This is a genomic window from Cupriavidus sp. USMAA2-4 (genome assembly GCF_001854305.1).
Taxonomy (GTDB): Bacteria; Pseudomonadota; Gammaproteobacteria; order Burkholderiales; family Burkholderiaceae; genus Cupriavidus; species Cupriavidus malaysiensis.
This window is the reverse complement of sequence record NZ_CP017748.1, coordinates 1864817-1978391: the sequence shown is the minus strand read 5'-3', so window position 1 is coordinate 1978391 and position 113575 is coordinate 1864817. Positions and strand designations below refer to the sequence as shown.

The following is a 113575-nucleotide window of genomic DNA, read 5'->3' as shown; positions in this document are numbered from 1 at the left end:
TACTACCAGCGCTTCATGGCCAGCCTGCCGACCGTCGAGGCGCTGGCGGCCGCGCCGGCCGACGAGGTCATGGCGCTGTGGGCCGGCCTGGGCTACTACTCGCGCGCGCGCAACCTGCACGCTTGTGCCCGGCAGGTCGTGGCCGAGCACCAGGGGCGTTTCCCGACCGATCCCGCCGTGCTGGTCACGCTGCCGGGCATCGGCCGTTCCACCGCGGCGGCGATCGCTGCCTTCAGCGCGGGCGTGCGCACCCCCATTCTCGATGGCAACGTCAAGCGTGTGTTCGCGCGCTTCTTCGGGTTGCACGGGCACCCGGGAGAGCGCGCCGTGGAGGCGTGCATGTGGCGGCTGGCCGATGCCGCCTTGCCACCGGCCGGGGCGGAGCAGGCGCGCGACATGGTGTCCTACACGCAGGGCCTGATGGATCTCGGCGCCACCATCTGCTCGCGCGGCCGGCCGGCCTGCCTGGCCGACGTCTCCGCCTGTCCGCTGGCTGACGGTTGCGTGGCGCGGCGCGACGGCCTGACGGGGGTGCTGCCGAGTCCCAAGCCGCGCGCCGCGCAGCCCGAGCGCAGCACGGTGATGGTGATGCTGCGGCGCGGCCGCGAGATCCTGCTGACGCTGCGCCCCGGCAGCGGCATCTGGGGCGGCCTGTGGAGCCTGCCCGAACTGCCGGTGGAACAGGTCCCCTTTGATGCCGAACAGGCCGAGGATGCCGCGCTCGCCTATGCACACGGCCATGGCACGCCGTCTCGCGCGGTATTCTCCGGTGAATTGACCCACGTTTTCACGCATTTCCGCCTGCTGATCCGGGCGGTCCGCGTCGACATGGCGGCGCCCGCCGTGCGCGATGGCGATGGCCCGGCCGAGGCCGCGGCACCGGCATGGCGCTGGGTCGCGCTGGACCAGCTGGATGGGGTTGGCGTGCCGGCGCCGGTGCGCAAACTGCTGCTGGCACAGGCGGCACCCGGCCTGTTCTGAGCCACGCGGCCGCGCACAGGCCCGGCGTGGCCGGACGGGGCGGGGCGGGGCGGACTAGACGATGTGGTGCTGCCGCATGTAGCGGTGCACGATCTCGATGCGCATGCCGGCATCGGGCAGGGCCATCAGCATCTGCTTGGCCTTGAGCGGAACCGGCAGCAGTTCGCACAGCCGGTTCGCGATCCAGCCCGGATCGTGCCAGCGTTGCGGTTCCGTGAACAGCTTCCTGCCTGACGCCTCGGCGTGGACGGCCGCGACGATGCGGCGCAAGGCGGCGGTGCATTCTCCGAGCAACTCTTCCTTGCAGTCGAGCACGTCGGGCGGCAGCGTTTCGGCGCGCGCCACCAGCAGCCCATCCTCGCGCGTGCCGTGCTCGAGCGTACGGAAGCGCTGGGTGCCGTGCGTCTCGATCAGCAGCACGCCCAGCTGCTCCATATTGCAGTCGACGATCTCGGCCAGGCAGCCGATCGCTTCGGGTACGGTGACGCTGCCGGGTGCGGCCACCTCCTCGCCACTCTGGATCAGGCAGACACCGAAAGGCGTGCCGTCACGCAGGCAGCGGCGCACCATGTCGACATAGCGCGGCTCGAACACGCGCAAGGGCAGGTGGCCATCGGGAAACAGGACGGTGTGCAGCGGAAACAGCGGCAGGGATTCCAGCGTCTGCGTCTCCGTGCCGGAAGCGGCACCGGCGGCGCCGGCGGGACTGCCTGGTTGGGTGGGAGCCATGCGCAAGCCAGCAAGGGCCTGGGGCGGTTGCCGCCTCGGGCCGGGAGCAGGGACGCCGGGCGGCCTTCAGCCGGCCGGCACGAGTTCGCGGTGCCTCACCAGCACATTACCATGGGCGCGGAAATAGCTGGCGAGCCTTTCCACAATATAGACGGAGCGGTGCTGCCCGCCAGTGCATCCGATCGCCACGGTCAGGTAGCTGCGGTTGTCGGCGATGAAACTCGGCAGCCACTTTTCCACATAGCTGCGGATATCTTCCGCCATCTCCAGCACCATCGGCTGGCTTTCCAGGAATTCCATCACCGGCACGTCGCGCCCGGTCAGCGGCCGCAGCGCGAGATCGTAGAAGGGGTTAGGCAGCGAGCGCACGTCGAAGACGAGGTCAGCGTCGCTCGGCACGCCATGCTTGAAGCCGAACGACTCGAACAGCAGGGTCAGCTGCAGCGGCTCGTCGCGGATGATTTCCTTGATCCAGGCGCGCAGGGTATTGGTGCGCACGCTGCTGGTGTCGATGCGGTGGGCAGACTCGGCCAGCGGATTGAGCAGTTCGCGCTCCATCTCGATGGCCTCGATCAGCGAGGTGTCGCTGAGCGCCGGCTCAGGCGCGGGCGACTGCCCGGTATCGTCGGCACGGATCGAGAGCGGGTGGCGCCGCCGCGTTTCCGAGTAGCGCTGCACCAGCGCCTCGGTATTGGCGGTGAGGAAGATGACCTGCACCCGGTGCTCGGCACGCAGGTTGCGCAGCACGTCGGGCAGCTGGTCGAGCGACTCTCGGCTGCGTACGTCGATCGCGACGCCCAGGTGGGTGTGGCCCTGCGATGCCAGATAGCGGGCAAGTTCCGGCAGGAATTGCGCGGGCAGGTTGTCCACGCAGTAATAACCTGCGTCCTCGAGCACATTCAGTGCGACGGACTTGCCGGAGCCGGAGATCCCGGTGATAAGAATGATGCGCATAGCACGGCAAGCATAGCATCAGCGCATGTCGCCGTCATGACCGCCGCCCGGCGCTGCCGCGGGCGTGCCAGGCGGGGCCGGCGGGGGGCTCCGCCAGCGCCCTGAGGTCTTTACTTGGACAGGCAGTCCTTCATGAAGGACTTGTAGTCATCCCCCTTCTTGCCCTTGCCTTGCTTGCTGCAGGCCGACATCTTCTCCTGCTGGGTCATCGGCGCCGCCGCCGCGGCCGGCTTGTTGGACAGGCAATCCTTCATGAAGGTCTTGCGCTCGTCGCCCTTCTTGCCGGAGGCCTGCGTATTGCAGGCTTTCATCTTGTCCTGCTGGGAGTTGGCCGCCGCGGGCGCCGAGCCTTGGGCGAATGCTCCCGTGGCGAACAGCGGGGTCAGCAGTGCACAGATCGCGATCATCTTCTTCATGCTCTTCTCCTGGCTGTGGAAGACTTCATGGCCGCGTGCCATGCCGGCGCCGCGGTGTCTGACTGGGCTCGATGCCCATTACCGCACACAACGGCGCGCCGCCGGCCTGCGTTGACGGCCGCGCCCGTGTTCCTGTAAGCAATTGCAAGCAGCGGCCGGCGGCATGCCGGCCGGCGTCAGAGCAGTCTTCCCTGGCCCCGCGAGACCGCGTCGGCCTGCATCGCGGCCCGCTGGCGGTCCATGAAGTCGCGCAGCGTGTCGATGCCGCGCAGGCGCAGGATGGTGTTGCGCACCGCAGCCTCGACCAGCACCGCCAGGTTGCGGCCGGCCGCAACCTGGATCTTCACCATGTGGATCGGCAGGCCCAGTACGTCCAGGTACTGCGAATCGAGCGGCAGCCGCTCGAACTCGCCGTCGTTGCGGCGCACCAGTTGCACCACCAGCTTGAGCTTCATCTTCCGGCGCACCGCCGTCTCGCCGAAGATGGTCTTGATGTCGAGCAGGCCCAGGCCGCGCACCTCGAGCAGGTTCTGCAGCAATGGCGGGCAGCGTCCTTCGACGAAGTCCGGACCCAGGCGCACGAAGTCGACCGCGTCATCGGCCACCAGGCCGTGGCCGCGCGAGATCAGTTCCAGGCCCAGTTCGCTCTTGCCCAGGCCGGATTCGCCCATGATCAGCACGCCCATGCCGAGAATGTCGAGGAATACCCCGTGCATGGTCACGCGCGGCGCCGAGATGCGCGACAGGTAGAGGCGCAGGTGGTCGATCACGGCCGCCGAGGATACCGGCGTGGTGAACAGCGGTGTGGAAGAGCGCGTGCAGCGCAGTTCCAGGTCGGGCGGTGGCTCCATGCCGTCGGCGACCACCAGGAAGGGCGGCTCGAGCAGGATCAGCTCGCCCATCTGCCGCTTGCGCATCTCGTCGTCCAGCCGCTGGTAGTAGGTGATCTCGGGTTTGCCGAGGACCTGGATGCGGTTGGGGTGGATCAGGTTCAGGTGGCCCACGAGGTCGGCGGCCGAGGTGGCTTCGCGGGCGAAATCCACGTCGAAGGCGCGATCCGCCCCCTCGAGACCCGCCACCCATGAGAGTTTGAGGTCGGCTGCGTTGTCGTCGAAGATGGACTGGGAAGAAACGCCGGTGAGTTCCATGCGGGGGAGTCTGGTGGGGCTGGAAAGCGCTAGGACCCGCCGCCGGTGCCTTGGCCCGCGCCTGCGGGCGGAGCGCCGGTCAGGGATGCCATTCGGTCAGGAGCTGGTGCACGGCTTCGGGCGTCGGCAGGGTGGCCAGGCCTTCGCGCATGTCGCGGTCGGACAGCAACTGGGCGATCTCCGACAGGATCTCGAGATGTTGCTGGGTGGCCTGCTCGGGTACCAGCAGGAAGATCAGCAGCGACACCGGCTTGCCGTCGGGCGATTCGAATGGGATCGGCTCGGCCAGACGCATGAAGGCGGCCAGCGGTTGCTTCAGGCCCTTGATGCGGCCATGCGGGATGGCCACGCCCGCGCCCAGCCCGGTCGAGCCCAGCGACTCGCGCGCGAACAGGTTGTCGGTGACCGTGGCCCGCGCCACGCCATGGTTGTTCTCGAAGAGGAGTCCGGCCTGTTCGAAGACGCGCTTCTTGCTGGTGACGCTGACGTCGAGTGTGATGTTGCCTGGCGGCAGCAATTTGGCCAAACGGTTCATGGCAGGTGCGCAGGGATTCCAGATAAGCGGCCCGGTGCGCTGCGCGCCCGGCCGGGTCAAAGAGGCGGAATATCCGCTCGCTCCGCCGGTCGGGCGCCGGCATGCGGAGTATCGGACCATTATAGAGCAGCCCGCCCGCCTTCTTGTGCGGCGCGCAAGCCGCGGTCCCGGCGGTAGCGGCGACTCATGTATTGGAGAGCATACACTGCGTCGCGCCACTTGCGAACTCCCCCGGACGAGGGCGTGTACGGGGCGTGCACGCGAGCCGGTCCGCCAAAAGCAAAAAACCGCGCTTTATGCGCGGTTCGTGGTCTGGCCCTTGTGCTGGTGGCCGACGGGCGGCCTCAAGGCAGATCAGGCAGATTGTTCTTATTGTTTTCTCTGGCTATTGCTGCATCTGTGCGGCAGCCATCTGGTACTTCACGGATTCCCGGTCGTGGCTCTGCACGCGGTCCTTGTACCGGATGACCTGACGGTCCAGCTTGTCGACCAGTGCGTCGATCGCCGCATACAGGTCTTCGTGGTGCGCCTCGACGAAGATGTCCTTGCCCTTCAGATGCAGATTGATTTCCGCGTACTGACGCCTGTCCTTTTCCTTGTGGTTGTCGACAGAGAGCAGCACGCTAACGCCGATGACTTGATCGAAATGCCTGACGATACGCTCCAGCTTCGTTTCCACGTACTCACGCAGGGGTGGCGTGATGTCCAGGTGGTGTCCACTGATCTTGAAGTTCATAGCGCTTCTCCTTCTGAAAGAGCCACACCAGGCAGGCGATGCGGCTCGGCTACAAAGACTTGCGGAGATTGACTGCCGGGATCTTCAGCGCTTCTCGGTACTTGGCGACCGTCCGGCGCGCCACGACGAAGCCCTGATCGCCCAGCAATTCGGCAATTCGGCTGTCGGACAGGGGATTCTTCGGGTCTTCGGCTCCTATCAGTTGCTTGATCAAGGCTCGGATAGCCGTTGATGAAGCAGCGCCGCCCGTTTCCGTGGACACATGGCTGCCGAAGAAGTACTTCAGCTCGAAAGTGCCCATGGGGGTGGCCATGTATTTGTTAGTCGTCACCCGAGAGATGGTTGACTCGTGTAATCCCAGTGTATCGGCAATCTCCCGCAAAACCAAGGGGCGCATCGCAATTTCACCGTGGCTGAAGAAGTTCTTTTGACGCTCGACAATGGCCTGTGCGACACGCAGGATGGTGTCGAAGCGCTGCTGGATGTTCTTGATCAGCCAGCGGGCTTCCTGCAGTTTCTGCTGCAGGCCGGCGGCACCGGATTCGCCCTTGGCGCCGCGCAGGATCTGCGCGTACATGTCGTTGATGCGCAGGCGCGGCATCACGTCGGGATTGAGTTGGGCGATCCAGCCACTGCCGCTCTTGCGCACGAACACGTCGGGCACGACGAAGTCGGCCTGCGGACGGTTGTAGGCGTGGCCCGGATACGGTGCCAGCGAGCGGATCAGGTCATGTGCTGCCTTCAGCGCCGTCTCGTCCACCTGCAGCGCCTTCTTCAAGCGCGTGTAATCGCGCGCGGCCAGCAGTTCCAGGTGGTGGTTGACGATGCCCAGCGCCAGCTCGCGCTGCGGATGCGACAGCCGCCGCAGCTGCAGCGCCAGGCATTCGGCCGCATTGCGCGCTCCCACGCCGGGTGGATCGAAGCTCTGCAGCAGGGCCAGCATGGCCTGCACTTCCTCGATCTCGAACTCCAGCTCTTCGGGCAGCTCTTCGCAGATCTCCTCGAGCGTGGCGCTGAGGTAGCCGTCGTCGTCGAGCGACTCGATCAGGAAGATGGCCAGGCCCTTGTCGCGCGCCGAGATCTTCAGCGGCGCGAGCTGTTCCATCAGGTGCTCGCGCAGGGTCGGCTCGGCGTCGCGCAGTTGCAGCGGCGCCTTCTCGTCTTCGTCGCCCTGGGGGCGACGCGCGAAGTCGTCCAGGCTCCAGTCGCTGCCGTAGTCGTCGGCGCCGTCGCCGAAGCGCTCTTCATCGCCGCCGCCCTCGTCGCTGCGTGCCTCGCCATTGCCCTGCGCTTCGGCCGGGGCCGGCGCGGGTGCGCTCTGCACGTTGATGCTGCCATCGGCGGCCACCCGCAGCGGGCTCTCGATCCAATCGTTTTCGCGCTCGAGGAGAGGGTTTTCGATCAGGGCCTGCTCGACTTCCTGCTGCAGTTCGAGCGTGGAAAGCTGCAACAGCCGGATCGACTGCTGAAGCTGTGGCGTCAGTGCGAGATGCTGGGAAAGGCGGAGCTGAAGCGAAGGTTTCATGCGGCCTATTCTATGCCCATCCGCAGCGCGATGGAACGAAAATTGCTAACGTTCCTGCCGCTTTGTCGCGGTCCCGCGCCGGCGAGGCGCGGCCACCGCATCACATGCGGAAGTTCTCGCCTAGGTAGACCCGGCGCACCGATTCGTTGGCGATGATTTCCTGCGGGCGGCCCTCGGCCAGCACCGCGCCCTCGCTGATGATGTAGGCGTGGTCGCAGATGCCCAGCGTCTCGCGCACATTGTGGTCGGTGATCAGCACGCCGATGTTGCGCGCCTTGAGGAAGCTGACGATACGCTGGATCTCGCCCACCGCGATCGGGTCGACACCGGCGAACGGTTCGTCGAGCAGGATGAAGCGCGGGGCCGAAGCCAGCGCGCGCGCGATTTCCACGCGCCGGCGCTCGCCGCCCGACAGCGACAGCGCGGGATTCTGGCGCAGGTGGGCGATCTGCAGGTCGTCGAGCAGCGCGTCCAGGCGGCGCTCGATCTCCTGCGCCGACAGCGGCTTGCCGTCGACGATCTGCAGCTCCAGCACCGCGCGGATGTTCTCCTCGACGTTGAGCTTGCGGAACACCGAGGCCTCCTGCGGCAGGTAGGACAGGCCCATGCGCGCGCGCTCGTGGATGGCCAGGCCGCTCAGGTGCAGGCCGTCGAGCACGATGTCGCCTTCGTCCAGCGCCACCAGGCCGACGATCATGTAGAAGGAGGTGGTCTTGCCGGCGCCGTTGGGCCCCAGCAGGCCGACCACCTCGCCGCTCTTGACGTCGAGCGAGACGTCCTTGACCACCGTGCGCGAGCCATAGCGCTTCTTCAGGTGGCGTACCGTCAGCGTGCTGCCGCCGGCGGACTGGCCGTTGCTGGCGGTGGCGGCGGGGGCGGTCTGGGTATCGGTCATGAGGGCAGTGCGTTGGGAGCGCCTGGCGCGCTGGATGCGTTGCGTTCGGCTGGGTTCAGGACTTGGACGGCGCGGGTGCGGGCTTCAGCTCCAGCGGCGGCGCTGCCGGCGCGCTGGCCGGCTGGCGCGGCGAGAGCACGGCGCGCACGCGTCCCGAGGAGGTCACCGCGCCTTTGTCGCCGCTGCTGCTGGCCGTGTAGTACTCGTTGTTGCTGTCGTAGGTGATCACGGCGCCGCGGATCTCGTCGATCTGCTTGCCGCCCGCCAGGCGCGCCATGCGGGCCTGGCCGATCAGCTTGGAGATGCCTTGCTTGCCGTCGTACTCGATGCGGTCGCCCCAGCCGTCGATGTACTCGTCGACGTTGTCGCGCTTCTGGCGGATATAGGCGAGCTTGCCCGGCTTGGCCGTGGCGATGGCGTACTGGTAGCCCTCGGGGTCGGTGCGCAGCTCGGCGGCGTCCGACTTCAGCACCATGGTGCCCTTGGTCAGGACCACGTTGCCGGTCAGCGTGTAGACCTGCTTGACGTCATCGTAGCTGGCGTTGTCGGCCTCGAGCACCAGCGGCTTGTCGCGGTCGGCGCGCTCGGCGTGGGCGGCCGGCGCCAGGCAGAGCGCGGCGGCCGCGGCCAGCAGGGCAGGCGAAATCCGGGCGCGGAACCACGTCTTCAAGGCAGGCATCATGATGGTGAGCGGATGGAGAAAGCGGCGGCTGCGGGTTGCCGCGCGCGGTTGCATGACTTAGGACCTCGGCGCGGGCGCGCCGCGCGGGGTGGTGACGATAGTGCCGCGCACGTTGCCGAACAATTGTACTTCGCGCGTGACGTTGTTGAAGAGCAGGCCGTTGGCGTTCATCACGGAGACGCCGCGGGTGAGCTGCACCGGCTTGTCGGTCTTCACGAGATCGTCGTTGACGAGGATCCGGAAGTACTCGGAGGCCGCGCTCATCTGCGGGTCCTGCGCCGGGTCGGGACCCTGCGCCCGCACGATGAGGCCGTTGTCGTAGAGGTCGATGATCGAGCCGTCCGCGTTCATCTTGCCGCGGTCGGCGCGGCCGCTCACCGGCGGGCGGCCCGGATCGTAGGAGCGCATCGCGGGGCGGGCGAACTCGTAGGTCTGGTCGTCCTCGAAGTGCACCATCTTGTCGCCGTTGAAGCGCAACTTGGTGTCGCCGTTCACGTCGAGCTCGGTGGCCGCGAAGCGGTCCATGTAGTAGTCGGGCTCGTGGCGTGCTGTCTTCGGGCCGGTCGCGGCTTCGCGCGGCGAGTTGATCTGCACGAGCCAGAACGTGCTGCCGGCGACCACCGCCATCAGCAGCATGGGCAGCGCGCGCATGGCGAGCCGGCTGAGGGAAGACAGGATGGATTGCATGGGCGCCCGACGTGCCTCAGATGACCTTGGCGCGGGTCAGGTCGTGGATGTGCAGCGCGCCGACCAGGCGCCCGCCCTCGTCCACCACCAGCAGCTGGTTGATGCGGTTGGCTTCCATCAGCTGTACCGCCTCGACCGCCAGCCGGTCCGGGCCGATGCTGCGCGGATTACGGTGCATGACGTCGCCGATCGGCACCGTCTTCCAGTCGCGCGGGGTCTCCAGCAGGCGGCGCAGGTCGCCGTCGGTGAAGACGCCGATGGCGCGGCCGTCGGCGTCGACCACCGCGGTCATGGCCATGCCTTTGCGCGTGATTTCCATCAGCGCCTGTGCCAGCGGCGTGCTTTCGCGTACCTCGGGCACGGCATTGCCGCTGCGCATCACGTCGCGCACATGGGTCAGCAGCTTGCGCCCGAGCGCCCCGCCCGGGTGCGAGCGGGCGAAGTCCTCTTCGCCGAAACCGCGCGCGTCCAGCACCGCCACCGCGAGCGCGTCGCCCAGCGCCAGTGCCGCGGTGGTGCTGGCGGTCGGGGCCAGGTTCAGCGGGCAGGCTTCCTTCTCGACACCGGCATCCAGGTGCACGTCCGCCAGCTTGGCGAGCGTGGAGGCAGGGTTGCCCGTCACCGAGATCAGGCGGGCACCGATGCGCTTGACGATCGGCACGATGGCGAGCAGCTCGCCGGTCTCGCCGGAATTGGAGAAGGCGACCAGTACGTCGTCGCGCGTCACCATGCCGAGGTCGCCGTGGCTCGCCTCGGCGGGGTGGACGAAGAAGGCGGGCGTGCCGGTGGAGGCCAGGGTGGCGGCCACCTTGCGGCCGATATGGCCCGACTTGCCGATGCCCGAAACGACCACGCGGCCGCTGCAGTGGAGGACGAGCTCCACCGCGCGCGCAAATTCGTGAGTCAGGCGGGCGGACAGTGCCGCCACGGCATCGGCCTCGGTCTGCAGGGTATTGCGAGCGAGCTGAAGTGCTCGATCGGCATCGAAATTGGCTATCATGGCGACGAAGTATACCAACGAATGCGATGGCGTCTGGCCCGTCCCACCAGGGGGGGCGTTCCCGGGCGGCAACCGCGCTTGCCGGGTCCCGCCGGCGGGCGGCCCGCGCCGGGCGGCCCGTGCGCCGGGCCGGCCCACCCAGAGCCTTTCGATGCATTCTCCGCTGGAACTCACTCTTGTGCTGCTGGCAGCCGCCGTATTCGGCGTGGTCGCCTTCCGCATGCTGCAACTGCCTCCCATGCTGGGCTACCTCGCGGTCGGCATCCTGATCGGGCCGCACGCGCTGGCGCTGGCCGGCGATTCGGGGCAGATCCAGTACCTGGCCGAGTTCGGCGTGGTCTTCCTGATGTTCTCGATCGGGCTGGAGTTCAGCCTCGGCAAGCTGCGCGCCATGCGGCGGCTGGTGTTCGGCCTGGGCGGGTCGCAGGTGGTGCTGACCATGCTGGCGGTGCTGCCGGCCAGCCTGCTGTTCAACTGGCTGTTCCACCTGAGCTGGCAGGCGGCCATCGCCATCGGCGGCGCGCTTGCCATGTCCTCCACTGCGATCGTCTCCAAGATGCTGTCCGAGCGCATGGAACTGGAGACCGAGCACGGCCGCAACATCATCAGCGTGCTGCTGTTCCAGGACCTGGCGGTGGTGCCGCTGCTGATCGTGATCCCGGCGCTGTCGCGCGACCCCGGCGATATGGCGGCCGCGCTGACGCTGGCGGCGGTGAAGATCGTGGTGGCGCTGAGCCTGATCTTCTACGTCGGCAAGAACCTGATGAGCCGCTGGTTCCACGTGGTGGCGGCGCGCCGCTCGCAGGAACTGTTCATGCTCAACCTGCTGCTGGTCACGCTCGGCATGGCCGCGCTCACCGAGCGGCTGGGCCTGTCGATGGCACTGGGCGCCTTCATCGCCGGCATGCTGATCTCGGAAACGCCCTACCGCCACCAGGTGGAAGAGGACATCAAGCCCTTCCGCGACGTGCTGCTCGGCCTGTTCTTCGTCACCATCGGCATGCTGCTCAATGTGCGCGTGGTGCTCGATCACCTGTGGCTGGTCCTGTTGCTGCTGCTCTTGCCCATCCTCTTCAAGTTCGTGCTGATCGCGCTGCTGGCGCGCGCCTTCGGCTCGCGCCAGGGCGTGGCCATGCGCACCGGCCTGGGCCTGGCGCAGGCCGGCGAGTTCGGCTTCGTGCTGCTGAACCAGATCGACGGACTGAACCTGCTCGACCCGGTGCTGACCCAGGTGATCCTGGCCTCCATGCTGCTGTCGATGCTGGCGGCGCCGTTCCTGATCCAGTACAGCGACGCCATCGTGCTGCGCTTCGCCGCCAACGAGTGGCTGCTGCAGTCCCTCAACATGACGCGTATCGCGGCGCAGAGCCTGCAGACCGAGAAGCACGCCATCATCTGCGGCTACGGCCGCAGCGGCCAGAACCTGGCGCGCATGCTGGAGCGCGAGGGCATCGGCTACGTCGCGCTGGACCTCGACCCCGACCGCGTGCGCGAGGCCGCCGCCGCGGGCGAGACCGTGGTGTACGGCGATGCCGGCCGGCGCGAGGCCCTGATCGCCGCCGGCATCCACCGCGCCGCGGCGCTGGTCGTCACCTACGCCAACACGCCCTCGGCGCTGCGGGTCCTGCACCATGTGCAGGAGCTGGAGCCGGGCTTGCCGGTGATCGTGCGCACGGTCGACGATTCGGAACTGGATGCCCTGCAGAAGGCCGGCGCCACCGAGGTGGTGCCCGAGATCATCGAAGGCAGCCTGATGCTGGCCTCGCACGCCCTGGTGCTGCTGGGCGTGCCGATGCGGCGCGTGGTGCGCGGTGTGCAGCAGGCGCGCGACGCGCGCTACAGCCTGTTGCGCGGCTACTTCCATGGCCGCGACGACGAGGAAGACATGCTCGAGCGCGATTCGGTGCGGCTGCGCTCGATCTCGCTCGGGGCGCAGGCCAGTTCGGTCGGCCGCCGCCTGGGTGCGCTGGGCCTGGCGCAGATGGGGGTGGAGGTGACCGCGGTGCGCCGCCGCGGTATCCGTGCCTTCGATCCGCAGGACGATACCGTGCTCGAGCCGGGCGACATCCTGGTGCTGCGCGGCCCGTCCGAGGCGCTGGACACCGCCGAACAGAGGCTGCTGGCCGGCTAGGCCGCTCAGGCGCGCTAGACCCGCTAGACCCGCTAGGCAGGCAACTGCCCGGCCTTGGCGCGCGCAACGGGTACGCGGCGGGCGGACCGTCCAGTCGCCGCTGCCGCGGCCGCGGCGGACGAGGGCGGCGTATCGACCCAGCCGGGTGGCAGGTCGCGCAGCACGGCGGCCGCATCGAGCGAACGGATCGGCACGCGCGGGTCGGCGGGGATGCGGCCCTCGCCCTGCAGCATCAGGTACCGCAGGCAGCACACACGCAGGAAGGACGAGAAATTCGCCACCTCGCCCCGGTGGGCGGCGAGTTCGTCATACAGCCGCGCGATCAGTTGGCTGACGCTCATGCCGTCGCGCTGCGCCAGCTCCGCCAGCACTTCCCAGAACAGTTTTTCCAGCCGGATGCTGGTGGCCACGCCATGCAGGCGCAGCGAGCGCGACTGGCATACGTAGGACTCCGGGTTGGCCCGGATGAAGATCTCGCACATCGGCAACTCCCGCGCGGGTGTGGCGCGCCAGGCCGGCGCGCCGCGTTCGGAAGCCCTAATGTACGATCCGCGTGCCCAGTACCGCAAGGAACTGCGCCAGCCAGGCCGGGTGCGCCGGCCAGGCGGGCGCGGTGACCAGCTTGCCGTCGGTATGGGCCTGGTCCACCGCGATCTCGGCATAGGTGCCGCCGGCCAGCCGTACCTCCGGTGCACAGGCAGGATAGGCCGAGCAGCTGCGGCCTTCGAGCACGCCGGCCGCGGCCAGCAGCTGGGCGCCGTGGCAGACCGCCGCGATCGGTTTGTCGGCGCCGGCGAAATGGCGCACGATCTCCAGCACGCGCGCGTTCAGGCGCAGGTACTCGGGGGCCCGGCCGCCGGGGATGAGCAGCGCGTCGTAGGCCGCCGGGTCCACTTCGGCGAAGGTGGCGTTCAGCGTGAAGTTGTGGCCGCGCTTCTCGCTGTAGGTCTGGTCGCCTTCGAAGTCGTGGATCGCGGTGGCGCACTGGTCACCCGCCTTCTTGTCCGGGCAGACGGCGTGCACGGTGTGCCCCACCATCTGCAGCGCCTGGAAGGGAACCATGGTCTCGTAGTCTTCGGCATAGTCGCCGACCAGCATCAAAATCTTCTTGGCCATTGCTGTCTCCTGCTATGGTTACGGGTTGCACGGCCGGTGCCGGACCGATTCCGGCGCCGCGGCTCCGTATCTGACGGTGCAGTCCATTGTGTTGCCGTCCGCCCCGGTGCGGGTGGTAGCCCGATACCGCAGGCGCGGCCACGCCATGGCGGCCAGGCCCGAGGCACCGCGGCCGGACGCCCGCAGACGTTTTCCTAAGGCAATTCACGTACCGCTCCAGGTCCCCCGACACCATGACCGACATCAAGATCGACTCGCCCGAACTGGGCGACGTCTCCAGCTACCTGCGCGACCGCATCCGCACCGTGCCCGACTGGCCGCTGCCCGGCGTGCAGTTCCGCGACATCACGCCGCTGCTGCAGGATCCCAAGACCCTGCGCGTGCTGGTGGACGTCTTCGTGCACCGCTACATGGATGCCCGGCTCGACCTGGTCGCCGGCATCGATGCGCGCGGCTTCATACTGGGCGCGATCGTCGCCTACGAACTGAACCTGGGCTTCGTGCCGATCCGCAAGAAGGGCAAGCTGCCCTACCAGACCGTGGCGGAGGAATACGAGCTGGAATACGGCAGCGCCACCGTCGAGATCCACGCCGACGCCTGCAAGCGCGGCGACCGCGTGCTGCTGATCGACGACCTGATCGCCACCGGCGGCACCATGATGGCCGGCCGCAAGCTGCTGGAGCGCCTGGGCGGCGTGGTGGTGGAGGGGGCGGCCATCGTCGACCTGCCCGAGCTGGGCGGCTCGCGCCTGCTGCGCGACGCCGGCCTGCCGTTGTTCACGGTGTGCGGCTTCGACGGCCACTGATGCCTCAGCCGGCGCGCGGACGGTGTCCCGCGCGCCGGATCGCCACCGCACCAGACCGATCCGCCGATCGCCCTTGCCGGAGCCATTCCCCATGCCTGACCTGCTGCTCTTCTTGATCACCTCGGTGGCCATCACGGTGGCGCCCGGGCCGGACAATCTCCAGGTGCTGGCGCGCGGCATGGCGCAGGGCCGGCGCGCCGGCGTGGCGGCCGGGCTGGGCTTCGCCTCCGGGTGTCTGGTCCACACGGTGGTGGCAGCCGTCGGGCTGGCCGCCGTGCTGCGTTCGTCTCCGCTGGTGTTCGAGGCCATCAAGCTGGCCGGCGCGGCCTACCTGGTCTGGCTCGGCGTCCAGGCCCTGCGCTCGCGCGGTGCGCTGGCCGGCGGCATGGACAGCGCCGCCGTGCCGCTCGGCAAGGTGTTCCGCCAGAGCGTGCTGGCCAACCTGATGAATCCCAAGGTCACGCTCTTCTTCCTGGTGTTCCTGCCGCAGTTCGTCAAGGCCGATGCCGCCGACGCCGGCTGGCAGATGCTGCTGCTGGGCGTGGTGTTCATGCTGCAGACGGCGGTGGTGTTCACCGCCTTCGCGCTGTGCGCCGGCACGCTCGGCGGCTGGCTGCGGCGCCGTCCCGGCGCCGGCCGCTGGCTGGACCGCGTGGCCGGCGCGATCTTCCTCGCGCTCGGCATCAGGGTCGCATTGCCCTGAGGCGGGGCGGCCGCTCCGGCGTGGCGCCGCTGCAACGGTGGTGTGGCGCCGGCCCGGTGCCGGGGCGGGCAAGGGGCACGGGGATTTTCCGACCGGTCCTATGATGTTGCCCCCACCCGGGGGGACGCGCATAATGCCCCCTTGATAACGACACGATGACCGGGCCCGCCTGCGCCCGCAGCCGCCTGGCACCGGTCGCAGAAGGGCTCCCATGGGCGTTCTACTTCATCTCCTCTCGGGCGTCGCCCTGCTGGTCTGGGGAACCAACATCGTCAAGGTCGGCATCCTGCGCGTGTACGGCGCCAACCTGCGCCACGTGCTGTCGGCCAGCATCTCCAACCGCTTCACCGCCTTTCTCGCCGGCCTGGGCGTTACCGGCCTGGTCCAGAGCAGCAATGCGACCGCGGTCATCGTCAGTTCTTTCGTCGGCCAGGGCCTGATCGCCGTGGCGCCGGCGCTGGCCATCATGCTGGGCGCCAACGTCGGCACGGCGCTGATGGTGCAGGTGTTCTCGCTCGACCTGTCGTGGCTGTCACCGCTGCTGATCTTCGTCGGCGTGATCCTTCACTTGTCGTGGAAGGGCAGCAAGCCGGGCCACGTCGGGCGGGTGCTGATCGGGCTGGGGCTGATCACGCTGGCGCTGGAACTGATCTCGATCGCCACCCGTCCCGTGGTGCAGGCGGCCGGCGTCAAGGTGCTGTTCAGCACCCTGACCGGCGACCCTTCGCTGGACATGCTGATCGGCGCGCTGATCACCATCCTGTGCTACTCGAGCCTGGCGGTGGTGCTGTTCTGCGGTGCGCTGGCCTCGGCCGGGGTGGTGTCGATCCACGTGGCCCTGGCGCTGGTGCTGGGCGCCAACCTCGGCTCCGGCATTTCCGCCATGCTGACCACCTCGGGCAACAACCAGCCGGGCAAGCGCGTGGCGCTCGGCAACCTGCTCTCGCGCCTGCTCGGCTGCCTGGTCGCGCTGCCGCTGCTGACGCAGGCACAGGACCTGCTCGCCCTGCTGGGCGCCGATGCGCAGCGGCAGGTGGTCAGCTTCCACCTGCTGTTCAATATCGGGCTGGCCGCGCTGCTGCTGGGCGCCACCGGGCCGCTGGCGCGCCTGTGCGAAGCGGTGCTGCCGGGGCGCAATACGGGAGAAAGCCAGGTCACGCCGCGCTACCTCGACCAGGCCGCGCTGCCGACGCCGACGCTGGCGCTGGCCAATGCCGCGCGCGAGGTGCTGCGCATCGGCGACCGCATCGAGCAGATGCTCGACAATATGCTGCGCGTGCTGCGCAACAACGATGCCAAGCTGGCGGCAGCCACCTGCCGCATCGACAACGAGGTCGACGACCTCTACACCGCGATCAAGCTCTACCTGACCCGCATCAGCCTGGAGGCCCTCGACGAGCGCGACGGCCAGCGCTGGACCGAGATCATCTCGCTGACCATCAACCTGGAGCATGCCGGCGACATCATCGAGCGCCTGCTGCTGGATGCGCGCGACAAGAAGATCGCGCACAACCTGGCCTTCTCCGCGGCCGGCATGCAGGAGATCGCCGAGATGCACGCGCGCCTGGTGGCCAACTTGCGGCTGGGCCTGTCGGTCTTCCTCAACGGCGACCTGAAGAGCGCGCAGCAACTGATGGCGGAGAAGGCCAACTTCCGCGAGCTGGAATTCAAGTTCGCGCGTTCCCACCTGCACCGCGTGGCCGAGCAGACCGCCGAGAGCATCGAGACCAGTTCGCTGCATCTCGACGTGATCAGCGACCTGAAGCGCCTGAATTCGCTGTTCTGCGCGACCGCCTACCCGGTGCTGGAGCAGGCCGGGGTGCTGAATCGCAGCCGCCTGAAGGAAGGCGACGCGCCGCCCGCGGCACCGGTACCGCAGGCGCACTGAACGCAGCACGCCGCCGCCGGCGCAAGCCTACAGCTTGTAGCCGAGCGCGCGCAGCAGGCCCCGCCGTTCGGCAATGTCCGCCTCGGTCTCGAGGCCGAGCGGACCGGCGCCGTCCACCACGCCGAGCACCGCGCGTCCCTGCGCCGTCTGCGCCACGATGACCTGCACCGGGTTGGCCGTGGCGCAGTAGATGCGGCATAGCTCGGGCACCGCCCGCACGGCCGCCAGCACATTGACGGGAAACAGCCCGTCGCCCAGGAAGAGGAAGAAGCTGTGGCCGGCGCCGACCGCCAGGGCGTTCTCGCAGGCCAGGTCGACCAGCGCTTCCTCGGTGCCGGACCAGCGCACCAGGCGCTTGCCGGAGGCCTCGCAGAAGGCCAGCCCGAAGCGTGCGCCGGGCACGGTGCCCGCCACGGCCTCGTGGATGTCTTCCACGGTCTTGATGAAGTGGGATTGGCCGAAGATGAAGTTGGCCGCCTCGGGTTTGGCGACCTGGACCAGGCTCAGGCTGACGGCGGCATCCATGACGGGACTCCTGCTCGGGCGGCGCCGTGGGGCGCCGCTGCAGTCCATGGTAGGTGCCGCCGGCGCGAATGCAAGCGCCATGGCAAGCGCGGCGGCGAACGCCTAGCCGCGCGTCAGCAGCGGTGCCAGGTAGCGGCCGGTGAAGCTCGCCTTGCTGGCCGCGACATCCTCCGGCGTGCCGCGCGCGACGATCTGCCCGCCGCCGGCGCCGCCCTCGGGACCCAGGTCGAGCAGCCAGTCCGCGGTCTTGATCACGTCCAGGTTGTGCTCGATGATGACCACCGTATTGCCCTGGTCGCGCAACTTGTGGATGACCTTGAGCAGCAGCTCGATGTCATGGAAGTGCAGGCCGGTGGTGGGCTCGTCGAGGATGTACAGGGTGCGGCCGGTGTCGCGCTTGGAGAGTTCCAGCGACAGCTTGACGCGCTGCGCCTCGCCGCCGGACAGCGTGGTGGCCGACTGCCCCAGCCGGATGTAGCCCAGGCCGACGTCGAGCAGGGTCTGCAGCTTGCGCCGGATCACCGGCACCGCGCCGAAGAACTCGTGCGCCTGCTCCACCGTCAGTTCGAGCACCTCGGAGATGTTGCGGCCCTTGTACAGCACCTCCAGTGTCTCGCGGTTGTAGCGCTTGCCGTGGCAGACATCGCAGGGCACGTAGACGTCGGGCAGGAAGTGCATCTCCACCTTGATCACGCCGTCGCCCTGGCAGGACTCGCAGCGTCCGCCCTTGACGTTGAAGGAGAAGCGGCCCGGGTCGTAGCCGCGTTCCTTGGCCGACGGCACCCCGGCGAACAACTCGCGGATCGGCGTGAAGAGGCCGGTGTAGGTGGCGGGGTTCGAGCGCGGCGTGCGCCCGATCGGGCTCTGGTCGACGTTGATGACCTTGTCGAAGTGCTCCAGCCCGTCGATGCGCTCGTAGGGGGCCGGCTCCGGCGTGGAGCCGTACAGGTGGCGTGCCACGGCGTTGTACAGCGTATCGTTGATCAGCGTCGACTTGCCCGAGCCGGACACGCCGGTGACGCAGGTCAGCAGCCCGATCGGGATCTCGGCGTTGACGTGCTTCAGGTTGTTGCCGCTGGCGTTGACGATGCGCAGCAGGCGCTCCGCGTCGGGTGCGGCGCGCTCGGCCGGCACCGCGATGCGGCGCGCGCCGGACAGGTACTGGCCGGTCAGCGAGGCGGGCGCCGCCTCGACCTCGCCCGGCGTGCCCTCGGCCACCACCATGCCGCCGTGCACGCCGGCGCCCGGGCCCATGTCGACCACGTAGTCGCTGGCGCGGATCATGTCTTCGTCATGCTCGACCACCAGCACCGAGTTGCCGATGTCGCGCAGGTGCTTGAGGGTGCCGATCAGGCGGTCGTTGTCGCGCTGGTGCAGGCCGATCGACGGCTCGTCCAGCACGTACATCACGCCGGTCAGGCCCGAGCCGATCTGCGAGGCGAGGCGGATGCGCTGGGCCTCGCCGCCCGACAGCGTGTCGGCGCTGCGCTCCAGCGACAGGTAGTCCAGCCCGACGTTGTTGAGGAAGTTCAGCCGCGCAGTGATTTCCTTGACGATCTTGTCGGCGATCTCGCGCTTGGCGCCGTGCAGGTCCAGCGTCAGGAACCAGGTCAGCGCGTCGCGCAGCGGCCAGCCATTGATCTCGAAGATGGCGCGTGCCTGCCCGCCGTCGCCGACCTTGACGTGGCGCGCCTCGGTGCGCAGGCGCGTGCCCTGGCAGGCCGGGCAGGGCTGGTTGTTCTGGTACTTGGCCAGTTCCTCGCGCACCGCCACCGAGTCGGTCTCGCGGTAGCGCCGCTCCAGGTTGGGGATGATGCCCTCGAAGGCATGCTCGCGCACCGTGGTGCGCCCGCGCTCGTTGATGTAGGAGAACGGGATCTGTTGCTCGCCCGAGCCGTGCAGCACCACCTTCTGCACCGTTTCCGGCAGGTCCTCGAAGGGGGTGTCGGTGTCGAAGTCGTAGAAGGCCGCCAGGCTCTGCAGCATCTGGAAGTAGAACTGGTTGCGGCGGTCCCAGCCCTTGATCGCACCCGAGGCCAGCGACAGATTGGGAAAGGCCACCACCCGCTTCGGATCGAAGAAGGTGATCTGGCCCAGGCCATCGCAACTCGGGCAGGCGCCCATCGGGTTGTTGAAGGAGAACAGCCGCGGCTCCAGCTCCTGCAGCGAATAGGAGCAGATCGGGCAGGCGAACTTGGAGCTGAACAGGTGCTCATGCCCGCTGTCGAGCTCCAGCGCGACGGCACGGCCGTCAGCCAGGCGCAGCGCGGTCTCGAAGGACTCGGCCAGGCGCTGCTTGATGTCGGCGCGCACCTTGACGCGGTCCACCACCACTTCGATGGTGTGCTTCTCGGTCTTCTTCAGCTTGGGCAGGGCGTCGGCCTCGTAGACCGCGGCCGGCGCCTCGTGCGCGGCGCCGCCGCCCGAGCGGATGCGGAAGCGCACGAAGCCCTGCGCCTGCATGGCGTCGAACAGGTCGCCGTGCTCGCCCTTGCGATCGGTGACCACCGGCGCCAGGATCATCAGCTTGGTGTCCTCGGGCAGCGCCAGCACGGCATCCACCATCTGCGACACGCTCTGCGCCTCCAGGGCCAGCCCGTGGTCGGGGCAGTACGGGGTGCCGGCGCGCGCAAACAGCAGGCGCAGGTAGTCGTGGATCTCGGTCACCGTGCCCACGGTGGAGCGCGGGTTGTGGCTGGTGGCCTTCTGCTCGATGGAGATGGCAGGGGACAGGCCCTCGATCAGGTCGACGTCGGGCTTTTCCATCATCTGCAGGAACTGGCGCGCGTAGGCCGACAGCGACTCGACGTAGCGCCGCTGGCCTTCGGCATAGAGCGTGTCGAAGGCCAGCGACGACTTGCCCGAGCCCGACAGGCCGGTGATCACGACCAGCTGGTTGCGCGGCAGGTCGAGATTGATGTTCTTCAGGTTATGGGTACGTGCCCCACGGATCTTGATTTCGTCCATACGCCGAGTTCTCACGCATTCAGGCCCGTCCCCGCCAGGCCGCTTCCTTAATGTGCATCATGCGCCATTTCCAGTGCCGCCGGGCAGGCCGGGAGGCGGGGCGGGCCAGCAAGAGGCGAAGCGGGAAAAGTGTGCCCAGGCACGCCTGTTTTCAAGGCAGGGCCGGGGATGTGGCCCGCGAAGCGCGAAGGGGCAAACCTGTTAATATACCGAACTTCGGTTTCCCGGGTTGTCAGCCTGTCCAGGCGCGCCGGATGCCGCCACGAGCGGCAGGCTGCTGCGGCGATCGGTCGCAGGCCGTGCCCGCCGCGAAGCCGGCAACTTCCCGCCGCCGGCGCGATCGAATCTGCCGGCGCCGGTTGGCCGCCGGGCCGGAGTGCGCAGCTGCCGACCTGTCCGAACCTTTCCCCCAACGACCGCGATGCCGTCGATCCCGTCTTCTTCCCAAGGTGCCGCCACGGACGCCCAGGCCGGCGCCGCGCGCGAGCGCATGACCCGCGCCGAACTGCGTGCCAGCCTGTCGCTGGCCAGCATCTTCGCCCTGCGCATGCTGGGCCTGTTCCTGATCCTGCCGGTGTTCGCCGAATACGCGCGCGGCCTGCCCGACGGCCACGACGCCCAGCGCGTCGGCCTGGCGATGGGCATCTATGGCCTGATGCAGGCCTTCCTGCACATTCCGCTCGGCTGGCTGTCCGATCGCATCGGCCGCAAGCCGGTGATGGTCGGCGGCCTGCTGCTGTTCATCGCCGGCGGCGCGGTGGCCGCCTTCTCGGATACGCTGACCGGCATCATCATCGGCCGCGCGCTGCAAGGCATGGGCGCGATCTCGGCGGCCATCACCGCCTGCATTGCCGACCTCACGCGCGAGCGGCACCGCACCAAGGCCATGGCCATGGTCGGCGGCAGCATCGGCTTGACCTTTGCCCTGTCGCTGGTGATCGCCTCGCCGCTGCTGCACTCGATCGGCATGCACGGCATCTTCGCGCTGATGTCGGTGCTGGGCGTGGTGGCGATCGGCGTCACCCTGTTCGTGGTGCCGAGCCCGCCGCCGCCGCATCCGGTGCGCCTGCCGTTCCGCAGCGTGCTGCTCAATGCCGACCTGGCGCGCCTCAACGTCGGCGTGCTGGCCCTGCACGCGAGCCAGGTGGCGATGTTCATGGTGGTGCCGGCCATGCTGACCGAGGCGGGCATGCCGCTGGACCAGCACTGGAAGGTCTACCTGCCGGTGGTGCTGGTGTCCTTCCTGTTGATGCTGGCTCCGATGATGGCGGCCGAACGCTATGGCAAGGTACGTCCCGTGCTGCTCAGCTCGGTGGCGCTGATGACGGTGGTGCAGCTGCTGTTCGCGGGCGTGCACGGTTTCTGGAGCATCGTCGGCGTCCTGCTGCTGTTCTTCGTCGCCTTCAACGTGCTGGAAGCCATGCAGCCCTCGCTGGTGTCGCGCTACGCGGCGGCCTCGCGCGGCGCGGCGCTGGGCGTGTACAACACGACGCAGGCGCTGGGCCTGTTCCTGGGCGGCGCCGTGGGCGGCTGGATCCTCAAGCACGAGGGACATGGCGCCGTGTTCTATGCCTGCGCGGCCGTGCTGGTGCTCTGGCTTATAATCGCCTGGAGCATGAAGCCGCCGCCGGCCCGGGGCCAGGGCGGCACGCCGGCACCGGCGCACTAGCCGGAGCACTGAGCGGCCCGGCCGGCCGCGCCGGCGCATCGATCACATCGAATCGCGTCGTTTTGCAACGTTTCCGGCCAGCCGCAGGCTTTAGCATGACCGCGCGCCCGACTTCCTGGCCGGGTGCGCGTTGTTCGTTTACGTGGCCGCCGATGCGCGTCCGGATGCCGTTGCGCCAGCTGGCGCGCAGCGGCGGCCGCGATGCCGCCACGGCGCCTCGCAGCAATCGTCAGGGTATTGCCACGCCACTTGTCTGGACTCGCAGGGCGTGGTTTTCGGAGATCATCATATGGCATCGGTCAACAAAGTCATTCTCGTCGGCAACCTGGGCGCGGACCCGGAAACCCGCTACATGCCCAGCGGCGACGCCGTGACCAACATCCGCCTGGCTACCACCGACCGCTATCGCGACAAGGCCAGCGGCGACATGAAGGAGCTGACCGAATGGCACCGCGTGGCCTTCTTCGGCAAGCTCGCCGAGATCGCCGGCCAGTACCTGCGCAAGGGCTCCCAGGTCTACATCGAAGGGCGCATCCGCACCCGCAAGTGGCAGGACCAGTCCGGCCAGGACAAGTACAGCACCGAGATCGTCGCCGACCAGATGCAGATGCTGGGGGCGCGCCAGGGTATGGGTGGCGGCGGTGACGACATGGGCGGCGGTGGCGGTGGTGGTGGCTACGGCGGCGGCCGCGAGGCCTCGGGCGGTGGCTACGGCGGTGGCCGCGGCCAGGGCGGCGGTCAGGGCGGCGGTCAGGGCGGCGGTCAGGGCGGTGGCCAGCAGGGCGGCGCACGGCGCCAGCAGCAGGCACCGTCGAACGGCTTCGAGGACATGGACGACGATATCCCGTTCTGAGATTCCGTCACGGAAAGCTGTCAACATCTACCCCGCCTCGTGCGGGGTTTTTGTTTCATCTCAGGCGACCACGAGGCCGTCAACAGATGTTCGCCACACGAAGGAAGGCACCAGATACGCCGGAAGCGATCGCGGCGCGTCTGTCGCAGGTTCCCGATATCCGAGCGGCACCTCAGGCGTCTGGCGATAACACGCCCAGGATCGCAACTGCGACGAGCACCGCGATCGACGTCGCCATCTCCCACTGCAGGCTTCTGCGCAGGGCCCGGCTGGCTCCCACTGCGTTGCCGATCCGGATCTCGGCAGCCAGCCTGGGAGTCAGCCGATACCTGTTCAACGCCGCCATGACGAGCATGGTCCCGAACAGTGCGAGCTTGATCAGCAGCAACATGCCGTAAGACGTGCGCATTGCGGATGCCGAGGGCAACCCGGCGATGAGCCAATAGTTTGCGGTACCGGTTACGACCAGCGTTGCCACGATGACACTCCCTGGCAGCGCGAAACCATGCGCAGTCCGCGCCAGAAGACTCAGCAGGGTCGCATCACGTTGCGTCGCCTTGCCAAGCAGAACGAAGGCGGCGAGCGCGCCGACCCATGCCCCGGCCGCGAGCAGATGCGCGATATCGGCGAGCAGGTGGATGACGCGGCGATCCCCGTCGTCCATGGCGCCGTGCCCCGCCCAGGCCAGCGAGGACAGCGCCACCGCCCCCGTCAGTGCCAGCAGGCGGATCTGAGCGGAGGGTCGCCTTGCCAAGGCGAGCGTGATGAGGAGGCTGGCGAGCAGCCCGATCTGTCGACCGGACCATGCGGTACCGAAGCCGGTTCCGGTCACCATCATCTCGAAGACGTGGACGCTCAGATCCGAGTATGCCGAGGCTCCGGTCATGGCTTTTGCCATCACAAGCATCTCGATTCCAGACAGCATGATGCCCGCCGCGCTGGCCGCGGCGGTCCACTTGATGTACTGGCGCGCGAGCGGGGAGATCCGTTCGGCGCCTTGCAACGCATAGCAGGCAAACAGGGGCAGGCCGAACACGAGCATCAGATCCAGATACAGTGCGAATCGCACCAGTACATTCATCCAGTCGACCTGCATGCGCTCAGTTCACCTTGAAGTTGATGGCGCCCGTGATCGAGTGTGTATCCGAGGACACGGCACGCCACTCCACACGGTAGGTGCCCGGCACCAATGGGCTCTTCGGCGTAATGAGCATGGTCTTCGGATCGTCGCCCCCGGAGACCGAGCTGGCCACCTTCATGGTGGCGTGATCGCTCATTCCCGGCATGCCGGTCATGACCAGATTGGCGCCGGAGAATTGCTTGACCAGGTTCTCGGAGAAGTGCAGTTCGATCCTTTGGGGGGCGGCGCCTTCCGCCCCCTCGGCGGGCGATGAACTGACCAGCCTGGGATGTGCCAGCGCAGCGGTGCTGGCAAGGATGGCGGCGGTCGCCAGCAGCGGCCTAGCCGCGGAGATCATGGATGTCATGGACTTTCCTTCGATGGTGATGATGCGGGAATCAGAACCAGAGCCGTACACCGGCAATAAACCGCGTCTCTCCACTGCGACCGCCGGATGCCCGGACCAAATCCGCCGTATTGCCGAACGCCTGGTAGCGTTCGACGCCGATGTACGGGGCGAACTGCCGGCTGATTTCATAACGCAATCGAATCCCGATGGTGCCGTTTGAAAGGCCGCTTCCGACGCCCACGGCAGGATCGCGCTTGCCGTACAGATTGGCCTCGAGGCGCGGCTGCAGGATCAACCGCTGGGTGATCAGCAGTTCGTATTCGGCGGACAGCCGCAGTGCAGTGCGGCCTTCGGTGCCGACGTATCCCGTTGCGTCCACCTCGAACCAGTAGGGAGCCAGTCCCTGCACACCGAATGCGAGCCAGTTGCGGCCTGGGCGTCCATAGCCGGCATCGTTGCGGAAACCCAGTTGCGTGTCCCAGTACGTTGCCACCGCGTGGCCCCACAGGAGTTCCGTGCGTGCGTCATGGACCTTTCCGCGCTCAGCCTCGCCTTCCGCCTTGATCACGAACTTGTTGTAGGTGCTTCCGAACCAGGCTTGCGCCTCGTACGATGCAGCATTGCTGTCGGCTCCGCGCGTCCATTCGAGTCGATCGACAAGCACCGACGCGAACAGGTGTTCGTCTGCCATATGAAGCTGGCGATGGTCACCGAGCGCGTATTTTCCGACACCGAGTTGGTATCCACCTGAATAGGCATGTGGATCACGAGCATCGGCGGGGGCGCTGCCACCCTGCATCTGCATGTCGCCATGGTCCATGGTCGTCGTCGGCGGTGACGCACCGTCCATGGTCTGGATCGGCTCTCCGTCCATGCCCTGCATCTCGCCGCCATCCATCGTTGGCATGGTGTCGCCATCCATGCCTTGCAGCGGCGCTGCGGACGCACCCTCGGCCCCGGGCGCTGAGGGGGCGGCACCCGCAGCCTGTGGCGCGGCATGGTCGCCATGGGAATGTTGCGCCCATGCCGGCATCGTGGTTGTGCCGGCGACCAGCACGGCAAGCAGTGTCGCTTTCGGATGGCGCATGCGATAAGCCTTCGGGAACTGAAGCATCAGGCCACCACCACTTCGCGGAACATGCCTGCGTCCATATGCAGCATCAGGTGGCAGTGCCATGCCCATCGCCCCAGCGCATCGGCCGTGACCAGAAAGCTGATGCGTTGCGCCGGCTGCACGGGAATGGTGTGGCGCCGCGCCTGAAAAGATCCGTCCGGCGTTTCCAGCTCGCTCCACATGCCGTGCAGGTGCATCGGGTGCGTCATCATCGTGTCGTTGTGCAGGATGACCCGTAGTCGCTCGCCGTGCTTGAAGAAGACAGGCGTCGACTGGCCGAATTCCACGCCGTCGAGCGACCAGGCATAGCGTTCCATGTTTCCCGTCAAGTGCAGCTCCACCTCGCGCCCCGGGCCGCGCGCATCCATCGCGCCGCCAATCGTGTGCTGGTCCGACAGAGTCAGGACGCGTCGCCCGTTGTTGCGCAGTCCGATGCCGGGATCGTCGAGATTGGTCCGTGCCATGTCGACACGCATGTCCGTGCTGGCGCCGTACTCCGTGCGCGCGTGCCGCGCCTTCGTGCTGGGCACCTTGAGCGGATCTGCCACCTCCATGCCTTGCCTGCCGGAGATGGTGTGCTGGCTATGGTCCATCGCCATGCCACCATGCTGGCTGTGCTCCATGGGCAAGGCTCCATGGTTCATCGCGCCATGATCCATGCCGGCCATCATGCCGTGATCCATGCCGCCATGGCCCATGCTCCCCATCATGTCGGCCATGGCGAGCCATTCCACCTTGTCCGGCGCGGGCACCGGCGCCTGAAGCCCCTCACGAGCGGCCAGCGTGCCGCGGGCAAAGCCTGTCCGGTCCATGCTTTGCGCAAAGATGGTGTGAGCTTCGTCGGTCGGTTCGACCAGCACGTCGCATGTCTCGCCAGGCCCGAAGCGGAATTCGTCGATGGTGACCGGTTCGATGTTCTGGCCATCGACCTGGACCACCTTAAGCTTGAGTCCCGGAATGCGCACATCGTAGAAGGTATTGCCCGCACCATTGATGAAGCGGAGCCGCACCTTTTCGCCCGGACGGAAAAGCCCCGTCCAGTTGCCGGCAGGCGTGACCCCGTTCATGAGGTAGGTGAGCGTTGCCCCGGACAGGTCGGCAAGATCCGTCGGGTTCATTCGCATCTGGTTCCACATCTTCCGCTTGTCCAAGGCGGCCTTGAGGCCGTCATGGGAGATGTCACGGAAGAAATCCAGGACCGTGGGCTGGTTGTAGTTGTAATAGTCGCTCCGGACCTTGAGCTTGGAGAGCACCCGCATCGGGTCCTCGTCTGTCCAGTCCGACAACAGCACGGAGTAGTCCCGGTCGGCGCGGACGGGGTCGCCGTCGCCTTCGATGATCAGGCCACCGTAGACGCCCGTCATCTCCTGGAAGCCCGAGTGCGAGTGATACCAGTAGCTGCCCGTTTGCTCGACCTTGAACCGGTATGTGAACGTTTCGCCGGGCGCGATCCCGGCAAAGCTGATGCCGGGCACCCCGTCCATCTGGAACGGCAGGATGATGCCGTGCCAATGGATCGAGGTTGGCTCGTTCAGGCGGTTCGTGACACGAATGGTGACGGTATCGCCCTTGCGCCAGCACAGCGTGGGGCCAGGCAGCATTCCGTTGATGGTCTGCGCAACGCCCGGCCTGCCGGTGAAGTTCACCGCGGCATCCTCGATGACCAGATCGAACTCGCTACCGCGCAGCACGGGCGCAGTACCGCTGCCGGCGTGTGGCCGGGCGGATGTCGCTTGAGGCCAGGCTCCCGTCGGCAATCCGCCTAGTGCTCCCAGTACGCCACCGGCAGCCAGTCCGTGGACGAAGCGACGCCTGGAAAGGCCATGAGGCCCGGGCAGAACGAAGCCCGCGGAGGTTTTCGAACGCATGAAGTGGTTCCTCTTCCCTATTTCTCTGGCACCTCGCAATGGTGCCACGAGCGAAGATTAGAGATCCCGGGCTAACTTTGAAATGACTCGAATATTACATTCCAGTAAGGTGGGCGTAATGTTCCCTCCAGCCCGTACACTGGCGTCGTTTCGGGATCAAGGGAATCCAGGATGCGTGCGGACGGGGAGAGGCGATGAAGCTGCTGGTGGTCGAGGATGAAGCGAAGACGGGCGAATACCTGCGCCAGGGCCTCTCGGAAGCAGGTTTTGTGGTGGATCTCGTGCGCAATGGTCAGGACGGCCTGCATATGGCCTCGACGGAGAGCTATGACCTGTTGATTCTCGATGTCATGCTCCCGGACCTGGATGGCTGGAAAGTCTTGCAGCGCTTGCGTGCCTCGGAGAATCCCGTGCCCGCTCTGTTCCTGACAGCGCGAGACAGCGTCGCCGATCGCGTGAAGGGTCTGGAACTGGGTGCCGATGACTATCTGGTGAAGCCGTTCGCCTTTGCCGAACTGCTTGCCAGGGTCAGGACACTGCTGCGGCGCGGCGCCGGTAGCCAGCCCATCGATCGCGTTCAGGTCGGCGACCTGATACTGGATCTCGCGCGCCGCCGGGCTATCCGGGCCGGTCGCAAGATCGTCTTGACCAACAAGGAGTTCGCACTGCTCGAGCTGCTGGCGAGACGTCGGGGCGAAGTGCTGCCTCGGTCCTTGATCGCCTCCCAGATCTGGGACATGAATTTTGACAGCGACAGCAATGTCATCGACGTTGCCATCCGTCGCCTACGCGCGAAGATCGACGACGAATACGAAACGAAGCTGATCCAGACGATACGCGGCATGGGTTACGTGCTGGAGGCACCCGGGGACGACGCCTGATGCGCAGGTATTCGCTCACCACGCGCCTGACGGCATTGTTCTCCCTGTCGTCGACCTGCGTGCTGCTAGGACTTGGCCTGCTGATCTACACGGCCATGAACCGGCATTTTGCCGACGAAGACTACGTCATGCTGCGCGACAATATGCGCCTGGTGGAAAGCACCATTGCCATGGGTTCGACCGCGACATTGCCAGCACGTCTCACCGAGACCTACCAGCATCACGCAGGGCTGCTGGTATTGGTGCGCGATGCTCCGGGTCGCACACACTTTGCCTCGCCCGGATTCGACACCACGCTCGCCCTCGAGGCGCTGGAGCAGCACGGTGACAAGGGTGACGTCATCCAGTGGACCGACGCCGGCAAGGCGTATCGCGCGCTGCGGGCATCGATGGTGGCGCAGGATGGCCAATCCGTGGAAGTCGTTCTTGCCATGGACACCGAGATCCACGCGCATTTCATGCGGGCATTCCGCAAGTCATTGGTCTTCTATGTCGCGCTGGCGGCGCTTGCCAGCGGCGTCCTCGGCTGGTGGGCGGCGCGGCGCGGCCTGCTGCCGCTGCGGACCATGGCATCGCGCGCGCAGACCGTCACGGGCGAGAAGCTCTCCGAGAGAATGCCGGTCGATGCCGTGCCGGTGGAAATGGCGGACCTGGCATCCGATCTGAATGCCATGCTCGACCGCTTGCAGGACGACTTCCGGCGGCTGTCGGACTTCTCGTCAGACCTGGCACATGACCTGCGCACACCGCTGACAAACCTGATGACCCAGACGCAGGTCGCGCTTTCGCAGCCCCGGGACGCCGCCAGGTATCGCGAGATACTCGCCTCCAATGCCGAGGAGTTGCAACGGCTTTCGCGGATGGTCTCCGACATGCTCTACCTGGCCAAGATGGAGCACGGCCTTGACCTGCCACACAAGGAGGTCATCTCCGTCGAGTCCGAAGTGTCCGCGCTGTTCGAGTTCTACGAGGCATTGGCCGAAGACAAGGGCATTGAATTCGAATGGCGGGGGCAAGCCACGATCGAGGGAGATCGCCTGATGCTGCGACGGGCGCTGAGCAACTTGCTGTCCAACGCATTGCGCCATACGCCGGCTGATGGGAAAGTCCTGATCGAGGCGAGCTCCGATACGCACGAAGTCAGCATCGCCGTGGAGAACACCGGCCCGGAGATTGCCGTCGAGCTGCTGGCATCGTTGTTTGACCGGTTTTTTCGCGGCGACAAGTCGCGGGTGCGCCCGGAATCCGACAGCAGCGGCCTTGGCCTGCCGATCACGCGCGCCATCATGGCCGCGCATGGAGGGGATATATCCGTCGCCTCCGCAAACGGAAAGACGCGCTTCACACTTGTTTTTCCCCGCGCTCTTCCCCGCGCTGCGATCCACCCATGACGCTCCTGTGGGCAAACCATCTGCGCAAGGATCCCGAGCCCGCGCCCACTGTCGCGCGGGCCTTTTCGTGCCCGCACCTGCGACTTCAGCAGGGCAGCTTGGTCGAGCGGCGGGTGCACAGGGTCAGCAGCCCCTTGAGCGTGTAGATCACGATCAGCGTGCCGCTGAGGTCGCCCACGAACATCACCAGCAGGCCCTGCAGCAGGTGTTCCCGCGCGCCGCTGAGGAACAGCCATGCGTGGTACAGCAGCGGGCTGGCGACCGAATAGGCAAGGACGCAGGCGAGCAGGCGCCGCGGTGTCAGGTTGACCAGCGAGGCCTTCAGGCCGAAGCGCAGCTGCGCCAGCCGGTAGACAAGGTAGGGTGCGACGGCGGCGATGATGCCACCCATGAAGGCGCGGCTGAAGTCGTGCGGGAAGAAGTAACCGAAGCAGACCAGCCAGGACGCGAACAGCAGGCCGACCGCGCCGGCTTCGCCGAACAGCAGGGTGCACAGCAGGCGCACGCCTGCCGGCAGGTAGATCCAGTTGATGCCGCGCACGTATTCCGAGCGGGCGAACACGCACTCGTTCAAGGCCAGGGCCGCGACGAACAGCAGCAGCGTCGCCAGCACCATGCCGGCCTGCAGGCGGAGCTTGGTCATTGACATAGAATGGCGGCTGCGCGCGTGAACGGGCGGCCGGAAACGGAGTGCCGATCATAGCGCAAACCAGTCTGACGCCAGCCTCGGAACGACCCCATGACCCGACCCGCTGACATTTATTTGCGTTTCCTGCAACTTGCCGAAGCGGTGCGCGGCCTGCCTTCGCTGCCCGCGCTGGATCCTCTGGAGCAGCGCATCCTGGAGTGTGTCGGCCGTGCCGGCCTGGCCAAGGCACAGCTTTCCGTGCGCGACCTGATCCACCACGCCGAGCTGGGCTCTCCCTCGACCCTGCATGCGCGCTTGAAGTCCATGCGCGAGAAGGGCTGGATCCAGTTGTCCGACACGGAAGACACTCGGCGCAAGCAGGTCGAACTGACCCAGGCCGCCTTGCGGCACTTCGCCAGGCTGTCCGACTGTGTGGTCAGGGCGGCCCGGCGCGACGGCTAGGGCTGCTTCCGGGCCGGGGGGCGGGCGTGCAGCCGGCCGCCTGTCCACACGCTGCGCACAGCGTTTCCACAACTTGCGCACAGCTTGCGCACAGCTTTCCCGGCACTTATCCGGTAGTTTTCCCGCACTTGTCCCACACTTGTCCCGCCACTTATCCAGGGACTTATCCCAAGACTTATCCACAGGATTTTGCGCGGCATGACCGCTTGTGCGCTTGTGCCGCGGCGTCGATCGGGGGGGGCAGCCGGGGCGGGGTGCCGCATCGGCGTGCGCTACCGCCAGGAGATGGTCGGCCTGCCACCGCAAGCGCAGGCACCAAGCGGCAGGCGTCGGTCCGGGCTAGGCGGCTTCGGGCGGCCGCCGCAGATAGCGTTCCGCCACGCCGCGCAGTACCGGCAGGCGCCCGCTGAAGAAATGGTCCGCGCCGGGGATCACCACCACCGGCAGCTGCTGCGGCCGGGCCCACTCGAACACGTGGCCCAGCGGCACGGTTTCGTCGCGTTCGCCGTGCACCACCAGGGCATGGGCCGGCACCGCCGGCGTGTCGTAGTCGCGGCGGCCGGCGATGGCGCCGGCAGGAATGCCGGCCAGGATCAGGTGGTGGATCGCCACGCCTGCCTGCACCAGGCGCCCGGCCACGTGCGACTGCACGAAAGCGCCGAAGGAGAAGCCGGCCAGCGCCAGTTCCCCGTCCGGATGCGCTGCGCGCAGGCTGGCGACCACCGCGAGCAGGTCCTCGGTCTCGCCGATGCCCTGGTCATGCGTGCCCTCGCTGCGGCCCACGCCGCGGAAGTTCGGCCGCAGTGTCAGGAAGCCGAACGATTGCAGCGCCCGCGCCAGTTGCTGCGGCACCTTGTGCAGGGCGGTGCCGCCCAGTTCGGGGTGCGGGTGGGCGACCACCGCCACGCCGCGCATCGGTCCCACGGGCGCATCGCGCAGGACATCGATATGGCCGGCGGGGCCCGCAAGGGCGATGCGTTCGGTCGGCGGGGGCGTGGTGCTGGACATGACGGCGGGGAAACGGCTGCAGGCGCGGGCGGACGGGTCCGCATTGTCGCACGCCTGCCGCCGTCGGCGCGGTGCCCAGGCAGGGTGCATGGGCGGCAGCGTGCACCAGCGCCGGCATCGAGTGAACGATTATTGTGATCCATGTGTTGCTTTCCGCGGATTTCATAACATATGTTTCATGGTTATCCATGATGGAACAGTTGTTGCTCATTGCTTAGCATCCGGATCGCGATGGCTCATCGCGTGGATGCCAACCCAAGGAGCATTGAATGAAAGTCGTGAAGCGCACCAGCCTGGTTGCCGCATGCCTGGCCTCCCTGCTGGCCCAGGGCGTGGCCGGCGCCGCCGACGTGCCGGCCAGCCCGACGCTGGGCAAGATCAAGCAGGCCGGCATGATTTCGATCGGGCACCGCACCTCGTCCATCCCGTTCTCGTACTACGACAGCAACCAGAAGGTGGTGGGCTTCTCGCAGGACATCTGCGACCGCGTCATCGCCCAGGTGAAGAAGGCGACCGGCCTGCCGGCGCTGCAGGTGCGCATGGTGCCGGTCACCTCGCAGAACCGCATCTCGCTGGTGCAGAACGGCACCGTCGACCTCGAGTGCGGCGTGACCACCAACCTGAAGGCGCGCCAGCAGCAGGTCGCCTTTTCCACCACCTTCTTCGTCGCCGGCACGCGCCTGCTGGTGAAGAAGGACGGCCCCGTGCACGATTTCGCCGATCTGTCGGGCCGCACCGTGGTCACCAACGCCGGCACCACGTCCGAGCGTATCCTGCGCCGGCTCAACGACGAGAAGAAGGCCAATATCACCATCCAGAGCGCGAAGGACTACGGCGAGTCCTTCCTGATCCTGCAGTCCGGCCGCGTCGCGGCCTTCATGATGGACGACGTGCTGCTCTCCGGCGCCCGCACGCTGGCGCAGAATCCTGCCGACTGGACCGTGGTGGGCACGCCGCAATCCTTCGAGGCCTACGGTTTCATGATGCCCAAGGACGATCCGGGCTTCAAACAGCTGGTCGACGGCGTGATGACGGGCCTGATGAAGAGCGGCGAGATCGAGGCGCTCTATGACAAGTGGTTCAACAAGCCGGTGCCGCCCAAGGGGATCAACTTCGAATTCCCGATGAGCGACATGGTCAGGAAGGCCTACGCCAACCCGAACGACCAGGCCTTCGAATGAGGCCCGCGGCAGGGGAGGAGGGCGCCGGCGCGCCCGGTGTCCTGCATCGCTGGTGCGCCGGCCCGGTCCGCCGGCAGGCCTGGCACGGTTTCTTGCCGGGCCGCGTGCTTCCGCTGGCTGAGGATCCTGGACGCTAGCGGCCGCCGGCCGGCGCATAGGCGCCGGTCTGGTGGAGCTGGCCTTCGGCCAGTTCCAGGGCGCGGATCGCCCCCTTGCCCTGCTTGGCGAGCAGTTGCTCGACCAGGGCTTCGACGGTCGCCACGCCGGCGCTGACGGAGGGAAAGAAGGACGGGCTCTCCACCGAGAACAGCAGGGTGCAATCGGCCTCCAGTGCGATCGGCGACACCGTGCTGTCGGTCAGGGCGATGACCGTGCAGCCGCTGGCGCGCGCCAGCGTGGCGACGCGGATGCTCTCCTGCGAGTACGGCGCGAAGCTCGCCACGAAGACCGCATCCTCGGGCGCCAGCGCACGCAGTTCCATCTCCAGCGTGCCCGCCTCGCCGCGCACGAGATGCACCGAACTGCGGAACAGCCGGTACACATAGTGGAAGGTGAAGGCGATCGGGAAGCAGGCGCGGAAGCCGGCGATGTGCAGGCTGGGCGCCGCCGCGATCAGCTCGGCCGCGCGCGGCAGCGATTGCGCGTTGGCATTGGCGATGCGGTCCAGGTTCTGGTGCTGCGCTTCCAGCATCTCGGCCAGCATCCTGCCCGACTCGGTCTCACGCACCACCTTGCGGGCACGCTTGGCGTACGGCTGCGGGCCGGCGCGCAGCACGTCGACGAACAACTCGCGCAGGCTCTGCCAGCCGTCGAAACCGAGGAACTGCGACAGGCGTACCAAGGTGGCGGGCTGCACGCCGGCATTGCCGGCCAGCTTGCGCATCGACAGCACCGGAATGTCTTGCGGATGGTCGAGCAGGTAGCGTGCGCCACCCTGGAACTGCGCGCTGAGTTCGGGAAACAGGCTGCGCAGCCGGGCGAGCAGTTCGTCGGGACTGCGTGGCGGTTGAAGGGGGTCGGATGGCATCGGGAATTCCGGGCGATGAGTGCAACGATTGTTGCACAACTTCCATGACAGCCGTGCTGGCCCCCTGCTGCCATCCGGGTTTGAAATGCATGTATCTTGCGTTTTATTGAGGAAACATATGTTGCATTGGCCGGGGCGCTTTCCTATACTGGCGACTTCCAGGCCGCACCGGCGCAAGGCCGGTGCGGCCACGTCCTCTCCGTCTTCTCCATGACCCACGTATTCCACCGCAATCCCCGCCAGGCCCTCCCCATGGCCGTGGGCGGCCAGGGTATCGAACTGATCGACAGCAACGGCAAGCGCTATCTGGATGCCTCCGGTGGCGCGGCCGTTTCCTGCCTGGGGCACGGCCATCCGCGCGTGATCGAGGCGATCCAGCGCCAGGTGCAGACGCTGGCCTATGCGCATACCTCCTTCTTCACCACGGAACCGGCGGAGGCGCTCGCGGCCACGCTGGCGGAGGCGGCACCCGGTGATCTCAACCACGTCTACTTCGTCTCGGGCGGGTCGGAGGCGGTGGAGGCTGCGCTCAAGCTCGCGCGCCAGTATTTCGTCGAGACCGGGCAGGGCACGCGCCGCCATTTCATCGCGCGGCGCCAGAGCTACCACGGCAATACGCTGGGCGCGCTGGCCATCGGCGGCAACGCCTGGCGGCGCGAGCCCTTCCTGCCGCTGCTGGTGCCCGCGCACCATGTCTCGCCGTGCTATGCCTACCGCGACCAGGCCGCGGGCGAGACCGGCACGCAGTATGCGCAGCGGCTGGCCGACGAACTGGAGGCCAAGATCCTCGAACTCGGACCGGACAGCGTGGCTGCCTTCGTGGCCGAGACGGTGGTGGGCGCTACCGCCGGCGCGGTGCCGCCGGTGGCCGACTACCTGAAGCGCATCCGCGCGGTGTGCGACAAGTACGGCGTGCTGCTGATCCTGGACGAGGTGATGTCCGGCATGGGCCGCACCGGCCACCTGTTCGCCTGCGCGGAGGATGGCGTGGTCCCGGACATCGTCACCATCGCCAAGGGGCTGGGCGCCGGCTACCAGCCGATCGGCGCCACCCTGTGCACCGACCGTATCTACGACGCCATCGTGGGCGGCAGCGGCTTCTTCCAGCACGGTCATACCTATATCGGCCATGCCACCGCCTGCGCCGCGGCGCTGGCGGTTCAGCGCACCATCGCCGAGGAGGGGCTGCTGGCCAATGTGCTGGCGCGCGGCGAGCAGCTGCGTGCGCGCCTGCGCGAGGCACTGGGCGCGCATCCCAACCTGGGCGACGTGCGCGGACGCGGCCTGTTCGTCGGCGTGGAGTTCGTCGCCGACCGCGCCAGCAAGGCGACCCTCGATCCGGCGCTGAAGACGCACGCCAGGCTCAAGACGGCGGCCATGCAGCAGGGCCTGCTGGTCTATCCGATGGGCGGCACCGTCGATGGCGTGCATGGCGACCATGTCCTGCTGGCGCCGCCCTTCATCTGCACCGAGGCGGACATCGAGCGCATCGTCGCGCGCTTCGTCGCGGCAGTCGGCGAGGTACTGCCGGCGCAGCGGGCGGCCTGAGGGAGAGCGCGATGACGAATCCCGCAGGCAACACGGCGCAGCCGTTCTCGCTGGCCGTCGCGCCCAACGGCGCGCGCAAGACCCACACCGATCACCCGCGGCTGCCGATGACGCCGGCGGAACTGGCGCAATGCGCCAAGGATTGCCTGGACGCCGGCGCGGCCATGATCCACCTGCATGTGCGCCGCGCCGACGGCACCCACAGCCTGGAAACCGCCGACTATGCGCCGGCCATCGACGCGGTGCGCCGCGCCGTGGGCGAGGCGCTGGTGATCCAGCTTACGACCGAGGCGGTCGGCATCTACCGGCCCGACCAGCAGATCGCCGCGATCCGCGCCTTGCGTCCGGAAGCCGCTTCGGTGGCGGTGCGCGAGCTGCTGCCGCAGGAGGGCGACCCGGCGCAGGCGCGCGACTTCTTCCATTGGATGCACCGCGAGCGCGTGGTGGCGCAGTACATCCTCTACGATGCGGCAGACGTGCGGCGCTACGCCGCGCTGCGGGCCAGCGGCGCGATTCCGCCGGGACGGCACTGGGTGCTGTTCGTGCTCGGCCGCTACGCGGCCGGGCAGACCTCGACCCCGGCCGACCTGCTGCCTTTCCTGCAGGCCTGGCGCGAGCATGGCATGGAGCTGGCGGGCACGCCGTGGGCGGTCTGCGCCTTCGGGCCGCAGGAGGCCGCCTGTGCCACGGCAGCGGTACTGCTGGGCGGGCACGCCCGCATCGGCTTCGAGAACAACATGCAATTGCCGGACGGCAGCGTCGCGCCCGACAACGCGGCCTTGCTGGCCGGCGTGCGCGGTGCGCTGGGTGCGCTGGCGCTGCCGCCGATGGATGCGCACGCGCTGCGCGCGCTGCTGGCGTAGCCGGCCGCGAGCCACCGCGAGCCACCGCGGGCCACCGCGGGCCACCGCGGGCCACCGCCGGAACGGCGCCGCGGTGGCAGCGGACCTGTCACAATGGGGGTCCCGCAATCCGTCCGGAACACAACCGGCAATCCCGCCGTGAGGCCTATCCTTTACATCACCTTGCTGGCATCGCTGGCGGTCCCGCTGGCGTCCGCCGCGGGCGCGCAGCCGGCCGCGGCAAGCGGCCCGGCGGCGAAGGCGCGAAGCCAGCGCGCAGGCGGGTCGGCCTCGCGGCCGCCGGCCAGGGCGGCGCGCACGGACGGCCGCGACGCCGCCAGCAGCTCGAGCCAATACGCGCTGCGGCCGGACTCCGACGGCGGCAGCAGCTTCGGCCTGAAGCCGAAGTTCGGCTTCACGCCACGCGACAGCGGCCGCTAGGGCCCCGCTCCGCACCGGCGGCATGCCCGCGGCGCGGCTTTTGGAGTACGCTTGCTGCGCACCCCAAGCCCAGGAGACCTGCCGATGTCCCAGCCAGCGGTTCCCCCTTCCGCCGAGTTTCCCGCGCAGGCACGTGCGGCCGTGCGCCAGCTGCGCGCCTCGCGCATCCGCGAGGTCGCCAATGCCGGCATCGGCCGGCCCGACGTGCTGCCCTTCTGGTTCGGCGAGTCGGACCAGGTCACGCCAGCCTTCATCCGCGAGGCCGGCAGCCGGGCGCTGGAGGCCGGCGCCACCTTCTACACGCACAATCTCGGCATCACCGCGCTGCGCGGCGCGCTGGCCGAGTATGTCAGCGCGCTGCACGGACCCACCAGCGTGGCGCAGGTCGCCGTGACCAGTTCCGGCGACAGCGGCCTGATGCTGGCGGCCCAGCTGGTGGCCGGCGCTGGCGACCGCATCGTCGCCGTCACGCCGCTTTGGCCCAACCTGGTGGAGATCCCCAAGATCCTCGGCGCCGCGGTGCATACCGTATCGCTCGACTATGGCGCCGACGGCTGGACCCTGGACCTGGAGCGCCTGCTGGCCGCGCTGACGCCGGACACGCGCGCGCTGCTGATCAACTCTCCCAACAACCCGACCGGCTGGACCATGCCACGCGCGGTACAGCAGGCGGTGCTGGCGCACTGCCGCCGCCACGGCATCTGGATCATCGCCGACGAGGTCTACGAGCGGCTGTATTACGGCGACGAACCCGGCGTGGGCGGCGCCGCGCCATCCTTCCTCGACATCGCCAGGCGCGACGAGCGCGTGATCTGCATCAATTCCTTCTCCAAGGCCTGGCTGATGACCGGCTGGCGGCTGGGCTGGATGGTCCTGCCCGAGGCGATGGAGGGCGACCTGGGCAAACTGATCGAGTACAACACCTCGTGCGCCCCCGCCTTCGTGCAGGAAGCCGGCGTGGTGGCGGTGCGCGAGGGCGAGGTCTTCACGCGCGACCTGGTCGGCCGGCTGCGCGCGGCGCGCGATCATCTGGTCGGCGCGCTGTCGGCCTTGCCGGGCGTGGACGCCCATGCCCCCGATGGCGCCATGTACGTGTTCTTCCGCCTGGCCGGCACGCGTGACAGCCTGGACCTGTGCAAGCGCCTGGTGCGCGAGGCCGGCCTCGGCCTGGCGCCCGGCAGCGCCTTTGGCGACGAAGGCGAGGGATTCGTGCGCTGGTGCTATGCCTGCGGCACGGAGCGCCTGGACGAGGGCGTGCGGCGCCTGCGGGACTACCTGGCGCGCTGAGCCATGCTGGCGCCGTCCGCGCCCGCGCGCGGATGTGCGGCGCGAGCGGCGGGTGCCGGTTCCGTTCGCGCTTCCGCTTCCGTTTCCGTTTCCCTCTCCGTCTCCTGCCACCAGCCTCCGCCCAGCGCCTGCAGCAGCGCCGCCGAGTCCGCCAGGCGGGCGGCCTGGGCCTGCACCAGGTCCTGCGCGGCCTGGCGGTACTGGCGTTCGGCATCGAGCAGCGCGAGCTGGCTGACGCCGCCGGCCCGGTACTGCGCCGCGACGATGTCCAGCGTCTCACGCGCCCGCTGCGCGGCATCGGCGCGCGCGCGCAGTGCCAGCGCATCGGCCTCCAGCGCGCGCAGCGCGTCGGCCACCTCCAGCAGGCCCTGCAGCACCACCTGGCGGTAGGCCGCCAGCGATTGCGCGTAGGCGGCCTGCGCACTGCGCCGGCGCTCGAGCAGCTCGCCGCCGTGGAAGACCGGTTGGGCCAGGCCGGCCGCCAGGCTCCACACGTTCAGGCTGCGGAAGAGGTCGCCGGCCGACAGGCCCTGCGTGCCGGCGCTGCCGCTCAGGGTCAGCTGCGGGTAGAGGTTGGCGGTGGCCACGCCGATATTGGCCGAGGCCTGCTGCAGCAGGGCCTGGGCGGCGGCGATGTCGGGACGCCGCTGCGCCAGTGTCGACGGCAGGCTGAGCGGCAGCGCCGCGGGCAGGTGCAGGGTGTCGAGGTCGAAGGCGGGCAGCGCATCCTCGCCGCTACCGCGGTCTGGCGCGCCCTCGTCGTCGCTGGCGCCGGCGGGCGCCAGGCCCAGGTACACCGCCAGCTGGTGGCGGCTGGCGGCAAGCTGGCGCGCCAGGCCGGGCAATTGCGCCTCGGTCTGGTCGAGCACGCCCTGCTGGCGCCGCACGTCGACCTCGGCCACGCCGCCGGCCGCGAGCCGCGCGCGCGTGATGTCCAGGCTGCGCCGTTGCGCGGCCGTCTGTGCGCGCAGTTCGGCAATCTGCGCGCGCAGGCCGGCCTCGCGGATGGCCGCCGTGACCACGTTGGCGGCGAGCGCCAGGCGCGCCGCCTGCCATTCGAAGCGCTGGTAGTCGACCGCCGCGCGCAGGCCCTCCAGCTCGCGCCGCTGCGCGCCGAACAGGTCCAGCACATAGGACACCTGCACCGAGGCCCCGTACAGCGTGAACGGTCCGGGGCTGGGAAAAGCGGTGATGCCCAGGCTCTTGATATCGACCTGCTGGCGCGTGCTGCTGAGCCTGGCGTCGATGGCCGGCCATTGCGTCGCCCCGCTGCGTGCGGCGAGATCGTGGCCGGCCTGCTCCAGGCGCGCGCGGGCCTGGGCGACGCCCGGATTGGCCGCCAGCGCGGCCTCGACGGTGCGGTCCAGCGCGGGACTGCCGAACAAGGTCCACCAGCGCTCGGGCACGTCGGCGCCGTCGTCGAGGACCTGCGCGCCGCCGTGGCGGCCTTCGGCCTGCGCCGTCCGGGGCGGCGCAGGCGGCATCGTGTAGCCGCTGTCCAGTGGGGGCTGCGGCGGCCGGAAGTCCGGTCCGACCGTGCAGCCCGCCGCCAGTGCCAGGCAGGCGGCGAGCACCGCCCGCCGGCGCAGGTGGCGCAGGCGGAGGACGGGGGCGGGACTGGCGTTGACTCCGGCAGGTCGACCCATGCTTGCCTCCTAGTCGAGCGTGCGCCGGTAGAAGCGCAAGGCGATGCCCATCACCACCACGGTGAACAGCGCCAGCGGCCACACATTGGGCCAGAGCTCCGGCCAGCCGTTGCCCTTCAGCAGGATGCCGCGTATCAGGCGGTGGAAGTAGGTCATCGGCAGGACGTTGCCGATGGCCTGGGCCCAGCCCGGCATGCCCTGGAAGGGGAACATGAAGCCGGACAGCAGGATGTTGGGCAGGAAGTAGAAGAAGGTCAGTTGAACCGCCTGCAACTGGTTCTGCGCCAGCGAGGACAGGGTGATGCCCACCGTCAGGTTGGCCGCGATGAACAGCAGCGCGGCCAGGTAGACCGCCAGCACGGAGCCGACGAAGGGCACGTGGAACACCCAGCGCGCCGCCAGCAGGATGATGGTGGCCTGGATCAGGCCGATGAAGATGTAGGGCACGATCTTGCCGGTCATCACTTCCAGCGGCCGCACCGGGGTGGCCAGCAGGTTCTCCATGGTGCCGCGCTCGCGCTCGCGCGTCATCGCCAGCCCGGTCATCATCACCATGGTCATGGTCAGGATCACGCCCATCAGGCCGGGGACGATGTTGTACTGGGTGATGCCTTCCGGGTTGTAGAGGCGCTGCACCTGCACGTCGAAAGGCGGATGGCCGCCGGCCAGCGGCGCCAGCGCGCCTTGCAGGTCCTTGCCGGCCACGTTGTAGGGCAGCTGGGTGAGCGCGGCGATGGCTGCGCTGGTGGCCGACGGGTCGGTGGCGTCCGCTTCCACCAGCAGGGCGGGGCGCTCGCCGCGCAGCAGGCGCCGCGTGAAGTCGGCCGGAATGCTGACCACGAACTGGACCTCCCCCTTCATCAACGCTTCGCGCCCCGCCTGCTCGCCGGGCAGCGTGCCCGCCACGCGGAAGTAGCTGGAATTCTGCAGCCCGGCGATGAAGGAGCGGGTGAACTCGCTCTGGTCGGCGGCGATCACCGCCGTGGTCAGGTGGCGCGGGTCGTTGTTGATGGCGAAACCGAACAGAAGCAACTGCATGATGGGGATGCCGACGATCATGGCGAAGGTGACGCGGTCGCGCCGCAGTTGCAGGAACTCCTTCAGCACGATGCTCCACCAGCGCTGCAGCGAGAAGCCGGGACGGGGCGCGGTGCCGTTCATGGCCGCGCTCCGCCATGCGCCGGAGCCGGCGCGCCGGCCGGCGCCCGCATATTGTCCTCGGAGCGGCTCATCATATGGATGAAGACATCCTCCAGGCTGGTCTCGGTGGCTTCGACGCGGTGCCGGGGCCCGGCCACGCGCGCGAGCGTGGCCGCCAGCGTGTCGGCATCGCGGCCGGTGACGTGCAGCGCGTTGCCGAACACCACGGTCTGCTCCACGCCGGGGGCGCCCTGCAACTGCTGCGACAGCGCGGCGAGGTCGTCGCCCAGCACCGACCAGGTGCTGAGCCGCTGGCCGGCCACCACCTCGGCCGCGGTGCCCTGTGCCAGCAGCTTGCCGTAGGCGATGTAGGCCAGCTTGTGGCAGCGCTCGGCCTCGTCCATGTAATGGGTGCTGACCAGCACCGAGATGCCGCGCGCGGCGAGCTGGTGGAGCTGTTCCCAGAAGTCGCGCCGCGCCTTGGGGTCGACCCCGGCGGTGGGCTCGTCGAGCAGCAGCAGGCGCGGTTCGTGCAGCAGGCAGGCGGCCAGCGCCAGGCGCTGCTTCCAGCCGCCGGACAGTGCGCCCGCGAGCTGGCCGGCGCGCGCCGCCAGGCCGAGATCCTCGAGCGCACGCTCGACCGCCTCGCGCCGGCGCGGCATGCCGTAGACGCGGGCGACGAAGTCCAGGTTCTCGCGGATCGACAGGTCGTCCCAGTAAGAGAACCGCTGCGTCATGTAGCCGACACGGCGCTTGATCTCCGCGCTCTCGCGCAGGATGTCGAAACCCAGGCAGCTGCCCGCGCCGCCGTCAGGAGTCAGCAGGCCGCACATCATGCGGATCGAGGTCGTCTTGCCGCTGCCGTTGGGGCCGAGGAAGCCGAAGATCTCGCCGTGTCCGACCTGCATGGTCAGGCCGTCCACCACCAGGCGGTTGCCGTAGCGCTTGCTCAGGCCGCGCACGTCGATGGCGGGCGCGGCGTGGTCCGGTGCGTCGGTCGGGCTCATGGACGGAAGACCTCCACCGGCTGCCCCGGGTGCAGGGCCGCCGCGTCGGCGAGCGCGGGATGGGCTTCGACGAGGAAGACCAGCTTGCGCCGTGTCTCGTTGCTGTAGATCACCGGCGGGGTGTACTCGGCCTCGTTGGCGATGTAGCTGATGCGCACCTGCAGCGGTCGGGCGCAGCCGTCGCAATGCATCGTGACCGCTTCGCCATTGCGCAGCGCGCCCACCTCGGCCTCGGGCACGAAGAAGCGCACCTTGACGTTGCCCGGCGGCAGCATGCGCACCACCGGGCTGCCGGCCGGGACCCACTCGCCGAGGCGGAACACGGTGTCGTAGACCAGTCCACCCTGCGCGGCGGCGACGCGCTTGCGCGACAGCTTCCATTCCGCCTGGGCCAGCGCCGCGCGCAGCGCTTCCACCTGGCGTGCCTGCGCCTCGCGCTGGGCTTCGCGTCCCGGCAGGCGGGCCACCGCGACGCTGCGCTCCAGCTCGCGCACGCGGGCCGCATCGGCCGCGGCGCCGGCGCGGCTGTCATCGAGCTGGGCCCGGGCGATGCCGCCGGCGGCGAACTGGACCTGGTCGCGCGCGTACTGGGTGGCGCTGCGCTGCGCCTGGGCACGCGCCTGGGCGAGCTGGGCGCGGTTGACGTCGACCTCCGGCCGGCGCTTGCCGGTCGCCAGGTCCGCCAGCTGGGCCTGGGCCGCCTGCAGGGCGGCGGCGGCCTGGTCGCGCGCGGCGCGCTCGTCGTCGTTCTCCAGCGCGAACAGCGGCGCTCCCGCCACGACCTGCTGGCCGCGCGCCACCGACAGCTGGTCGAGCCGGCCGGCGAACGGCGAGGCCACATTGACGAACTCGCCTTCGACATAGCCCTGCCAGGCAGTCGGTGCCGGCTTGCCGCAGCCGCCCAGGGCCGAGGCCGCGGCCGCCAGGACCAGCCAGGTGCGGGCAGGAGAGGCACGCGGCAGGCGCGGGCGGCAGGGCAGGGTGCGCAGGCGGTTCGGCATGGCGGCTCCGGATGGCGGGCTCAGGCGTTGGCGGGTGGCCAGGGCCGTGCTGGCGCGAGGGCATGCGCCAGCAGCGTGCTGACGTGGCGTACCAGGGCCTCGCTGTCGAGCGCGGCGGCGCCGGGCAACTGTCGCCAGATGTGCGCGGTAGCGAGCGGCAGCAGCGTCAGCCCGATCAGCGAAACGATCAGCAGGGGCGGTTCCAGCCCGGGGGCGAGCGCGCCGCGCGACTGGGCTGAGCGCAGCAGCACGATCAGCCGCCCTGCGCGCGGCAGCGCGAAACGCTGCAGCATCCGTTCACGCAGTTGGCCGTCGACGCCGGCGATCTCGCGGATCCACAATCCGGGAAACCATGGCGTCGCGGCCGCGGCGCGGATCAGGCGCTCGGCGATGCCGCACAGCAGGGCCGCGAGGTCGGCGGCGCTATCGCCGGCCTTGGCCGTGCTGCCGTCGGCCAGCACGGCGTCGATCGGGGAAAAGACCTGGTCGACCAGGGGATGCAGGCGTTCGTCGACCACGGCATCGAGCAATTGGCCGCGCTCTCGGAAATAGTAGTGAACCAGGGCCGGCGTGACGCCGGCAGCGGTCGCGATGGCCCGGATCGGCGTGGCGGCGACGCCGCGCTCGGCGAACAGCGAGGTGGCCGTATCGAGGAGGTGGGAGCGCTGGTCCGGGCCGGCGTCGCCGGAAGGGCCGGGCCGGCTCGGCCGCCCCGGCCGGCGGCGACCGGCGCAAAGGGGTGCGGTGAGAGGTGGTGCGGCCATGGCGCCCTCCTGTCGATCGTTTCATATTAATTGTTGGGTTAATTAATTCAAGAACGATCGCCAGGTGCTGCGGACCTGGGCCAGGATGACTGGAAAAGCCCGCTCGGGGTGGCGTTTGTTGCAATGCAGCAATACAAGGTGGACATGTCATGCAGGCTTGGCTATGCTTCGTGCGCCCAATAACCGAGCGGACCCGTGCAAGCCCGCTCCCTGCCCCTCCTGCCGCCATTCCATGCTGTTCCGCCGACTCGCCAACGGGGCGCTGCGTCCCCTGCCTTGCCTGCTGTTGAGCGCCGCCTGCTCGCTGGCCGCCGCGCCGGCATGGGCGCAGAGCACGGCACAGGACGCGCCGCCCGCGGCCGCCGCCCCGGATGCCGCCGTCGCGCCGCCGGCGCAGCGTACGCCGCTGGAGATCCTGGAAGACCGCTTCGCCTTCCACGGCCAGGCCACCTATATCTGGCAGCGCCAGCCGGCCTTCGATGCGGCCTATTCGGGACCGAACAGCCTGATGTCGCAGCGGGCCAAGAGCTATTCGTTCAGCACCACGCTGGATTTCGGCGCCAGGTTGTGGAACGGGGCCGAGTTCCACTTCAACCCCGAGGTCACGCAGGGCGTGCCTTTCTCCGACCTGCACGGCGTAGGCGGCCCCACCAACGGCGAACTGGCCAAGGTATCGAGCACCAACCCGACCATCTACCGTGCGCGCGCCTTCCTGCGCCAGACCTGGGGGCTGGGTGGCGGCAGCGAGGAGCAGGAGGCCGACTTCAACCAGTTTGCCGGTTCGGTCGACAAGCGCCGCCTGGTGCTGACCGCCGGTAACTTCGGCGTGCTCGATGTGTTCGACCAGAACGACTACGGTTCCGACCCGCGCACCCAGTTCATGAACTGGTCCTTCATGGCGCACGGCTCCTTCGACTATCCCGCCGACGCGCGCGGCTACGACTGGGGGTTCGCGCTGGAGTATGTCGGCGACGATTGGTCGGTGCGCTTCGGCCATTTCCTGCAGCCGCGCGAATCGAACGGGCTGCCGCTGGATACGCGCCTGTTCAAGCACTACGGCGATATCCTGGAATTCGAGCGCCGCTACCGCCTGGCCGGGCAGCCCGGCGTGGCGCGCCTGCTGCTGTGGCGCAACCAGGCGCGCATGGGCTCCTTCAGCGATGCCCTCGGCTACGGACAGGCCACCGGCACCACGCCCGACGTCGCCAACGTGCGCGAGGAGCACGCCAAGCTCGGCATCGGCGTATCGCTGATGCAGAAGGTCAATGACTCGCTCGGCGTGTTCCTGCGCGCCAATATGTCGGACGACAAGACCGAGACCTACGCCTTCACGGAGATCGGCCGCCAGGTGGCGGTGGGCGGCATGCTGGCCGGCACGGCCTGGGGCCGGCCGCGCGACAACCTCGGCATGGCGGTGGCGATCAATATGCTGGGGCCGAACCATCGCGCCTACCTGGCCGCGGGCGGGCAGGGCGCCTTCCTGGGCGACGGCGCGCTCGACTATGCGCCGGAACAGGTGTTCGAAGTGTTCTACAGCTTCCAGGCCTTCAAGTACCTGAGCATCAGCCCGGACTTCCAGTACATCCGCAATCCCGGCTACAACGCCGCGCGCGGTCCCGCCAGGTTCTACGGCGTACGCTTCCACAGCGAATTCTGAGCGCCGCGCCGGCGCGCGCGATCAGCCCGGGGCCGGGCCGCGCGTCTCGTCCAGCGTGCTGAGCAGGGTCCGCAACTGGCGCGCCTTGGCCGCGCCGAGGCGGTGCACCAGGCTGTCTTCGTGCGCCTGTACGAGGGCATCCAGCCGCGCCGACAACTCCAGTCCCTGGTCGGTGGCGTAGAGCAGCACGCGGCGGTTGTCTGCGCTGTCGGGACTGCGCATCGCCAGTCCCTGGGCGATCATCTTGTCGACCAGCTTGGTCAGCGTGGGCGGGTGCATCAGCAGCGACTGCGCGACTTCCCCCATCGCATGGCCGTGCGCATCCGCCAGCACGCGCAGCACTTTCCAGTGTTCGACCTGCACGCCTTCCGCGGCCAGCGCGGCTTCGAGCCGCGCCTGCACGGCGGCGTGGGCACGGGCGAGATGCTGGGTGAGGTAGCCGTCGAAGGCGGCCGGGGGCGGAGTGGTGCGGGACATTGCGCTAGTATAGGGGAAAACTTTCCCAGGAAAATATTCCGCCCCAGGCCCACGGCGTGTTCCCGGGCGCGCAAGGAGACGACGCGATGCAATGGAAGCCGCTGCCCGCGAAGCCGGCCGACACCGGCGACGAGCCCGTGGACGATCCCTGTGCCACCTGCCTGGTCGGGCCGCCGCCGCCGCCCCGCACGCGCCATGCGGGCCGGCTGGAAGTGGCCTTGCTGGTGCCGGTGCGTGGAGCCACCGGTATCTGGGGACCGTCGGCGCGCGCCTGTGCCCAGCTCGCCGCCGAGGAACTGAACCGCGCCGGCGGCGTCGGCGGCCGCGAGCTGCGCCTGCACGTGTTCAACGCCGCCGACGAATGCCGCGATATTCCGCAGCAGCTGGGCGCGCTGATCGACGAGGGCGCCCTCGACGCGGTGGTGGGCATGCACACCAGCGCGGTGCGCGGCCGGGTCAGCGCCGCCACGCGCGGACGCGTCCCCTTCGTCTACACGCCGCTTTACGAGGGCGGGGAACGCGCGCCCGGCGTGTATGCCATCGGCGAGACGCCGGATCTGCAGTTGCTGCCCGCGCTGCGCACCCTGTGCCTGCGCTACGGCGCGCGCCGCTGGGTCTTCGTCGGGCACGACTGCGTGTGGCCGCGTGCCTCGCACCGCTTCGCCGGGGCCGCCCTGCAGGCGCTGGGCGCGCAACTGCTGGCCGACCGCTACACCCGTCCGGCCTGTGGAAGCTACCGCGCGGTGCTCGACGAGATCGAACGACTGCGTCCCGATGCCGTGCTGCTGTCGCTGGTCGGCCAGGATGCCATCGACTTCAACCGCGAGTTCGCCGCGCGCGGCCTGGCGCGCCGCATACGGCGCCTGTCCTGCGCGATCGAGGAGAATGCCCTGCTCGCCATCGGCGCCGACAGTACCGCGGGGCTGTTCGCCTGCGCCGGCTACTTCGCCACGCTGGGCCACGATGCCAACATGGCCTTCAAGGAGCGCTATCACGGCCGCTACGGCGAGCGCGCGCCGGTGCTGAACGCGCTGGCCCAGTCGGCCTACGACGGCGTGCATTTCCTGGCCGCGCTGCTGGCAGCGCCGGGCCGCGCGGCGGGACGGCGGGCGCCGCTCGCCTTCCGCAGCGTGCGCGGACTGTCCTGGCAGGGCAACGCGCGCGTGCAGCAGCCGGTCTTCCTGGCCGAGGCCGATGGCCATTTCTTCCAGGTGACTGAGCGCCTCTGACGATACCGGCCAGCATGGCCGTGGCCGGCCGTCAGCGGCCGGCGACAAGGGGGCCGGCGCCCCGGGGCGTGCTTGTCGGGTGTTCCTGGCGTGCTCGTGGTTTCCCCTAGGATCCAATTATTTTCCTTGGAAAATATTTCCAGGGAAAATAATATGCTCGCTGTCGCGGCGGTGCAGGGCGATCGCATGGCGCAGCCCAGGCCCCCGCCGGCCGTCCCTTTCCGGCCGCCCCTTTTCCTGCCGTTCTGTCCCCCCTTCCAAGGAGCCCCCATGCCCGTGAAGCGACCGACCCTCGCCCAGATGCGCGAACTCACCGCCAGCCTGCACATGACGATGAGCGAGGCCGAATGCGCCGACTACCTGGCGCTGATGGAAGGCAGCATGCAGGCGTACGACCGCCTCGAAGCGCTGCCGGACTTCGTTCCCGCGCCGCGCTATCCGCGCGACGCGGGATACGCGCCGCCGCCGCAGGAGAACCCGCTCAATGCCTGGTACGTGAAGACCGAGGTGAAGGGCGCGCCGGCCGGGCCGCTGGCGGGGCGCGCGGTGGTCCTGAAGGACAACATCAGCCTGGCCGGGGTGCCGATGATGAATGGCGCCTCGACGCTGGAGGGCCATGTGCCGTCCATGGACGCCACCGTGGTGACGCGCATCCTCGATGCCGGCGGCACCATCGCCGGCAAGGCGCACTGCGAGTACTTCTGCCTGTCGGGCGGCAGCCACACCAATGCCACCGGCCCGGTGCACAACCCGCACCGCCATGGCTACATCGCCGGCGGCTCGTCCTCGGGCTGCGGCGCGCTGGTGGGCTCGGGCGAGGTCGACATGGCGATCGGCGGCGACCAGGGCGGTTCCATCCGCATCCCGGCTGCCTTCTCCGGCTGCTACGGCATGAAGCCCACGCACGGGCTGGTGCCCTATACGGGCATCATGCCGATCGAATCCACCATCGACCACACCGGGCCGATGACGCGCACGGTGGCCGACAACGCGCTGCTGCTGGAGGTGATCGCCGGCCCGGACGGGCTCGACCCGCGCCAGTACGCGCCGCGCGTGGCGCGCTATACCGAGGCGCTGGGCAAGGGCGTGGCGGGACTGCGCATCGGCGTGGTGCGCGAGGGCTTCGGCCACGCCAACAGCGAACCCGGGGTCGATGCCAAGGTGCGGGCGGCGGCGCGGCGCCTGGCGCAGCTCGGCGCCGAGGTGGAGGAGGTCAGCATTCCGATGCACGCCGACGGCGTCGCCATCTGGACGCCGATCGCCCTCGAAGGCCTGCAGGCGCAGATGATGCACGGCGACGGCATGGGTTTCAACTGGAAGGGCTTGTACGACACCGCGCTGATGGCGCGCCATGCGCGCTGGCGCGAGCAGGCCGACCGGCTCTCGCCCACGCTGAAGCTGTCGATGTTCGTCGGCGAGTTCTACCTGCGCCAGTATGGCGGGCGTTTCTATGCCAAGGCGCAGAACCTGGCGCGCCAGCTGCGGCTGGCCTACGACGCGGAGCTGGAGCGCTTCGACCTGCTGCTGATGCCGACCCTGCCGATCACCGCCAAGCCGATCCCGGCGCCGGACGCGCCGCTGGCCGAGGTGATCCAGCGCGGCTTCGAGATGGTGGCCAACACGGCGCCCTTCGACGCCACCGGCCATCCGGCCATGAGCCTGCCCTGCGGTCTCGACGATGGCCTGCCGGTGGGCCTGATGCTGGTGGGCCGGCACTGGGGCGAAGCCACGATCTACCAGGCCGCGCATGCCTTCGAGCAGGCCGGCGACTGGCGCGGGCTGTAAGGCGTTCGGGCGTTCGGGCGGACCGGCCGCGGCAGCGGCCGTGCCGTCCCGTGGACTACTGGCGCGCGTTGCGCCGGTTGTCCGGCCAGGGCGTGTTGTAGTTGGTGCGGAAGGGGTTGATGTCGAGCCCGCCGCGCCGCGTGTAGCGGGCGTAGACGGCGAGCTTGACCGGCTTGCACTGCCGCAGCACGTCCATGAAGATGCGTTCCACGCACTGCTCGTGGAATTCGTTGTGGTTGCGGAACGAGATCAGGTACTTGAGCAGGCCTTCCTGGTCGATCGGCGCGCCCACGTAGCGGATCTGCACGCTGCCCCAGTCGGGCTGGCCGGTCACCAGGCAGTTCGACTTGAGCAGGTGCGAGACCAGCGTCTCTTCCACCGGCGGCGCTTCCTGGTCCGCGCGCAGCAGATGCGGCGCGGGCTCGTAGACGTCGGTCTCGATGTCGAGGCGGTCCAGCAGCAGGCCGTCCAGCTCGCCCATCTGCTGGCGCGCGAAGTCCCCTTCGGCGGCGAGCCGGACCTGCACGGTGGCGCCGGCGGCTTCCGACAGGTCGTGGTGCAGCAGCTGCTGCAGGGCCTCGGGCGAAGCGATCTTGCTCTGGTTGAACGAGTTCAGGTAGAGCTTGAACGACTTCGACTCGACGATATTCGGCGACTCGGCCGGGATGATGAAGCTGGCCAGGGCGACCTGCGGCTTGCCCTTCATATTGAGCCAGGACAGCTCGTAGGCGTTCCAGATGTCGACGCCGAAGAAGGGCGGCCGCTTGCCTTCGGGCAGGCCGATCTCGGTGCGCTTGGGCTGGCGCGGGATGGGGAAGAGCAGGGTGGGGTCGTACTCGGTCTTGTAGGCCGAGGGCTTGCCCAGCGGGGAATGTTCGGGAAGGCTCATGGTTTGCCTCGCTGGCCGTTCCCGCGCGGGCGGGAACGGCCTGGGGTTGTGCCGGGATCCGGGCAGAACGCGGGCGGAACGCGGGCGAAATGCTCAGGCCAGGAACAGCTTGTAGACGGGATTGTCGGTCTCGTCGGTGTGCGTGTAGCCCAGCGTGGACAGGAAGGCGCGGAAGGCGCGCTTGTCGCTCTTCGGCACCTGGATGCCCACCAGGATATTCGAGGTGTCGCCGCCCTGGTTGCGGTAGTGGAACAGGCTGATGTTCCAGTTCGGGCTCATGCTGGTCAGGAACTTCATCAGCGCGCCGGGACGCTCGGGGAACTCGAAGCGGTACAGCAGCTCGTCCTGCGCCAGCGGCGAATGGCCGCCCACCATGTAGCGGATGTGCTGCTTGGCCAGCTCGTCGTTGGACAGGTCCAGGGTGGCAAAGCCGTGGCGGCGGAAGTTGGCGGCGATCTTGTCGCTCTCCGCGCGGCTGCTGATCTGCACGCCGACGAAGATGTGCGCCACGTCGTTGTCCGCGATGCGATAGTTGAACTCGGTCACGCTGCGCGTGCCCACCAGCTCGCAGAAGCGCTTGAAGCTGCCGCGCTCTTCCGGGATGGTGACCGCGAACACCGCCTCGCGCGCCTCGCCGACCTCGGCGCGCTCGGCGACGAAGCGCAGGCGGTCGAAGTTCATGTTGGCGCCGCAGGCGATGGCCACCAGTGTCTCGCCCTTGAGCTTCTCGCGCTCGGCGTAGGCCTTCAGGCCGGCGACCGCCAGCGCGCCGGCCGGCTCGAGGATGCTGCGGGTGTCCTGGAACACGTCCTTCAGGCCCGCGCAGATGGCGTCGGTGTCCACCAGGATGATGTCGTCGACCAGTTCGCGCGTGATGCGGAAGGTCTCCTTGCCGACCAGCTTGACCGCGGTGCCGTCCGAGAACAGGCCGACGTCCTTGAGCTCGACGCGCTTGCCGGCGTCGACCGAGCGCTTCATGGCGTCCGAGTCCACCGTCTGCACGCCGATGACCTTGATGTCGGGGCGTACCGCCTTGACGTAGGCGGCGATGCCGGAGATCAGGCCGCCGCCGCCGATGGCGACGAAGATGGCGTGGATCGGCGCCGGGTGCTGGCGCAGGATCTCCATGGCGATGGTGCCCTGGCCGGCGATCACCTCGGGATCGTCGAAGGGATGGATGAAGGTCAGCTTGTGCTTCTTCTCCAGCTCGGCGGCGTGCAGGTAGGCGTCGCTGTAGGACTCGCCGTGCAGCACGATTTCCACCCACTTGCCGCCGCGCTCGCGCACCGCATCGATCTTGACCTGGGGCGTGGTGACCGGCATGGCGATGATGGCGCGGCACTGCAGGCGCGCTGCCGACAGTGCCACGCCCTGCGCGTGGTTGCCCGCCGACGCAGCGATCACGCCGCGCTTGAGTTCCTCGGTCGTCAGCGAGGCCATCTTGTTGTACGCGCCGCGCAGCTTGAAGGAGAACACCGGCTGGGTGTCCTCGCGCTTGAACCACACGGCATTGCCGGTGCGGGCCGAGAGCTGGTGGGCGTAGGTCAGGTCGGTCTCCTGCGCCACGTCGTACACCTTGGCGGTCAGGATCTTCTTCAGGTAGTCGGGTTTGCGGGTCATCGTCGGCGCCGGCGGGCGGGTCAGTAGCGGCGGCCGGCGCAAGCGCGGCCGTGTGGCTGGAAAATGCGGAAAGCGCTAATGATAATGGATGGCAGGGTGGGGCGAAGCGGCGGCCGATGCGGCGCCGACGCCATGTCGCCGGCGCCGGCCGTGTAGGACAGCGCCGGGTGGACGATCGCCGGAACCGCATGCTAGGGTGTGCAACGATGCCTTCGCTTCCTCTGATCGAACCGGATACCGCGCTGTTCCTCGACTTCGACGGCACGCTGGCCGACCTGGCGCCGCGCCCCGACCTGGTGCGCGTCGAGCCGGAACTGCTCGGCACGCTGCGGCGCTTGCACGAGGCGCTGGATGGCGCCCTGGCCATTGTCTCGGGACGCCCGATCGCCGAGCTGGACGCTTTCCTGCACCCGCTGCGCCTGCCCGCCGCCGGCGTGCACGGTGCCGAGTACCGCCACGATGGCGAGGCCGCAGCAGTGGCCGCGCCGCCGGCGCTGGCGCTGCTGTGGGAGCGCCTGGCGCCGCTGGCGCGGGCCTATCCCGAGCTGTTGCTGGAGCCGAAATCGGCCGCGCTGGCCGTGCACTACCGCGCCGCGCCGCAGCTCGAGGCCCTGGTGCGCGCGGCCTTGGCCGAGGCGGTGCGCGGGCTGCACGGCCTGGAGATCCTGCCGGGCAAGATGGTGATGGAAGTCAAGCCGGCGGGCATCGACAAGGGCAGCGCCATTGCCGCCTTCATGCGTGCCGAACCGTTCGCTTCGCGCCGGCCGCTGTTCGCCGGCGACGACGTGACCGACGAAGCGGGCTTCGTCGCCGTGCATGCGCTGGGTGGCCTTGGCGTGCTGGTGGGCGAGCGCCCCAGCGCCGCCGGCGTCAGCGTGCCGGGCCCGGCGGCGCTGCGCTGCTGGCTGCACCGATCCGCCGCGGCGCTGGCCGCGCCGCGCGGGGGACCGTTCCGGACCGCGTTCACCTGAAGGAGGCATCCCTGTGACCCAAGCGCCCACCGCAGCTGCCGCGGCTGCCGATCCCTCTGCCCAGCCGGATGCCGGGCCGCATGCGCCGTCCTCGCTCGCGCTCGGCATGATCGGCAACTGTTCGTTCTCGGCGCTGGTCGATGCGCGCGCCCGCATCGTCTGGTGCTGCCTGCCGCGCTTCGACGGCGACCCGGTCTTCAATGCCCTGCTCGATCCCAGCGAGAACGGCGGTCATTTCTCCGTCGAGTTGGAGAATTTCCACCGCTCGCGCCAGTGGTACGAGCCGAACACCGCCGTGCTGCACACGCGCCTGACGGATACCCACGGCAATTGCGTGGAAGTGACCGATTTCGCACCGCGCTTCTTCCGCATGGGGCGCTACTTCCGCCCCATCACCCTGGTGCGGCGCATCCGTCCCGTGCGGGGTGCGCCGCGCGTGCGCGTGGTGGTGGCGCCGCGCTTCGAATGGGGCCGCACGGTGCCGCAGGTCACGCGCGGCAGCAGCCATGTGCGCTTCATCGGCGAGAACATGACGCTGCGCATGACCACCGATGCGCCGCTGACCTATGTGATGTCAGGAACGCCTTTCCTGCTGACCCGGAGCTGCGACTTCATCCTCGGGCCGGACGAGACCCTGGCCGGCGGCGTGGAGCAGACCGCACGCGACTTCGAGCAGGAAACCGTTGCCTACTGGAAGATATGGTCGCGCCGGCTGGCGGTGCCGCGCGAATGGCAGGACGCGGTGATCCGCGCGGCCATCACGCTCAAGCTGTCGCTGTTCGAGGAAACCGGCGCGATCGTGGCCGCCATGACCACCAGCATTCCCGAGGCACCGCACAGCGGCCGCACCTGGGACTACCGCTTCTGCTGGCTGCGCGACGCCTTCTTCGTGATCCGCGCGCTCAACAGCCTGTCCGAGGTCGGCACCATGGAAGACTATCTGCGCTGGCTGTCCAATGTGGTGATGCAGTCGCGTGACGGCCATATCCAGCCGCTCTACGGCATCGGCCTGGAGCGTGAATTGCCCGAGGCCGTGCTGGACTACCTGCCGGGCTATCGCGGCATGGGGCCGGTGCGGGTCGGCAACCAGGCGCAGGAGCATTTCCAGCACGATGTCTACGGCAATGTGGTGCTCGGCGCGGCGCAGGCCTTCCATGACCACCGCCTGCTGCACCGTGGCGGCCCCACCGAGTACCACATCCTCGAGCAGGTGGGCGAACAGGCGGTGCGCGTGTTCGGCACGCCCGATGCCGGCATGTGGGAGCTGCGCACGCGCGCCCGCGTGCATACCTCGTCGGCATTGATGAGCTGGGCGGCCTGCGACCGTCTCGCCAAGATCGGTGACAAGCTGCAGCTGCCCACGCGCGCGGCCTACTGGCGCGAGCACGCCGAGCGCATGCGCGCGCGCATCCTGGCCGAAGCGTGGAGCGAATCGCGCCAGGCCTTCGCCGAGAGCTTCGGCGGGCGCGATCTCGATGCCAGCGCGCTGCTGATGATCGAGGTGGGCTTCATCGACCCGCTCGACCCGCGCTTCGTCGCCACCGTGGACGCGCTCGAGAGGTCGCTGTGCGACGGACCCTTCATGCGTCGCTACGAGGCTCCCGACGACTTCGGCAAGCCCGAGACCGCCTTCAACATCTGCACATTCTGGCGTATCGACGCGCTGGCGCGCATCGGCCGGCGCGAGCAGGCGCGCGAGATTTTCGAAGCCATGCTGGCGGCGCGCAATCCACTCGGACTGCTGTCGGAAGACACGCATCCGGTCAGCGGCGAGATGTGGGGGAACTTTCCGCAGACCTATTCGATGGTCGGCCTGATCAACGGCGCCGTGCGCCTGTCGGCGCCGTGGGACTCGGTGATCTGAGCCCGCGCGAGGCTGCCATGGCGGCCTCGCGCGGGCACGCTCGGCGACTGGAGTGAACGACGACAAGGAAGACGATGGGTAGACTGGTGGCGGTATCGAACCGCGTCGCCGATCCGCGCAACGCGTCGGCCGGCGGCCTGGCCGTCGCGCTGGGCGAGGCGCTGAAGGTGACGGGCGGGCTCTGGTTCGGCTGGAGCGGCAAGGTGGTGGAGACCGCGCAGGGCGGCACGCCCGGCGAGGGCGAACTGCACCAGCAGCAGGCCGGCAATGTCACGCTGGCCACGGTGGACCTGTGCCGGGAGGATCATGATGGCTACTATCTGGGCTACAGCAACGGCGTGTTGTGGCCGGTGTTCCACTATCGGCTGGACCTCGCGGACTTCGACGCCGGCCAGAACCTGAACATCTACCGGCGCGTGAACCAGCTGTTCGCGCGCAAGCTGGCGCCGCTGCTGGAGCCCGACGACGAGATCTGGATCCACGACTACCACCTGATCCCGCTGGCGGCCGAGCTGCGCGCGATCGGCTGCAGCCAGCGCATCGGCTTCTTCCTGCACATACCGCTGCCGCCGCCCTTGATCCTGGCTGCCATTCCGCAGCACGAGTGGCTGATGCGGGCGCTGTTCGCCTACGACCTGGTCGGCTTCCAGAGCCATGCCGACCTCGAGCACTTCGGACGCTACGTCCAGTCCGAGGCCCGCGCCGAGCCGATGGGCGAGCATCGCTACCGGGCCTTCCACCGTACCGTGCGTGCGCAGGCCTTCCCCATCGGCATCGATGTCGACGAGTTCGCCGAGCTCGGCCGCGGCCCGGAAGCGCGCGAAACCTACGAGATGATGATGGCGCAGTATGCGCGCCGGCGGCTGCTGCTGGGGATCGACCGGCTCGACTACTCGAAAGGCCTGCCGCAGCGGCTCAAGGCCTTCCAGATCCTGCTGGCGGAGTATCCGGAGAATCGCATGAGCGCTACGCTGGTGCAGATCGCCGCGCCCTCGCGCGAGAGCGTGGACGCCTATGCGGACCTGCGTCGCGAAATGGAGGGCATTACCGGTGCCATCAACGGCCGCTATGGAGAACTGGACTGGATGCCGGTGCGCTACATCCATCGCACCACTTCGCGCCGGCGCCTGCCGGGCCTGTGCCGCGCCAGCCGCGTGGCCCTGGTCACGCCGCTGCGCGACGGCATGAACCTGGTGGCCAAGGAGTACGTGGCCGCGCAGGACCCGGCCGATCCCGGCGTGCTGGTGCTGTCGCGCTTCGCCGGTGCCGCCGAACAGATGAAAGAAGCGCTGCTGGTCAATCCCTACGACACGCGCGCCACCGCGCAGGCGGTCCAGCAGGCGCTGCACATGCCGCTGGCCGAGCGCCAGGCGCGCCACGGCAAGCTGCTCGAGCGCATCCGCGCGCAGGACGTGCACTGGTGGAGCGGGGAGTTCCTGCGCACGTTGGCCGAGTCCGACTGCGGCTGACCGGGTGGGCGCGGACCGCCGCCAGGGCGCGTGGCTGCGTGCGCTCAGCGCAGGTCGGCGGGCGTATCCACGTCGCGGAAGGCGCCGTCGTCCCCGGTCAGGATGCGCGTCACCGGCTGGGTCTTGAGCAGCGCGCGCGCGCCTTCGTCGCCGTCGAGTTGCAGCAGGGCCTCGCGCCAATGGGGGCCGAAGCCGACCGGGTGTCCGCGCCGGCCGTCGCGCCACGGCGCGGCGATGGTGTCCGGCGTGGTGATGGACAGCGCGACCGCGCGCACCAGTTCGAGGCTGAGCCAGGGCATGTCGGCCAGTGCCACTACCCAGCCGCGCGCCTGCGGGGTCGCCGCCACGGCGGCGCGCAGCGCGGCGCCCATGCCGGCCCGCGCCTCGGGCGCTTCCAGCACGCGGCAGCCGGCGCGGCGCAGCTCCTGCGCCAGCGCCTCGCTGCCCGGGCGCACCACGGCGAGCGCACCCGGCAAGGCCACCGCCAGCGTGCGCGCGCTGCGCCAGGCGACCGTGGTGCGGCCGCCGGGCAGCGTTTCCAGCAGCTTGTCGCGCGCGCCGGCGGGATCGAAGCGCCGGCCGAAGCCGGCCGCCAGCAGGATGCCGGTGGGCAGGTCGGTGCCGTCCGGCGCGCCGTTCATGGCGCCGTGCCGCAGGTACTGGCGGCACCGGCCGCCAGCTCGCGCGCGGCCTTGGCGCCCTCGACCTGCAGGATGTCGGGCAGGGAGACGTGGTTCTTGGCGGCGACCACCTCGGCCAGGATCGAGATGGCGATCTCGGGCGGCGTGCGGCTGCCGATGTAGATGCCGACCGGGCCGTGCAGGCGGGCGAGCTGGAGCTCGCTGAGGTCGAACTCCTTGAGCCGTTCGCGGCGCGCCTGGTTGTTGCGGCGTGAGCCGAGCGCGCCGACGTAGAAAGCCGGGGTGCGCAGCGCCTCCATCAGGGCGAGGTCGTCGAGCTTGGGATCGTGGGTCAGGGCGATCACCGCGCAGCGTTCATCGAGCTGCATCTCGGTGACGGTGTCGTCGGGCATGGTGCGCACCATCGTGATGCCGGGGATGTCCCAGGTCTCGGTGTACTCTTCGCGCGGGTCGCACACGGTGACCTGGAAGCCGAGGCCGACGGCGATCTGGCACAGGTACTTGGAGAGCTGCCCGGCGCCGATGACGAGCATGCGGTAGCGCGGCCCGTGGATGGTCAGCAGGGTCTTGCCGTCGAAGGCGAGGCCGTCGGTGGCCAGGGCCGGGCCGAGGGCCGCGTCGCCGCTGGCCATGTCGAGGCTGCGCGCCACCAGGCGGCCGTTCTCGACCGCGTGCAGCAGGGCGGGCAGGGCGCTGGCGTCGGCGCGTGCGGGGGCGAGGGGCTCGCAGACGAGTTCGATGGTGCCGCCGCAGGGCAGGCCGAAGCGGTGGGCCTCCTCGGCGCTGATGCCGTACTTGACGGCCTCCGGGCGGGCGTGGTCGCTGGCGGGAATGCCTTCGCGGCGCACGCGGTCGATGATGTCGTCCTCGATGCAGCCGCCGGAGACGGAGCCGACCACCAGGCCGTCGTCGCGCACGGCCAGCATGGCGCCTTCGGGGCGGGGCGAGGAGCCCCAGGTTCTGACCACCGTCACCAGCAGCGCGCGGTGGCCCTCGGCCATCCAGCGCACGCTGCTCTTCAGGACTTCGAGATCCACGCTGTCCATGATCGTTTCCGCTTGGGTTCGTCTGACTGTCCGCCGCCGCCCTGGCTGCTGTCCTGGCTGCCGTCCTGGTTCTTGTCCTGGCCGCTGCCTTCGCCTTCCTGCGCGGCGGCTTCCTGCGCGCCGCCGCCGAGCGCTTCGGTGAAGCGGGTGAAGAAACTGTCGGCCATCTTGCGCGCGGCGGCATCGACCAGGCGCGAGCCGATCTGCGCGATCTTGCCGCCCACCTGCGCGTTGACCGTATAGCTCAGCAGCGTTTCCTCGCCTTCGGCATCGAGCCTGACGTGGGCGGAGCCCTTGCCGAAGCCGGCCGCGCCGCCCTGTCCGTCGAACTGGATAGTGTAACTGTCGGGCGCCTGGATGTCCTGCAGGGCCATGCGGCCCTTGAAGCGTGCCTTGACCGGGCCGATCGCCGCGGTCAGCGCCAGCAGGTAGGCGTTGTCGCCATCGGGTTCGATGCTCTCGCAGCCCGGGATGCACTGCTTGAGCAGGGCGGTGTCGTTCAGTGCTTCCCAGGCCACTTGCTTGGGCACCGGCAGGCGCTGGGTCTGGTTCATTTCCATGGTCGGGGTTCCTCCTGGTGCGTCGGCGCCGCGTGCGCGGCAGGTGGGTGCGGGACGGCCGCGCGGCCGGCATCGTCGGTGAGCAGCGCCTCGAGCGCGAACAGGCTGTCCAGGTTGTGGGCCGAGCGCAGCGCGTCGACGTGGGGCAGGATGGCCTGCACCCCGCGCGCGCGCGGCGTGAAGCCGGCGAAGCGCAGCAGCGGGTTGAGCCAGATGATGCGGTGGGCGAAGCGGCGCAGGCGCGCCATCTCGCTGTCGAGCAGGTCGATGTGCTCGTGGTCGAGGCCGTCCGTGACCAGCAGCACGGTGGCGCGGCCGGCCAGTACGCGGCGCGCCCATTCGCGGTTGAAGCTGGCCAGCGCGGCACCGATGCGGGTGCCGCCGGCCCAGTCGCGCACGTGGTTGGAGATGGCCTCGACCGCCTCGTCCGGATCGCGTTCGCGCAGGGAGCGCGTGATATTGGTCAGGCGCGTGCCGAACAGGAAGACCGAGAGGCGCTCGCGCGACTGCATCAGGGCGTGGCAGAAGTAGAGCACCGCGCGCGAGTACTGGCTCATCGAGCCCGAGATGTCGAGCAGCAGCACCAGCGGCGGGCGGCGCTCCACGCGGCGGCGGAACTTCCAGCGCATCCATTCGCCCTGCTGGCGCACCGCCAGGCGCGCGCTGGCGCGCACGTCGGCCCGGCAGCCGCTGGCCGCGGTGCGCAGGCGGCGGGTGTGCTGCATGGCGAGGCGGGTGCGGCGCGCCCGCACCAGGTGGCGCAGGGCACGCCACTCTTCGGCGCTCAGGGTCTCGAAGTCGCGCTGGGCCAGGCGTTCCTGATCGGAGAAGGTGAGCGGCGCGCTGAAGCGCTCGGCCTGTCCGGGCTCCGGCGGGGCGCGCAGGCCGGGCGGCACCTGCGCCGCCAGCGCGTCGGCCAGGCGGTTGCTGCGTCGCGGCGGCGGCGCGCCCGCGTCGACGCGCGGCAGCAGCAACGCGCGCAACTTGCCTTCCCAGTCGGGGTCGCGCCAGAACAGGTCGAAGGCGGCATCGAACAGCGGACGCTGGTCCGGCCCCGATAGCACCAGCGCCGCCAGCGCGGCGCGTACCTCGTCGCGCCTGCCGATGTCGACCAGTTGCAGCGCCTGCAGGGCGTCGGCGGCGTGCGCGGGCGACAGCGGGAAGCCAGCCTCGCGCAGCAGGCGCATGAAATGGGTGACGTTGCGCGCCAGCATCGGCGGACCGTGGCGCTGGCCGGGGGCGGCATGCGGGCGTGCCATGGCGTCAGCGGGCCGGCTCGGGCGCGGCCAGCAGTTCGGCGATGGTGGGGCCGTCCACGCGCGCCAGGTCGTCCTGGTACTTCAGCAGCACGCCGAGCGTATCGCGCACCGACTGCGGGTCGAGCTCGGCGGTGCCGAGCGCGGCCAGCGCACGGGCCCAGTCGATGGCCTCGGCGATGCCCGGCGCCTTGTACAGGTCGAGGGTGCGCAGCCGGTGGATCACGCTGACCACCCGGTGCTGCAGCGCGGTGGCGGCCTCGGGCGCGCGCGCCGCCACGATCTGCAGTTCGCGCTCGCGCGACGGGTAGCCCATCCACTGGTACAGGCAGCGGCGCTTGAGCGCGTCGTGCACCTCGCGCGTGCGGTTCGAGGTGACCAGGATCAGCGGTGGCCGCTCGGCGCGGAGGGTGCCGATCTCGGGGATCGACACCTGGTATTCGGACAGCACTTCGAGCAGGAAGGCCTCGAACGGCTCGTCGGCGCGGTCGATCTCGTCGATCAGCAGCACGCGCGGCACACCCGGCGCCGCGGGATCGGGCAGCAACGCCTCCAGCAGCGGGCGCTTGAGCAGGAAGTCGTCGTGATAGAGCGACTGCGCCTCGGGCCGCTCGCCGCGTGCCTCGGCCAGCCGCAGCGCCATGATCTGGCGCGGGTAGTCCCACTCGTACAGGGCACTGGAGGCATCGAGGCCTTCGTAGCACTGCAGCCGCAGCAGGCGCGTGCCGAGCGTGGCGGCAATGGCCTGGGCCAGCGCGGTCTTGCCGACGCCGGGCTCGCCCTCCAGGAACAGCGGGCGCTGCATGCGCAGGGCCAGGTAGAGCACGGTCGCCGTCTCGCGGTCGGCGAAATACTGCTGGGCTTCGAGCAGGGCGAGGGTCTGGTCGATGGAAGCGGGAAGCATGGATGCGTCAGGTCGGCTTGGCGGCACGTTGGCAATGACCGCCGGTGAGCTCCCCTCTCCCGCAGGCGGGAGAGGGGCCGGAGGCGCGGGCAGGCGGTTTCTATGCGGCAAGGCCCGAAGCGCGCTGGCTCGGGGCTCCGATCCTCCCACGCCCGGCGGAAGCGGGAAGCCCGCGGCGGAGAAGTCAGCAGGCAGGCGCCACTAACCCCGCGTCGCCGCCTCCACCGCCCGCGCCGCCAGCACCGGGATCAGGTGGGCCCGGTACTCCGGCGAGGCATGCAGGTCGCCGTTCAGGCCCGCCGGATCCAGCGTGACCGCGCGTGCCGCCGCCGGCGTGAAGCTGGCGGACAGCGCCTGCTCCAGCGGCTGGCAGCGGAACACGCAGTCGGCCGCCCCGGTCACGGCCACGCGCACGGCGTTGCCGCTGCGCGCCACCATCACGCCGACCAGGGCGAAGCGCGAGGCGGGGTTGCGGAACTTGACGTAGGCCGCCTGCTCGGGCACCGGGAAGCGCACCGACAGGATCAGCTCGTCCGGCTCCAGCGCGGTCTCGTACAGGCCCCGGAAGAAGTCGTCGGCGCCGATCTGGCGGCGGTCGGTTGTCACCGTGGCCCCCAGCGCCAGCACCGCGGCCGGGTAGCACGCGGCAGGGTCGTTGTTGGCGAGCGAGCCGCCCAGCGTGCCCATGGCGCGCACCTGGCGGTCGCCGATGCCGCCGGCGAGCGCGGCCAGCGCCGGGATGCGGCGCCGCACCTCGGCGTCGGCGGCCACGTCGGCATGGCGCGTGGCCGCGCCGATCACCAGCGCGCCGTTCTCCGCGCCGACCCCGGCCAGGCCGGGAATGCGCGTCACGTCGACCAGCGCCGAGGGCGCGGCCAGGCGCAGCTTCATCGCCGCCAGCAGGCTCTGCCCGCCGCCGAGGTACTTGGCGTCGGGATCGGCCTTGAGCTTCGCCACCGCGGCCTGGGTGTCCGCGGCACGTTCGAATTGGAATGCGTACATGTCGGATCCTCGTGCGTCGGGGTCAGGGAGCCTTGGCGGCCTGGATGGCCTGCCAGACGCGGTGCGGCGTGGCGGGCATCTGGATGTCGTGCACGCCCAGCGGCGACAGCGCATCGACCAGGGCATTGATGAAGGCCGGCGGCGAGCCGATCGCGCCGGCCTCGCCGCAGCCCTTGACGCCCAGCGGATTGTGCGTGCAGGGCGTGCCCTTGGCGGTCTCCACGGTGAAGTCGGGCAGGTCGCCGGCGCGCGGCATGGCGTAGTCCATGTAGGAGCCGGTCAGCAGCTGGCCGCTTTCGTCGTCATAGACGCAGCGCTCCAGCATGGCCTGGCCGAGGCCCTGGCCGATGCCGCCGTGCACCTGGCCTTCGACGATCATCGGGTTGATGACGTTGCCGAAGTCATCCACCGCGGTGAACTTGACCACCCACGACTCGCCGGTGTCCGGGTCGACTTCCACCTCGCAGACGTAGGCGCCCGATGGATAGGTGAAGTTGGTCGGGTCGTAGAAGGCGTTCTCGTTCAGGCCGGGCTCGAGCTTGTCGAGCGGGTAGTTGTGCGGCACGTAGGCGGTCAGCGCCACCTCGCCCCAGGTCTTGCTGCGATCGGTGCCGGCCACGCGGAACACGCCGTCCTTGAACTCGATGTCGGCGTCCGAGGCTTCCAGCAGGTGGGCCGCGATCTTCTTGGCCTTGGCTTCGATCTTGTCGAGCGCCTTCATGATGGCCGAGCCGCCCACGGCCAGCGAGCGCGAGCCGTAGGTGCCCATGCCGAAGGGCACGCGGCCGGTGTCGCCGTGCACCACTTCGACCGCTTCCAGCGCGATGCCGAGCCGGTCGGCCACCACCTGGGCGAAGGTGGTCTCGTGGCCCTGGCCGTGGCTGTGGCTGCCGGTGAAGACGGTCACGGTGCCGGTCGGGTCGACGCGGATCTCGCCCACCTCGAACAGGCCCGCGCGTGCGCCCAGCGCGCCGGCGATGTTGGAGGGCGCCAGCCCGCAGGCCTCGATGTAGCAGGAGTAGCCGAGGCCGCGCAGCCGTCCGCGCTGCTTCGCTTCGTCGCGCCGTGCCGGGAAGCCCTTGACGTCGGCCAGTTCCTGCGCGCGCGCCAGGCAGGGCTCGTAGTCGCCGGTGTCGTAGGTCAGGCCCACCGGGGTGGCGTAGGGGAACTGGCGGATGAAGTTCTTGCGGCGCAGCTCGGCGGGGTCGACCTTCAATTCGTGCGCCGCGGCTTCGACCAGGCGCTCCACCACGTAGGTGGCCTCGGGGCGGCCGGCGCCGCGATAGGCATCGACCGGGGCGGTGTTGGTGAAGACCGCCTGCACCTCGGCGTAGATGGCCGGCGTGGCGTACTGGCCGGCCAGCAGCGTGGCATAAAGGATGGTCGGCACGCTGGAGGCGAAGGTGCTCAGGTAGGCGCCCATATTGGCCACCGTGTGCACGCGCATCGCCAGGAACCTGCCGTCGGCGTCGAGCGCCAGCTCGGCGCGCGTCACGTGGTCGCGGCCGTGCGCGTCCGAGAGGAAGGACTCGGAGCGTTCGGCGGTCCACTTGATCGGGCGGCCGACTTTCTTCGCGGCCCAGGTGAGCGCCACGTCTTCCGCGTAGAGGAAGATCTTCGAGCCGAAGCCGCCGCCCACGTCCGGAGCGATGATGCGCAGCCGCGACTCGGGCAGCCCCATCACGAAGGCCGCCATCAGCAGGCGCTCGACGTGCGGGTTCTGGTTGGCCACGTAGACCGTGTAGCTGTCGTCCTGGCGGTGGTAGCTGGCGTTGACCGCGCGCGGCTCGATGGCGTTGGGGATCAGCCGGTTGTTGACGATCTCCAGCGTGGTCACGTGCGCGGCGCGGGCGAAGGCGGCGTCGGTGGCCGCGCGGTCGCCGTGGCCCCAGGTGTAGCAGGTGTTGGCGGGCACGTCGTCGTGCACCAGCGTCCGGCTGGCGGCAGCCTGGGCAGTGTTGACCACGGCCGGCAGTTCGTCGTAGTCGACCTCGATCTTCTCGGCCGCGTCCTTGGCCTGCTGCAGCGTCTCGGCCACCACCAGCGCGACCTGGTCGCCCACGTGGCGCACCTTGTCATGGGCGATCACCGGATGCGGCGGCTCCTTCATGGGGCTGCCGTCGATGCTGTGGATCAGCCAGCCGCAGGGCAGGCCGCCGATCTTGTCGGCCGCCACGTCGGCGCCGGTCAGCACGGCGATCACGCCGGGCGAGGCCTTGGCCTCGGTGGTGTCGATCGAGCGGATGCGCGCGTGCGCGTGCGGCGAGCGCAGGAAGTAGCCGTAACTCTGCTGCGGCAGCGAGACGTCGTCGGTGTACTGGCCATTGCCGGTCAGGAAGCGGTAGTCTTCCTTGCGCTTGACCGCGGCGCCCACCAGGCGCTTGTTGTCGGGTGCGTTCATGGCGTCCTCCTCGCGCTCATTCGGCGCTGGCGGCGGCGCCGGCACCGCGCATGGCGGCCTGGCCCTGCTGCACTGCACGCACGATATTGTGATAGCCGGTACAGCGGCACAGGTTGCCTTCGAGATGGGCGCGGATCGCGTCCGCGCCGGCATCGGGCTGTTCCTGTACCAGCGCGGTGGCGCTCATGACCATGCCGGGCGTGCAGAAGCCGCACTGCAGGCCGTGGCACTCGCGGAAGGCCGCCTGCATCGGATGCAGCTCGCCGTTGCTGCCGGCCAGGCCCTCGATGGTGGTGACCGTGGATCCGTCCGCCTGCGCCGCCAGGATGTTGCACGCCTTCACCGCACGCCCGTCCAGGTGGACGGTGCAGGCGCCGCACTGGGCGGTGTCGCAGCCGACGTGGGTGCCGGTCAGCCGCAGCTGCTCGCGCAGGAACTGGACCAGTAGGGTGTTGGGTTCGACCTGGGCGTCGACGGACCTGCCGTTGACCGTCAGGCGGATCGGAATTGCCATGCTTGTCTCCATGTGGGTGGACGCGCATGGACAGGACCCGGATCCCGAAAGCGACGGCGCGGGACTGGCCACTGCGCGGTACTGCCGTTTGTCGGTACGGCTATTTCGTGATGGTGGTGCCGCCGGCGCTGCCGCCGAGCCCGGGGCGGGCCTTGGCGGGCGGTGGCGCGGCGGCCCGGGCGGCCGGCGAAGGATCGGCCGCGACAGGCTCTAACAGTTAATCACAAATCGCGCGAGGCCGCCATGCGGGCAGGGCCGGAGGTGGGGCACTGATAGAATGTCGCCCCCAACCGTGCCCGCTACCGGCCATACGTTCCATGGAAGGATTCCTCGACTGGCTGTTCGGCATCGTCGCCCTGCCCAAGGTGGGGCTGCCGGCCATCTTCCTGGTCAGCCTGGTGTCGGCCACGCTGCTGCCGCTGGGTTCGGAGCCGGCCGTGTTCGGCTATATCAAGCTGAACCCGCACATGTTCTGGCCGGCGGTGATCGTGGCCGCGATCGGCAATACCATCGGCGGCGCGATCGACTGGTGGATGGGTTATGCCGCCAAGCTGGCGCTGGTACGCTACCGCAAGCATCGCCAGGCGCGGCTGCACGAACAGGAACGCGCCCAGCGTCGCGCCCATGAGAGGCGGCCGCGCAAGCCGGCCCTGGATGAACGCTATTTCCGCTGGATGCGCCGGCTGGGGCCGCCGGCGCTGCTGCTGTCCTGGCTACCGGCCATTGGTGATCCTTTATGCACATTGGCGGGGTGGCTCCGGCTGCGCTTCTGGCCCAGTGTGGCCTATATGGCCATCGGCAAGTTCCTGCGCTACCTGGCCATGACCAGCGCGCTGCTATGGATTCCCGACGGGTTCTGGCATCAGATGGGGGTGTTCCTGAAGCAACTCTTCTAGCCATTCCCGGTTTTCCATTCCCGGATTTCCCCTGGCTTCCGGCCAGTAGAGCACTTCGGGAGAAAAGTTCCCCACGCTTCAAGGGTCTTGTCATGCTGCGGCGCAGCGATTCCAGCCCTTGCAGTACAATTCCCGTTTAAAGACGACTTGCGCACCGTCCCCGTGCGCTGCAGGAAGCGGTCCCCCATGAACGCCCCACTCGTGCTCGACGCCAAGCTCGCTGCGCAGGACGCCCCGCCGCGCCTGCGCGAAATCCCCTACAACTACACCTCGTTCTCGGACCGCGAGATCGTGATCCGCCTGCTCGGCGAGGAAGCCTGGCGCATCCTGGACGAGTTGCGCGGCGAGCGCCGCACCGGGCGTTCCGCGCGCATGCTGTACGAGGTGCTGGGTGATATCTGGGTGGTGCGCCGCAATCCCTACCTGCAGGACGACCTGCTGGAGAATCCCAAGCGCCGCGAGATGCTGGTGGGCGCGCTGCACCATCGCCTCGGCGAAGTGGAGAAGCGCCGCGCCGCCGACCGCGCCGAGCATGCCGAGCCTGCGGCCGAGGGCCGCTCGCACCGGGTCGAGCAGCTGGTCGCCTTCGCCAAGCAGGCCATCGAGGACTTCAAGCAGGAGTTCGCCCACGCCTATGATCTGCGCAAGCGCGCCCAGCGCGTGCTGGGCCGGGTCACGCAGAAGGACAACATCAAGTTCGACGGCCTGTCGCGCGTCTCGCACGTGACCGATGCCACCGACTGGCGCGTGGAGTATCCCTTCGTCGTGCTGACGCCCGACACCGAGGAAGAGATCGCCGGCCTGGTCAAGGGCTGCTTCGAGCTGGGCCTGACCATCATCCCGCGCGGAGGCGGCACCGGCTACACCGGCGGCGCCGTGCCGCTGACGCCGATGAGCGCGGTGATCAACACCGAGAAGCTGGAGCAGCTCGGTCCGGTCGAAGACACCGACCTGCCGGGCGTGGCGGGCAAGGTGGCCACCATCTTCTCCGGCGCCGGCGTGGTCACGCGCCGCGTGGCGGACGCGGCCGACAAGGCCGGGCTGGTGTTCGCGGTCGACCCGACCTCGATCGATGCGTCCTGCATCGGCGGCAACGTGGCGATGAACGCGGGCGGCAAGAAGGCCGTGCTGTGGGGCACCGCGCTGGACAACCTGGCCTGGTGGCGCATGGTCGATGCCGAGGGGAACTGGCTCGAGATCACCCGCCTGAACCACAACCTGGGCAAGATCCACGACGTGCCGGTGGCCGACTTCGAACTGAAGTGGTTCGACGGCAGCCGGGCGCCGGGCGAAAAGCTGCTGCGCACCGAGACCCTGTCCATCGAAGGCCGCAAGTTCCGCAAGGAAGGCCTGGGCAAGGACGTCACCGACAAGTTCCTGGCCGGCCTGCCGGGCATCCAGAAGGAAGGCTGCGACGGCATCATCACCAGCGCGCGCTGGATCCTGCACCGGATGCCGAAGCACATGCGTACCGTGTGCCTCGAGTTCTTCGGCCAGGCGCGCGATGCCATTCCGAGCATCGTCGAGATCAAGGACTTCCTCGACATCGAGTCGAAGACGCCCGGCGGCGCCATCCTGGCCGGCCTGGAGCACCTGGACGAGCGCTACCTGCGCGCGGTCGGCTATGCCACCAAGAGCAAGCGCAATGCCTTCCCCAAGATGGTGCTGATCGGCGACATCGTCGGCGACGATGAAGACGCCGTAGCGCGCGCCACCTCGGAAGTCATCCGCATGGCCAACGGCAAGAGCGGCGAGGGTTTCGTCGCGGTCAGCCCCGAGGCGCGCAAGAAGTTCTGGCTCGACCGTTCGCGCACCGCCGCCATCGCACGCCACACCAACGCCTTCAAGATCAACGAAGACGTGGTGATCCCGCTGCCGCGCATGGGCGAGTACACCGACGGCATCGAGCGCATCAATATCGAGCTGTCGATCAAGAACAAGCTGGTGCTGGTCGACGCGCTGGAAGGCTTCTTCGCGCGCGGCAACCTGCCGCTGGGCCGCAGCGACGACGCCAACGAGATCCCCAGCGCCGAACTGCTGGAAGACCGCGTCCAGCACGCGCTGCAACTGCTGCGCGAGATCCGCGCGCGCTGGCGCTTCCTGCAGGACAGCCTCGACATGCCGCTGGCCGCGGCCAAGGCATCGCTGATCGGCCACGGCCTGGGCCTGCTCGGCCAGGCCTTCGAGGCGCGCCTGGCGCAGCAGCCGGACGCCACCGTGTTCCACCTGCTGCAGGACCGCACCATCCGTGTGTCCTGGAAGAACGAGGTGCGCGCCGAACTGCGCAAGATCTTCAGCGGCGGCGAGTTCAAGCCCATCCTCGACGAGGCGCAGAAGATCCACAAGCAGGTGCTGCGCGGCCGCGTCTTCGTGGCGCTGCACATGCACGCCGGCGACGGCAACGTGCACACCAACATCCCCGTCAACTCGGACGACTACGACATGCTGCAGGACGCCCACCGCGCGGTGGCCCGCATCATGACGCTGGCGCGTTCGCTGGATGGCGTGATTTCGGGCGAGCACGGCATCGGCATCACCAAGCTGGAGTTCCTCACCGAGGACGAGATCGGCGACTTCCGCGCCTACAAGCAGCGCATCGACCCGCAGGGCCGCTTCAACAAGGGCAAGCTGCTGCCCGGCGCCGACCTGCGCAACGCCTACACGCCGTCGTTCGGCCTGATGGGCCACGAATCGCTGATCATGCAGCAGAGCGACATCGGCGCCATCGCCGACAGCGTCAAGGACTGCCTGCGCTGCGGCAAGTGCAAGCCGGTGTGCGCCACCCACGTGCCGCGCGCCAACCTTCTGTACAGCCCGCGCAACAAGATCCTGGCCACCTCGCTGCTGGTCGAGGCCTTCCTGTACGAGGAGCAGACCCGCCGCGGCGTGTCGATCAAGCACTGGGACGAGTTCTCCGACGTGGCCGACCACTGCACGGTCTGCCACAAGTGCGTGACGCCCTGCCCGGTGAAGATCGACTTCGGCGACGTGTCGATGAATATGCGCAACCTGCTGCGCAAGATGGGGCAGAAGAAGTTCAACGCCGGCACTGCCGCGTCGATGTTCTTCCTCAATGCCACCAACCCGCAGACGATCAACCTGGCCCGCAAGGCGATGATCGACTGGGGCTACAAGGCGCAGCGCCTGGGCAACGATGTGCTCAAGACGCTGGCGAAGAAGCAGACCGCCCATCCGCCCGCTTCGGTGGGCCGCCCGCCGGTGCGCGAGCAGGTGATCCACTTCGTCAACAAGAAGATGCCGGGCAACCTGCCCAAGAAGACGGCGCGCGCGCTGCTCGACATCGAGGACAACGAGATCGTGCCGATCATCCGCGACCCGAAGCGGACTTCGCCCGAGACCGAGGCGGTGTTCTACTTCCCGGGCTGCGGCTCGGAGCGGCTGTTCTCGCAGGTCGGCCTGGCCACCCAGGCCATGCTGTGGCATGTCGGCGTGCAGACCGTGCTGCCGCCGGGCTACCTGTGCTGCGGCTATCCGCAGCGCGGCGCCGGCCAGTTCGACAAGGCCGAGAAGATCGTCACCGACAACCGCGTGCTGTTCCACCGCGTGGCCAACACGCTGAACTACCTCGACATCAAGACGGTGGTGGTCAGCTGCGGCACCTGCTACGACCAGCTTGCCGGCTATGAATTCGAGAAGATCTTCCCGGGCTGCCGCATCATCGACATCCACGAGTACCTGCTGGAGAAGGGGGTCAAGCTCGAGGGCGTGACCGGTACGCGCTACATGTACCACGATCCCTGCCACACGCCGATCAAGACCATGGATCCGACCAAGCTGGTCAACGAACTGGTCGGCGGCAACGGCGCGGCGGGCAAGATAGAGAAGAACGAGCGCTGCTGCGGCGAGTCGGGCACGCTGGCAGTGACCCGTCCGGACGTGTCGACGCAGATCCGCTTCCGCAAGGAAGAGGAAATGCGCAAGGGCGCGGACAAGCTGCGCGGCGACGGCTTCGACGGCGACGTCAAGATCCTCACCAGCTGCCCGTCCTGCCTGCAGGGCCTGTCGCGCTACAACGAAGACGCCACGGTGCAGGCCGACTACATCGTGGTCGAGATGGCGCGCCACCTGCTGGGCGAGAACTGGATGCCGGAGTATGTGGAGAAGGCCAACGCCGGCGGTATCGAGCGGGTGCTGGTGTAAGGCATAGCCAGCACCCTTGGTTGGCTCCCCTCTCCCGCTTGCGGGAGAGGGGCAGGGGGAGAGGGCGGGCGCCGGCAGATCGCGACGTGCTCGACCACACCGTGGGCTTTGTTCGGGCCTCGGCGCGCTGGATAACACCGAAGGCTTCGTTATGCGTGGCGCCTTGCTGGACCACCCCTCTCCCCCGCCCTCTCCCCATGAGGGGAGAGGGAGCCCAGACACTATGCTTGGCGATGGGTGTCGGTGCATCCGCACCCACGCCTGCCGACCTCGATCAACAGTCCCCGTCCGATGACCTCAGTCCCGAACTGCCCCCTCTGCGACACCGATGGCGGCGAACTCCTCTGGCGCGGCGCGCGTGCGCGCCTGATCCTGGTCGAGCATGAGCGCTTTCCCGGCTTCTGCCGCATCGTCTGGAACGACCATGTCGCCGAGCTGAGCGACCTGTCGCCCGATGACCAGGCCTGGCTGATGCGGCTGGTGGCCGCGGTGGAGCAGACGCTGCGCGAGGTGATGGCGCCGGACAAGATCAACCTGGCGGCCTTCGGCAATATGGTCCCGCACCTGCACTGGCACGTCATTCCGCGCTACCGCTGGGACACGCACTTCCCCGAGCCGGTATGGGGCAACGCCCAGCGTGAGGCCGATGCGGCCCGGCTGGCGGGCCTCGGCAAGCTGTTGCCGGCGCTGCGCACCGCGCTGGCGCCGCTGCAGGACCTGCGCTGAGCGCGCGTTGCGCGGCCGTCCGAGCGCACCCTTGTGCACGTCCAGGCGGTTTCCGGCGTTGAAGGGAGGGGTGCGGAACCTGGCCCGCCTTCCCGGCTTCTAACAGCGTCCCGCTTTCTGTTCCCACCATACGCGGCCCGTGCCACCATGCCGGCCCGCGTTCGCGAAAGGTCTTATGTCTACACCGACCTCCGTTACCGTGCCGGGTCCGGCCGTTCCTGTCCGTGCCCTCGAGATCCAGAGCCGGCTGCGGCTGGCTGCCACCTGGGCGCTGATCAAGCCCTACTGGAAATCGGAAGACCGCAAGGCCGGGCTGGGCCTGCTGGCCTTCGTGGTCGCGCTCAACCTGGGCATCGTCTACATCAACGTGCTGCTCAACGAGTGGAACCGCGTCTTCTACAACGCGCTGGAGCAGCACGACTACGCCGCCTTCAAGACGCTGCTGATCCGTTTCTCCTGGATCGCCGCCTTCTTCATCGTTGCCGCCATCTCGCGCCAGTACTACACGATGATGCTGCAGATGCGCTGGCGTACCTGGATGACCGGCCGCTTCATGGATCACTGGCTCGGGCACCAGGCCTACTACCGCATCGAGCAGACCCACGCCACCGACAACCCCGACCAGCGTATCGCCGATGACCTGCGCTCCTTCACCGACGGCGCGCTGACGCTGTCGCTGGGGCTGCTCAACTCGGTGGTCACCCTGGTCTCCTTCGTCGGCATCCTGTGGAGCGTGTCGGGTCCGATCAGCTTCGCGCTCGGCGGCGGCGAGATCGTGATTCCCGGCTACATGGTCTGGTTCGCGGTCGGCTACGCGGTGATCGGTTCGCTGGTCGCCCACCTGGTGGGCCGGCCGCTGATCGGCCTGAGCTTCCAGCAGGAGCAGTACGAGGCGGATTTCCGTTTCACCCTGGTGCGCCTGCGCGAGAACAGCGAGCCGGTCGCGCTCTACCGCGGCGAGCCGACGGAAAAGGCCGGACTGGGGGCGCGCTTCGGCCGCATCCGCGCCAACTGGAACCAGCTGATGCGCTACACACGGCGCCTGACCTTCGTCAATTCCGGCTATAGCCAGTTCGCCATCATCTTTCCGCTGATCGTGGCCGCGCCGCGCTACTTCGCCGGCAAGATGACGCTGGGCGGGCTGATGCAGATGAGTTCGGCCTTCGGCCAGGTGCAGGGCGCGCTGTCGTGGTTCGTCGACAGCTATTCCACGCTGGTGGGCTGGAAGGCAGCGGCCAACCGCCTGATCGACTTCCAGGAGGCCATCCGCATCGCCGAGCGGCAGGACCAGGAACATACCGGCGTGCGCGATATCGAGGTGGTTTCCACCGACGACGCCAGCATCCGGCTCGACGCCCTGGCCCTGGCGCTGCCGACGCCGCGCCGCAGTTCCAGCGCCCAGGCAGCGCTGGTGGCGCCGTTCTCGCTGACCATTGCGCCGGGCGAGCGCTGGCTGGTCAACGGTCCTTCCGGCTGCGGCAAGAGCGTGCTGGTACGCGCGCTGGCGGGCATCTGGCCCTATGGCAGCGGCACGGTGGAGCTGCCGCGCGCCGCCCGCATGCTGTTCCTGCCGCAGCGCAGCTACCTGCCGATCGGCACGCTGGCCGACGCGCTCGCTTATCCGGACGCGGGCACCGCGCACAGCAGCGAACGGCTGCAGCAGGTACTGCGCGAGACCCGGCTGGGCCAGCTCACCGGCCAGCTCGACGTGCTCGACAACTGGTCGCTGCGCTTGTCGCCGGGTGAGCAGCAGCGCCTCGCCTTCGCCCGTGCGCTGCTGCAGAAGCCCGACTTCCTCGTGCTGGACGAGGCCACCAGCGCGCTGGACGAGGACACCGAGGCCGCCATGTACGAGCTGGTGGTGGGAGCGCTGCCGCGCTCGGCCATCATCAGCGTGGCGCACCGGAGCACGGTGGCGCGCTTCCATGACAAGCGCCTGCGCTACCTGCCGGCCGACGGTGTGGATGGGCAAGGCCTGGCGCCTGCGGTAAGCTATCGGGTCGTACACGAAGCGTGAGGCCCGCGCCGCCGTGAGCCTGCCGGCTCGCCGCGGCCCGCCGGGCGCCCGCGCCAATCATCATGGCAGGCCTAGAGAAAGACACTCCCCATCCCACGGCGCTGACCGTCCACACCCAGTCCCGCGTGCTGGAGATCGGTTTCGACAACGGCCGCGCCTTCCGCCTGCCGTTCGAGCTGCTGCGCGTCTACTCGCCCTCGGCGGAGGTGCAGGGGCATGGTCCCGGACAGGAAGTGCTGCAGACCGGCAAGCGCGAGGTCGGCATCGACGCGGTGGAGCCGGTGGGCAACTACGCGGTGCTGATCCGCTTCAGCGACGGCCACGATACCGGCATCTATTCCTGGGAGCTGCTGTACCGCCTGGGCGACCAGCAGGAATCGCTGTGGCTGGCCTACCTGGATCGCCTGGCCGCGGCCGGCGCCGATCGCGACACCCCGATGCCGGCGGCTGCCGGCCACGCCTGCGGCCACCACCACTGAGCCGCATCCGCATTCCCCTGGAGTCAGATATATGAGCGAGACCCACTTCGGGTTCGAGAAGGTCGACGAGGCCGAGAAGGCCGGCAAGGTGGCCGGCGTCTTCCACTCGGTGGCCAGCAAGTACGACGTGATGAACGACTTGATGTCGGGTGGGCTGCACCGGCTGTGGAAGACGTTCACCATCGCCCAGGCCGCGGTGCGGCCCGGGTACAAGGTGCTGGACATTGCCGGCGGCACCGGCGACCTGGCGCGGGCCTTTGCCCGCCAGGCCGGTCCCGCCGGCGAGGTCTGGCTGACCGACATCAATGAATCGATGCTGCGCGTCGGCCGTGACCGCCTGCTCGACAAGGGCGTGATGACGCCGGTCTGCCTGTGCGACGCCGAGCGCATTCCTTTCCCGGACAACTATTTCGACGTGGTCACGGTGGCCTTCGGCCTGCGCAACATGACGCACAAGGATGCCGCGCTGGCCGAGATGCGCCGCGTGGTCAAGCCGGGCGGCAAGGTCATGGTGCTGGAGTTCTCCAAGGTATGGAAGCCGCTGGAGAAGGTCTACGATGTCTATTCGTTCAAGGTGCTCCCCTGGCTGGGCGAACGCATCGCCGGGGATGCCCCCAGCTATCGCTACCTGGCTGAATCGATCAGAATGCATCCAGACCAGGATTCACTTGTACGTTTAATGGAACAAGCGGGCCTGGAGAAGGTCGAATACTTCAATCTGACGGCAGGAGTCGTGGCGCTCCACGTCGGGCGAAAGTACTGATCTATCACTTTTTGCTCGCGATGCGCGAATATATTGGGGGATAAATGAAGAAGTCGTCGCTTTACGGGAAATTCCTGGCGGGGTCGTTGGTTGCCGTGCTGGCATTCAGCACCACGTTCGACGCGGAAGCCAAGCGTCTGGGCGGCTCGCGCAGCGTGGGTAAGCAGTCTTCCAATGTGACGCAGCGCCAGCAGCAGGCTCCGGCCCAGCAGACGCCGCCGGCCCAGCAACCGGCGCAGCAGCCCGGCCAGCAGGCGGCACCGGCCACGGCCGGCGCTGCCGCCGCAGCCGCCGCCGCAGCCAAGCCCAAGCGCAACTGGGGCGGCATCCTGGGCGGCATCGCCGCGGGCCTGGGCATCGGCTGGCTGTTGTCGCACTTCGGCCTCGGCGGCGCGGCGCTGAGCTTCCTGTCCAACCTGATCCTGATCGCGCTGGCCGCCTTCGTCGTGATCTGGCTGATCCGCAAGTTCCGTGGCGGCGCCAGCCGTCAGCAGCCGGCCTACGCCGGCGCGGGCGGCCCGGCGGGCAGCTTCGGTGGCGAGCCCACGCTGCGCCAGCAGGAAGCGGCCCCGTCGCCGGCTTCCGTAGCTGCACCGGCGGCGGCTGCCACGGCAGCCGCTGCGACCACCGCAGCCAACGCGGTCTCGGCCGGCCAGCCCTGGGGCGTGCCGGCGGACTTCGACACCGAGGCCTTCCTGCGTAACGCCAAGGTGCACTTCGTCCGCCTGCAGGCGGCCTGGGATGCCGGCAACCTCGATGACATCCGCGAGTTCACCACGCCGGAAATGTTCGCCGAGATCAAGATGGACCTGAGCGAGCGCGGCGGCGAGTCGAACAAAACCGACGTCGTCACGCTCGAGGCGCGCATGCTGGGCATCGAATCGACGGACACGCAGCACATTGCCAGCGTCGAGTTCGCCGGCATGATCCGCGAGCGCGCGGGCGATCCGGCCCAGCCGTTCACCGAAGTCTGGAACCTCGCCAAGCCGACCACCGGCAGCGGCGGCTGGCTGCTGGCCGGTATCCAGCAGGCATCCTGAGCGGCTTTGCCGCCTCTGCGACGGCGACTGGCTTAGAATGGAGGCCCACGCGAAGGCGTGGGCCTTTTTGTTTCCGGCTTGCCTGGCCGGCTTGCCTGGCCGGCTCGCCGTTGCCGTTGCCGCTGCCGTTGCTGTCCTGCAGGCGCCGACGCGGACCGGACGCACGGCATCCGGCAATCCAGTATCCGGCCGTACCCAGCCGTACCCAGCATTCTCTTCCACCGCCATGAGCCAACTTCCCACCCCCCTGGCCTCGCCCGCGATCACGGCACTGAACCACCTGCTGGCACAGGAGCCTTGGGCCCAGCGCATGCTCGCGCCGGCGGCCGGGCGTGTGATCCGCTTCGATGCCGCGGCGTTCACGCTGGGGCTGCGCGTGACCGACGAAGGCCTGGTCGAGGTGGCGGCAGCCGATGCCGAGCCGTCGGTGACCCTGAGCGTGCCGCTGCAGCAATGGCCGCTGGTGGCGGGCGATATCTCGTCGGGCGGTCAGGCGGCGGCGATGAAGCACGTGCGCATCGAGGGCGATGCCGAGCTGGCCAACACCGTGTCGACGCTGGCGCGCAGCCTGCGCTGGGATGCTGCCGAGGATCTGGCGCGCGCGCTGCGCGGCGTGCTCGGCGGCGTGGCGGGCGACAGCCTGGCGCAGCGCCTGGTCGACGGCGCGCGCCGGGCCCACGCGCACGCCGACGGTGTGCGGCGTGCGATGGTGGAAAATGTGACCGAATATCTGCTGGACGAGCGTCCCCTGCTCGTGCGCCATGCCGCGCTCGATACCTTCGGTGCCGAGGTGGCGGCCTTGCGCAATGACCTGGCGCGGCTGGAGAAGCGCCTGGAGAAGCTAGAGCCCGGCAGCGGCAGCGGTATGGGCCCGCGGGCACTGCCGTCGGCGCACCGCTGATGCCCGTGCGCCATACCGCCTCGACCGGCCCCCGGCCGGCCTACCTCCTGCTCCTGACTACCCCTGCATGACCCGTTTCCTGCGCCTCTGCAAGATCGTCTTCGTCGTCCTCTACTACGGGCTCGACGAACTCGTGCTGTCCGGCTTCAAGAGCCGCCGCATCCGCTTCCTGGTCAAGATCATCACCATCGGGCGCCGCCTGGATGCGCCGCGCGGCGAGCGCCTGCGGCTGGCCCTGACGCGGCTGGGCCCGATCTTCGTCAAGTTCGGCCAGGTGCTGTCGACCCGCCGCGACCTGATGCCGCAGGACATTGCCGATGAACTCGCCAAGCTGCAGGACCAGGTGCCGCCCTTCGACCCGGCGCTGGCCGTGAAGATCGTCGAGCGCTCGCTGGGCCGGCCGCTGGCGGAGCTGTTCGAGCAATTCGAGCAGCAGCCGGTGGCCAGCGCGTCGATTGCCCAGGTGCACTTCGCCAAGCTCAAGGGCGGGCCGAACCATGGGCGTGAAGTGGCGGTCAAGGTGCTGCGCCCGGGCATGCTGCCGGTGATCGACAGCGACCTGGCGCTGATGCGCGACGTCGCCACCTGGCTCGAGCGGCTCTGGGCCGACGGCAAGCGCCTCAAGCCGCGCGAGGTGGTGGCCGAGTTCGACAAGTACCTGCACGACGAACTCGACCTGATGATCGAGGCGGCCAACGCCAGCCAGCTGCGCCGCAATTTCTCCCAGACCAATCTGCTGCTGGTGCCCGAGGTGTTCTGGGACTGGTGCAGCAGCGAGGTGTTCGTGATGGAGCGCATGCATGGCATCCCCATCTCGCGCACCGAGGCCCTGCGCGCGGCCGGCGTCGACATGCACAAGCTGGCGGAGGAGGGCGTCGAGATCTTCTTCACCCAGGTGTTCCGCGACGGTTTCTTCCACGCCGACATGCACCCGGGCAATATCCTCGTCTCGGTCCAGCCGGAGACCTTCGGCCGCTATATCGCCCTCGACTTCGGCATCGTCGGCGCGCTCTCCGAATTCGACAAGAACTACCTGGCGCAGAACTTCATCGCCTTCTTCCGGCGTGACTACCACCGCGTGGCGCTGCTGCATGTGGAATCGGGCTGGGTGCCGCCGGAGACACGCGTGGAGGAGCTCGAGAGTGCCGTGCGCGCCTGCTGCGAGCCGTATTTCGACAAGCCGCTCAAGGAAATCTCGCTGGGCATGGTGCTGATGCGCCTGTTCCAGACCTCGCGCCGCTTCAATGTGGAGATCCAGCCGCAGCTGGTGCTGCTGCAGAAGACCCTGCTCAATATCGAAGGGCTGGGGCGCCAGCTCGATCCCGACCTCGACCTGTGGAAGACCGCCAAGCCCTTCCTCGAACGCTGGATGCACGAACAGGTGGGCTGGAAGGGGGCGTGGGAGCGTATCCAGATCGAGGCGCCGCAATGGGCCAAGATGCTGCCCGACTTCCCCCGCCTGGTACATCAGTTCCTGGAGCGGCGCGCGCTCACCAGCGAGGCCGGGCAGGAGAAGCTGCTGGCGGCGCTGCTGCAGGAACAGCGCCGTACCAACCGGCTGGTCGGTGTGGCCGTGCTGCTGCTCGGCGGCTTCGTGGCCGGCGTGGTGCTGACCCAGCTGTTGTCGCTGGCCGGCTACTGGTAGCCGCGGTGCCGCGCGGGCCGCTGTCGCGCCGCCGGCACAGGCCGTGGCCGGAACGCCACGCGCAGGCCTGCCGAATCTCCCGGACCCCTGGTTTTTTCTCCCGAGCGGGCCGGCGTCGCTATAATCCGCGTTTTGATTCGGCTACGACCGCAGGCAGGCGCAATCCCCAGGCGGCCCCGACCGATGAATTGGACTCCGGCGGAGCGGAGCCGGCCAGCAGCCGCTGGCGGCCGCCCGACCCGGCATTCGGTTTCTCGCCAACAGGGCATCTCTGGGCATAGGGCGGCGTCATGCTGATCTGGTTCGTCATCATCTACTGGGTAATCTCGGTCGGCATCGGCCTGTGGGCGGCGCTGCGCGTGCGCAACACCACGGACTTCGCGGTCGCCGGCCGCAGCCTGCCGTTCTACATCGTCACCGCCACCGTCTTCGCCACCTGGTTCGGCTCCGAGACGGTGCTGGGCATCCCCGCCGTGTTCCTGCGCGAGGGCTTGTCCGGCGTGGTGTCCGACCCCTTCGGTTCCTCGCTGTGCCTGATCCTGGTGGGCCTGTTCTTTGCCCGGCCGCTGTACCGGATGAACCTGCTGACCATCGGCGACTACTATCACAACCGCTACGGGCGGCTCGCCGAGATCTTGACCACGCTGTGCATCGTAGTGTCCTACCTGGGCTGGGTGGCGGCGCAGATCAAGGCGCTCGGGCTGGTCTTCTTCACCGTCTCGGACGGCGCGCTGTCGCAGGAGGCCGGCATGATGATCGGCGCCGCCAGCGTGCTGGTCTACACGCTGTTCGGTGGCATGTGGTCGGTCGCGGTAACAGACTTCATCCAGATGATCATCATCGTGGTCGGCATGCTCTACATCGGCTACGAGGTCAGCGGCCAGGCCGGTGGCGTGGCGGCGGTGGTGTCGCACGCGGCGGCGGCCGGCAAGTTCGAGTTCCTGCCCTCGCTCGACCTGCTGCAGATCATCGGCTTCGCCGCGGCGCTGTTCACCATGATGCTGGGCTCCATTCCCCAGCAGGACGTGTTCCAGCGGGTCACCTCCTCGCGTACCGAGCAGATCGCCGGCCGCGCATCGGTGCTGGGCGGCGTGCTGTACTTCTGCTTTGCCTTCGTGCCGATGTTCCTGGCTTACTCGGCCACGCTGATCGACCCGCAGATGGTGGAGAAGTACATCAACGCCGATTCGCAGCTGATCCTGCCGCAACTGATCCTGCAGCATGCGCCGATGTTCGCCCAGGTGATGTTCTTCGGCGCGCTGCTGTCGGCCATCAAGAGCTGCGCCTCGGCTACCCTGCTGGCGCCCTCGGTGACGTTCGCCGAGAACATCCTGCGTCCGTACTTCCGCCATCTCGACGACCGCCGCTTCCTGCGCGTGATGCAGGCCGTGGTGCTGGGGTTCACCACGCTGGTGACGCTGTTCGCGCTCAACTCGCACCTGTCCATCTTCCACATGGTGGAGAACGCCTACAAGGTGACCCTGGTCTCGTCCTTCGTGCCGCTGGCCTTCGGCCTGTTCTGGAAGCCGGCCACGCGCCAGGGCGGCCTGGCCGCGATCCTGCTGGGGCTGGCGTCCTGGCTGGTGTGCGAGGTGTCCTTCGCCGACGCGGCCGTGCCGCCGCAGCTGGTGGGGCTGCTGTTCTCGGTCGGCGGCATGGTGCTGGGCTCGCTGCTGCCGCAGTGGATCGGCGACCATCCGCGCGTGAAGGAAGTGCATATCGCCTGATTCGGCCGGCATCGCGTCGGCCGGCGGCGATGCCGGAAGATGGTGCGCGCGGCCGAAGGGGCTTAGCAGGCGCCTTGTCCCCCCTCTTTTCCCCGGGCCAGCTTTCCCGCGAACGGTTTATAATTCAAGGCTTTGCATCGCCGGTTGCCGTGTCCCCGGGCATCGATCCGCCTTCGCGGCACCGGGGTTTGCCGGAATTCCACCCAGTCTTTCACCATAGAGCCACCATGCCGATCTATGCCTACCGTTGCGACGCCTGCGGCCACGGGCGCGATGTGCTGCAGAAAATGAGCGATGCTCCGCTTACCGACTGCCCTTCGTGCGGTGCGAGCGGCACATTCAAGAAGCAGCTGACCGCGGCCGGCTTCCAGCTGAAAGGCTCGGGCTGGTACGTGACCGATTTCCGTGGCGGCAGCGGCGGTACCAGTGCGCCGGCCAGCTCGTCGACGTCCGCCGCTTCCTCGTCATCCGACGCGGGCGCGGCATCGTCTGCCGGCGCCGGTTCGGACTCGGCGGCCAGCACGCCGGCCGCCTCGGGCGGTTGCGGCAGCGCTTGTGCCTGCCACTGAGCCCAGGTAAGCCGTGGCGAGCAACAAGACGTCGGCCCTGAAGACCTGGTTCCTGACCGGGCTGCTGGTGCTGGTACCGCTGGGCATCACCCTGTGGGTGCTGAACCTCGTCATCAGCACCATGGACCAGAGCCTGGCGCTGCTGCCGCTGTCCTGGCGGCCCGATCGCCTGATCGGCTGGCGCGTGCCCGGGCTGGGCGCGATCCTGACGCTGCTGTTCATTCTGCTGGTGGGCATGCTGGCCCACAACTTCATCGGCCAGCGCCTGGTGCGCTGGTGGGAAGCCCTGCTGCGCCACATTCCCGTGGTCGGCCCCATCTACACGAGCGTCAAGCAGGTCTCGGATACCTTGCTGTCGTCTTCCGGCAATGCCTTCCGCAAGGCGCTGCTGGTGCAGTACCCGCGCGAAGGCTCGTGGACCATCGCCTTCCTGACCGGCCGGCCGGGCGGCGACGTGCAGAACCACCTGCAGGGCGAATACGTGAGCGTCTACGTGCCCACCACGCCCAACCCGACCTCGGGCTTCTTCCTGATGATGCCCAAGGCCGACACCATCGAACTCGACATGACCGTCGATGCCGCGCTCAAGTACATCGTTTCGATGGGCGTGGTGGCACCGGCCGACCTGCCGCGCAAGCATGGTGGCGGCGCCCGCGCCGCCGATGCCGCGGCACCGGCGCATGCCAGGCCGGCCGAAGAAGCGGCCGACCCTTCGCACACCAATTGACCGCGGCCGCCCGGGGCGGCCGCGACATTCCAGGGATCCTTTTATGTCCTCCATGCGTACTCACTACTGCGGTCTGGTGACCGAACAACTGATCGGCCAGGAAGTGGCCCTGACCGGCTGGGTGCAGCGCCGCCGCGACCACGGTGGCGTGATCTTCATCGACCTGCGCGACCGCGAAGGCCTGGTGCAGGTCGTGTGCGACCCTGACCGTCCCGAGATGTTCAAGGTCGCGGAAGAGATCCGCAATGAGTTCTGCATCCGTATCACCGGCAAGGTGCGCGCCCGTCCGGACGGTACCGAGAACAGCAACCTGACCTCGGGCAAGATCGAGGTGCTGTGCCACGAACTGGCCGTGCTGAACCCGTCGGTCACGCCCCCGTTCCAGCTCGATGACGACAACCTGTCCGAGACCACGCGCCTGACGCACCGCGTGCTGGACCTGCGCCGCCCGCAGATGCAGTACAACCTGCGCCTGCGCTACAAGGTGGCGATGGAAGTGCGCAAGTACCTCGATGCCCAGGGCTTCATCGACATCGAGACGCCGATGCTGGGCAAGAGCACGCCGGAAGGCGCGCGCGACTACCTGGTGCCGTCGCGCGTCAACCCGGGCCACTTCTTCGCGCTGCCGCAGTCGCCGCAGCTGTTCAAGCAGATGCTGATGGTGTCGGGCTTCGACCGCTACTACCAGATCACCAAGTGCTTCCGCGACGAAGACCTGCGCGCCGACCGCCAGCCCGAGTTCACGCAGATCGACTGCGAGACTTCCTTCCTGACCGAGCAGGACATCCGCGACATGTTCGAGAACATGATCCGCACCGTGTTCAAGAACACCATGTCGGTGGACCTGGATGCCAAGTTCCCGGTGATGGAGTTCCGCGAGGCCATGGCCCGCTTCGGCTCGGACAAGCCGGACCTGCGTGTCAAGCTCGAATTCACCGAGCTGACGGACGTGATGAAGGACGTCGACTTCAAGGTCTTCTCCGGCCCGGCCAACGCCGAAGGCGGCCGCGTGGTGGCGCTGCGCGTGCCGGGCGGCGCCCAGATCAGCCGCAGCGAGATCGATGCCTATACCCAGTTCGTCGCCATCTACGGTGCCAAGGGCCTGGCCTGGATCAAGGTCAACGAACTGGCCAAGGGCCGTGACGGCCTGCAGTCGCCGATCGTCAAGAACCTGCATGACGCGGCCATCGCCGAGATCCTGAAGCGCACCGGCGCCCAGGACGGCGACGTGATCTTCTTCGGCGCCGACAAGGCCAAGGTCGTCAACGACGCCATCGGCGCGCTGCGCCTGAAGATCGGCCACTCCGAGTTCGGCAAGTCCAGCGGCCTGTTCGAGGACGCCTGGAAGCCGCTGTGGGTGGTGGACTTCCCGATGTTCGAGTACGACGAGGAAGACGCGCGCTGGGTGGCCATGCACCACCCGTTCACCAGCCCGAAGGACGAGCACCTCGAGTACCTGGAGACCGACCCGGGCAAGTGCCTGGCCAAGGCCTACGACATGGTGCTCAACGGCTGGGAGATCGGTGGCGGTTCGGTGCGTATCTTCCGCGCCGACGTGCAGAGCAAGGTGTTCCGCGCGCTCAAGATCAACGACGAGGAAGCCCGCGTCAAGTTCGGCTACCTGCTGGATGCGCTGCAATACGGTGCGCCCCCGCACGGCGGCATCGCCTTCGGCCTGGACCGCATCGTGACCATGATGGCCGGCGCCGACTCGATCCGTGACGTGATCGCCTTCCCGAAGACCCAGCGTGCCCAGGACCTGCTGACCCAGGCCCCGAGCGCGGTCGACGAGAAGCAATTGCGCGAACTGCACATCCGCCTGCGCCAGGCCGAGCCGAAGGCCGGCTGAGCCACGGCGGCATCACGCCGGGCAGGGAAAGGCCGCGCACAAGCGCGGTTTTTTTTTCGCGTGGTGCCGGGCGCTTGGTTTCCAATTGTTACCGTCCGGAACGAAGCGCCGCGCCGCCGTGTCCTTCTGCTTCAGGCACATGCCGTGGGCCCGCGACGAGGCTGCGGGCGGTGCCGCGACGACTGTTGGGAGGACTGCTCGTGAACCTGGATGTTGAACTGATCCGCCAGTTCCTGCTGGCCCATGCCGAGACCTTGCTGGCCTGGCTGGCGGCGGGGCTGGCGATGCTGCAGCTGGCGCGTTTCGAACTGCGGCGTGCCGTGCGCCGCGCCACCCAGGCCATGGCCGAATCGGTGGCCACCACGGTGGCCGCCTGCGTGCCGGATATCGCCCATGCCGTGCGCGGCGATGAGGGCAACGGCGCGGCCGCGCCGGTCGAGGCCCAGCGTGCCGAGGCCCTGCGCCGCGTGGCGCTGGATACCGTGGCGACGGTGATGGCGCGCGAACGCTGGCTGGGCGACCTGGGCAATCTGCGCCTGCCCGACGAGGCGCTGCTGGCCGGCCGCCGCGGCGCCGGCGCGGATCCGCTGCTGGTGGTGGCGCCGCAGCCCGTGGTCCAGGCCTACCTGGCGGCGCAACGCGTGTTCGAGGAAGAAGCCGCCGCGCTGCAGGCGATGCGGCGCGAGGCCCAGGCCCTGCAGGACAGCGTCCAGGCACTGGCTGGCGAGGCCGAGCGCATCGACCAGGAGACCGCTGCCATCGTGCTGCGTTTCGAGCAGGCCAACGCGCAGGCGGCGGGCGCAGACGGGGGCGACTACCAGCGCCTGCTGATCCAGAAGTACAACGCGCTCGGCCTGCGCGAGAAGGAGGTGGCCCAGCAGCGTGGCCGGTGCCGGCAGCAGGCCCATAACAGCGCCGAGACGCTGGCCCGGCGGGCTGTCGAGGGCGCCCGCCGCTACGGGTGGGAACTGCTGCCGCTGATGGAGCAACTGCGCGCGGCCTGGGGGCATGGCGATACGCCGGCCGTGTTCGATACCTGGCTGGGCGAGCCGCCCGCCGTGCCGCCCACCTCGCCGTCCACCTCGCCGTCCGCCGCGTCGTCAGCGCGCGGCGACGCCGCCGCCTGATGCGCGGCGCCGCGCCGGGCCTGGAAAGCCGGCGGAGCCGCCCGAATTTTCCTGGCGCGGTGGCCCATCTGGGGTAAGCTTAGGTTCGCTGTCGCCCGCCGTCGCTGCCGCATCTCCCATGTCCTACAAGATTCCCGAATCCGTACTCGTTGTCATTCACACCCCCGATCTCCAGGTGCTGCTGCTGGAGCGGGCCGACCGGCCGGGTTTCTGGCAGTCCGTGACCGGCAGCCTGGATGCCGTGGACGAGCCGCTGGCCGGGACGGCGGCGCGCGAGGTGGCGGAAGAGACGGGCATCGTGGCCAGCGAGCATGTGCTCACGGACTGGCACCACACCATCGAATACGAGATCTATCCACAGTGGCGCCATCGCTATGCCCCGGGCGTCACCCGCAACACGGAGCATTGGTTCGGCCTGTGCGTGGCGCGGCCGCTGGAACCGAAGCTGGCGCCGCGCGAGCACCTGCAGTGGCAATGGCTGCCCTGGGAGCAGGCGGCTGAGCGCTGCTTTTCGCGCAGCAATGCGGAAGCGGTGCGCCAGCTGGCCTGGCGCGTGGCGCCGTGCGGAGCTGCTTGATGAAGCTGCGCGTCGTCACTTACAACATCCACAAGGGCGTGACGGGCATCGCGCGCCGGCCGCGCATCCAGAACGTGCGCGACGGCTTGCAGGCCATGAATGCCGACATCGTGTTCCTGCAGGAGGTGCAGGACCGCAACGACCGCCTGGTCGCGGCGGCGCTGTTCGATCCCGACCACACGCAGCTCAACTACCTGGCCACCGACGCCTATCCGCACGCGGTCTACGGACGCAACGCGGTCTACGACCATGGCCACCACGGCAACGCCATCCTGTCGCGCCATCCGATCCTGATGTCGGAAAACCTCGACATCTCCGACCATCGCTTCGAGCAGCGCGGCCTGCTGCATGCGGTGGCGGACGTCAACGGCATCGAGGCGCACCTGATCTGCGTGCACTTCGGCCTGTTCGCCCGCAGCCGCGCGCGCCAGGCCGAGGCGCTGGTGGAGCGGGTGCGCAAGGTGGTGCCGCGCGAGGCGCCGCTGGTGATCGCCGGCGATTTCAATGACTGGAACCACCGGCTCGATGCCAGCATCTGCTCCACCCTCGGCGTGCTGGAGGCCTCGCACGCGCGCGGCGCCCGCCTGCACACCTTTCCCAGCCACATGCCCTGGTGGCAGCTCGATCGCATCTACGTGCGCGGCTTCCACATCGAGCGGGCCGCCGCCCTGACCGGGCGCGACTGGGCCCAGCGTTCCGACCATGTGCCGCTGGTGGCCGAACTGGCCCGCGGTGGCGATCCCGGGCTGGCGGACGCGGCCTGACAGGATGCGGTGCCACGCCTTGCCGGGCGTGCCTTGACGGATGTTTCAGTCCGGCTGCGGCCAGGGCGTGGCGTGGGCGCGGACCAGGGCGCAGATGCCGTCGATGTCCGCCAGGTCCAGCACCGGCAGTGCGGTGAGGGTACCCACTTCGGCCACGGCGTCGCTGGCTACCGCGATCACGCCAGGCGTGTCCGGCCAAAGCGGTGGCCGCCCGTGGGCGGGGCGGAAGACCTCCAGCTTCGGGATGCCGCTGCGCTTGTAGCCTTCCACCAGCACCAGGTCGATGTCGGCGGGCAGCACGGCCAGGGCATCGGCCAGCTCCGGCGACGGGTGGTCCTCGGGATAGCGGCGCAGCAGCGTCAGGTGGCGCGCGCCGACCAGGACCACGTTTTCGCAGCCGGCTTCGCGCATGCGCCAGGAGTCCTTGCCCGGCGTATCCGGATCGAAGCCGTGATGGGTGTGCTTGACGCCCGCCACGCGCAGGCCGGTGCCGACCAGGCGCGCGATCAGTTGGTCGAGCAGGGTGGTCTTGCCGCTGCCGGACGTGCCGGCGATGCCGAATACCTTCAAGATGCGTTCCGTGGGGGCGTGGTCGAATGATCCCGACGATAGCAGATTGCGGCCGCGCGGCGCATCCCGCGCCCTGGCCTGCGGCGCCGGCGTGGCCGATAATCACCGCATGTCACGGATAACCAACCCGGCCGGCCCGGCGCGGCCGGAAGTCAAGGCGACGGCGTTCGCGCCCGGTGCCCATGGCCGCCCGGCCGGCCCGCTGCGCTCGGAGTGGCGCCGCGGCCGGCCCGTGGGGGGCAACCACGTGCGTTTGCTGCACGGCGGTGCCGAGTTCTTCCCGGCGCTGATCGGCGCCATCGACCGTGCCCTGTTCTCGGTGGCGCTGGAGACCTATATCTATGCGGACGATGCCGTCGGCGCGGCGGTGACCGACGCGCTGGTGCGTGCCGCGCAGCGCGGCGTGGACGTGCGCGTGGCGGTCGACGGCTTCGGCGCCGGCGACATGCCGGCCACGCTGGCGGCAAGGCTGCGCGAGGCCGGCGCCGGCTTCCGCATCTATCGGCCGCTGCGCGGTTTCCGCCTGGCGCGGCGCCACCTGAGGCGGCTGCACCGCAAGCTGGCGGTGATCGATGGCCGCATCGGCTTCGTCGGCGGCATCAATATCATCGACGACCATAACCACGGCCCGATGGACGACGCCGGCCTGGGACCACGCTACGATTTCGCGGTGGCGGTGGAAGGGCCGCTGGTCGACCAGATCGCCCTGACCACCGAGCGGCTCTGGTGGCAGCTGTCGCTGCGCGACGAGATGCAGATGGTCGGCCTGGCCGGCGCCGCCGCCGAGTTCCCGCTGCTCACCGACCTGCCGCCGGCCCAGCGCCAGGACAGCGCGGGCAGCATGCGCGCGGCGCTGCTGCTGCGCGACAACCTGCGCAACCGCCGTGCCATCGAGCGCGCCTACCTGCAGGCGCTTGGCGCCGCGCGCCGCGATGTCGTCCTTGCCAACGCCTACTTCCTGCCGGGACACAAGCTGCGCCGCGCGCTGCTGTCGTGCCGGCGCCGCGGCGTGCGCGTGCGGCTGCTGCTGCAGGGCAGGGTGGAATACCGCCTGCAGCACTACGCCACCCATGCGCTGTACGCGACGCTGCTGGAGGCGGGCGTGGAGATCCACGAGTACGACGACAGCTTCCTGCACGCCAAGGTGGCCGTGGTCGACGACACCTGGGCCACCGTCGGCTCCAGCAATATGGACCCGTTCAGCCTGCTGCTCGCGCGCGAGGCCAACGTGGCGGTGTACGATGCCGGCTTCTGCGCCGGGCTGCGTGCCGAACTGGAACATGCCATCTCGCAGCGCAGCGTGCCGGTGCGCGCCGACGCGCATGCCAGGCGCTCGCCGCTGCGCCGGCTGGTCAACTGGGCTTCCTACCTGGTGCTCCGGCTCGGTGTCATGATCGCCGGCGTGACCGGCCGCTACTGAGTCTTGCTGCTCTGCCGCATGCACCACCGCAAGCCCTTGCGCGGCAGTCCTGTCGGCCATGCAGCGGCGCGCTCCGTTTAGAAACGGTGATCTAATTAATTGCTTGCTGCCGGACGGGCCCATTCACAATAATCTGAACGACCGTTCTTTTTTGGCTTAGACTGCGTGCATTCGCGGCTGCCAGGGCAGCCGCAAGGTCAACGTCAGATCAACGTCAGATACGTGGCATGCAGCGTGCTGCCACGCAAAAGAACGGAGAAATCAATCATGCGACACCAGTCAGCCCGTCTCGAATCCGCCGCTTCCGCCTCGCCCGCGCCCATGCGCAAGGGCGAGCTGACGCGCGCGGCCATTCTGGACGCCGCACTGGAACTGTCGTCCCGCGACGGGCTCGAAGGGCTGACCATCGGCCTGCTCGCGGAACGCATGCAGATGAGCAAGAGCGGCGTTTTCGCGCATTTCGGTTCGCGCGAAGACCTGCAGGTGGAAGTGGTACGCGAGTATCACCGCCGGTTCGAGCAGGAGGTGTTCTATCCCTCCCTGCAGGAGCCGCGCGGCCTGCCGCGCCTGTGGTCGATGGTTCGCCGGTGGATGGAAAAGCGCATCCAGGAAGTGACCACCGGCTGCATCTACATCAGCGGCGCGGTCGAATATGACGACCGTGCGGGCAGTCCGGTACGTGACGAACTCGTCAAGAGCGTCACCATCTGGCGCGCCGCGCTGACGCGCGCCATCGCCCAGGCCAAGGAAGAGGGGCACCTGCGTGCGGATTGCGATCCGCGCCTGATGCTGTTCGAGATGTACAGCCTTGAACTAGGCTTGCATCATGACGCCCGCTTCCTGCGCCTGCCTGACAGCGCCGAACTTGCCATGGTCGCGTTGAACAAGCTGATCCAGTCGTACCGTACCTGAGGCCGCCGCGGCGTTCCGTGCCCACCATGCGCACGGTCGGCTCGGCGGCATCACAACCTCGAAGGAGTCTTTGATGGGCCAGTACACCGCACCGTTGCGCGACATGCAGTTCGTGCTCCATGAATTGCTCGGCGTGGAAGCCGAACTCAAGGCGATGCCGCCGCACGCCGACATCGACGCGGATACCATCAACCAGGTGCTCGAGGAAGCGGGCAAGTTCTGCTCCGAGGTCATCTTCCCGCTCAACCAGAGCGGCGACCGCGAAGGCTGCACCTACGTCGGCGACGGCGTGGTGCGCGCGCCCAAGGGATTCAAAGAAGCCTACCGGCAGTATGTCGAGGCCGGCTGGCCGGCGCTGGGCTGCGATCCGCAGTACGGCGGCCAGGGCCTGCCCATCCTGGTCAACAATGCGCTGTACGAGATGCTGAACTCGGCCAACCAGGCCTGGACCATGTATCCCGGCCTGTCGCATGGCGCCTACGAGGCCCTGCACGCGCACGGCACGCCCGAACTGCAGCAGCGCTACCTGCCCAAGCTGGTCTCCGGCGAGTGGACCGGCACCATGTGCCTGACCGAGCCGCACTGCGGCACCGACCTGGGCATCCTGCGCACCAAGGCCGAACCGGCCGCCGACGGCTCCTATCGCCTGACCGGCACCAAGATCTTCATCTCGGCCGGCGAGCACGACCTGTCCGAGAACATCATCCACCTGGTGCTGGCGCGCCTGCCGGACGCGCCGCAGGGTACCAAGGGCATCTCGCTGTTCGTGGTGCCCAAGTTCATCCCCGACGCCGACGGCAAGCCGGGCCAGCGCAACGGCATCCAGTGCGGCTCGATCGAGCACAAGATGGGCATCCACGGCAACGCCACCTGCGTGATGAACCTGGACGGTGCGCAGGGCTGGATGGTGGGCGAGCCCAACAAGGGCCTGAATGCCATGTTCGTGATGATGAACGCGGCCCGCCTGGGCGTGGGCATGCAGGGCCTGGGCCTGACCGAGGTGGCCTACCAGAATTCGCTGGCCTACGCCAAGGACCGCCTGCAGATGCGCGCGCTGACCGGTCCCAAGGCGCCGGACAAGCCGGCCGACCCCATCATCGTGCATCCGGACGTGCGCCGCATGCTGCTGACGCAGAAGGCCTACGCCGAAGGCGGCCGCGCCTTCAGCTACTGGGCCGCGCTGCAGATCGACCGCGAACTGTCGCACCCGGACGAGGCCGTGCGCAAGCAGGCCGCCGACCTGGTGGCGCTGCTGACGCCGGTGATCAAGGCTTTCCTGACCGACAACGCGTTCACCGCCACCAACGAGGGCATGCAGGTGTTCGGCGGCCACGGCTACATCTCCGAATGGGGCATGGAGCAGCACGTGCGCGACGCCCGTATCAACATGATCTACGAGGGCACCAACACGATCCAGGCGCTCGACTTGCTGGGCCGCAAGATCCTGGGCGACATGGGCGCCAAGATGAAGGCCTTCGGCAAGATCGTGCAGGACTTCGTCGAGGCCGAAGGCACCAACGAGGCCATGCAGGAGTTCGTCAACCCGCTGGCCGACCTGGGCGACAAGGTGCAGAAGCTGACCATGGAAATCGGCATGAAGGCGATGGGCAACGCCGACGAAGTGGGCGCCGCCGCCGTGCCTTACCTGCGCGTGGTGGGCCACCTGGTGTTCTCGTACTTCTGGGCACGCATGGCCAAGATCGCGCTGGAGAAGGAAGCCGGCGGCGACAAGTTCTACACGTCCAAGCTGGCCACCGCACGGTTCTACTTCGCCAGGCTGCTGCCGGAAACGGCCGCCGAGATCCGCAAGGCGCGCGCCGGTTCGGCCACGCTGATGGCGCTGGACGCCGACCTGTTCTGAGGCGGCGCGGCCCGAGGCGGGAGTTCCTCGCCAGCGCGGGTTTGCTCCCCTCTCCCATGCAATGGGAGAGGGGCCGGGGGTGAGGGCCGGCGGTGCTTGTTGCGATCACGCATGGTCCAGCGCCTGCCCTCACCCCCAACCCCTCTCCCGCAAGCGGGAGAGGGGAGCCGCCAAGCAGGGTACCCGCCGCCAGCCATCGCCTCAGCCACCCCCACACACCTCCAACGCTCACCTCCCAAGGAGCGCGCATGTCCAATTTCATCGTCAAGAAAGTCGCCGTGCTTGGTGCCGGCGTCATGGGCGCGCAGATCGCCGCCCACCTCGTCAACGCGCGCGTGCCAGTCGTGCTGTTCGACCTGCCTGCCAAGGAAGGTCCCAAGAACGGCATCGCGCTGCGTGCCATCGACAACCTCAAGAAGCTGTCTCCCGCCCCGCTGGGCATCAAGGACGAAGCCGGCCTGATCCGCCCCGCCAACTACGAGGACGATCTCGCCCTGCTGGGTGAATGCGACCTGGTCATCGAGGCGATCGCCGAGCGCATGGACTGGAAGCACGACCTGTACAAGAAGGTACAGGGCGCGCTGGCGCCGCATGCGATCTTCGCCACCAACACCTCGGGCCTGTCGATCACGGCGCTGTCCGAAGGCTTCGACGCCGGCCTCAAGGCGCGCTTCTGTGGCGTGCACTTCTTCAACCCGCCGCGCTACATGCACCTGGTGGAGCTGATTCCGACCGCCACTACGCAGCCGGAGATCCTGGACCACCTGGAAGCCTTCCTGACCACCACGCTGGGCAAGGGCGTGGTGCGAGCCAAGGACACGCCCAACTTCATCGCCAACCGCGTTGGCATCTTCTCCATCCTGGCGGTGTTCGCCGAGGCCGAGAAGTACGGCATTCCCTTCGATGTGGTCGATGACCTGACCGGTTCCAAGCTGGGCCGCGCCAAGTCGGCAACCTTCCGCACCGCCGATGTGGTGGGCCTGGACACCATGGCCCACGTGATCAAGACCATGCAGGACAACCTGCAGGATGATCCTTTCGCACCGGTGTACAAGACCCCGGCCGTGCTCAAGGGCCTGGTCGATGCCGGCGCGCTCGGCCAGAAGACCGGCGCCGGTTTCTACAAGAAGGACGGCAAGGCCATCAAGGTGCTCGACGCCAAGACCGGCCAGTACGTCGACTCGGGCAAGAAGGCCGACGAGATCGTGGTGCGCATGCTGAAGAAGGAGCCGGCCGAGCGCATCAAGCTGCTGCGTGAATCGTCCAATCCGCAGGCGCAGTTCCTGTGGAGCGTGTTCCGCGACGTGTTCCACTACATCGCGGTCTACCTTGAGCAGATCGCCGGTTCCGCCGCCGACGTCGACCTGGCGATCCGCTGGGGCTTCGGCTGGAGCAGCGGACCCTTCGAGGACTGGCAGGCGGCCGGCTGGAAGCAGGTGGCCGAATGGGTCAAGGAAGACGTCGAGGGCGGCAAGGCGCTGTCCAAGGCACCGCTGCCGGCCTGGGTGTTCGAAGGTCCGGTGGCCGAGGCGCAGGGCGTGCATACCGCGGCAGGCTCCTGGGCGCCCGCCACGCACTCCTTCGCCGCGCGCAGCGCACTGCCGGTGTACCAGCGCCAGCTGTTCCGTGCCGCGCTGAAGGGCTCGGCGGCGCTCGACCCGCGCCAGGCCGGCCGTACCGTCGAGGAGAACGACGCCGCGCGCATCTGGGTGGCCGAAGGCCAGGATGACGTGCTGGTGATCTCGTTCAAGAGCAAGATGAACACCATCGGGCCGGACGTGATCGACGCGCTGACGCGCGCCGTCGACCTGGCCGAAGCCGGGTACAAGGGCCTGGTGGTATGGCAGCCGACCTCGCTGCAGCTGGGCGCGCCCGGCGGCCCGTTCTCCGCCGGCGCCAACCTGGAGGCGGCCATGCCGGCCTTCATGATGGGCGGTGCCAAGGGCATCGAGCCCTTCGTCAAGAAGTTCCAGGACGGCATGATGCGCGTCAAGTACGCACAGGTGCCGGTGGTGTCGTCGGCTTCCGGCATCGCGCTGGGCGGCGGCTGCGAGCTGATGCTGCATTCGGCACGGCGCGTGGTGGCGCTCGAGACCTACATCGGCCTGGTGGAGGTCGGCGTGGGCCTGGTGCCGGCCGGCGGCGGTCTCAAGGAAGCGGCGCTGGCGGCTGCGCGCGCGGCGCAGGCAGCCGGCAGCACCAACCTGCTGCAGTTCCTCACCAATCGCTTCCAGGCGGCGGCCATGGCCAAGGTCTCCGCGTCGGCGCTCGACGCGCGCAAGATCGGCTACCTGCAGGAATCCGATCCCGTCGTGTTCAACGTGCACGAGCTGCTGCACGTCGCGCTGCAGCAGGTGCGCGCGCTGGCCGACGCCGGCTACCGTCCGCCGGTGGCGGGCGCGCTGGTGCCGGTGGCGGGCCGCTCGGGCATCGCCACCATCAAGGCCTCGCTGGTGAACCTGCGCGACGGCGGCTTTATCTCGGCCCACGATTTCCTGATCGCCAGCCGGATCGCCGAAGCGGTGTGCGGCGGTGACGTCGAGGCGGGTTCGCTGGTCAGCGAGGAATGGCTGCTGGCGCTGGAGCGCCGCGCCTTCGTCGACCTGCTGGGCACGGCCAAGACGCAGGAACGCATCATGGGCATGCTGCAGACCGGCAAGCCGGTGCGCAACTAACAGGCAAGCGAGGAACCGAGATCATGAAACAACTGCAAGACGCCTACATCGTCGCCGCGACCCGCTCGCCGATCGGCAAGGCCCCCAAGGGCATGTTCAAGAACACCCGTCCCGACGACCTGCTGGCCACCGTGCTGAGGGCCGCCGTGGCCCAGGTGCCGGGACTCGATCCCGCGCTGATCGAAGACGCCATCGTCGGCTGCGCCATTCCCGAGGCGCAGCAGGGCCTGAACGTGGCGCGCATCGGCGCGCTGCTGTCCGGCCTGCCCAATACCGTGGGCGGCATCACCGTCAACCGCTTCTGTGCCTCCGGCGTCAGCGCGGTGGCGATGGCGGCCGACCGCATCCGCGTCGGCGAATCGGACGTGATGATCGCCGCCGGCGTGGAATCGATGAGCATGGTGCCGATGATGGGCAACACGCCGTCGATGTCGCCGGCCATCTTCACCCGCGACGAGAACGTCGGCATTGCCTATGGCATGGGCCTGACCGCCGAGAAGGTGGCGCAGCAGTGGAAGGTCAGCCGGGAGGACCAGGATGCCTTCTCGCTGGCTTCGCACCAGAAGGCCGTCAAGGCACAGCAGGCTGGCGAGTTCGCCGACGAGATCACCCCGATCGAGATCAGCGAGCGATTCCCCGACCTGGCCAGCGGCGAGATCACGGTCAAGAACCGCACCGTCGCGCTGGACGAAGGCCCGCGTCCCGACACCTCGCTCGAAGGCCTGGCCAAGCTGCGCCCGGTGTTCGCCAACAAGGGCAGCGTCACCGCCGGCAACAGCTCGCAGACCTCCGACGGCGCCGGCGCGCTGATCCTGGTCTCCGAGAAGATCCTCAAGCAGTTCAACCTGGTGCCGCTGGCCCGCTTCGTCTCCTTCGCGGTGCGCGGCGTGCCGCCGGAGATCATGGGCATCGGCCCCAAGGAAGCGATCCCCGCCGCGCTGAAGGCCGCCGGCCTGACCCAGGACCAGATCGACTGGATCGAACTGAACGAAGCCTTTGCCGCGCAGTCGCTGGCGGTGATGCGCGACCTGCAGCTGGATCCGGCCAAGGTCAATCCGATGGGCGGCGCCATTGCGCTGGGCCACCCGCTCGGCGCCACCGGGGCAATCCGCTCGGCCACCGTGGTGCATGCGCTGCGCCGCCACCAGCTGAAGTACGGTATGGTCACGATGTGCGTGGGCACCGGCATGGGTGCCGCGGGAATCTTCGAGCGCGTCTGAACGCGCCACGCGGGGCCGGGGCTGCCGCGGCCCCTCTCCCTGTCAGGCGAAGAAAGGCAGTGCCTCGGCCGGCAGCGTTCCGGCCGGCAGTGCCTTGCCGCCCGCCGGGCGGTTCACCGGACGGAAGGGGAGACGAGACGAAGGAGACGGTCATCCTGGCGGATGCGGCCTGCGACATGCCGCGCGCGCTGTTCGACACGCTCGGGGTTGGCACGGTGCGAAGGCCTTCGGGCTGAGCTATCTTTCCTTTCCGAGGATCCACCGCCGCTGGACTGAGCGCGGCGGACCCCGGCCACCGCAACACAGACGACGAGAGAGACAAGACAAGCATGAGTATCCAGACCCGAATCGAACAGGGCGTGCTGACCATCGCCTTCGACCGCGCCGACAAGAAGAATGCCATCACCGCAGCGATGTACCAGGCGATGGCCGACGCGCTGCGCGAGGCCGAAGGCGATCCGGCCGTGCGCGCCATCCTGTTCTGCGGCAAACCGGAGATCTTCACCGCGGGCAACGACCTGGAAGACTTCGCACAGCGCCCGCCGGTGGACGGCGCGGACGCGGCCGAGGCCCCGGTGTTCCAGTTCCTGTACCAGATCAGCCATGCCAGCAAGCCGCTGCTGGCTGCCGTGAGCGGTCCCGCAGTGGGCGTGGGCACCACCATGCTGCTGCACTGCGATTTCGTCTACGCCTCCGAGACGGCCAGGCTGTCGCTGCCCTTCGCGCAGCTCGGCCTGTGCCCGGAGGCGGCTTCCAGCCTGCTGCTGCCGCGCCTGCTCGGCTACCAGCGCGCGGCCGAGAAGCTGATGCTGGGCGAGGCGTTCGATGCGGAAGAGGCTTATCGCATCGGCCTGGTCACGCGCGTGCTGCCGGTGGGCGAGCTGGAGGCCTTCGCGCGCAAGCAGGCCGCCAGGCTGGCCGCGCTGCCGGCCTCCTCGCTGCGCGAGACCAAGCGCCTGATGAAGGGCGGCGATATGGCCGCCGTGGAGGCGAGGATGGCCGAGGAGGGGGCGGTGTTCCGCCGCCTGCTGCAGTCGCCCGAGGCGAAGGAAGCCTTCGCAGCCTTCTTCGAGCGCCGCAAGCCGGACTTCACCCGCTTCCAGTGAGGGCCGGGGCAGCCCCTTTGCGCTGCCCCGGTGCGATGTTCCGTTTCTTCCTGGGCGCCGGGCTCGCCGCGCGACCGGCCGATCCGACCAGTCATTCCTGAACCGGTCGGAACCGGTCGGCGCCGGCGCCGGTCCTGCTGCCGTGCCGACACCGCTGCGCCCTGCAGCGATGGCGCAGCTGTGGTAAAAAACCAGTTTCGCGGCCGGGTTTCCCGGCCGCGAAGCATGCCGGAAAACGATACGAACGACGGCAGCAGCGGCGCCGGCCGGCGCCGCCGCGGAACCACCCAGGAGACAAGATGACGACGGCAGCCAGCCTGCTAGAGCAGGCCTTTACCCCGGTCACCGACATGATCCGGCAGTACGCGGTCGAGCGTGCGGCACATCCCGCGCTGATCCTCGACGAGCGGCGCGTGAGCTATGCGGAACTGGACGCGATGACGGATCGCTTCGCCGCTTCGTTGCAGCGCGACGGCTTCGGCCCCGGCGATGCGATCGCCCTGTGCGCGGCTGGCTCGATCGATTACGCCGTGGCCTTCCTCGGCAGCCTGCGCGCCGGGGTCGCCGTGGCGCCGCTGGCGCCATCGTCCACCGCCGCCGGCCTGCTCGGCATGATCGGCAACGCGCAGGCACGACTGCTGTTCCTGGATGCCGAGGTCTCGGCGGCGCTGGCGCCGCACGCGGAGCAGCTGCGCAAGCTCGGCACGCGCCGCGTGCGCCTGGACAGCGGCGCCGCGCCGTCCGAAGCGCCGCTGGCCGACTGGCTGGCCGGCCCCGGGGCCCGTCCTCAGCCGGTGGCGATCCAGCCCGAATGGCCGTTCAACATCATCTATTCCTCCGGCACCACGGGCACGCCCAAGGGCATCGTGCAGTCGCATGGCATGCGCTGGTCGTACGCCAAGCGCGCCGGCGGCGCGGTCTACAGCCCGGAGGCCGTGACGCTGGTGTCCACGCCGCTGTACTCCAACACCACGCTGGTGAGCTTCTTCCCGGCCCTGACCTTCGGCGGCACCGTGGTGCTGATGCCCAAGTTCGATGCCAAGCGCTACCTGGACCTGGCGCAGCAGCACCGCGTCACCCACAGCATGCTGGTGCCGGTGCAATACCAGCGCCTGATGGCGCATCCCGATTTCGACCGCTACGACCTGTCCTCCTTCCAGGCCAAGTTCTGCACCAGCTCGCCGTTCGCCGCCAAGGTCAAGGCCGACGTGCTGCGCCGCTGGCCGGGCCGCCTGACCGAGTACTACGGCATGACCGAAGGCGGCGGCTCGTGCGAACTGCGCGCCCATGACTTCCCGGACAAGCTGCACACCGTGGGCCGGCCGGTCGAGGGCCACGACATCCGCCTGATCGACGACCAGGGCCGCGAGGTGCCGCACGGGGAGGCCGGCGAAGTGGTCGGCCACTCGGCCACCATGATGAGCGGCTACCACCGCGAGCCGGGCAAGACCGCCGACGCGGAGTGGTACGACCCCGCCGGCAAGCGCTTCATCCGCACCGGCGACATGGGCCGCTTCGATGCCGACGGCTTCCTCACGCTGCTGGACCGCAAGAAGGACATGATCATCTCGGGCGGCTTCAACGTGTATCCGAGCGATCTCGAGTCGGAGTTGCGCGAACACCCGGACGTCGGCGACGTCGCGGTGGTCGGCGTGCCTTCCGACGCCTGGGGAGAGACGCCGGTCGGTTTCGTGGTGGCGCGCGAAGGCGCGGGTGCCTCCGAGGCGGAACTGCTGTCCTGGATCAATGCCCGGCTGGGCAAGACGCAGCGGCTGGCCGCGCTGCACTATGTCGAGTCGCTGCCGCGCAGCGCGATCGGCAAGGTGCTCAAGCGGGAGTTGCGGGACGGCTATGGCAAGCGTTTGTGATCTGCCCGCAGCGGGCATCACGCAAAGGGCGCCGGGCGGCGCCCTTTTTTCCGCGCCGGGCACGGCAGGCGCGGCCTGCCGATGGCCCGGCGGACGGCCGCGTCACGGCATCGGCAGGACCCGGGGCTGGCGCTCTTCATCCGTCGCCACGTAGGTCAGCGTCGCCTCCGTCACCTTGACGATCTCGTTGCTGTGGCGCATGCGCTGCGCGTAGACCTCGACCGAGACCGTGATCGAGGTGCGCCCGGTCTTGACGATGTCGGCATAGAAGCTCACCAGGTCGCCGACGAAGACCGGATGCTTGAACAGGAAGCTGTTGACCGCCACCGTGGCCACGCGGCCCTGGGCGCGCTCCACCGCGGGGATGGAGCCGGCGATGTCGACCTGGGACATGATCCAGCCGCCGAACACGTCGCCGTGGACATTGGCGTCGGCGGGCATCGGGACGACGCGCAGCGCGGGGTTCTTGCCTGCCGGCAGTGCAGGGACGACGTGGGAATGGCTCATGATGCTGGAATCGGGAAGATGGCGGCCTGCGCGCAAGGCCGGTGGGTCCGGCCGGGTGGCCGCGGCGCGCGGGGAGCGTGCCAGCCGGGTGCCGCGAACTCTGCGACAATCGGACATCGGCCTGAATTCTAACGTATGAGACGCTTCCCCACATCGTCCGAGCCGGCACCGGCCGCCTCCCATCCGCTGCTGCCCGGCCAAGGCGCGCGGCGCGGCGACTGGCAGACCGTGCGCAACCTGCTGCCCTACGTCTGGCACTACAAATGGCGCGTGCTGCTGGCGCTGGCCTGCCTGGTGACGGCCAAGGTGGCGAACCTGGGCGTGCCGGTGCTGATGAAGAAGCTGGTCGACAGCATGAACATCGCGCCCGGCGACACGCGCGCGCTGCTGGTGGTGCCGGTCGGCCTGATCGTCGGTTACGGCCTGCTGCGCCTGTCCGGCACGCTGTTCACGGAGCTGCGCGAGATCCTCTTCTCCAAGGTGACGCAGAGCGCGGTGCGCGAGATCGCGTTGCAGGTGTTCCGCCACCTGCACGGCCTCTCGCTGCGTTTCCACCTCGAGCGCCAGACCGGCGGCATGAGCCGCGACATCGAGCGCGGCACGCGTGGCATACAGTCGCTGATCTCGTACTCGCTGTACAGCATCCTGCCCACGCTGGTGGAGATGGCGCTGGTGATGGGTTTCTTCATCGTGCGCTACGACATCTGGTTTGCCGGCATCACCGCCGTGGCGCTGGCGGGCTATATCGTGTTCACGGTGGTGGTGACGGAGTGGCGCACCCATTTCCGGCGCCGCATGAACGAGCTGGACTCGCGCGCCAACCAGAAGGCCATCGATTCGCTGCTCAATTTCGAGACCGTCAAGTACTTCGGCAACGAAGAGTACGAGGCGCGCCGCTATGACGAGAACCTGCGCACCTACCGTACCGCGGCGATCCGTTCGCAGAATTCGCTGTCCTTCCTCAACTTCGGCCAGCAGGCCATCATCGCCGTCGGCCTGATCCTGATCCTGTGGCGCGCCACCGTCGGGGTCGCCGCCGGGCGGCTGACGCTGGGTGACCTGGTGCTGGTCAACACCCTGATGATCCAGCTGTATATCCCGCTGAACTTCCTCGGCGTGATCTACCGCGAGATCAAGCAGGCCACCACCGACATGGACCGCATGTTCGTGCTGCTCGGCACCAACCAGGAAGTCGCCGATGCACCCGGCGCGCCGGCGCTGCGCGTCGCGGGCGCCGAGGTGCGTTTCCGCGACGTCGGCTTCGGCTATGAGCGCGACCGCACCATCCTGGACGGCGTCGACTTCACCATCGCCGCCGGCACCACCACCGCCGTGGTCGGGCACAGCGGCTCGGGCAAGTCGACCCTGGCACGGCTGCTGTTCCGCTTCTACGACGTCGGCGCCGGCGCCATCCTGGTCGACGGCCAGGACATCCGCGCGGTTTCGCAGGACAGCCTGCGCCGGGCCATCGGCATCGTGCCGCAGGACACCGTGCTGTTCAACGACAGCATCTACTACAACATCGCCTACGGCCGCCCCGAGGCGAGCCATGACGAGGTCATCGCGGCCGCGCGCGCCGCGCAGATCGACACCTTCATCCGCGAGCTGCCGCAAGGCTACGACACGCCCGTCGGCGAGCGTGGGCTCAAGCTATCGGGTGGCGAGAAGCAGCGCGTGGCGATCGCGCGCACGCTGCTGAAGAACCCGCCCATCCTGGTCTTCGACGAGGCGACCTCCGCGCTCGATTCGCGTACCGAGCAGGCGATCCAGGCCGAGCTGATGCGCTTGGCGCAGGACCGCACCACGCTGCTGATCGCGCACCGCCTCTCCACCGTGGTGCATGCGGACCAGATCCTGGTCATGGACCATGGCCGCATCGTCGAGCGTGGCACCCATGCCGAACTGATGCGCGCCGGCGGCCGCTATGCGGAAATGTGGGAGATCCAGGCGCGCAGCGCGCGCGAGGGCGAGGCCGACGCGGCCTCAGGCGCGGACGCGCGCGCCATCGAGGTCGGCGACGAGACGCAGGACGCCTGAGCCGGCGCGCCTGCCGCGCGGCCGCGTGGCCGTGCTGACGATGGATTGTCGACAATGTGCTGTCGCAATCCGCTGCGGATAGGCCGCTGCACAGATTTGGTTCGACAGTCGCGCAAGCCCACGCCCCGGGGTAGTGCGCGCGTGCATGGCACGGGGCTTGCTGAGACTCTCTCCATCGAGACTAAGGAATGGAGAAGAGAGATGCAGAAAACCCCTGCTGCCGCCGCACCCATCACCGCTTTCCCGCTGGACGGCATGCCCGCTGCTGGCGCGCGCCGCGCGCGCGGGCGCCGTCGCCTGCTGCAGCTCGCCCTGGGGCTGGGCACTGTCATGGTGCTGTCGACACAATTCGCGGCATCCGCGCAGGCACAGACCAAGGTCCGCTTCCAGCTCGACTGGCGCTTCGAGGGACCGTCGGCACTGTTCCTGCTCGGCGAGCAGAAGGGCTACTACAAGGCGGAGAAGCTCGATGTGTCGATCGACGCCGGCAACGGCTCGGGCAACGTCGTCAACCGCGTGGCTTCCGGCACCTATGACATGGGCTTCGCCGACATGGCCTCGGTGATGGAGTTCTACGGCAACAACCCGGACGCGAAGAACAAGCCGGTAGCCGTGATGATGGTCTACAACAACACGCCGGCCGCGGTGCTGGCGCTGAAGAAGTCCGCCATCCGCGCGCCCAGGGACCTGGCTGGCAAGCGCCTGGGCGCACCGGTCTTCGATGCCGGCCGCCGTGCTTTCCCGATCTTCGCCAAGGCCAACGGGCTGCAGGCGGCGGCCTTCAACTGGCAGGCGATGGACCCGACGCTGCGCGAGACCATGCTGGTGCGCGGCGACCTCGATGCCATCACCGGCTTCACCTTCACCTCGATCCTGAATCTCAATGCGCGCGGCGTGAAGGACGAGGACATCGTGGTGCTGCCATATCCGCAGTACGGCGTGAAGATGTACGGCAACGCCGTGGTGGTGTCCGAGGACTTCCTGAAGAAGAACCCCGAGGCGGTCAGGGGCTTCCTGCGTGCCTTCGCCAAGTCGGCGCGCGACGTGATCGCGCATCCGGAAGAGGGCGTCAAGGCGATCAAGGCGCGCGACGGCATCATCGACGAGAAACTCGAGTTGAAACGCCTGAAGATCGCGCTGGATGGCGTGGTCAAGTCGCCCGACGCGCGTGCCGAGGGCTTCGGCCGCATCAGCAAGCCGCGCCTGTCGCTGATGGCCTCGCAGGTAGCCGACGCCTTCGCCACCAAGGGCCGCATCAATCCGGATGCGGTCTGGACCGACGCCTATCTGCCCGGCGCGGCGGAACTGGATGTGCTGCGATGAGCGCGACGTCCGCCATGCTGCGTGCCGGCGCGCCAGCGGCCACGGCTACCTCCACCGTCGCCACCACGCCGTTCGTCGAATTCAACCGGGTCTGGCTGGCTTATAACGACGAGCTGGCCCACCGGGGCGAGTTCGCCGTCGAGGATGTCTCGCTGCGTGTCGAGCCCGGTGAGTTCATCGCCATTGTCGGCCCGTCCGGCTGCGGCAAGTCGACCTTCATGAAGCTGGCCACCGGCCTGCGGCCGGCCACGCGCGGCGTGGTCAAGGTCGCCGGCGAGAAGGTCACGGGGCCGCTGCAGCAGGTCGGCATGGCCTTCCAGGCGCCCACGCTGCTGCCCTGGCGCACCACGCTGGACAACGTCATGCTGCCGCTGGAGATCGTCGAGCCCTATCGCTCGACCTTGCGCGCGCGCCGCGACGAGTACGTGGCGCGTGCGCGCGAACTGCTGCGCACGGTGGGGCTGGCCGGCTACGAGGACAAGTACCCCTGGCAGCTCTCGGGCGGCATGCAGCAGCGCGCCTCGATCTGCCGGGCCTTGATCCACCAGCCGCGCATGCTGCTGCTGGACGAGCCCTTCGGCGCGCTCGACGCCTTCACGCGCGAGGAACTCTGGTGCGTGCTGCGCGACCTGTGGCAGGCCCAGCGCTTCAACGTGATCCTGGTCACGCACGACCTGCGCGAAGCCGTGTTCCTGGCCGACACCGTCTATGTGATGAGCCAGCGGCCGGGCCGCATCCTGCTGCGCAAGGAGATCGACCTGCCGCGCCCGCGTGACCTCGACCTGACCTACACCGAACCCTTCGCCGAACTCGTGCACGCGCTGCGCGAGAAGATCGGCCACGTACGCCAGCACTGATGATGACGATGACCTCCGCCCAGCAACGCCGCGTGCAGCGCGTGGCCCCGTGGATCCTGCTCGGCGCCGTGCTGCTGCTGTGGCAGGGCGCCTGCCTCGTGTTCGACGTGTCGGACTTCATCCTGCCCAGTCCCGCCAGCATCGCCACGGCGCTGTTCCAGTACTGGGATGTGATCGGCGGCCACGCCTGGCGCACCTTCTGGACCACCATGGCGGGCTTCGCGCTGGCCATCGGCGTGGGCGTGGTGCTGGGCCTGGTGATGGGCTCCTCGCGCCTGGCCTATGCCGCGGGCTACCCGCTGATGACGGCCTTCAACGCGCTGCCCAAGGCCGCCTTCGTGCCCATCCTGGTGGTGTGGTTCGGCCTTGGCGTGGGGCCGGCCATCCTGACCGCCTTCCTGATCTCCTTCTTCCCTATCATGGTCAACATCGCCACCGGGCTGGCCACGCTGGAGCCGGAGCTGGAAGACGTGCTGCGGGTGCTCGGCGCCAAGCGCCGCGACGTGCTGTTCAAGGTCGGCCTGCCGCGTGCGATGCCGTTCTTCTTCGCCTCGCTGAAGGTGGCGATCACGCTGGCCTTCGTCGGGACCACCGTTTCCGAGATGAACGCCGCCAACGAGGGGGTCGGCTATCTGCTGGTCTCGGCCGGCTCGGCGATGAAGATGCCGCTGGCCTTCGCCGGCCTGGTGGTGATCGCGGTGATGGCGATGCTGATGTACGAGCTGTTCGCCGTGCTGGAGAAGCGCATGACGGGGTGGGCGCACCGGGGCTAGTGTGCCGGGGCCAGGCATCGGCCCGCAGCGGGAGGGAAGCGAGCTGGCGGCATGGTGAGCCCTGTCGCGCTTGCGCAAGCCGGCCGGTGTGCAGATGCACCAGTGCACCAAAGGCATTGGTCAAGTACAGTGTCTTGGCTCCCTCTCCCGCAAGCAGGAGAGGGAGCCAGCCGGCGCGCTGCAGATCCCGCCGCGCTCGCCGAAGCCGGCCCTAGGCGTAATCCAGCGGCAGCGCGGTGGTGTACTTGATCTGCTCCATCGCGAAACTGGAGCTGACGTCGGCCAGTTCCGCTCCCTGGATCAGCTTCTTGTAGACACGGTCATAGGCGGCGATGTCCGGCACTACCACCCGCAGCAGGTAGTCGGTGTCACCGGCCATGCGATAGAACTCGGTCACTTCGGCGATGGAGGCGACCAGTGCGTGGAATTGCTTCAGCCACCGGTCGTTGTGCTGGCTGGTGCGTACCGAGACGAACACGGTCACGCCGACATTGAGCCGGGCCGGGTCCAGCAGCGCCACCCGCTTGCGGATCACGCCGCTTTCCTCCAGCTTCTGTACGCGGCGCCAGCAGGGCGTCGCGGTCAGTCCGACGCGCTCGCCGAGTTCCGCCACCGGCACGGTGGCGTCGTCCTGCAGGATTTCCAGTATCTGTCTGTCGTAGCGGTCCATGTCCTGGTTCAACGCGTGGCGCGGGTCGCCGGGGTCGGCGGGCGCATTGGAGGGGTACAGGCGTTTATTCTATGGCTTGGATTTCCCGCGGGGTGGAAAATCATTCCTGATATGAGCGAAGATCGGGCATTTCCTTCCCTCGCTGCCGCCCGGTGGATAATGCTGCCCCATGGAAATCAAATGGCTTGAAGACTTCGTCAGCCTGGCGGAAACGCACAGCTTCTCGCGCTCGGCCGAACTGCGCCATGTGACGCAGCCGGCTTTTTCACGGCGTATCCAGTCGCTCGAGGCCTGGGTGGGCACCGAACTGATCGACCGCTCCAGCTATCCGACCCGCCTGACATCGGCGGGGAAAGTCTTCTATGAACAGGCGCTGGCCATGCTGGCCCAGGTCAGCGAGACGCGCGCGCTGATGCGCGGACAGCGGTCGTCCAATGGCCTGGTGCTCGAATTCGCCGTGCCGCATACGCTGTCGCTGACCTTCTTCCCGGAATGGCTCAAGGCATTGGAGGGCAAGCTCGGCACGCTGCCGTGCCGGCTGCGCGCGCTCAACGTGCATGATGCCGTGCTGATGCTGGTGGAGGGAGGTTGCGACCTGGTCATGGTCTATCACCATGCGCGCCAAGCCATCCAGCTCGATCCGGCCCACTACGACATGCTGGTGCTCGGGGTCGAGCGGCTGTCGCCCTACAGCGCGCCGGACGCGGATGGCAAGCCCCTGTACCGGCTGCCCGGCACGGAGCGCAAGCCCGTGCCCTTCCTCAGCTACACCGCCAATGCCTTCCTCGGGCGCATGGTCGACCTCCTGCTGGCCGACAGCGGCGAGGACTTCAAGCTCGACAAATGCTACGAGACGGACATGGCAGAGGCGCTCAAGGTGATGGCGCTGGCCGGCCACGGCATGGCCTTCCTGCCGGAGAGCGCGGTGCGCGACGAGGTGGCGCAGGGCCGCCTGGTGCGTGCCGAAGCGGCGCGCGCGGCACCGCTTTCCATCGAGATGGAGATCCGCCTGTACCGGGCCCGGCCTGGCGAGGGTGGGGTCGAGCGGCGCGGCGGTCCGGCACGGCGCAAGCGGCAACTGGTCGACCAGGTCTGGGCCAGTCTGAGCGAGGCCTGAAGAGAGCGAGCGGAGCCCCGGGAGGCGCCGGCAGCCTGGCTTGGCGGCGGGAGCGCAGGGTGTCAAGGTTATGCAGGATTTGCATGACGGGATGAGCAATCGGCATTGGATTCCGCCTTCGGCGCTCGCCTAAGCTAGCGGCACCTTGTCACCGGAACCCAACGATGTCATCCGCCGTACCGCTTCACGTTCCTTCCCACGAACATGCCCTGCCTTCCTACCTGAATGCGGCCGAACTCGGCCCCTGGGGCATCTATCTCAAGCAAGTCGACCGCGTCACGCCCTACCTGGGCTCGCTGGCGCGCTGGGTCGAGACCCTGAAGCGTCCCAAGCGCGCGCTGATCGTCGACGTGCCCATCGAGCTGGACAACGGTACCATCGCCCACTTCGAGGGCTACCGCGTGCAGCACAACCTGTCGCGCGGCCCTGGCAAGGGCGGCGTGCGCTTCCACCAGGACGTGACCCTGTCGGAAGTGATGGCCCTGTCGGCCTGGATGTCGGTGAAGAACGCGGCGGTCAACGTGCCCTACGGCGGCGCCAAGGGCGGCATCCGTGTCGACCCGCGCACGCTGTCGCACGGTGAGCTGGAGCGCGTCACCCGCCGCTATACCAGCGAGATCAACATCATCATCGGGCCGACCAAGGACATCCCGGCGCCCGACGTCAACACCAATGCCCAGGTGATGGCGTGGATGATGGACACCTATTCGATGAATTCCGGCAGCACCGCCACCGGCGTGGTGACGGGCAAGCCGATCTCGCTGGGCGGCTCGCTGGGCCGCCACGAGGCGACCGGCCGCGGTGTGTTCGTGGTCGGCAGCGAGGCTGCCCGCAACCTGGGCATGGAGATCAAGGGCGCCCGCGTGGCGGTGCAGGGCTTCGGCAACGTGGGCGCGGTCGCGGCCAAGCTGTTCCATGAAGCCGGTGCCAAGGTGGTGGCGGTGCAGGACCACCGCACCACGCTGTACAACCCGGCCGGCCTGGACGTGCCGGCGATGATGGAGTATGCCTCGCACAGCGGCACCATCGAAGGCTTCCGCGGCGAGACGCTCAGCACCGAGCAGTTCTGGCAGGTCGATTGCGACATCCTGATCCCGGCCGCGCTGGAAGGCCAGATCACCGCCAAGAATGCGCCGCAGATCCAGGCCAAGCTGATCATCGAGGGCGCCAACGGCCCGACCACGCCGGAGGCCGACGACATCCTGCGCGAGCGCAACATCCTGGTGGCCCCCGACGTGATCGCCAACGCCGGCGGCGTGACGGTGTCCTACTTCGAGTGGGTGCAGGACTTCTCCAGCTTCTTCTGGACCGAGGAGGAGATCAACCAGCGCCTGGTACGGATCATGCAAGAGGCCTTCCGGGCAATCTGGCAGGTTGCCCAGGACAACAAGGTGACCCTGCGCACGGCGGCGTTTATCGTCGCCTGCACGCGGATCCTGCAGGCGCGCGAGATGCGTGGCCTCTATCCCTGAGCGGAGAGGCCCCACCCGATCGGTTTGATGCAATGCACCATTCCTGATCGTGATGCACAAAAAAGCGGCTGCCGTCCCCCACGGCAGCCGCTTTTCCTTTATGCCGCCACTTTGATGCGGTGCGCAAGCCTTGACCAGGATCGGGGGCAATTAGGGGAAAAACCCGTTGTCTTGAGTGACGCGCTAAGCAATACTATTTCATCGGCGGGATGTGGCTTTATCTGCCCCGTCCAGTCTCTTCATGGTCAAGGAGAACACATGAATTTTGCCAAGTTGGCTACCGCGATGGTGGCGGTCGGTTTGCTGTGCGGTACGGCTCAGGCCGCTGAGGAACTGACGGGCACGCTCAAGAAGATCAAAGATACCGGCGTGATCACGCTTGGCGTGCGGGATTCTTCGATCCCCTTCAACTACAACCTGGGCGGCGTGCGCCAGGTCGGCTATTCCTACGACATCAACATCAAGATCGTCGAAGCCATCAAGGACAAGCTGAAGCTGCCGAACCTGCAGGTCAAGGAAATCCCGATCACCTCGCAGAACCGCATCCCCCTGCTGCAGAACGGCACCATCGATATCGAGTGCGGCTCGACCACCAATAACCTCGAGCGCCAGAAGCAGGTTTCGTTCACCGACACCATCTTCATCATCGGCACCCGCATCATGGTGAAGAAGGACGGCGGCATCAAGGACTGGGCCGACCTGAAGGGCAAGAACGTCGTCACCACCGCCGGCACCACGTCGGAGCGCCTGCTGCGCAAGATGAACGACGACCAGAAGCTGGGCATGAACATCATCAGCACCAAGGACCATGGCCAGTCGTTCCTGACGCTGGAGTCCGGCCGTGCGGTGGCCTTCATGATGGATGACGCGCTGCTGTATGGCGAGCGCGCCAAGGCCAAGAACCCGTCCGACTGGATCGTGGTCGGCAAGCCGCAGTCGCGCGAGGCCTACGGCTGCATGATCCGCAAGGATGACGCACCGTTCAAGAAGGTCGCCGACGGCGTGATCGCCGGCCTGATGAAGGACGGCAGCATCAACACGATGTACACCAAATGGTTCATGCAGCCGGTACCACCGAAGGGCCTGAACCTGGACTTCCCGCTGTCCGACGACATGAAGGCACTCTTCAAGAACCCGAACGACAAGGCACTTGACTGATCGGGGCTGAACGGGAGTGCGAAACGGAAGGCGAGTCCTTCCGTTTCTTTTTGAGGACGCATCATGAACTACACATGGCATTGGGGAGTTTTCCTCGAGCAGGCCGCGCAGAACGAGACCTACCTGGACTGGATGATTTCCGGGCTGAAGGTCACGATCGCGCTGGGCCTGTCCTCGTGGATCATCGCTCTGGTCATCGGCTCCGTGCTCGGCGTGCTGCGCACGGTGCCGAACAAGCTGCTGGCCGGCATCGCGGCGACCTACGTCGAGATCTTCCGCAATATTCCGCTGCTGGTGCAGCTCTTCATCTGGTACTTCGTCGCGCCCGAACTGCTGCCCGGCGGTGAGACCTTCAAGCAGATGAATCCGTTCGCCCAGCAGTTCCTGGCGGCCATGCTCTGCCTGGGTACCTTTACTGCGGCGCGTGTCTGCGAACAGGTCCGCTCGGGCATCAATTCGCTGCCGCGCGGGCAGAAGAATGCCGGCCTGGCGATGGGCTTCACGCTGGCGCAGACCTACCGCTACGTGCTGCTGCCGATGTCCTTCCGCATGATCGTGCCGCCGCTGACCTCGGAATTCCTGAACATCTTCAAGAATTCCGCCGTGGCGTCGACCATCGGCCTGCTCGAGCTGGCCGCGCAGGGCCGCCAGCTGGTGGACTACACCGCGCGCCCGTATGAATCCTTCATCGCGGTGACGGTGATGTACGCGCTGATCAACCTGACCGTGATGCTGTTCATGCGCTGGGTCGAGGCCCGCACCCGCGTGCCCGGCTTCATCAGCAGCAAATAAGGAGAAGCCATGGCCTATCAATTCGACTTCTCCTCGATCAACCCCGAGTCGCTGTCCGTGCTCGGCGAGGGCATGATGCTGTCGCTGAAGATCACCGTCACCGCGGTGGTGGTCGGCATCGTCTGGGGCACGCTGCTGGCGATGATGCGGCTGTCGTCGGTCAAGCCGCTGAGCTGGTTCGCAAAGAGCTACGTGACCCTGTTCCGCTCAGTGCCGCTGGTGATGGTGCTGCTGTGGTTCTTCCTGATCATCCCGCAGGTGCTGCAGAAGGTGTTCAGCCTGTCGGCGGCCTCGGACCTGCGCATGACCTCGGCGCTGGTGGCGTTCTCGCTGTTCGAGGCGGCCTACTATTCCGAGATCATCCGCGCCGGCATCCAGAGCGTGTCGCGCGGCCAGATGTTCGCCGCGCAGGCGCTGGGCATGTCGTACGGGCAGACCATGCGGCTGGTGATCCTGCCCCAGGCCTTCCGCAATATGGTGCCGCTGCTGCTGACCCAGGGCATCATCCTGTTCCAGGACACCTCGCTGGTCTACGTCAGCGCGCTGGCCGACTTCTTCGGGCAGGCCTACGGCATCGGCGAACGTGACGGACGCATCGTCGAGATGCTGCTGTTCGCCGGCCTGGTCTATTTCGTGATCTGTTTCTCTGCCTCGCTGCTGGTCCGGCGCTATCAGAAAAAGGTGGTCGTATGATTGAAATCAACAACGTTTCCAAGTGGTATGGCGCCTTCCAGGTGCTGACCGACTGCACCACCAAGGTAGCCAAGGGCGAGGTGGTGGTGGTGTGCGGGCCGTCGGGCTCGGGCAAGTCCACGCTGATCAAGACCGTCAACGCGCTGGAACCCTTCCAGAAGGGCGACATCCTGGTCGACGGCACCTCGGTGGGCGATCCCAAGACCAACCTGCCCAAGCTGCGCTCGCGCGTCGGCATGGTGTTCCAGAACTTCGAGCTGTTCCCGCACCTGTCGATCACCGATAACCTGACCATCGCGCAGATGAAGGTGCTGGGCCGCTCCAAGGAAGAGGCTACCGCCAAGGGCCTGAAGTACCTGGAGCGGGTCGGCCTGAAGAGCCAGGCGGCCAAGTTCCCGGGCCAGCTCTCGGGCGGCCAGCAGCAGCGCGTGGCGATCGCGCGCGCGCTGTCGATGGATCCGATCTGCATGCTGTTCGACGAGCCCACCTCGGCGCTCGACCCGGAAATGGTCAACGAGGTGCTGGACGTGATGGTGCAGCTGGCGCAGGAAGGCATGACCATGATGTGCGTGACCCACGAGATGGGCTTCGCACGCAAGGTGGCCAACCGCGTGATCTTCATGGACGCCGGCAAGATCGTCGAGGACTGCGCCAAAGAGGAGTTCTTCGGCAATATCGAGGCGCGTTCCGAGCGCGCACGCCAGTTCCTGTCGAAGATCCTGCAGCACTGAAGCGCGGCGGCAGGTCGCGCCGGAATGGAAAAGGGACGCCTCGGCGTCCCTTTTTGCTGCCCGTACTTCAGCGCTTCAGGTGCAGGCGGTATTGGCCGCGTTCTTGGCCTGCACCTCGGGCGGGATCGGCACCGACAGCGTCATGGTCGGCAGGCCGTTCTCGAACATGATCAGCTCGCCCGGTTCGAAGGCGGTCCAGGTCTCGTTGTCCGTCAGCGGCGCGGTGGCGATCACCGCCACGCGGTCCTCCGGCGTGGTGACCTGGGCGAAGTCGATCGACAGGTCGGCGTCGATCAGGTGGGCGGTGGAGAAGGGCCACTGCCGCACCAGACGGTACAGCCGCGTGGAACAGTGGGCGAACAGGGCCTGGCCGTTGCTCAGCAGGTAATTGAAGACGCCGTGCAGGGTGATGTCGCGCGTGATGTCGGCGAGCGCGTGGCACAACTCGTTCAACGGCGGCTGCGAGCCGGGGAAACGCTTGCGCAGGCCCTGCATCAGGGCGCAGAAGGCGAGTTCGCTGTCGGTGTCGCCCACCGGCTGGTAGACCCCGGACAGGAAAGGGTGGTAGCCCTTCAGGTCGCCGTTGTGGGCGAAGATCCAGTGCCGGCCCCACAGCTCGCGCATGAAGGGGTGGCAGTTTTCCAGCAGCACGGTGCCCTGGGTCGCCTTGCGGATATGCGAGATGACGTTCTTCGACTTGATCGGGTAGCGCTTGATCAGGTCGGCCACCGGCGAGGTGCCGGCCGACTGGTTGTCGATGAACAGGCGGCAGGCCTTGTCTTCGAAGAAGGCCACGCCGAAGCCGTCGGCATGGTGGTCGGTGACGCCGCCGCGGGCGGCGAAACCGGTAAAGGAGAACGTCACGTCGGTCGGCGTGGCGCAGTTCATGCCTAGCAGCTGGCACATGGCGGAGCACCGGGGCGGCAGCGGACTGCCGCTTTGCAATAGAATGCAGCTATTATCCCGCGCGGCCGGATCGCTGCCAAGCGCGGCCGCCAGGGCCGTGCCGGCCGGGTTCCCGCCCCCTCCCGACCCCCAGGCCGCCAGGCCTTCCCGCACATGAGCCAATACAAGATCGCCGTGATTCCCGGAGACGGAATCGGAACGGAAGTGATGCCCGAAGGCATCCGCGTGATGGACGCCGCCGCGCGTCGCTTCGGCATCGACCTGCAGTGGGACCACTTCGATTTCTCCAGCTGCGACTATTACGCCCGGCACGGCAAGATGCTGCCCGACGACTGGTTCGACACGCTGGTCAAGTACGACGCGATCTATTTCGGCGCCGTCGGCTGGCCTGCGACCGTGCCCGACCACGTCTCGCTGTGGGGCTCGCTGCTGCAGTTCCGGCGCGCCTTCGACCAGTACGTGAACCTGCGCCCGGTGCGGCTGATGCCCGGTATTCCTTGCCCGCTGGCCAATCGCAAGCCCGGCGACATCGACTTCTACGTGGTGCGCGAGAACACCGAGGGCGAGTATTCCAGCATCGGCGGTCGCATGTTCCCGGGCACCGAGCGCGAGGTGGTGATCCAGGAAACGGTGATGAGCCGGATCGGCGTCGACCGCATCCTGAAGTTCGCCTTCGAACTGGCGCAGAAGCGTCCTAAAAAGCACTTGACGTCGGCGACCAAGTCCAACGGCATCTCGATCACCATGCCCTACTGGGACGAGCGGGTCGAGGCGATGGCCGCCGGCTACCCGGAGTTGAAGGTCGACAAGTACCACATCGACATCCTGACGGCCCATTTCGTGCTGCACCCCGACTGGTTTGACGTGGTGGTGGCCAGCAACCTGTTCGGCGACATCCTGTCCGATCTCGGCCCGGCCTGCACCGGCACCATCGGCGTCGCGCCCTCGGCCAACATCAATCCCGAGCGCACCTTCCCGAGCCTGTTCGAGCCGGTGCATGGCTCCGCGCCGGACATTGCCGGACGTGGCATCGCCAACCCGATCGGCCAGATCTGGTGCGGGGCGATGATGCTCGAGCACCTGGGCCATGCCGAGGCCGGGGCGGCGGTGCTGCAGGCCATCGAATCGGTGCTGGCGGCCGGTCCGCAACATGCGCCGCTGACGCGCGACATCGGCGGCACGGCGGGTACCGCCGATCTGGGCCGCGCGATCGCGGAGGCGCTGTGAGCGGCGCGGCCGGTACCGTAGCCGGTACCGTGCCCGATCCGCGCGCGCTGTTGCTGGAAAGCTTCCAGGCGGCGGTGGCGGCGGCCGATCCGCTGCAGGTGGTGGCCGCGCACCTGCCGCCCCCGCATGCCGGCGGGCGCACCCTGGTGGTGGGCGCCGGCAAGGCCGCGGCTTCGATGGCGCTTGCGGTGGAGCGTGCCTACGCGGGACGCGCGGCGCTGGAGGGACTGGTGGTCACGCGCTATGCGCATGGCCTGCCTACCCGGCATATCCGTGTGATCGAAGCCGGCCATCCGGTGCCCGACGAGGCCGGCGAGCAGGCCGCGGCGGAAATCCTCGCGCGGGTGCAGGCACTGGGTCCCGACGACCGCCTGGTGGTGCTGGTTTCCGGCGGTGGCTCCAGCCTGCTGTCCCTGCCGGCCGACGGCATTGCCATGGCCGATCTCAAGGCCACCACACGCGAGCTGCTGCGCTGCGGCGCGCCCATCACTGACATGAACATCGTGCGCAAGCACCTGTCGCGCATCCAGGGTGGGCGGCTGGCCCAGGCCAGCCGCGCGCCGGTCACCACGCTGATCGTTTCCGACGTGGCTGGCGACGATCCGAGCGCGATCGCCTCGGGGCCGACCGTGGCCGACCCGAGTACCTTCGGCGATGCCCTGGCCATCCTGCGGCGCTACGGCGCGACGGTGCCGGCGGCGGTGCTGCAGCATCTCGAACGCGGTGCGCGCGGTGAGCTGGCGGAGACGCCGAAGCCGGGCGACGCCGTCTTCGCGCGTGTGGACAACCGCATGATCGCCACCGCGCACGGCAGCCTCGAGGCGGCCGCCGCGTGCTTCCGCGCGCACGGCATCCAGCCGGTCCTGCTGGGCGATACGGTGACCGGTGAGGCACGCGAGGTGGCCCAGGTCTATGCCGCGCTGGTGCGCGAGATTCGGGCGTACAATGCGCCTTTCGCCGCGCCGGTGGCCCTGATTTCCGGCGGCGAATGCACCGTCACCCTGCCGGCCGGCGCCAAGGGCGCGCGCGGCGGCCGCTGCTCTGAGTTCCTGTTGTCGCTGGTGCTCGAGCTCGGCGGCCTGGCCGATGTGCATGCCATCGCCGCGGACACCGACGGTATCGACGGTTCCGAGGACAATGCCGGCGCGCTCGCCGCGCCGGACTCGCTGGCGCGGGCCGAGGCGGCCGGTGTGACGGCCCGGCGGCAGCTCGACGCGCATGACGCCTGGGGCTTCTTCGATGCCATCGGCGACCTCGTCGTGACCGGCCCCACGCGCACCAATGTGAACGACTACCGCGCTATCCTGATCGTCTAAGCCCAAGCTCCCGGCCCGTCCCCACTCCGTAAAACCGCGCCCGCCGTCATCGCGGCGGGCCATGCAAGACCCCCGAAGCCATGACCCAGACCCTCACCATCATCCGCCCGGACGACTGGCACCTGCACCTGCGCGACGGCGCTGCCCTGGCCGCCGTGCTGCCCGATACCGCCCGCCAGTTCGCGCGCGCCATCATCATGCCCAACCTGAAGCCGCCGGTGACCACGGTCGAGCAGGCCGCGGCCTATCGCGCGCGCATCCTGGCGGCGCTGCCGGCAGGACTGCAGTTCGAGCCGCTGATGACCCTGTACCTGACCGACAACACGCCGGCCGAAGAGATCGTCGCAGCCAAGGCGAGCGGCTTCGTGCACGGCGTCAAGCTGTATCCGGCCGGCGCCACCACCAACAGCGATGCCGGCGTGACCGACCTGCGGCGCTGTGCGGGTGCGCTGGAAGCGATGCAGCGCGTCGGGCTGCCGCTGCTGGTGCACGGTGAAGTCACCGACGGCGACATCGATATCTTCGACCGCGAGGCGGTCTTCATCGACCGTGTGATGACGCCGCTGCGCCGCGACTTCCCGGAACTGAAGGTGGTGTTCGAACACATCACAACGAAGGACGCCGCACAATACGTGCGCGACGCGGCAGGTCCGGTGGCAGCCACCATCACCGCCCACCACCTGCTGTACAACCGCAACGCCATCTTCACCGGCGGCATCCGCCCGCACTACTACTGCCTGCCGGTGCTCAAGCGCGAGATCCACCGCGAGGCGCTGGTGGCGGCGGCGACCTCGGGCAGCGACCGTTTCTTCCTCGGCACCGACAGCGCGCCGCACGCGCGCGGCCTGAAGGAGCACGCCTGCGGCTGCGCCGGCTGCTACACCGCCTTGCATGCGATGGAACTGTACGCCGAAGCCTTCGATGCGGCCGGCGCGCTCGACAAGCTGGAAGCCTTCGCCAGCTTCAACGGCCCGGCCTTCTACGGCCTGCCGCGCAATGCCGGCACGCTGACGCTGACGCGCGAAGACTGGGAGCTGCCCGCCGAGCTGCCCTACGGCGACACCACGCTGGTACCGCTGCGCGCCGGCGAGGTGCTGCGCTGGAAGGCGAAGTAAGGCGCGTGGCGGGGCAGATGCCGGCCGGCGCGCCGGCTCCGGACGCGACCCTGGCCGCGGCGCTGGCCGCCATCGACTGGTCGCGGCCCTGGTTCGCGCCGCTGCGCGCGCTTGGCCAGCCCCTGGCCTGCGCCGTAGCGGCGGGCGCCGACCTGCGCGGGGCGCTCGATGCCTGCGCGGCGCCGCTGGGCCTGTGCAACGACGCAGGGCTGCCGCTGCACTTCGTGCCTCAGGCCGCGCTGCCCGACGGCTGCGCCTATGAAGCGCACATCCATGCCACCGGCGCGGTGCCCACGCGGGACAATCTGCACGACTTCTTCAATGCGCTGGTGTGGCTGCATTTCCCCACCGCCAAGCGTCTGCTCAATCGGCTGCAGGCGGCCGCCATCGCGCGCGACGGCGTGCAGGCCAGTCGGGGCCCGGTGCGCGACGCGGCCACCCTGTTCGACGAGAACGCCGTGCTGTTCCTGAGCGCAGAGCCCGCCCTGGAGTCCGCCCTGCGCGGCTTCGGCTGGCGCGCGCTGTTCGTCGAGGCGCGCATTGCCTGGCATGACCGCTGCACGGTGCTGCCTTTCGGCCATGCCCTGCTGGAGAAGCTGGTGCGGCCCTACAAGTCGGTCACCGCACACGCCTGGCCGCTGGACCTGGCGCCGGCGGGCGTGGCACATGGTGGAAAATCGCAAGCAGCGCCGCCGGAGGCGCCGGACTGCCGGGCCGTGGACGAGGCCGTCGCCGCGTCCTTGCGGGCGGCCGTGGCGCAAGGCCAGTTCGCGCCGCGCCGTTTCGCGCCGCTGCCGGTGCTGGGCGTGCCCGGCTGGTGCGCGGACAATGGCGATCCCGCCTATTACGAGGACACCGCCGTGTTCCGGCCGGGGCGCCGCGCTGCCTGAGCACGGCGGCGCCGGTCGCGGCGGTCCAGCTGTATCAAGGCCGGGGCGGTGCCTCGGCGGTCGCGGGGAAATCGCCGGCGTAGACCTGGGTCAGCCGGGCCGGGTCGAGATGCGCGCGCAAGGCCGCGTTGACCGCCGCGACGCTTGCCTGGCGGATCTTCTCCTCGCGTTCGGCGGAGACCAGCATGGTGCGGCCCAGATAGCGCTGGTTGGCCAGGTTGGCGGCCAGCGCGCCATCGTCGCTGCGGCCGACCGCGGCCTCCTGCAGCAGGCCGTTCCTGGCCTCGGCCAGTTCTTCCTCGGTGATCCCGTCCTTGACCAGCCGCGCCAGTTCCTCGTTGACCGCGCGACGCAGCTTGTCGAGGTTCTGCGGCGCATATTGCGCCTGCAGCGCGAAGCTGCCGGCATCGTCCAGCGAGCCGATGCGCAGCATGCTGGCGACCGCATAGCTGATG

101 protein-coding genes (2 of these 101 cut by a window edge) are annotated in these 113575 nt (G+C 68.5%); 57 read left to right on the top strand and 44 right to left on the bottom strand.

Translation table 11 applies throughout. From position 1 onward, the window contains the following. A protein-coding gene (gene mutY, locus BKK79_RS08645; protein ID WP_071010913.1) for an A/G-specific adenine glycosylase crosses the window boundary here: on the top strand, positions 1-981 show its 3' portion. The gene continues 198 nt to the left of window position 1, outside the view; the window shows 981 of its 1179 coding nt (coding positions 199-1179); its start codon lies beyond the left edge, outside the window; the stop codon is at positions 979-981. Positions 982-1035: 54 nt separating this feature from the next. Here mutY and BKK79_RS08640 read toward each other — a convergent pair whose 3' ends face one another. From BKK79_RS08640 to BKK79_RS08590, 11 genes are all read right to left on the bottom strand, one after another. After that, complete coding sequence (locus BKK79_RS08640; protein WP_084084615.1) at positions 1036-1710, bottom strand: LON peptidase substrate-binding domain-containing protein; 675 nt, start codon at positions 1708-1710, stop codon at positions 1036-1038. Between the two features lie 66 nt (positions 1711-1776). Beyond that, entirely contained in the window at positions 1777-2664 is an 888-nt protein-coding gene (gene rapZ / locus BKK79_RS08635) for an RNase adapter RapZ (protein WP_071010914.1), read from the bottom strand. A gap of 110 nt (positions 2665-2774) precedes the next feature. Further along, positions 2775-3080 carry a PsiF family protein gene (locus BKK79_RS08630; RefSeq protein ID WP_071016037.1) on the bottom strand — a complete coding sequence of 102 codons (306 nt, stop codon included), beginning with the start codon at positions 3078-3080 and terminating at the stop codon, positions 2775-2777. 176 nt (positions 3081-3256) lie between these two features. After that, positions 3257-4228: an HPr(Ser) kinase/phosphatase gene (gene hprK / locus BKK79_RS08625; protein ID WP_071010915.1), complete on the bottom strand. Its 972-nt coding sequence runs from the start codon at positions 4226-4228 to the stop codon at positions 3257-3259. A gap of 79 nt (positions 4229-4307) precedes the next feature. Further along, entirely contained in the window at positions 4308-4763 is a 456-nt protein-coding gene (gene ptsN, locus BKK79_RS08620) for a PTS IIA-like nitrogen regulatory protein PtsN (protein WP_071010916.1), read from the bottom strand. A gap of 385 nt (positions 4764-5148) precedes the next feature. Further along, a complete protein-coding gene (gene hpf / locus BKK79_RS08615) occupies positions 5149-5499 on the bottom strand; it encodes a ribosome hibernation-promoting factor, HPF/YfiA family (protein ID WP_071010917.1) in 351 nt (116 codons plus the stop codon). Between the two features lie 49 nt (positions 5500-5548). After that, positions 5549-7024, bottom strand: coding sequence for an RNA polymerase factor sigma-54 (locus tag BKK79_RS08610; RefSeq protein ID WP_071010918.1), 1476 nt, complete (start codon positions 7022-7024; stop codon positions 5549-5551). 100 nt (positions 7025-7124) lie between these two features. Beyond that, on the bottom strand, positions 7125-7919 hold the full coding sequence (lptB, locus tag BKK79_RS08605) for an LPS export ABC transporter ATP-binding protein (RefSeq protein WP_071010919.1): 795 nt from the start codon (positions 7917-7919) through the stop codon (positions 7125-7127). A 55-nt stretch (positions 7920-7974) separates the two neighbouring features. Then, the gene (gene lptA / locus BKK79_RS08600; protein WP_071016040.1) at positions 7975-8601 is read right to left on the bottom strand and encodes a lipopolysaccharide transport periplasmic protein LptA; all 627 of its coding nucleotides are present in this window, start codon (positions 8599-8601) and stop codon (positions 7975-7977) included. A gap of 57 nt (positions 8602-8658) precedes the next feature. Continuing rightward, on the bottom strand, positions 8659-9288 hold the full coding sequence (gene lptC, locus BKK79_RS08595) for an LPS export ABC transporter periplasmic protein LptC (RefSeq protein ID WP_071010920.1): 630 nt from the start codon (positions 9286-9288) through the stop codon (positions 8659-8661). A 16-nt stretch (positions 9289-9304) separates the two neighbouring features. Then, entirely contained in the window at positions 9305-10288 is a 984-nt protein-coding gene (locus BKK79_RS08590) for a KpsF/GutQ family sugar-phosphate isomerase (RefSeq protein ID WP_071038473.1), read from the bottom strand. A gap of 151 nt (positions 10289-10439) precedes the next feature. On the opposite strand from BKK79_RS08590, the gene BKK79_RS08585 reads away from it, so the two are divergent. Then, the gene (locus BKK79_RS08585) at positions 10440-12419 is read left to right on the top strand and encodes a monovalent cation:proton antiporter family protein (protein ID WP_071037540.1); all 1980 of its coding nucleotides are present in this window, start codon (positions 10440-10442) and stop codon (positions 12417-12419) included. A 32-nt stretch (positions 12420-12451) separates the two neighbouring features. On the opposite strand, the gene BKK79_RS08580 is transcribed toward BKK79_RS08585, so the two are convergent. Then, on the bottom strand, positions 12452-12901 hold the full coding sequence (locus tag BKK79_RS08580; RefSeq protein ID WP_083383928.1) for a ribbon-helix-helix domain-containing protein: 450 nt from the start codon (positions 12899-12901) through the stop codon (positions 12452-12454). Positions 12902-12956: 55 nt separating this feature from the next. Then, a complete protein-coding gene (locus tag BKK79_RS08575) occupies positions 12957-13535 on the bottom strand; it encodes a DJ-1/PfpI family protein (RefSeq protein WP_071010922.1) in 579 nt (192 codons plus the stop codon). Positions 13536-13768: 233 nt separating this feature from the next. Between BKK79_RS08575 and BKK79_RS08570 the strand changes: the two genes are divergently transcribed. The 3 genes from BKK79_RS08570 (at position 13769) to BKK79_RS08560 (ending at position 16932) form a co-directional block, all read left to right on the top strand. Continuing rightward, a complete protein-coding gene (locus BKK79_RS08570; RefSeq protein ID WP_071010923.1) occupies positions 13769-14341 on the top strand; it encodes an adenine phosphoribosyltransferase in 573 nt (190 codons plus the stop codon). Between the two features lie 91 nt (positions 14342-14432). Next, on the top strand, positions 14433-15044 hold the full coding sequence (locus tag BKK79_RS08565) for a LysE family translocator (RefSeq protein ID WP_071010924.1): 612 nt from the start codon (positions 14433-14435) through the stop codon (positions 15042-15044). A 211-nt stretch (positions 15045-15255) separates the two neighbouring features. Continuing rightward, entirely contained in the window at positions 15256-16932 is a 1677-nt protein-coding gene (locus tag BKK79_RS08560; RefSeq protein WP_071010925.1) for a Na/Pi cotransporter family protein, read from the top strand. A 27-nt stretch (positions 16933-16959) separates the two neighbouring features. Here BKK79_RS08560 and BKK79_RS08555 read toward each other — a convergent pair whose 3' ends face one another. Continuing rightward, on the bottom strand, positions 16960-17457 hold the full coding sequence (locus tag BKK79_RS08555) for an adenosine-specific kinase (RefSeq protein ID WP_071010926.1): 498 nt from the start codon (positions 17455-17457) through the stop codon (positions 16960-16962). 102 nt (positions 17458-17559) lie between these two features. Beyond that, positions 17560-20424: an excinuclease ABC subunit UvrA gene (uvrA, locus tag BKK79_RS08550; protein ID WP_071037539.1), complete on the bottom strand. Its 2865-nt coding sequence runs from the start codon at positions 20422-20424 to the stop codon at positions 17560-17562. A 421-nt stretch (positions 20425-20845) separates the two neighbouring features. Between uvrA and BKK79_RS08545 the strand changes: the two genes are divergently transcribed. Then, complete coding sequence (locus BKK79_RS08545; RefSeq protein WP_071010928.1) at positions 20846-22093, top strand: MFS transporter; 1248 nt, start codon at positions 20846-20848, stop codon at positions 22091-22093. Positions 22094-22382: 289 nt separating this feature from the next. Further along, entirely contained in the window at positions 22383-22946 is a 564-nt protein-coding gene (locus tag BKK79_RS08540; protein ID WP_071037538.1) for a single-stranded DNA-binding protein, read from the top strand. Between the two features lie 172 nt (positions 22947-23118). Here BKK79_RS08540 and copD read toward each other — a convergent pair whose 3' ends face one another. From copD to BKK79_RS08520, 4 genes are read right to left on the bottom strand one after another with little or no spacing between them, the layout of a single operon-like run. Continuing rightward, positions 23119-24042 (bottom strand): copper homeostasis membrane protein CopD, encoded by a 924-nt coding sequence (gene copD / locus BKK79_RS08535; protein ID WP_071037537.1) that lies wholly within the window; start codon positions 24040-24042, stop codon positions 23119-23121. A 4-nt stretch (positions 24043-24046) separates the two neighbouring features. Continuing rightward, positions 24047-24433 carry a copper homeostasis periplasmic binding protein CopC gene (gene copC / locus BKK79_RS08530; RefSeq protein WP_071037536.1) on the bottom strand — a complete coding sequence of 129 codons (387 nt, stop codon included), beginning with the start codon at positions 24431-24433 and terminating at the stop codon, positions 24047-24049. Positions 24434-24464: 31 nt separating this feature from the next. Beyond that, on the bottom strand, positions 24465-25529 hold the full coding sequence (locus tag BKK79_RS08525) for a copper resistance protein B (RefSeq protein WP_442873247.1): 1065 nt from the start codon (positions 25527-25529) through the stop codon (positions 24465-24467). After that, positions 25529-27397 (bottom strand): copper resistance system multicopper oxidase, encoded by a 1869-nt coding sequence (locus BKK79_RS08520; RefSeq protein ID WP_071037535.1) that lies wholly within the window; start codon positions 27395-27397, stop codon positions 25529-25531. The genes BKK79_RS08525 and BKK79_RS08520 overlap by 1 nt, the downstream gene beginning before the upstream one ends. Before the next feature lie 194 nt (positions 27398-27591). On the opposite strand from BKK79_RS08520, the gene BKK79_RS08515 reads away from it, so the two are divergent. Both BKK79_RS08515 and BKK79_RS08510 read left to right on the top strand, forming a co-directional pair. Then, positions 27592-28278, top strand: coding sequence for a heavy metal response regulator transcription factor (locus tag BKK79_RS08515; protein ID WP_071037534.1), 687 nt, complete (start codon positions 27592-27594; stop codon positions 28276-28278). Beyond that, positions 28278-29669, top strand: a complete 1392-nt coding sequence (locus BKK79_RS08510) for a heavy metal sensor histidine kinase (RefSeq protein WP_071037533.1) — start codon at positions 28278-28280, stop codon at positions 29667-29669. The genes BKK79_RS08515 and BKK79_RS08510 overlap by 1 nt, the downstream gene beginning before the upstream one ends. 85 nt (positions 29670-29754) lie before the next feature. Here the strand turns inward: BKK79_RS08510 and BKK79_RS08505 are convergent, their stop codons facing one another. Beyond that, positions 29755-30312, bottom strand: coding sequence for a hypothetical protein (locus BKK79_RS08505; RefSeq protein WP_071010935.1), 558 nt, complete (start codon positions 30310-30312; stop codon positions 29755-29757). A 96-nt stretch (positions 30313-30408) separates the two neighbouring features. Here BKK79_RS08505 and BKK79_RS08500 point away from each other — a divergent pair, with 96 nt between their 5' ends. Then, entirely contained in the window at positions 30409-30759 is a 351-nt protein-coding gene (locus BKK79_RS08500; protein ID WP_071010936.1) for a MarR family transcriptional regulator, read from the top strand. A 339-nt stretch (positions 30760-31098) separates the two neighbouring features. Here BKK79_RS08500 and BKK79_RS08495 read toward each other — a convergent pair whose 3' ends face one another. Then, a complete protein-coding gene (locus BKK79_RS08495) occupies positions 31099-31767 on the bottom strand; it encodes an alpha/beta hydrolase (RefSeq protein WP_071010937.1) in 669 nt (222 codons plus the stop codon). A 269-nt stretch (positions 31768-32036) separates the two neighbouring features. Here BKK79_RS08495 and BKK79_RS08490 point away from each other — a divergent pair, with 269 nt between their 5' ends. Then, on the top strand, positions 32037-32948 hold the full coding sequence (locus tag BKK79_RS08490) for a glutamate/aspartate ABC transporter substrate-binding protein (RefSeq protein ID WP_071010938.1): 912 nt from the start codon (positions 32037-32039) through the stop codon (positions 32946-32948). 133 nt (positions 32949-33081) lie between these two features. Here BKK79_RS08490 and BKK79_RS08485 read toward each other — a convergent pair whose 3' ends face one another. Next, positions 33082-33975, bottom strand: a complete 894-nt coding sequence (locus BKK79_RS08485; RefSeq protein WP_071010939.1) for a MurR/RpiR family transcriptional regulator — start codon at positions 33973-33975, stop codon at positions 33082-33084. A 210-nt stretch (positions 33976-34185) separates the two neighbouring features. Here BKK79_RS08485 and BKK79_RS08480 point away from each other — a divergent pair, with 210 nt between their 5' ends. Next, positions 34186-35523 carry an aspartate aminotransferase family protein gene (locus tag BKK79_RS08480; protein WP_071038471.1) on the top strand — a complete coding sequence of 446 codons (1338 nt, stop codon included), beginning with the start codon at positions 34186-34188 and terminating at the stop codon, positions 35521-35523. Between the two features lie 11 nt (positions 35524-35534). Continuing rightward, complete coding sequence (locus BKK79_RS08475; protein WP_071010940.1) at positions 35535-36386, top strand: 3-keto-5-aminohexanoate cleavage protein; 852 nt, start codon at positions 35535-35537, stop codon at positions 36384-36386. A gap of 152 nt (positions 36387-36538) precedes the next feature. Here BKK79_RS08475 and BKK79_RS08470 read toward each other — a convergent pair whose 3' ends face one another. Continuing rightward, positions 36539-36784 (bottom strand): hypothetical protein, encoded by a 246-nt coding sequence (locus BKK79_RS08470; protein WP_071010941.1) that lies wholly within the window; start codon positions 36782-36784, stop codon positions 36539-36541. Between the two features lie 106 nt (positions 36785-36890). Between BKK79_RS08470 and BKK79_RS08465 the strand changes: the two genes are divergently transcribed. Continuing rightward, complete coding sequence (locus tag BKK79_RS08465) at positions 36891-38093, top strand: pyridoxal phosphate-dependent aminotransferase (protein WP_071037532.1); 1203 nt, start codon at positions 36891-36893, stop codon at positions 38091-38093. Here the strand turns inward: BKK79_RS08465 and BKK79_RS08460 are convergent. Genes BKK79_RS08460 through BKK79_RS08440 form a run of 5 tightly spaced genes read right to left on the bottom strand, consistent with a single transcriptional unit; the run spans position 38078 to position 43651 of the window. Continuing rightward, positions 38078-39739 carry an efflux transporter outer membrane subunit gene (locus BKK79_RS08460; protein ID WP_084084613.1) on the bottom strand — a complete coding sequence of 554 codons (1662 nt, stop codon included), beginning with the start codon at positions 39737-39739 and terminating at the stop codon, positions 38078-38080. The two genes, BKK79_RS08465 and BKK79_RS08460, sit on opposite strands and share 16 nt — an antisense overlap. Before the next feature lie 9 nt (positions 39740-39748). Then, positions 39749-40900 (bottom strand): ABC transporter permease, encoded by a 1152-nt coding sequence (locus tag BKK79_RS08455; RefSeq protein WP_071010943.1) that lies wholly within the window; start codon positions 40898-40900, stop codon positions 39749-39751. Next, positions 40897-41886: an ABC transporter ATP-binding protein gene (locus tag BKK79_RS08450; RefSeq protein ID WP_071037531.1), complete on the bottom strand. Its 990-nt coding sequence runs from the start codon at positions 41884-41886 to the stop codon at positions 40897-40899. Before BKK79_RS08450 ends, BKK79_RS08455 begins: the two co-directional genes overlap by 4 nt. Further along, entirely contained in the window at positions 41883-42887 is a 1005-nt protein-coding gene (locus BKK79_RS08445; protein ID WP_084084611.1) for an HlyD family secretion protein, read from the bottom strand. The genes BKK79_RS08450 and BKK79_RS08445 overlap by 4 nt, the downstream gene beginning before the upstream one ends. Positions 42888-42907: 20 nt before the next feature. After that, positions 42908-43651, bottom strand: a complete 744-nt coding sequence (locus BKK79_RS08440; protein ID WP_071010945.1) for a TetR/AcrR family transcriptional regulator — start codon at positions 43649-43651, stop codon at positions 42908-42910. Between the two features lie 232 nt (positions 43652-43883). Here BKK79_RS08440 and BKK79_RS08435 point away from each other — a divergent pair, with 232 nt between their 5' ends. After that, positions 43884-45308, top strand: coding sequence for a carbohydrate porin (locus BKK79_RS08435; protein ID WP_083383931.1), 1425 nt, complete (start codon positions 43884-43886; stop codon positions 45306-45308). 21 nt (positions 45309-45329) lie between these two features. Here the strand turns inward: BKK79_RS08435 and BKK79_RS08430 are convergent, their stop codons facing one another. Beyond that, positions 45330-45785 carry a MarR family winged helix-turn-helix transcriptional regulator gene (locus BKK79_RS08430; protein ID WP_071010946.1) on the bottom strand — a complete coding sequence of 152 codons (456 nt, stop codon included), beginning with the start codon at positions 45783-45785 and terminating at the stop codon, positions 45330-45332. 86 nt (positions 45786-45871) lie between these two features. On the opposite strand from BKK79_RS08430, the gene BKK79_RS08425 reads away from it, so the two are divergent. Both BKK79_RS08425 and BKK79_RS08420 read left to right on the top strand, forming a co-directional pair. Then, entirely contained in the window at positions 45872-47014 is a 1143-nt protein-coding gene (locus BKK79_RS08425; protein ID WP_232346285.1) for a substrate-binding domain-containing protein, read from the top strand. A 270-nt stretch (positions 47015-47284) separates the two neighbouring features. Beyond that, positions 47285-48799, top strand: coding sequence for an amidase (locus BKK79_RS08420; RefSeq protein ID WP_071037530.1), 1515 nt, complete (start codon positions 47285-47287; stop codon positions 48797-48799). 55 nt (positions 48800-48854) lie between these two features. Here BKK79_RS08420 and queF read toward each other — a convergent pair whose 3' ends face one another. Both queF and ilvA read right to left on the bottom strand, forming a co-directional pair. Further along, on the bottom strand, positions 48855-49688 hold the full coding sequence (queF, locus tag BKK79_RS08415; protein WP_071010948.1) for an NADPH-dependent 7-cyano-7-deazaguanine reductase QueF: 834 nt from the start codon (positions 49686-49688) through the stop codon (positions 48855-48857). A 93-nt stretch (positions 49689-49781) separates the two neighbouring features. Continuing rightward, positions 49782-51308: a threonine ammonia-lyase, biosynthetic gene (ilvA, locus tag BKK79_RS08410; RefSeq protein ID WP_071037529.1), complete on the bottom strand. Its 1527-nt coding sequence runs from the start codon at positions 51306-51308 to the stop codon at positions 49782-49784. A gap of 206 nt (positions 51309-51514) precedes the next feature. Here ilvA and otsB point away from each other — a divergent pair, with 206 nt between their 5' ends. The 3 genes from otsB to BKK79_RS08395 all read left to right on the top strand — a co-directional run bounded on the left by otsB (position 51515) and on the right by BKK79_RS08395 (position 55612). Next, entirely contained in the window at positions 51515-52279 is a 765-nt protein-coding gene (gene otsB / locus BKK79_RS08405; RefSeq protein WP_071010950.1) for a trehalose-phosphatase, read from the top strand. A 106-nt stretch (positions 52280-52385) separates the two neighbouring features. Beyond that, positions 52386-54143, top strand: a complete 1758-nt coding sequence (locus BKK79_RS08400; RefSeq protein WP_156811344.1) for a glycoside hydrolase family 15 protein — start codon at positions 52386-52388, stop codon at positions 54141-54143. Between the two features lie 74 nt (positions 54144-54217). After that, complete coding sequence (locus BKK79_RS08395) at positions 54218-55612, top strand: alpha,alpha-trehalose-phosphate synthase (UDP-forming) (protein WP_071010952.1); 1395 nt, start codon at positions 54218-54220, stop codon at positions 55610-55612. 44 nt (positions 55613-55656) lie between these two features. Here BKK79_RS08395 and BKK79_RS08390 read toward each other — a convergent pair whose 3' ends face one another. The 8 genes from BKK79_RS08390 to BKK79_RS08355 form a co-directional block, all read right to left on the bottom strand. Beyond that, entirely contained in the window at positions 55657-56253 is a 597-nt protein-coding gene (locus BKK79_RS08390; RefSeq protein ID WP_071037528.1) for a nucleotidyltransferase family protein, read from the bottom strand. Then, a complete protein-coding gene (locus tag BKK79_RS08385; RefSeq protein WP_071010954.1) occupies positions 56250-57299 on the bottom strand; it encodes an XdhC family protein in 1050 nt (349 codons plus the stop codon). The genes BKK79_RS08390 and BKK79_RS08385 overlap by 4 nt, the downstream gene beginning before the upstream one ends. Next, positions 57272-57859: a CoxG family protein gene (locus BKK79_RS08380; RefSeq protein ID WP_071010955.1), complete on the bottom strand. Its 588-nt coding sequence runs from the start codon at positions 57857-57859 to the stop codon at positions 57272-57274. The genes BKK79_RS08385 and BKK79_RS08380 overlap by 28 nt, the downstream gene beginning before the upstream one ends. Further along, complete coding sequence (locus tag BKK79_RS08375; protein ID WP_071037527.1) at positions 57850-59118, bottom strand: vWA domain-containing protein; 1269 nt, start codon at positions 59116-59118, stop codon at positions 57850-57852. Before BKK79_RS08375 ends, BKK79_RS08380 begins: the two co-directional genes overlap by 10 nt. A 4-nt stretch (positions 59119-59122) precedes the next feature. Continuing rightward, positions 59123-60019 (bottom strand): AAA family ATPase, encoded by an 897-nt coding sequence (locus tag BKK79_RS08370; RefSeq protein ID WP_071037526.1) that lies wholly within the window; start codon positions 60017-60019, stop codon positions 59123-59125. Between the two features lie 201 nt (positions 60020-60220). Continuing rightward, on the bottom strand, positions 60221-61021 hold the full coding sequence (locus BKK79_RS08365; RefSeq protein ID WP_071010959.1) for an FAD binding domain-containing protein: 801 nt from the start codon (positions 61019-61021) through the stop codon (positions 60221-60223). Positions 61022-61043: 22 nt separating this feature from the next. Beyond that, complete coding sequence (locus BKK79_RS08360; protein ID WP_071016053.1) at positions 61044-63422, bottom strand: xanthine dehydrogenase family protein molybdopterin-binding subunit; 2379 nt, start codon at positions 63420-63422, stop codon at positions 61044-61046. A gap of 16 nt (positions 63423-63438) precedes the next feature. After that, positions 63439-63936, bottom strand: a complete 498-nt coding sequence (locus BKK79_RS08355) for a (2Fe-2S)-binding protein (protein ID WP_071010961.1) — start codon at positions 63934-63936, stop codon at positions 63439-63441. 317 nt (positions 63937-64253) lie between these two features. Here BKK79_RS08355 and BKK79_RS08350 point away from each other — a divergent pair, with 317 nt between their 5' ends. From BKK79_RS08350 to BKK79_RS08275, 16 genes are all read left to right on the top strand, one after another. Continuing rightward, a complete protein-coding gene (locus BKK79_RS08350) occupies positions 64254-64832 on the top strand; it encodes a YqaA family protein (RefSeq protein WP_071037525.1) in 579 nt (192 codons plus the stop codon). A gap of 186 nt (positions 64833-65018) precedes the next feature. Beyond that, the gene (locus tag BKK79_RS08345; RefSeq protein WP_071037524.1) at positions 65019-68993 is read left to right on the top strand and encodes a DUF3683 domain-containing protein; all 3975 of its coding nucleotides are present in this window, start codon (positions 65019-65021) and stop codon (positions 68991-68993) included. Between the two features lie 291 nt (positions 68994-69284). Then, positions 69285-69719, top strand: a complete 435-nt coding sequence (locus tag BKK79_RS08340) for an HIT family protein (RefSeq protein WP_071037523.1) — start codon at positions 69285-69287, stop codon at positions 69717-69719. Positions 69720-69894: 175 nt separating this feature from the next. Next, positions 69895-71736 (top strand): ABC transporter ATP-binding protein/permease, encoded by a 1842-nt coding sequence (locus BKK79_RS08335; RefSeq protein ID WP_071010967.1) that lies wholly within the window; start codon positions 69895-69897, stop codon positions 71734-71736. A gap of 62 nt (positions 71737-71798) precedes the next feature. Further along, complete coding sequence (locus BKK79_RS08330) at positions 71799-72215, top strand: gamma-butyrobetaine hydroxylase-like domain-containing protein (RefSeq protein WP_071010969.1); 417 nt, start codon at positions 71799-71801, stop codon at positions 72213-72215. A gap of 31 nt (positions 72216-72246) precedes the next feature. Further along, positions 72247-72978: a bifunctional demethylmenaquinone methyltransferase/2-methoxy-6-polyprenyl-1,4-benzoquinol methylase UbiE gene (gene ubiE / locus BKK79_RS08325; RefSeq protein ID WP_071010971.1), complete on the top strand. Its 732-nt coding sequence runs from the start codon at positions 72247-72249 to the stop codon at positions 72976-72978. Between the two features lie 44 nt (positions 72979-73022). Then, on the top strand, positions 73023-74018 hold the full coding sequence (locus BKK79_RS08320) for a Tim44 domain-containing protein (RefSeq protein ID WP_198173317.1): 996 nt from the start codon (positions 73023-73025) through the stop codon (positions 74016-74018). Between the two features lie 226 nt (positions 74019-74244). Beyond that, on the top strand, positions 74245-74919 hold the full coding sequence (locus BKK79_RS08315; RefSeq protein WP_071010972.1) for a ubiquinone biosynthesis accessory factor UbiJ: 675 nt from the start codon (positions 74245-74247) through the stop codon (positions 74917-74919). Positions 74920-74986: 67 nt separating this feature from the next. Continuing rightward, positions 74987-76564, top strand: a complete 1578-nt coding sequence (gene ubiB / locus BKK79_RS08310; RefSeq protein WP_071010974.1) for a ubiquinone biosynthesis regulatory protein kinase UbiB — start codon at positions 74987-74989, stop codon at positions 76562-76564. Positions 76565-76854: 290 nt separating this feature from the next. Beyond that, positions 76855-78291 (top strand): sodium:solute symporter family protein, encoded by a 1437-nt coding sequence (locus tag BKK79_RS08305; RefSeq protein ID WP_071037522.1) that lies wholly within the window; start codon positions 76855-76857, stop codon positions 78289-78291. A 227-nt stretch (positions 78292-78518) separates the two neighbouring features. Beyond that, positions 78519-78860 (top strand): FmdB family zinc ribbon protein, encoded by a 342-nt coding sequence (locus BKK79_RS38920; protein WP_071010977.1) that lies wholly within the window; start codon positions 78519-78521, stop codon positions 78858-78860. Positions 78861-78873: 13 nt separating this feature from the next. Next, positions 78874-79587 (top strand): DUF502 domain-containing protein, encoded by a 714-nt coding sequence (locus BKK79_RS08295; protein ID WP_071010979.1) that lies wholly within the window; start codon positions 78874-78876, stop codon positions 79585-79587. 43 nt (positions 79588-79630) lie between these two features. Beyond that, on the top strand, positions 79631-81436 hold the full coding sequence (aspS, locus tag BKK79_RS08290) for an aspartate--tRNA ligase (RefSeq protein WP_071010980.1): 1806 nt from the start codon (positions 79631-79633) through the stop codon (positions 81434-81436). 200 nt (positions 81437-81636) lie between these two features. Then, positions 81637-82563, top strand: a complete 927-nt coding sequence (locus BKK79_RS08285) for a hypothetical protein (RefSeq protein WP_071037520.1) — start codon at positions 81637-81639, stop codon at positions 82561-82563. 118 nt (positions 82564-82681) lie between these two features. Continuing rightward, positions 82682-83140, top strand: a complete 459-nt coding sequence (gene nudB, locus BKK79_RS08280) for a dihydroneopterin triphosphate diphosphatase (RefSeq protein ID WP_071010983.1) — start codon at positions 82682-82684, stop codon at positions 83138-83140. After that, positions 83140-83904 (top strand): endonuclease/exonuclease/phosphatase family protein, encoded by a 765-nt coding sequence (locus BKK79_RS08275; RefSeq protein WP_071037519.1) that lies wholly within the window; start codon positions 83140-83142, stop codon positions 83902-83904. The genes nudB and BKK79_RS08275 overlap by 1 nt, the downstream gene beginning before the upstream one ends. Positions 83905-83949: 45 nt before the next feature. On the opposite strand, the gene mobB is transcribed toward BKK79_RS08275, so the two are convergent. Further along, positions 83950-84474 (bottom strand): molybdopterin-guanine dinucleotide biosynthesis protein B, encoded by a 525-nt coding sequence (mobB, locus tag BKK79_RS08270; protein WP_071037518.1) that lies wholly within the window; start codon positions 84472-84474, stop codon positions 83950-83952. Positions 84475-84583: 109 nt separating this feature from the next. Here mobB and clsB point away from each other — a divergent pair, with 109 nt between their 5' ends. From clsB to BKK79_RS08235, 7 genes are all read left to right on the top strand, one after another. Next, positions 84584-85894: a cardiolipin synthase ClsB gene (gene clsB, locus BKK79_RS08265; protein WP_071038467.1), complete on the top strand. Its 1311-nt coding sequence runs from the start codon at positions 84584-84586 to the stop codon at positions 85892-85894. A gap of 321 nt (positions 85895-86215) precedes the next feature. Next, positions 86216-86806, top strand: a complete 591-nt coding sequence (locus tag BKK79_RS08260; protein WP_071037517.1) for a TetR/AcrR family transcriptional regulator — start codon at positions 86216-86218, stop codon at positions 86804-86806. Between the two features lie 73 nt (positions 86807-86879). Beyond that, positions 86880-88667: an acyl-CoA dehydrogenase C-terminal domain-containing protein gene (locus tag BKK79_RS08255; RefSeq protein ID WP_071010990.1), complete on the top strand. Its 1788-nt coding sequence runs from the start codon at positions 86880-86882 to the stop codon at positions 88665-88667. 248 nt (positions 88668-88915) lie between these two features. Next, positions 88916-91342 (top strand): 3-hydroxyacyl-CoA dehydrogenase/enoyl-CoA hydratase family protein, encoded by a 2427-nt coding sequence (locus BKK79_RS08250; RefSeq protein WP_071037516.1) that lies wholly within the window; start codon positions 88916-88918, stop codon positions 91340-91342. A 20-nt stretch (positions 91343-91362) separates the two neighbouring features. Beyond that, a complete protein-coding gene (locus tag BKK79_RS08245) occupies positions 91363-92562 on the top strand; it encodes an acetyl-CoA C-acyltransferase (RefSeq protein ID WP_071016059.1) in 1200 nt (399 codons plus the stop codon). Positions 92563-92891: 329 nt separating this feature from the next. Then, on the top strand, positions 92892-93668 hold the full coding sequence (locus BKK79_RS08240) for an enoyl-CoA hydratase (protein WP_071010993.1): 777 nt from the start codon (positions 92892-92894) through the stop codon (positions 93666-93668). Between the two features lie 299 nt (positions 93669-93967). Further along, positions 93968-95536 carry a class I adenylate-forming enzyme family protein gene (locus tag BKK79_RS08235; protein WP_071010994.1) on the top strand — a complete coding sequence of 523 codons (1569 nt, stop codon included), beginning with the start codon at positions 93968-93970 and terminating at the stop codon, positions 95534-95536. Positions 95537-95638: 102 nt separating this feature from the next. On the opposite strand, the gene BKK79_RS08230 is transcribed toward BKK79_RS08235, so the two are convergent. After that, on the bottom strand, positions 95639-96043 hold the full coding sequence (locus BKK79_RS08230; RefSeq protein ID WP_071010996.1) for an acyl-CoA thioesterase: 405 nt from the start codon (positions 96041-96043) through the stop codon (positions 95639-95641). A gap of 135 nt (positions 96044-96178) precedes the next feature. Here BKK79_RS08230 and BKK79_RS08225 point away from each other — a divergent pair, with 135 nt between their 5' ends. The 4 genes from BKK79_RS08225 (at position 96179) to BKK79_RS08210 (ending at position 101033) form a co-directional block, all read left to right on the top strand. Then, a complete protein-coding gene (locus tag BKK79_RS08225; protein WP_071037515.1) occupies positions 96179-98080 on the top strand; it encodes an ABCB family ABC transporter ATP-binding protein/permease in 1902 nt (633 codons plus the stop codon). 255 nt (positions 98081-98335) lie between these two features. Then, positions 98336-99403 carry an ABC transporter substrate-binding protein gene (locus BKK79_RS08220; RefSeq protein WP_071016060.1) on the top strand — a complete coding sequence of 356 codons (1068 nt, stop codon included), beginning with the start codon at positions 98336-98338 and terminating at the stop codon, positions 99401-99403. 14 nt (positions 99404-99417) lie between these two features. After that, positions 99418-100260 carry an ABC transporter ATP-binding protein gene (locus BKK79_RS08215; RefSeq protein WP_156811345.1) on the top strand — a complete coding sequence of 281 codons (843 nt, stop codon included), beginning with the start codon at positions 99418-99420 and terminating at the stop codon, positions 100258-100260. Continuing rightward, on the top strand, positions 100260-101033 hold the full coding sequence (locus BKK79_RS08210) for an ABC transporter permease (RefSeq protein WP_071011002.1): 774 nt from the start codon (positions 100260-100262) through the stop codon (positions 101031-101033). Before BKK79_RS08215 ends, BKK79_RS08210 begins: the two co-directional genes overlap by 1 nt. A 211-nt stretch (positions 101034-101244) precedes the next feature. Here the strand turns inward: BKK79_RS08210 and BKK79_RS08205 are convergent, their stop codons facing one another. Continuing rightward, positions 101245-101703: an Lrp/AsnC family transcriptional regulator gene (locus BKK79_RS08205; protein ID WP_071011003.1), complete on the bottom strand. Its 459-nt coding sequence runs from the start codon at positions 101701-101703 to the stop codon at positions 101245-101247. A 169-nt stretch (positions 101704-101872) separates the two neighbouring features. Here BKK79_RS08205 and BKK79_RS08200 point away from each other — a divergent pair, with 169 nt between their 5' ends. The 6 genes from BKK79_RS08200 (at position 101873) to BKK79_RS08175 (ending at position 107666) form a co-directional block, all read left to right on the top strand. After that, a complete protein-coding gene (locus tag BKK79_RS08200) occupies positions 101873-102820 on the top strand; it encodes a LysR family transcriptional regulator (RefSeq protein ID WP_071011005.1) in 948 nt (315 codons plus the stop codon). Between the two features lie 164 nt (positions 102821-102984). Then, entirely contained in the window at positions 102985-104292 is a 1308-nt protein-coding gene (locus tag BKK79_RS08195) for a Glu/Leu/Phe/Val family dehydrogenase (protein WP_071011007.1), read from the top strand. 258 nt (positions 104293-104550) lie between these two features. Beyond that, complete coding sequence (locus BKK79_RS08190) at positions 104551-105450, top strand: glutamate/aspartate ABC transporter substrate-binding protein (protein WP_071011009.1); 900 nt, start codon at positions 104551-104553, stop codon at positions 105448-105450. A gap of 63 nt (positions 105451-105513) precedes the next feature. Then, positions 105514-106242, top strand: coding sequence for an amino acid ABC transporter permease (locus tag BKK79_RS08185; RefSeq protein WP_071011011.1), 729 nt, complete (start codon positions 105514-105516; stop codon positions 106240-106242). Between the two features lie 9 nt (positions 106243-106251). Then, positions 106252-106935 carry a glutamate/aspartate ABC transporter permease GltK gene (gene gltK / locus BKK79_RS08180; protein WP_071037514.1) on the top strand — a complete coding sequence of 228 codons (684 nt, stop codon included), beginning with the start codon at positions 106252-106254 and terminating at the stop codon, positions 106933-106935. Next, positions 106932-107666, top strand: a complete 735-nt coding sequence (locus tag BKK79_RS08175; protein ID WP_071011014.1) for an amino acid ABC transporter ATP-binding protein — start codon at positions 106932-106934, stop codon at positions 107664-107666. Before gltK ends, BKK79_RS08175 begins: the two co-directional genes overlap by 4 nt. Before the next feature lie 75 nt (positions 107667-107741). Here BKK79_RS08175 and BKK79_RS08170 read toward each other — a convergent pair whose 3' ends face one another. After that, positions 107742-108572, bottom strand: a complete 831-nt coding sequence (locus BKK79_RS08170; protein ID WP_071011015.1) for a class II glutamine amidotransferase — start codon at positions 108570-108572, stop codon at positions 107742-107744. Between the two features lie 153 nt (positions 108573-108725). Here BKK79_RS08170 and BKK79_RS08165 point away from each other — a divergent pair, with 153 nt between their 5' ends. The 4 genes from BKK79_RS08165 (at position 108726) to BKK79_RS08150 (ending at position 113120) form a co-directional block, all read left to right on the top strand. Continuing rightward, complete coding sequence (locus BKK79_RS08165) at positions 108726-109799, top strand: tartrate dehydrogenase (RefSeq protein ID WP_071011016.1); 1074 nt, start codon at positions 108726-108728, stop codon at positions 109797-109799. Beyond that, complete coding sequence (locus BKK79_RS08160; protein WP_083383932.1) at positions 109796-111115, top strand: glycerate kinase type-2 family protein; 1320 nt, start codon at positions 109796-109798, stop codon at positions 111113-111115. Before BKK79_RS08165 ends, BKK79_RS08160 begins: the two co-directional genes overlap by 4 nt. A gap of 80 nt (positions 111116-111195) precedes the next feature. Beyond that, entirely contained in the window at positions 111196-112230 is a 1035-nt protein-coding gene (gene pyrC, locus BKK79_RS08155; protein WP_071037513.1) for a dihydroorotase, read from the top strand. A gap of 17 nt (positions 112231-112247) precedes the next feature. Next, positions 112248-113120, top strand: a complete 873-nt coding sequence (locus BKK79_RS08150; protein WP_071011018.1) for a DUF3025 domain-containing protein — start codon at positions 112248-112250, stop codon at positions 113118-113120. 34 nt (positions 113121-113154) lie between these two features. Here the strand turns inward: BKK79_RS08150 and BKK79_RS08145 are convergent, their stop codons facing one another. Beyond that, positions 113155-113575, bottom strand: partial view of a M16 family metallopeptidase gene (locus BKK79_RS08145; RefSeq protein ID WP_071037512.1) — the end only. 2387 nt of this gene lie beyond the right edge of the window; the window shows 421 of its 2808 coding nt (coding positions 2388-2808); its start codon lies off the right edge, out of view; the stop codon is at positions 113155-113157.

Bases quoted from the DNA above. Each gene is read 5' to 3' on its own strand.
- BKK79_RS08500 (WP_071010936.1), top strand. From the start codon at position 30,409: ATGACCCGACCCGCTGACATTTATTTGCGTTTCCTGCAACTTGCCGAA.
- BKK79_RS08560 (WP_071010925.1), top strand. From the start codon at position 15,256: ATGGGCGTTCTACTTCATCTCCTCTCGGGCGTCGCCCTGCTGGTCTGG.
- BKK79_RS08425 (WP_232346285.1), top strand. From the start codon at position 45,872: ATGCAATGGAAGCCGCTGCCCGCGAAGCCGGCCGACACCGGCGACGAG.
- BKK79_RS08260 (WP_071037517.1), top strand. From the start codon at position 86,216: ATGCGCAAGGGCGAGCTGACGCGCGCGGCCATTCTGGACGCCGCACTG.
- uvrA (WP_071037539.1), bottom strand. From the start codon at position 20,424: ATGGACGAAATCAAGATCCGTGGGGCACGTACCCATAACCTGAAGAAC.
- BKK79_RS08475 (WP_071010940.1), top strand. From the start codon at position 35,535: ATGACGAATCCCGCAGGCAACACGGCGCAGCCGTTCTCGCTGGCCGTC.
- BKK79_RS08335 (WP_071010967.1), top strand. From the start codon at position 69,895: ATGTCTACACCGACCTCCGTTACCGTGCCGGGTCCGGCCGTTCCTGTC.
- BKK79_RS08555 (WP_071010926.1), bottom strand. From the start codon at position 17,457: ATGGATGCCGCCGTCAGCCTGAGCCTGGTCCAGGTCGCCAAACCCGAG.
- aspS (WP_071010980.1), top strand. From the start codon at position 79,631: ATGTCCTCCATGCGTACTCACTACTGCGGTCTGGTGACCGAACAACTG.
- BKK79_RS08585 (WP_071037540.1), top strand. From the start codon at position 10,440: ATGCATTCTCCGCTGGAACTCACTCTTGTGCTGCTGGCAGCCGCCGTA.
- BKK79_RS08395 (WP_071010952.1), top strand. From the start codon at position 54,218: ATGGGTAGACTGGTGGCGGTATCGAACCGCGTCGCCGATCCGCGCAAC.
- BKK79_RS08510 (WP_071037533.1), top strand. From the start codon at position 28,278: ATGCGCAGGTATTCGCTCACCACGCGCCTGACGGCATTGTTCTCCCTG.
- BKK79_RS08435 (WP_083383931.1), top strand. From the start codon at position 43,884: ATGCTGTTCCGCCGACTCGCCAACGGGGCGCTGCGTCCCCTGCCTTGC.
- ilvA (WP_071037529.1), bottom strand. From the start codon at position 51,308: ATGACCCGCAAACCCGACTACCTGAAGAAGATCCTGACCGCCAAGGTG.
- BKK79_RS08240 (WP_071010993.1), top strand. From the start codon at position 92,892: ATGAGTATCCAGACCCGAATCGAACAGGGCGTGCTGACCATCGCCTTC.
- otsB (WP_071010950.1), top strand. From the start codon at position 51,515: ATGCCTTCGCTTCCTCTGATCGAACCGGATACCGCGCTGTTCCTCGAC.
- BKK79_RS08565 (WP_071010924.1), top strand. From the start codon at position 14,433: ATGCCTGACCTGCTGCTCTTCTTGATCACCTCGGTGGCCATCACGGTG.
- BKK79_RS08330 (WP_071010969.1), top strand. From the start codon at position 71,799: ATGGCAGGCCTAGAGAAAGACACTCCCCATCCCACGGCGCTGACCGTC.
- ubiE (WP_071010971.1), top strand. From the start codon at position 72,247: ATGAGCGAGACCCACTTCGGGTTCGAGAAGGTCGACGAGGCCGAGAAG.
- BKK79_RS08185 (WP_071011011.1), top strand. From the start codon at position 105,514: ATGAACTACACATGGCATTGGGGAGTTTTCCTCGAGCAGGCCGCGCAG.
- BKK79_RS08575 (WP_071010922.1), bottom strand. From the start codon at position 13,535: ATGGCCAAGAAGATTTTGATGCTGGTCGGCGACTATGCCGAAGACTAC.
- BKK79_RS08345 (WP_071037524.1), top strand. From the start codon at position 65,019: ATGAACGCCCCACTCGTGCTCGACGCCAAGCTCGCTGCGCAGGACGCC.
- BKK79_RS08390 (WP_071037528.1), bottom strand. From the start codon at position 56,253: ATGAACGGCGCGCCGGACGGCACCGACCTGCCCACCGGCATCCTGCTG.
- BKK79_RS08545 (WP_071010928.1), top strand. From the start codon at position 20,846: ATGCCGTCGATCCCGTCTTCTTCCCAAGGTGCCGCCACGGACGCCCAG.
- ptsN (WP_071010916.1), bottom strand. From the start codon at position 4,763: ATGAACCGTTTGGCCAAATTGCTGCCGCCAGGCAACATCACACTCGAC.
- BKK79_RS08385 (WP_071010954.1), bottom strand. From the start codon at position 57,299: ATGGACAGCGTGGATCTCGAAGTCCTGAAGAGCAGCGTGCGCTGGATG.
- BKK79_RS08200 (WP_071011005.1), top strand. From the start codon at position 101,873: ATGGAAATCAAATGGCTTGAAGACTTCGTCAGCCTGGCGGAAACGCAC.
- BKK79_RS08190 (WP_071011009.1), top strand. From the start codon at position 104,551: ATGAATTTTGCCAAGTTGGCTACCGCGATGGTGGCGGTCGGTTTGCTG.
- BKK79_RS08320 (WP_198173317.1), top strand. From the start codon at position 73,023: ATGAAGAAGTCGTCGCTTTACGGGAAATTCCTGGCGGGGTCGTTGGTT.
- BKK79_RS08505 (WP_071010935.1), bottom strand. From the start codon at position 30,312: ATGACCAAGCTCCGCCTGCAGGCCGGCATGGTGCTGGCGACGCTGCTG.
- BKK79_RS08305 (WP_071037522.1), top strand. From the start codon at position 76,855: ATGCTGATCTGGTTCGTCATCATCTACTGGGTAATCTCGGTCGGCATC.
- BKK79_RS08460 (WP_084084613.1), bottom strand. From the start codon at position 39,739: ATGGGTCGACCTGCCGGAGTCAACGCCAGTCCCGCCCCCGTCCTCCGC.
- BKK79_RS08195 (WP_071011007.1), top strand. From the start codon at position 102,985: ATGTCATCCGCCGTACCGCTTCACGTTCCTTCCCACGAACATGCCCTG.
- BKK79_RS08235 (WP_071010994.1), top strand. From the start codon at position 93,968: ATGACGACGGCAGCCAGCCTGCTAGAGCAGGCCTTTACCCCGGTCACC.
- BKK79_RS08360 (WP_071016053.1), bottom strand. From the start codon at position 63,422: ATGAACGCACCCGACAACAAGCGCCTGGTGGGCGCCGCGGTCAAGCGC.
- BKK79_RS08400 (WP_156811344.1), top strand. From the start codon at position 52,386: ATGATCGGCAACTGTTCGTTCTCGGCGCTGGTCGATGCGCGCGCCCGC.
- BKK79_RS08480 (WP_071038471.1), top strand. From the start codon at position 34,186: ATGACCCACGTATTCCACCGCAATCCCCGCCAGGCCCTCCCCATGGCC.
- copC (WP_071037536.1), bottom strand. From the start codon at position 24,433: ATGACATCCATGATCTCCGCGGCTAGGCCGCTGCTGGCGACCGCCGCC.
- BKK79_RS08175 (WP_071011014.1), top strand. From the start codon at position 106,932: ATGATTGAAATCAACAACGTTTCCAAGTGGTATGGCGCCTTCCAGGTG.
- BKK79_RS08455 (WP_071010943.1), bottom strand. From the start codon at position 40,900: ATGAACGGCACCGCGCCCCGTCCCGGCTTCTCGCTGCAGCGCTGGTGG.
- BKK79_RS08275 (WP_071037519.1), top strand. From the start codon at position 83,140: ATGAAGCTGCGCGTCGTCACTTACAACATCCACAAGGGCGTGACGGGC.
- BKK79_RS08630 (WP_071016037.1), bottom strand. From the start codon at position 3,080: ATGAAGAAGATGATCGCGATCTGTGCACTGCTGACCCCGCTGTTCGCC.
- BKK79_RS08450 (WP_071037531.1), bottom strand. From the start codon at position 41,886: ATGAGCCCGACCGACGCACCGGACCACGCCGCGCCCGCCATCGACGTG.
- BKK79_RS08485 (WP_071010939.1), bottom strand. From the start codon at position 33,975: ATGCCATCCGACCCCCTTCAACCGCCACGCAGTCCCGACGAACTGCTC.
- BKK79_RS38920 (WP_071010977.1), top strand. From the start codon at position 78,519: ATGCCGATCTATGCCTACCGTTGCGACGCCTGCGGCCACGGGCGCGAT.
- queF (WP_071010948.1), bottom strand. From the start codon at position 49,688: ATGAGCCTTCCCGAACATTCCCCGCTGGGCAAGCCCTCGGCCTACAAG.
- ubiB (WP_071010974.1), top strand. From the start codon at position 74,987: ATGACCCGTTTCCTGCGCCTCTGCAAGATCGTCTTCGTCGTCCTCTAC.
- clsB (WP_071038467.1), top strand. From the start codon at position 84,584: ATGTCACGGATAACCAACCCGGCCGGCCCGGCGCGGCCGGAAGTCAAG.
- BKK79_RS08370 (WP_071037526.1), bottom strand. From the start codon at position 60,019: ATGCTTCCCGCTTCCATCGACCAGACCCTCGCCCTGCTCGAAGCCCAG.
- BKK79_RS08590 (WP_071038473.1), bottom strand. From the start codon at position 10,288: ATGATAGCCAATTTCGATGCCGATCGAGCACTTCAGCTCGCTCGCAAT.
- BKK79_RS08220 (WP_071016060.1), top strand. From the start codon at position 98,336: ATGCCCGCTGCTGGCGCGCGCCGCGCGCGCGGGCGCCGTCGCCTGCTG.
- BKK79_RS08420 (WP_071037530.1), top strand. From the start codon at position 47,285: ATGCCCGTGAAGCGACCGACCCTCGCCCAGATGCGCGAACTCACCGCC.
- BKK79_RS08350 (WP_071037525.1), top strand. From the start codon at position 64,254: ATGGAAGGATTCCTCGACTGGCTGTTCGGCATCGTCGCCCTGCCCAAG.
- BKK79_RS08380 (WP_071010955.1), bottom strand. From the start codon at position 57,859: ATGGAAATGAACCAGACCCAGCGCCTGCCGGTGCCCAAGCAAGTGGCC.
- BKK79_RS08440 (WP_071010945.1), bottom strand. From the start codon at position 43,651: ATGGCCGCACCACCTCTCACCGCACCCCTTTGCGCCGGTCGCCGCCGG.
- BKK79_RS08640 (WP_084084615.1), bottom strand. From the start codon at position 1,710: ATGGCTCCCACCCAACCAGGCAGTCCCGCCGGCGCCGCCGGTGCCGCT.
- hpf (WP_071010917.1), bottom strand. From the start codon at position 5,499: ATGAACTTCAAGATCAGTGGACACCACCTGGACATCACGCCACCCCTG.
- BKK79_RS08205 (WP_071011003.1), bottom strand. From the start codon at position 101,703: ATGGACCGCTACGACAGACAGATACTGGAAATCCTGCAGGACGACGCC.
- BKK79_RS08315 (WP_071010972.1), top strand. From the start codon at position 74,245: ATGAGCCAACTTCCCACCCCCCTGGCCTCGCCCGCGATCACGGCACTG.
- BKK79_RS08495 (WP_071010937.1), bottom strand. From the start codon at position 31,767: ATGTCCAGCACCACGCCCCCGCCGACCGAACGCATCGCCCTTGCGGGC.
- rapZ (WP_071010914.1), bottom strand. From the start codon at position 2,664: ATGCGCATCATTCTTATCACCGGGATCTCCGGCTCCGGCAAGTCCGTC.
- BKK79_RS08250 (WP_071037516.1), top strand. From the start codon at position 88,916: ATGTCCAATTTCATCGTCAAGAAAGTCGCCGTGCTTGGTGCCGGCGTC.
- lptC (WP_071010920.1), bottom strand. From the start codon at position 9,288: ATGCAATCCATCCTGTCTTCCCTCAGCCGGCTCGCCATGCGCGCGCTG.
- nudB (WP_071010983.1), top strand. From the start codon at position 82,682: ATGTCCTACAAGATTCCCGAATCCGTACTCGTTGTCATTCACACCCCC.
- BKK79_RS08540 (WP_071037538.1), top strand. From the start codon at position 22,383: ATGGCATCGGTCAACAAAGTCATTCTCGTCGGCAACCTGGGCGCGGAC.
- BKK79_RS08490 (WP_071010938.1), top strand. From the start codon at position 32,037: ATGAAAGTCGTGAAGCGCACCAGCCTGGTTGCCGCATGCCTGGCCTCC.
- BKK79_RS08515 (WP_071037534.1), top strand. From the start codon at position 27,592: ATGAAGCTGCTGGTGGTCGAGGATGAAGCGAAGACGGGCGAATACCTG.
- BKK79_RS08580 (WP_083383928.1), bottom strand. From the start codon at position 12,901: ATGTGCGAGATCTTCATCCGGGCCAACCCGGAGTCCTACGTATGCCAG.
- BKK79_RS08215 (WP_156811345.1), top strand. From the start codon at position 99,418: ATGCTGCGTGCCGGCGCGCCAGCGGCCACGGCTACCTCCACCGTCGCC.
- lptB (WP_071010919.1), bottom strand. From the start codon at position 7,919: ATGACCGATACCCAGACCGCCCCCGCCGCCACCGCCAGCAACGGCCAG.
- BKK79_RS08355 (WP_071010961.1), bottom strand. From the start codon at position 63,936: ATGGCAATTCCGATCCGCCTGACGGTCAACGGCAGGTCCGTCGACGCC.
- BKK79_RS08230 (WP_071010996.1), bottom strand. From the start codon at position 96,043: ATGAGCCATTCCCACGTCGTCCCTGCACTGCCGGCAGGCAAGAACCCC.
- BKK79_RS08340 (WP_071037523.1), top strand. From the start codon at position 69,285: ATGACCTCAGTCCCGAACTGCCCCCTCTGCGACACCGATGGCGGCGAA.
- BKK79_RS08570 (WP_071010923.1), top strand. From the start codon at position 13,769: ATGACCGACATCAAGATCGACTCGCCCGAACTGGGCGACGTCTCCAGC.
- BKK79_RS08525 (WP_442873247.1), bottom strand. From the start codon at position 25,529: ATGCTTCAGTTCCCGAAGGCTTATCGCATGCGCCATCCGAAAGCGACA.
- BKK79_RS08165 (WP_071011016.1), top strand. From the start codon at position 108,726: ATGAGCCAATACAAGATCGCCGTGATTCCCGGAGACGGAATCGGAACG.
- gltK (WP_071037514.1), top strand. From the start codon at position 106,252: ATGGCCTATCAATTCGACTTCTCCTCGATCAACCCCGAGTCGCTGTCC.
- BKK79_RS08430 (WP_071010946.1), bottom strand. From the start codon at position 45,785: ATGTCCCGCACCACTCCGCCCCCGGCCGCCTTCGACGGCTACCTCACC.
- BKK79_RS08610 (WP_071010918.1), bottom strand. From the start codon at position 7,024: ATGAAACCTTCGCTTCAGCTCCGCCTTTCCCAGCATCTCGCACTGACG.
- BKK79_RS08375 (WP_071037527.1), bottom strand. From the start codon at position 59,118: ATGGCACGCCCGCATGCCGCCCCCGGCCAGCGCCACGGTCCGCCGATG.
- hprK (WP_071010915.1), bottom strand. From the start codon at position 4,228: ATGGAACTCACCGGCGTTTCTTCCCAGTCCATCTTCGACGACAACGCA.
- BKK79_RS08465 (WP_071037532.1), top strand. From the start codon at position 36,891: ATGTCCCAGCCAGCGGTTCCCCCTTCCGCCGAGTTTCCCGCGCAGGCA.
- BKK79_RS08225 (WP_071037515.1), top strand. From the start codon at position 96,179: ATGAGACGCTTCCCCACATCGTCCGAGCCGGCACCGGCCGCCTCCCAT.
- copD (WP_071037537.1), bottom strand. From the start codon at position 24,042: ATGCAGGTCGACTGGATGAATGTACTGGTGCGATTCGCACTGTATCTG.
- BKK79_RS08150 (WP_071011018.1), top strand. From the start codon at position 112,248: ATGCCGGCCGGCGCGCCGGCTCCGGACGCGACCCTGGCCGCGGCGCTG.
- BKK79_RS08210 (WP_071011002.1), top strand. From the start codon at position 100,260: ATGATGACGATGACCTCCGCCCAGCAACGCCGCGTGCAGCGCGTGGCC.
- BKK79_RS08445 (WP_084084611.1), bottom strand. From the start codon at position 42,887: ATGCCGAACCGCCTGCGCACCCTGCCCTGCCGCCCGCGCCTGCCGCGT.
- lptA (WP_071016040.1), bottom strand. From the start codon at position 8,601: ATGATGCCTGCCTTGAAGACGTGGTTCCGCGCCCGGATTTCGCCTGCC.
- BKK79_RS08170 (WP_071011015.1), bottom strand. From the start codon at position 108,572: ATGTGCCAGCTGCTAGGCATGAACTGCGCCACGCCGACCGACGTGACG.
- BKK79_RS08255 (WP_071010990.1), top strand. From the start codon at position 86,880: ATGGGCCAGTACACCGCACCGTTGCGCGACATGCAGTTCGTGCTCCAT.
- pyrC (WP_071037513.1), top strand. From the start codon at position 111,196: ATGACCCAGACCCTCACCATCATCCGCCCGGACGACTGGCACCTGCAC.
- BKK79_RS08365 (WP_071010959.1), bottom strand. From the start codon at position 61,021: ATGTACGCATTCCAATTCGAACGTGCCGCGGACACCCAGGCCGCGGTG.
- BKK79_RS08520 (WP_071037535.1), bottom strand. From the start codon at position 27,397: ATGCGTTCGAAAACCTCCGCGGGCTTCGTTCTGCCCGGGCCTCATGGC.